Origin of the sequence: Actinocorallia populi (genome assembly GCF_002995495.1) — a bacterium.
GTDB classification, from domain to species: domain Bacteria; phylum Actinomycetota; class Actinomycetes; order Streptosporangiales; family Streptosporangiaceae; genus Actinocorallia; species Actinocorallia populi.
In genome coordinates this window covers 108,695-219,249 of the sequence record NZ_PVZV01000004.1, presented here as the reverse complement: position 1 = coordinate 219,249, position 110,555 = coordinate 108,695, and the positions used below count along the sequence as shown (strand labels likewise).

Below are 110,555 nucleotides of genomic sequence, written 5' to 3'. Positions count from 1 at the left end.
CCGCTGGTGGCCGGACGCACCGGCAGGATCGTCATCCTGACCTCCGGCACCACCGGCCCGCCCAAGGGGACCGCCCACGAGTTCGGCCCGGCGGCGCTGGTCAGCCAGGGCTACGGGCACCTGCTGCGGGTGCCGCTGCGCTCGGGCGAGCCGCTGCTGGTCGGGCCGCCGCTCTTCCACGGGCTCGGCCTGACCTACCTGCTGACCGGCCTGGCGCTGGGCGCGCCGCTGGTGCTGCTGCGCCGGTTCGACGCCAGGGCCGTGCTGGAGGCCGTCGCCCGGCACCGGGCGGGCGCGGTGATCGCGGTGCCCGTCATGCTGCAGCGGATGCTCGACGTCCCGGACGTCCCCCGGCTCCCCTCGTTGCGGGTGGTGCTCACCGGCGGCGCGGCGCTGCACCCCAACCTCGTCCGGCGGTTCCGCCGCCGCTTCGGCGAGGTGCTCTACAACGCCTACGGCGCCAGCGAGACGGGCTGGGCGGCCATCGCCACTCCCGACGACCTGCGCGCCGCCCCCGGCACCATAGGCAGACCCACGCTGGGGGTGAAGGCGCGCGTCCTCGACGCCGACGGCAGGCCGGTCCCCCGCGGGGAGGTCGGCACCCTGTACCTCGACAGCGGCCTGGAGTTCCGCGGCTACACCGGCGGCGGCACCAAGGAGTTCGTGGACGGCCTGATCAGCACCGGCGACCTCGGCCACTTCGACGAGGAGGGCCGCCTGTTCATCGACGGCCGCGCCGACGACATGATCGTCTCCGGCGGGGAGAACGTCTTCCCCGGCGAGGTCGAGGACCTGCTCGAGCAGCATCCGGACATCGCGGAGGCCGCGGTGCTGGGCGTGGCGGACGCCGAGTTCGGGCAGCGCCTCGCCGCCTGGGTGGTGCGCTCCCCCGGTTCGCAGATCACCGAGGACGAGATCAAGGCCCACGTACGGGCGCAGCTCGCCCGCTACAAGGTGCCCCGCGAGGTTTCTTTCGTGGCCGAACTACCGCGCACCACCACGGGAAAAGTCAAACGGACGGTGCTCGAAGAACCCTGATCAGGTCGCATTTTGTTCTTGAGTGCGGTACATCAAAGGGATGACGACGGAGGAGACCGCCCCCGAGGACACCGTGACGCAGGACACCCCCTCTGCCGAGGAGGGCGTGTTCGGCCAGGACGTGCTGGAGGCCGGGGCCGCTCTGGGCGAGCCGGTCCCCGACGAGCCCGACCCCCGGCAGCGCACCCTGAAGCTGCTGATCGGCATCTGCCTGCTCGGCGTGCTGGCGGCGGGCACCGCCGCCGCCTTCGCCCCGACCCTGCACCCGGGGCTGGCGATCGCCTGGGCGCTGCTGGTGCTGGCCCTGCTGGCGGTCGCGGGACTGCGCCTCGCCGAGCTGCGCAAGCTGGCCGAGCCTTCGGTGGCCCTGTTCTCGGGCGGCTTCGTGCACGCCACGGACGACGGCCTCGAGACGGTCTCCTGGCAGGAGATCGAGCTGGCCTACCTGACGCCGGGCAGGCGCCTGATCCTCCAGCTGGAGGGCGGCCGCTCCTTCGAGCTGCGCGCCCCGGTCCGCAACCTGGAGCGCCTGGAGCGCGCGGTCCGCGCCGGCGTCGCCCGCGACAAGATCCGCCGCGGCGTCCCGCCCAAGCCCCTGGCCGCCGTCTGACCCGTACGGAGCCGCAGCAGGCGGGCGCGCAGCACGGTCATCGCGCCCGCCAGATTGCGTCCCGTCGTGCCCTGCCCTTCGCAGAACGCGTCGGTCCCCGTCGGCAGATGGACGAGCCGTACCGCGCCGTTCCACTCCGGATACGGCGCCCCGCACCCCCACGTCTGCGTCAGTGTCTCGACCCGTACCTCCTCATCGGGGACCCGCAGGAAGTCATAGGACACCGCCGCAGGGAGCACCTCGACCCGGGCGCGCACGGGAGGCGACCCGAACCCCGGCTCGATCCGCCGCACGCCCCGCTCGCCGGCCAGCCACCCGAAGGCCCCGGCTCCACCGACCCACATCGTCACCGCCCGCAGGTCGCACCCGCTCGTACGCCTGCGGTACGTCCGTACCCGCCGTCCCTCCCGATCGGCCCGTCCGACGTACGTCCGCCACAGCTCGTGCACGCATCCCTCGCCCGGCTCCGCCTCGACGGTCACGACCGCCTCCCGCTCGGCGTGCTCGAGGGGGACTCGTTCCCGAAGGCACCCGAGATCGACGGCCAGTGCCTCCAACGCGGTGCGGCACTCCGTCCCGAGTCCGTCATCGTCCTCGGCCAGTTCCAGCAGCTCTTCCAGCGTCCCCAGCTCGGCGGTGTGCTCCTCGAGGCCGTCCAGGAAACGCCTGATGTACTCCAGGCGCAGCGCGGCGATCCCGGCCGCGCTTCAATGCGCCGGATCCGCCAGAAGCCCCGTCATCCGTACGGCTTCGACACGCAGCGCCTCGACGTCGACTCCTTCGACGGCCGCGGCCCGGGCACGCCGGCACTCCTCGAGCAGCGCCCGCCCCTCTTCACGCACGAGGAACCTCCTCCGTGAAGACCCTTGGATCAGACTCCCCGCGGGGCGCCCGGGTTCGGTCTCCTCCCGGCGGCGCGCCGGGCGGGGGTCAGGCCACGGCGTCGAGGGAGGACTCGCGGGCGGCCCGGCAGAGGCGGGCGAGGTCCAGGAGGGCCTGGGAGCGGCGTTCGGCCAGCGGCCGGTCGTCGCCGGGGCGCGGGGCCGCCAGGGTGTCCAGGACCAGGGAGAAGACCGGCCAGTCGGCGGGGGCGATGAAGCCGCGCAGGTCGTAGTCCTCCTCGGCGGCGGCCTCGAAGTCCACGTTGTGCAGCAGGGTGCTCAGCGCCGTCTCGGCGGCGACGACGCCGATGCGCATCGCCAGTGCGGCGGGGGAGTCAGCGGTAGAACCCACGTTCGAGAGGGTAGCCGCTGATCGCCCCGCCGCTCAACAACATGTTCGCACCATGCCGGTCATGGCGGGAGCTTCAAGGCGCGAACGCCTCCACGTAGGCGTGGTCCTCGGCGTTGTCGGTGCGCCTGACCTCGGCGCCGGCCCCGGCGAGCAGGCCCCTGAGCTCCGCCACGCCCAGGCGGGAGTCGGCCAGGATGATCGCCGCGCCGGGGCGGCTGACCCGCACCAGTTCCCGCACGACCGCCGCGGGATCGGGATCGGTGCCCAGGGCGTCGTGGCACAGCACCAGGGTGAACGTCCGGTCCAGGTGCGGCAAAGAGGAGGCCTCGCCGCACTGGAAGATGAGGTTGGTCTGCGGTTCCCGGTCGGCCAGCCGCTTACCCTCGGTGAGCGCGTCGAACGAGGAGTCGACGGCTGTCACCTGGCGGACGCGGTGCGCCAGGGCGCGTGACACCTCCGCCGTGCCGGCATGGACTTCCAGGCAGATGTCGTCCAGGTCCAGCTCAGGCTCGGCGAATCGGAAGAAGTGCCGGACCGCGGCCTGGTACATCTCCTCATTCGTCACTGTCACACAGCCTCCCGGTGAATGGTCGTTCACTGGAGCATGCCCTGTATGACGCCCCGTGACCATCCTTTGGTGAGCAGTATCACCCGTGTACCTACCCCGGGCGGGGCTCAATTACCGGCCAGCGGGACCGCCGCGAACAACTCGGCGAGCCCCTCGGCGTCCAGAAGATCCACAGGGCGGATCGTCCGGGCCGCCCGGACGTAGTGGAAGGCGGCGCTGACGCGCTCCAGCGGGACATCGGCGAGCGCGGCCCACGCGACCCGGTACGCGGCCAGCTGGACGGCCACCTGGCGCTCCTCGTCGGCCGAAGGCGGGTGCCCCGTCTTCCAGTCGACGACCTCGTAGCCGTCTCCGGCGCGGAAGACCGCGTCCATGCGGCCGCGCACCAGGCGGTCGCCGATGATGGTCTCGAACGGCACCTCCACCTCGATCGGCTCGCGGGACCCCCACTCGGACGCCTCGAAACGCTCCTGGAGCCGGGAGAGGTAGCCGTCGTCCTCCAGCTCGTCGTCGGCCGCGCCCAGCAGGTCCTCGGGGTCCAGGAGGCGCTGCTGGCCCCAGCGCGACTCCAGCCAGCGGTGGAAGGACGTGCCGCGCCGCGCGAACGGGGCGGGCGGGCGCGGCATGGGACGGCGGATCTGCGCGGCCAGCTCGGCCGGGTCCCGCGCCAGCGCCACCAGGGACGTGACGGTCAGCTTGTCCGGCAGCTCCACCGTCAGGCCGTCCCCGCCGCGCCCCTTGTCGCGTTCGGCCAGCAGCAGTTCGACGTCCCGCGCCCACGCGGCGAGCCGGCCGCGTTCGTCCCCGGTGAGGTCGCCGGTGGGCGTCCAGGGCACGAGCCGGCCGACGACGGCGTCGCGGACGAGCCGCGCGCCCTCGACGAGCGGCCCCTCCCCCAGCGGCGGCAGCGGCCACGTGCCGGTCTTCGGCTCGGCGAGCAGCGGGTTCTGCTCGTGCTCCTCCGGCGGGTCCGCCCAGCACAGGACGGCGCCTGCGCTCGCGCGGATCTCCTCCAGGAAGGGGGAGGCGACGAGCGGTTTGGAAGCCGCGCCCCACCGGTAGCCCGTCGCGACGAGCAGGTGGCTGGCGCGCGTGACGGCCACGTACGCCAGGCGCCTCTCCTCGCGCACGTCGCGGTCGGCGCACGCCTCCTCGAACCCGGCGAGCTCGTCCTTGGTCAGCCCGGTGAGCTCCGGGAGATCGCGGCGGTCCCCGCGCAGCGGAAAAGGGATCATGCGCGGGTTGCCCGTCCAGCGCGTACCCGAGCCCGCCGGGCGGGCCGGGAAGATCGATCCGGTGCCGGGCCTGCCGTTCTTCTGCGGGGTGAACGCCAGGCCGGGCACCACGACGACCTGCCATTCCAGGCCCTTGGAGGCGTGGACGGTCAGCAGCTTCACGCTGTCGCTCTCGCCGACCCGGCCCGCCGCGAGGCCGAACTCCTCGGACTCCGCGGCGCCGAGGTAGGCCAGGAACGCGCCCAGCGTCGGCTCCTCGTGGTCGCCCGCGAAGGCCATGGCGGCGTCGATGAACGCATCGAGGTCGGCGCGTGCCGTCACCGGGTCGAGGCCCGTGCGGGCGGCGACCTCGATGTCCAGGCCGAGCACCCGCTCGATCTCGGCGACCAGGTCGGGAAGCGGCAGCTGGGCCTGGCGGCGCAGCTGGCGCAGCTCGTCCCGCAGGCGGGTCAGGCGGCGCCGGCCCTCCTCGGAGTAGTTCTCGGGCGCGCCGAGGTCGTCCAGGGCGTCCACGAGGCTGCCCTGCTCCTCGTTCAGCTCCCGGACGAGGCGGCCCAGCGGGTCGTCGGCGTCACCGGCCGCCTCCGCTCCCGGCTCGGGGGCGGGCTCCGCGGGCTCCTCGCGGGTGATGTCGCGGCGGGCCTCGCGTGCCAGCTCCCGGGCGCGCCTGCCGAGGGCGACCAGGTCGCGGGGACCGAGCCGCCAGCGCGGCCCGGTGAGCAGGCGGGCCAGCGACGCGCCCGCCGTCGGGTCGTGCATGACGCGCAGGGTGGCCACGACGTCCTGGATCTCCGGCACGGTCAGCAACCCGCCCAGGCCGACGACCTCCACGGGGATGTCGTGCTCCTCGAGCCGCTGGCGGAGCAGGGGGATCTGCGAACGTTTCCGGACCAGGATCGCGATGTCGGAGTACTTGAGCGGCCCGTCCTCCCACTCGCCTCCGTCGGGGGCGTGCTCGCTCTTCATCACCGCCCTCACGCGTTCGGCGATGCGTTCGGCCTCGTCCTCGACCGTCGCGAACAAGCCGCATTCGACCCAGCCGCGTCCCGCCTTGGACTCGGCTGGACGCAGCGGAGACACCTTGCGCATCTCGGCGCGGAGTTCCGTTTGGACGCGTGCGGCGGAATCCAGAATGCGTTCGCCGTTGCGGAAGCTGCGGGTCAGCTCACGCATGGGCGAGGGACCGTTCGCGAGCGGGAAGTCGTCCGGGAAGCCCAGAAGGTTGCCCGACGACGCTCCGCGCCATCCGTAGATGGACTGGCACGGGTCGCCCACGGCCGTCACGGGGTGGCCGTCACCGAACAGCGACTTCAGCAGGACGAGCTGCGCGTGGCTGGTGTCCTGGTATTCGTCCAGCAGCACGACCGCGTAACGCGACCGTTCGATCGCGGCGACCTCGGGATGGCGGGAGGCGATGCGGGCCGCCAGAGACATCTGGTCACCGTGGTCGACGACCTCGCGGCGTGCCTTCGCCTGCGCATACGCCTCGATGATGGGCAGCAGCTGCTCGCGTACGGCCTGCTTGGCCAGGACTTCACGCTGCTTGGCTATCGGCTTGTCCAGCAGCGCGAACCGCCCGTCCAGCCACCTCCCCACATGCCTCACGTCATCCGGAGTGCGCAGATGCTCGGCCAGGTCGCCGGAAAGGTCGATGACGGCCCGCGTGACGGTGTCCGGAGACCAGTCGATCTCGTCCATCGGGCCGTCGTAGGAGTCCACGGCACGGGTGGCTATCTGCCAGGCGACCGCCGGGGAGATGAGCCGCATGGTCGGCTCCAGGCCCTCGCGCAAGGCGTGGTCGCCGAACAGGCGGGCGGCATAGGAGTGGTAGGTGGAGACGGTCGGCTCGCCGTCGAGCAGCTCCGGCTCGATGAGGTCGGGATGCTCGCGCAGCCCGTCCAGGCGCCTGCGCACGCGGGAGGCCAGCTCGGCGGCGGCCTTGCGGGTGAACGTCAGGCCGAGCACGCGTTCGGGGCGCACCAGGCGGTTGGCGACCAGCCACACCACGCGCGCGGCCATCGTCTCGGACTTGCCCGAGCCCGCGCCCGCCACCACCGCCATCGGCCCGGGAGGCGCCTGGATGACCACTGCCTGCTCCGGCGTCGGCTCGGGCAGGCCAAGGCGCCGGGCCAGCTCCGCCGGAGAGATCACCGGCCCACCTCACCGCCGTTCTCGTGCACCGGGCAGCTGGACTGTACCGGGCACGTACGACAGTCGTCCCCGGCCTTGGCCTCGAACACCGGGGAGGCCATGCCCTCGGCCACGATCTCCACGAGCTTCTTGGGCCACATCGGGTCGGTGTCCTCCGAGGGCGGTCCCTGCGCCTGCTCGCGGGCCTTGCGCGCGAAGGCGGCCTTGCCGACCTGCACGAGCTTGGCTCCGCCCGGTTCCAGCAGTCCGTGCCGGGCGAACGCGCCGAGCATCACCGCGTACTGGTAGACGCCGAGCTGGGGATTGCGCGCCAGCTGGTCGGACGGGACCGGCGCGCCGCCGGTCTTGATGTCGATGATGACGCCGCGCCCGTGCGCGTCGCGCTCCGCACGGTCGATCCGGCCGCGGATGACGACCCGGCCCAGGTCCACCTTGAACGACTCCTCCAACGCGACGATCTCGTTGGGGTTCTCCCGGTGCCAGCCGAGGAACTTGTCGACCATCTGGGCGGCCTGCGCGCGCTGCTTCTCGCTGTACCAGGCGCTGCGGAAGTCGAGCTCCGACCAGATCTCGTCCAGGCGGCCGGCCAGGTGCGTCTCGGTGACCTCCGGCACGGAGCCCGCGAGCTCCGCGACGGCGTGGATCACCTTGCCCATCACGCTGTACTCGCCGGGGCCCCCCTCCCGCGCGCCGACGGCGGAGGTGAGCAGCCAGCGCAGCCCGCAGGTGGTGAACGTCTCGACCTGGGACGGGGAGATGACGACCTGCTCGTCCTCGGAGAAGGGCGCCTTCTCGGTGGACAGCGCGGTGATGGCGTACCAGTTCTCCGGACGCGCGCCGCGCACCCCGGCACGCGCCAGACGCGCCAGGTGCCCGGCGGCCGCGCGGCGCAGCGCCTCGGGACGGCCGGGGTCGGCGATGGACGAGCGCAGGTCGGCCACCAGCGCGGGCATGGACAACCAGCGCTTCTTCTCGTCCAGTTGCGCTTCCTCGAGCGCGCCCGGCAGGAGTTCGTTGAGGAAGCGGGACGGGCGGTCCTCGGTGTCCTCTCCCCCGACGGCCGTGACGACCAGCCTCCTGCGGGCGCGCGTCACCGCGACGTAGAAGAGGCGGCGCTCCTCGGCCATCATCCTGGCCGCGATGGTCGCGCCCGAGACGGGATCGAGGATGTCGGAGCCCTCCAGGAGCTCGTCGACGCCCAGCAGGGTGCCGCGCATCCGCAGGTCGGGCCACAACCCCTCCTGGACGCCCGTCACGACCACCACGTCCCATTCCAGGCCCTTGGCGCGGTGGGCGGTCAGGAGCCGGACGGTCTCGCCCTCGGGGGCGCGCTCGGCCAGGGAGTCCCCGGCGATCTCCTGGGCGGCGAGGTCCTCGGCGAACAGGACGGCGCCCGCCTTGGGGAGCCGGTCCACGAAGCGGGCGGCGCGGTCGAACAACGAGACGACGGCGTCCAGGTCGCGGTCGGCGGCGGCACCGCGCGCACCGCCGCGCCGGCTGTCGGCCAGCCAGCGGTCGGCCAGGCCGGACTGCTCCCACACCGCCCACAGGACGTCCTCGGCCGTCCCCTCGGTCTCCCTGGCCGTCCGGATGAGCGCGGCGATCCGCTCGGCGGGGGCCTTCACCTTCTCGTGGACGAACAGCAGCTCGCGGGAGTCGTTGAGCGCCGCCACGAGCACCTCGTTGCCGGTGCGCGCGCCCTGCGCCATCTCCTCCAGGTCGCGCAGCGCACGGCGGAGGCGGCGCATGCCGAGCGCGTCCGCGCCGCCGAGCGGGCCCGTCAGAAGCTCTTCCGCGACGACCTCGTCGAGGTAATCGGGCTTGAGCGCGGCCAGGAGCACCATCATCAGCGGCCGTACGGCGGGTTCGGCGTACAACGGCACGTCCTCGCCGAAGACTGTGACGGGCACACCGGCCTGCGTGAGTGCGCGCCGCAGGGCCGGGACCTGGCCGATGGCGCGGATCAGCACCGCGCAGCGCGACCACGGCACGCCCTCCAGAAGATGCGCGCGGCGGAGTTCGTCGGCGACGAGCGCGGCCTCCTGGCTCGCGGTGTCCGCGACGACGACACGCACCTCGGGCGAGGACTTGTCGGTCTCCTCTTCCGGCGCTTCGCTCGGGCTCTCGTCGGGAGTGGCGAGCACGCGGTGCTCGGCCGGGCCGGGAAGGCGCCGCGCGACGCGCCGGGAGGCCTCCAGCAGCGCCGGGTTCATCCGGCGGCACACCTGGAGGGAGACGATCGGCGCCGGAGTTCCGTCCAGACGCGGGAAACGCGTGGGGAACTCCATGATCGCCCGTACGTCAGCGCCCCGGAAGCCGTAGATGGACTGGTCGGGGTCGCCCACCACGACGAGATCGCGCCCGCCTCCCGCAAGCTGCCGCAGCAGATTCTCCTGTGCGGGATCGGTGTCCTGGTACTCGTCGACGAAGACCACGTCGTAGGCGCTGCGTTCCCTGTTGCCCACCTCTTCGTCGTGGGCGAGGAGCCCCGCCGCCTCGCGGATGATTTCCGCGTAGTCATAGGAGGGCACCGGATCGAGGTCGAACCGCTGTTCGTAGCGGTGCATGAAGTGCGCGACGGCCACCCAGTCGTCACGTCCGTTGAGGCGTCCCAGCTCGTAAAGCCGTTGCGCGTCGATCCCGCGCTCGGCCGCGCGCTGGGTGAAGTCGCGGAGCTCCTCGGCGAACCCCTTGGTGTCCAGCGCCGGACGCAACCGCTCGGGCCAGTAGGCCGCGCCGTCGCGGGCCTCACCGGCGAGCAGCCGCCGTACTTCCAGCAGTTGCTCGGGCCCCGTCAGCAGCCGAGGCGGCTCCATCTCCTCCAGCACGGCATGGCGCCGCAACAGCGCCCACGCGTACGAGTGGAACGTCATCGCCAGCGGCGTCTTCGTCGTCACTCCCAGACGTCCGGTGATGCGGTGACGCAGCTCCTCGGACGCCTTGCGGCTGAACGTCAGCACCAGGATGCGCTCGGGGTCCGTCCCCCGCCGGGCGATTCTGTCGACGACCGCCTCGACGATCGTCGTCGTCTTGCCCGTCCCCGGCCCCGCGAGCACGAGCAGCGGCCCGCCCTCGTGCTCCACCGCGCGCCGCTGGCGCTCGTCCAGAGACGGAGGCTCCACGACGCCCACCGCGCCACTGCGGCGCACGAGACGATAGGGAGCACTGACCACCCTAGAGATTCTTCTGGAAGATCAGCGCTCCTCCGTCCATTGAGACGAGAAAGCACTGGTGCGTCTACGCGGTGGCATCACGTACTTCGCTGTGTCACCACCGCGGTGACGGTCGTGTTCCGTCAGGTCACCTGTAGTACGGGACGGGCGGAGGTGCGGGCTGGGCGGGCCAGGACGGGGCCGCCATCGGGTGGGGCATCGCCATGGGATGCGGCACGTGCGGTGCGGGTGCGGGCGCGTTGAGCGCCTGGCACAACGACTCCGCGCGCGTCGTCAGCGGATGGCCTGCGCCGAGCACCTTGGTGCAGTCGATTTTCAGCGCCGTGGCGATGGCGTGGGCGCGGGGGAACTGGCCGACGGCCTGGTTGGTCAGGCCGAGCAGGAGTCGCGTCTCCAGCGTGTCGGGGTGTTCGTTGCCGAGGAGGCGGCCGCGCGCCGTCGCCGTCTCGTACGCGACGTTGAGCGCCTCGGGGTGGCGTCCGAGCGCGTGCAGCGCCCACCCTTCGGTGTTGCGCGCCTCCTGCGTCTCGGTGTTCTCCGGGCCGAGGATGCGGCTGCGGTCCCGCGCGACGCCCTGCGCGACGGGCAGCGCCTCGGAGGCGCGGCCGAGCGTGTAGAGGATTTTGGCGAGCAGCAGCCAGCTGCGCAGGGTCTTGGGGTTCTCCTGGCCGAACGCGCGCGCCCGGCCCTGCGCGACGGTGCGGGCGACGCCTTCGGCCTCCTGCGCGCGCCCGGCTAGGTACAGCGCCGAGGCCAGGATGTTGCGGCTGCTGAGCGTGTCGGGGTGCTCGGGGCCCAGCAGCGCGGCGCGTCCCTGCGCGGCCTGCTCGGCGGCGGTCACCGCGTCGGCGTAGCGGCCCTCGTGGCAGAAGCGGGCGGCGCGCTTGTTGAGCTGCTCGTACTCCGCGGCGGGCGATCCCGCCGCGGGCGCGGGGGCGGGCGGGAGCGAACCGCCCAGGGCCGCCATCGCGGCCTGGGCGCCCTCCACCGGGACGGCGGGAGCGGGGCGTTCGGGCCGGGCGGGCATGGCGGAGACGTCGACGGCCTTCAGCCTGCGGATCACCTCGGCCGCGTCCGCGGGACGCTGCGCGGGGTCCTTGGCGAGCATGTCGAGGATGAGCCGGTCGACCTCCGGGGGGAGCGCGCCGTTGTGCGCCCTGGGCCCCTTCGGCGGGTACTTGAGGTGGCCCTGGACGAGCGCCTCCAGCCCCTCGTCGATCGGGAACGGCGGCTGGCCGCAGAACATCTCGTGGAACATGCCGCCGAGGAGGTAGATGTCGGTGCGCGCGTCGATGTTCTTGCCGAGGAACTGCTCGGGCGCCATGTAGACGGGGGTGCCCAGCACGCCGCTGCCGGTCAGGCCGGTCGCCGACGACAGGTGCTTGGCGATGCCGAAGTCGCACAGCTTGGCCCGGCCGCCTTCGACCACCATGACGTTGGCGGGCTTGAGGTCGCGGTGCACGATGCCCTGGTCGTGGGCGGCGCCCAGGGCGTCGGTGATCTGGACCGCCAGGTTCACCGCCTGCTCGAGCGGCAGCCCCCCGGGCCGCTCCTCCAGGAGCTTGTGCAGGTCCCGCCCGTTGAGCAGCTCCATCACCAGGTACAGGACGTTGTTGTCCACGTCGATGTCGTGGACGACCGTGATGCCGGGATGCTGGAGGGTGGCGGCCAGCCGCGCCTCGCGCAGGAACCGGGTGACCCCCTCGGGATCCTGGTCGGGCGCCTTGGGCAGCACCTTCACCGCGACCTTGCGTTCCAGCCGGGTGTCGACGGCCAGGTAGACCTGGCCCATGCCCCCCTTGCCGATCTGCCCCTCGAGCTGGTAACGCCCACCGAGCACGACAGCTTCGCTCACTCCTGCTCTCCTCCCGTGTTGCCCGCATAATCCCACTTTCGAGGACTTTCATGGTCTCGATTACCGTCCGTCTGACCGGACAAGGCATCATTCGCAGGACAGGCGCCTCATCACCTCATTCCTGCAAGGGGGAACCTCCATGGCCGGGTCCTGCGTGGTCGCGCTCGACGTGGGCGGTACCCGGATGAAGGCCGGGCTGGTCGGCGAGAGCGCCCAGGTCATCACCGAGCGGCTCTACGACACCGGCCGGGAGGACGGTCCCGCCGCGGTGACCGAACGGCTCGTCGGCGTGGTCCGGCAGCTCGTCGAGGGCGCCCGCGAACGCGGCCTGCGGCCCTCCGGGGCGGGCGTCGTCATCCCCGGGATCATCGACGAGGGCACCGGCGTGGTGCGCTCCTCGGCCAACATCGGCTGGCGCGACTTCCCGCTGCGCCGCCACCTCGCCCAGCACACCGAGCTGCCCGTGGCGATCGGCCACGACGTGCGGGCCGGCGGCCTCGCCGAGTCGGTGCTGGGCGCCGGGCGCGGCGAGCGCGACCTGCTCTTCCTCGCGCTGGGCACCGGTATCGCCGGCGCCATGATCATGGACGGGCGGCCGTTCAGCGGCGGCGGGTACGGCGGCGAGATCGGCCACATGCCGCTCGTGCCCGGCGGGCACCCGTGCGGCTGCGGCTCCCGCGGCTGCCTGGAGACCGTCGCCTCCGCCTCCGCCGTCGGGCGCCGCTACTCCGAGCGGACCGGCGAGCAGGCCAGCGCCCAGGAGGTCGCCAAGCGGGTGGAGGCCGGCGAGCCCGCCGCCCTGGAGATCTGGCAGGAGACGGTCGACGCCCTGACCACCGCGCTGCTGACGTACATGACGATCTGCGCGCCCACCCAGATCGTCATCGGCGGCGGCCTGGCCCAGAGCGGCGAGACCCTGCTGGGCCCGCTGCGCGCCGCCGTCGCCGAACGCGCCACCTACCACCGCCCGGTGCGCATCGTGCGGGCCGCGCTCGGCGACCGCGCCGGGCTGCTGGGCGCCGCCCTGCTCGGCCGCGAGGCCTGAGGGCTCCGCCCTCCGCGAGGGCGGCCCCCGGGCCACCGGTACATTGAGGGAATGTCCGGGCCGGTGCGATGGTTGTGCCTGGACGAAAAGCGCCCCATCACCAGGAGTGAACCGTGTCACTGCCACCGCTGGTAGAGCCTGCGGCCGAGCTGACCCGCGAAGAGGTCAACCGCTACTCGCGGCACCTCATCATCCCCGACGTCGGGATGGCCGGGCAGAAGCGACTGAAGAACGCCAAGGTGCTCTGCGTCGGCGCGGGCGGCCTCGGCTCCCCCGCCCTGCTGTACCTGGCCGCGGCCGGTGTCGGCACCCTGGGCATCATCGACTTCGACGTGGTCGACGAGTCCAACCTGCAGCGCCAGATCATCCACCGCCAGTCCTCGCTGGGCCTGCCCAAGGCCGAGTCCGCGGCGGCGACGGTCCGCGAGGTCAACCCGCTGGTCGACGTCAAGGTGCACAACGTCGCGCTGGACCGCGACAACGTGCTGGACATCTTCTCCCAGTACGACCTGATCGTCGACGGCACCGACAACTTCGCGACCCGCTACATGGTCAACGACGCGGCCGTGCTGCTGGGCAAGCCGTACGTGTGGGGCTCGATCTACCGCTTCGACGGCCAGGCCAGCGTGTTCTGGGCCGAGCACGGCCCCTGCTACCGCTGCCTCTACCCCGAGCCCCCGCCCCCCGGCATGGTCCCGTCCTGCGCCGAGGGCGGCGTCCTGGGCGTGCTGTGCGCGTCCATCGGCTCCATCCAGGTGAACGAGGCCATCAAGCTCCTCGCGGGCATCGGCGAGCCGCTGGTCGGCCGGCTGATGATCTACGACGCACTCGAGATGACCTACCGCCAGGTCAAGGTCCGCAAGGACCCCGAGTGCCCGCTGTGCGGCAAGAACCCGACGATCACCGAGCTGATGGAGGACTACGAGGCCTTCTGCGGCGCGGTCTCCGCGGAGGCCTCCGAGGCCGCCCAGGACTCCACCATCACGGTCACCGAGCTCAAGGACATGCAGGACAAGGGCGAGGACATCTTCCTCATCGACGTCCGCGAGCCCAACGAGTACGAGATCGTCTCCATCCCGGGCGCCACGCTGATCCCCAAGGGCGAGTTCCTCAACGGCAACGCCCTGGCCGGGCTCCCCCAGGACAAGAGGATCGTCCTGCACTGCAAGTCCGGCGTCCGCTCCGCCGAGGCCCTGGCCGTGGTGAAGAACGCCGGCTTCACCGACGCCGTCCACGTCGGCGGCGGCATCCTCGCCTGGATCCGCCAGATCGACCCCAGCCAGCCCACCTACTGACGGTCGGCGACACGGCTCCCAGGCCCCGGACCGCACCCGGTCCGGGGCCTGTCCTTTTCCCTCGCCCGTACGGCGCCCGCCGGGCCGGGGCTCAGGTGAGGGGTTGGCGGACGATCCGCTGGAGGGTCTCGACGTAGTCCTTGAAGGCCTTGCGGCCGGGGTCGGTGAGCTTCAGCCAGGTGCGGGGGCGCTTGCCGACGTGGCCCTTGCGGATCTCGACGTAGCCCGCCGCCTCCAGGGCCGAGGCGTGCTTGGACAGGGCCGAGTCGCTGATCTCCAGGCTGTCGCGGACGAAGGAGAACTCCGCCTCGACCGCGGTGGCCAGCAGGGACATGATCTGCAGACGGGCCGGTGCGTGGATCAGCGGATCGAGGTTCACTTCGCCACCCTGCCCTTGCTGTAGTGCAGGACGAGGCGCTCCATCGGGCGTGTCGTGACGCCCAGCAGGACCATGGCGACGCCGCCCGCGAGCACCTTCCGCCACGGCTCGTCCAGACCGCTCGCCATCGCGTGGACGCCGAACCCCGCGGCCACTCCGAGCAGCGCCCATCCCAGGAAGACGAGCATCGCGGGAGGGCTCCAGGCGTTCGGCGTCCACCGCACCCGGCTCTGCCGGGTCAGCAGCGCCACCAGAGCGCCGAAACCGGCGGCGGCCACCAGCGCGCTCAGCCCGTTCACCAGAGGGCTCTCGGCGTCCAGTCCGATCTGCCCGAAGGTCATCAGGCCCGCGAACCCGGGCGCGTACCAGAGCGGCAGCTTCTGCTCCGCGTAGGCCTTCTGCTGCGTCCGCTCGATCTCCGCCAGCGCCTCGGCCGGGTCGTACTCGGTCATCGTCTTCCCTCCACAATCACTTTCCATAGAGGAAAGTACTTTCTACTTTCCCCAGTGTCAAGTACTTTCCCGGAGCGCGGGAACGGGCGCGCAGGACCTGCTGACGGGCGGAGGCGGACGTCACCGATGGTCGAGGCGGCTGCGGGAAGAAACGGGAAGTCCTCCGCTACCCCGCCTCGGCCTGCGCGCCGGAGGGGCCGTCCGCCGGCGTGAAGGCGCGGCGCTGCCAGGGCCAGCGGCCCTCCAGTTCGACGCTGAGGGAGAAGCTGAGGAAGGTCCGGACGGCGACGATGGCGGCCAGGACGCCGACGCTGGTGAAGGTCGGGGAGACCGCGACGGTGCGGATGATGTCCCCGGCGACCAGGAACTCCAGCCCCAGCAGGATGGCGCGGCCCAGGGTCTGGCGGTAGGAGCGGTACGCGGCGGGGAAGTCCTCGCGGCGCAGGGAGCGGCGGGCGAACAGCACCGTGGCCAGCACGCCGCCGACCACGATGACCAGGACCCCTGCCAGGTCGACGGCCTTGCCGGCGGTCTCGACCAGTTCCTCGAAGCGCACGGCGGCCCCTTTCGGAGAGCGGATTCAGCGATCAACTGTGCGCTTTCCGGCCCGGGGGCGTTTCATGCCCGTTCAGGGCGAGGAGCGCCTCACACCCCGCGGCGGGAGAAGAGGTGGTTGACCAGCCAGAGGACGGCGCCGATGGCCAGGAGCACGGCGGCGCGGATGTAGACCTCGGCCTCGCGGCCGGTCAGGGGGGAGGCCAGGACCAGGCAGACGACCGCGCCCAGCGCCGGCATCCAGGTGGGGGCGCGGAAGTGGGCGTGCTCGACCGGGTCGCGGCGCAGGACGATCACGCAGACGTTCACCAGCGCGAACACCAGCAGGAGCAGCAGGACCGTGGTGTCGGCGAGGCCGCCGATGTCGCCCGTGCCGACGAGGACCACCGCGATGGCGACGGTGAACAGGATCGCCGGCCAGGGGGTGGCGCGGCGGGCGTGCACCATGCCGAAGAAGGCCGGGACGATGCGCTCCTGCGCCATGCCGTACACCAGCCGGGAAGCCATGATCATGTTGATGAGGGCGGTGTTCCCCACGGCCAGCAGCGCGATCAGCGCGAACAGCTTCGGCGGGAAGGACAGGCCCGCGACCTCCACCACCTCCAGCAGCGGTCCGGTGGAGGCCTCGAGGGTGCGGGTGTCGACCAGCATCGTGGCGGTGAAGGCCACCGCCATGTAGACGAGCACGGTGACGGCGAGGCCGCCGAAGAGCGCGCGCGGGAAGTCGCGCTGCGGGTCCTTGGTCTCCTCGGCGAGGTTCACCGAGTCCTCGAAGCCGAGCAGCGCGTAGAAGGCGAGCGCCGTGCCGCCCAGGACGCCGAGGAAGGCGCCGTCGGCGCTGCTGAACTCCAGCGCGCGCCCGGGGTCGCCGTCGCCCTGCAGCAGCGCCCATGCCCCGATCGCGACGATCACCAGCAGCCCGAAGGCCTCGATCGCGGTGAGCACCACGTTCACCCGGACCGACTCGGAGATGCCCGCGAAGTTCACCAGCGTCACGATCGCCAGGAAGATCAGCGCCCCCGCGACCGTCGGCAGCGTGACGAACTCCGCCAGGTAGCGCCCGCCGAACGCCCGCGCCGCCGCGCTCGCCGAGGTGATGCCGCTCATCATCACCGCGAACGCCACCATGAACGTCAGGAACGGGATGCCGAACGCCCGGTTGGTGTAGAGCGCGGCCCCCGCGGCCCTGGGGTACTTGCCGACCAGTTCGGCGTACGCCGTCGCGGTCAGCGAGGCGAGCACGAACGCCACGAGGAACGGCAGCCAGATCGCCCCGCCGACCTTCCCGGCGACCTGCCCGACCAGCGCGTAGATGCCCGCGCCGAGGATGTCCCCGATCACGAAGAGCAGCAGCACCCTGCGTCCGATGACCCGCTTGAGCCCTCCGACCGGGATCCGCCCTTCCGCGATCGCCTCTTCCATCCCGCCCCCGCTCCCCCGGCCATCCGCCGTCAAAGATCGTTCCGCGTGCCGGTCATCCCCGGGAAGGCCGTCGCCCAACCGGGAGGACAACCAGGAGTGACCCTACGGTGACAGCGGGCCGTGATCGTGCCCTCCGGGGAAACGGGGTGGTCCGGGCGGGTCCCGCGACGCGAGAATGACCGCGTGAAAGGCGACGAGGACTACGTTGAGCTGGTGTTGAGCCTGGTGGAGCGCATTCCCGCGGGACGGGTCATGACATACGGGGACGTGGCCGAGTACCTGGGAGCCGGCGGCCCCCGGCAGGTCGGGCGGGTCATGGCGGTCCAGGGCGGCGGGGTGCCGTGGTGGCGGGTGATCCGGGCGGACGGGCGGATGCTCCCCGGCCACGAGGCGCGGGCACGGGCCGCCTACGCGCGGGAGGGGACGCCGCTGCGCGGCGAGGACCGCGTCGACCTGCGGCGGGCCCGCTGGGAGGGCCTCCTGCCGGGAGACGAGCGGTGAAGGGCGGCCGCGCGGTCCCGGGGGCGGCACCGCGTCCGGGGCGCCGCTCCCGGGACCTGCGCGTGGCGGTGATGTCCGGCCGGGGCCCGGCAGCGGGCCACAGGACCACCACCGCCGAGCGCCCCGCGGACGAGGACGCCTTGCGCGGCCGCCGCCCCTAGACCCCGGCCGTCTCGCGGGCCGGGGCGGGCTCGTCCTCCTCGCGGATCCCGTAACGGGCGTACAGGCGCTTGAGCGGGCCGGGCGCCCACCAGTTGGCCTCGCCCAGCAGCCGCATCGTGGCGGGCACGAGCAGCACCCGGATGATCGTGGCGTCCACCACGACGGCGATGAACATGCCGACGCCCGTGAGCTTCATGAAGGTGATCCCGGAGGTGGCGAACGCGCCGACCACGACGACGAACAGCAGCGCGGCGCTGGTGATGATCGAGCCGGTGCGCTGCAGTCCGGCCGCGACCGCGGCGGTGTTGTCGCCGGTCAGGTCGTACTGCTCGCGGACGCGGGAGAGCAGGAAGACCTCGTAGTCCATGGAGATGCCGAACAGCATGGCGAACATGAGGATCGGCATGGCGGGGGCGATGTCACCGGTGACGGTGAAGTCCAGCAGGCCCGACAGGTGGCCGTCCTGGAAGATCCAGACGATCGCCCCGAACGTCGCGGCCAGTGACAGCACGTTCATCAGGATCGCCTTGAGCGGCAGCACGACCGAGCCGAACGCCAGGAAGAGCAGGACGAACGTGGCGATGCCGATGAACAGCAGGAGCGGCACCAGGTTGTCGCCGAGGCTGTCGAGCTGGTCCTCCAGGACGGCGGTGGTGCCGCCGACGTGGGTCTCGCCGGGCGCGGGCACGGCCCGCACCTCGCGCACCAGCTCCCGCACCTCGGCGGAGTAGGGGTCGCCGTCGTAGGTGAGCCGGATGCGGGTGAGGTCCCCGGACGTGCCGGCGATCGTCCCGCCCGTCACGCCCTCGACCTCGAGGAGCTCGGCGAGGTAGCGCTCGGCGGGGGCGCCCTCGACGGTGATCTCGATGGGGTCGACGGCGCCGCGCGGGAACTCCGCGGCGAGGGTCTCGGCGACGACGCGGCTCTCGGTGCCTTCCGGCAGCACCCGGGTGTCGACGCCGCCCCAGGTGATGCGCAGGAACGGCGCGCCGAGCACCAGCAGCAGCGCCACGACCGAGAGGCTCACCGCGACCGGTCGGCGCATGACGGCCTGGGCGACGCGCCGCCAGCGGTCGCCTCCGCCGTCCTTGCCCGTCCTCCTGGCCCGGCGCGAACGCACCTTCGGCCCCAGGACGGCCAGCAGCGCGGGCAGCACCACCACGGCCGCGAGCATCGCCACCAGCACGGTGGCGACACCGCCCATGCCCATGGACCGCAGGAAGTTCTGTTCGAACAGCAGCAGCCCGGCCAGGGAGACCGCGACGGTCACGCCGGACACCACGACGGTGCGGCCTGCGGTGCCCATCGTGCGGACGACCGCCGTCTCGACGTTCCCCTCGGCGCGCTCCAGCTCCTCCCGGAACCGCCACACCACGAAAAGCCCGTAGTCGATGGCCAGTCCCATGCCGAGGAAGGTGGTGATGCTGATGGAGAACGTGGAGATCTCGGTGAAGTACGACAGCGCGTGCAGGGCGGTGAAGGAGCCGAGGATCGCCACACCACCGATGACCAGCGGCAGCGACGCCGCGACCAGCCCGCCGAAGACGATCACCAGCAGGACCAGCAGGACCGGCAGGGAGATGGTCTCGGCGAAGGCGATGTCGGAGGAGACCCGGGAGTTGATGGCGTCCTCGGTGACGAGCGTGCCGCCGAGCCGCACCTGCAGGCCGCCCGCGTCGCGCAGCCGCGGCTCGATCTCGGCGAAGGCGTCGGTGCGGTCCTGCGGGGTCTCCCCCGCCAGGTTGAGGACCGCGTAGGTCGCGGTGCGGTCCTGGTTCACGAACTGCGGCGAGCCGGTGGACCAGTAGGTGGCGGAGCCGGCGACCACGTCCTTCGGCAGTGCCGCCAGGGACGTGGTGACCGCCTTCTCGACGGCCGGGTCGTCGGCGTTCCCGGAGTACAGGACGACGACGTCGGGTTCGGAGCGGCCGAAGCCGTCCTCGATCCGCTGGGCCGCCTGGTGGCTGCCGCTGCCGGGGGTGTCGAAGCCGCCCGCCGTGGTGAGCGCGCCGAACACCCCCGTCCCCCAGACCCCGAAGAACACGACGGCGACCAGGGAGAGCCAGAGGAGGGGTTTGCGCCGCCGGTGGACGAACCGCCCCCAGGTCTCGAACATCATCGACCCCTTAGTGATTGAGGGTTACTTTAGTTAATGCCGTTTACATGGCGTACGGTGTTAACCGTCTCGCGGCGGGGCGGTACCGTCAAGTGCGAGTTAGGTCACATCAGAAGGAGCACGAGTGAGCGGGGCAAGGCGGGAACGGCTGCGGGCCGCGACCATCGCGGAGATCAGCCAGACCGCCCGGAGGCTGCTGGTCCAGGAGGGCCCCGAGGCGGTCACCCTGCGGGCGATCGCCCGGGAGATGGGCATGACGGCGCCCGCGCTCTACCGCTACTTCCCCAGCCGCGGCGACCTGATCAGGCACCTGGCCGGAGACCTCTACAACGAGGTCACCGACTCCCTGGCCGCCCGGCTCGCGGAGGTCGCCGACCAGGACATCGAGACCAGGCTCCGCGCGGTGGGGCACCGGTTCCGGCACTGGTCCCTGGAGCATCCGCGCGAGTACGGCCTGATCTTCGGGACCCCCATCCCCCAGCCCGACCGGCCCGGCGGGCACGACCACGCCGACGAGTGCGGCAACCGGTTCGGCATGTTCTTCATGGAGCTGTTCTACGAGCTGTGGGCCCGGAAGCCCTTCCCCGTCACGCCCGACGAGGGGATCGACCCCGGCCTGCGCGCCCAGCTCACCGAGTACCGCGACCACATGGGCATCACCCTGCCCCTGGGCGGCATCCTGGTCTACCTGCAGTGCTGGGTCCTGCTGCAGGGCGCCGTCAGCCTGGAGGTCTTCGGCCACGTGCAGTTCGCCCTGACCGATCCCGAACCGCTCTTCGCCCTGACCCTCGACGACATCCTCGCCCGGCTCGGGTTCTAGGCGGACCGGCGGCGGGTGGGCTTCTCGCCCCCCGCCTTCTTCTCCGCGGGCCGGGCGGCCTCCTCGCGGCTCTTCTTGGCGGCCTCGACGCTGGCGCGCAGCGCGGCCAGCAGGTCGGTGGCGGCGGGCTGCTCGGCCGCGGCGGGCTGGACGACCTCGCGCCCCTCGGCCTTGGCCTCGATGACGTCCAGGAGCGCCTCGCGGTAGACGTCCTTGTACTCGTCGGGATCGAAGTCGGCCTGCATGCTCTCGATCAGCGAGGTCGCCATGGCCAGCTCCTGCGGCCGGACGTCGATCTTCTCGGTGAGGAAGGGGAAGTCGGGGGCGCGGATCTCGTCCGGCCAGAGCATGGTCTCCAGCACGAAGACGCCCTCCCGGACCCGCAGCGTGGCCAGCGCCTCCCGGGAGCGCAGCGCGACCTTCACCACCGCCACCTGGCCGGACCCGGCCAGCGCCTCCCGCAGCAGGACGTAGGGCTTGATCCCCATCCGGTCGGGTTCCAGGTAGTAGGTCTTGCTGAAGTGCACGGGGTCGACCTGCTCCATCGGGGTGAACTGCAGCACCTCGATCCGGTGGGACGTGGTGAGCGGCAGGTCGGCCAGGTCCTCGTCGGTCAGCACGACCATCTCGCCGGTGGGCAGCTCGTAGCCCTTGGCGACGTCGGCGAACGGCACCTCCTGGCCGCAGACCTGGCAGACGCGCCGGTACCTGATCCGCCCGCCGTCCTCGCGGTGGACCTGGTGGAAGGCCACGTCGCGCTGCTCGGTGGCCGAGTACAGCTTCACCGGGATGGTGACCAGGCCGAACGAGATCGCGCCTTTCCAGATGCTGCGCATACCGGCCCCGTACCCCGGACGGGTGGGTTCGATTCGGACGACGGGGTACGAACAACACCGTGGACATGATCGAACCCATGCTCGCCGTCACCGGCGGCCTGCCCGACGATCCGGAGAACTGGGCCCTGGAGCTCAAGTGGGACGGCGTGCGCGCGCTGGCCGAGGTGGGCCCCGAAGGCGTGCGCGTGCTCGCGCGCCGCGGCGTGCCGATCACCTCCACCTACCCGGAGCTGGGCGCGCTGGCCGACCTCCTGGCCGGGCACCGTGCCGTCCTCGACGGCGAGATCGTCGCGTTCGACCGGGGCAGGCCGTCCTTCGAGCGGCTGCAGCGCCGCATGCACGTCCCGGACCCGCCCCGGCGCCTGCTGCGGTCCGTGCCGGTCAGGTACGTGGTGTTCGACCTGCTGGAGCTGGACGGCATGCCGCTGCTCGACCTGCCCTACGTCCAGCGCCGCGCCCTGCTGGAGGACCTGGAGCTGGCCGCGGGCCCGGTCGAGGTGCCGCCCTACCTGCCGGCCTCCGACCGCGAGCAGGTGCGGGAGCTGCTGGAGTACACCGCGCGGGAACGGCTCGAGGGGCTGATCGCCAAGCGGCTGGACTCGCGCTACCAGCCCGGCAGGCGCACGGACGCCTGGCAGAAGATCAAGAACTTCCGCGCCCAGGAGGTCGTGGTCGTCGGCTGGCGGTCCGGGCAGGGCCGCCGGGAGGGCACCCTCGGGTCGCTGCTGCTCGGCGTGCACGTCCGGGGGAGCCTGCGCTACGCCGGGCACGTCGGCACCGGCTTCGACGACGCCGCCCTGGACGACCTCACGGCCCGCCTCCGGCCGCTGGAGCGCCCCTCCTGGCCGTGCGAGGGGGTCCCGCCCCGGGACGTCGCCAGGGACGCCCACTGGGTCGAGCCGGTGCTCGTCGGGGAGGTCGCCTTCACCGAATGGACCGCCGACGGCCGGGTGCGCCACCCCTCCTGGCGCGGGCTGCGCTCGGACAAGTCCCCCGAAGAAGTGTCCCTCCACGAAGGAGCCGCATGACCCGGAGCGATCGCGTCGACGTCCAGGTGGACGGCCGGACGCTGACGCTGTCCAACCTCGGCAAGCCGATGTTCCCGGAGTTCACCAAGGGCGAGGTGATCGACTACTACACCCGGATCGCGCCCGTCCTGCTGCCGCACCTGCGGGACCGCCCCCTCACCCGGATCCGCTTCCCCGAGGGGGTGGGGGCGCTGCGCTTCTACGAGAAGAACGCGCCCAAGGGCACGCCCGAGTGGGTGCGGACCGAGCGGATCGAGACGCCCGGCGGCCAGCAGGAGGCGCTGGACTTCGTCGTGGTCGACGATCTGCCCACGCTCGTGTGGTGCGCGAACCTCGCGGCGCTGGAGTTGCACGTCCCGCAGTGGCGGATCAGCAGCGGGAAACCCGATCTCATGGTCTTCGACCTCGATCCGGGAGCGCCCGCGACGTTCACCGAGGCGTGCGTGGTGGGCCTGCTGCTGCGGGAGCTGCTGGCCGCCGACGGGCTCACCGCCCACCCCAAGAGCAGCGGCAAGAAGGGGCTGCACCTGTACGTGCCCGTCACGGACCTCGACACCTCCGCGTACGCCAAGAGCGCCGCCAACCGGTTGGCGGACGAGTACGGCCGGCTGGTCACCGCCAAGATGGAGCGCAAGCTGCGCACCGGCAAGGTCTTCGTCGACTGGTCGCAGAACTCCCTCTCCAAGACGACCGTCGCCCCCTACTCCCTGCGCGCGCTGGAGGAGCCGTCCGTCTCCACCCCGCTGACCTGGGCGGAGGTCGAGGAGGGGCGGGCCGTGCGGTTCGGCCCCGCCCAGGTGCTGGAGCGGGTGCGCGAGCACGGCGACCTGCTGGCCCCCCTCCTGGGCTGAGCGAGGCTTCCGGGCCGGACAGGTGAGCGGAGGGGCCCGGCGGGGGTAGTAGAGCAACGGACCACGACATCGACATCACACGGGAGGCCGTCATGGGCGATCCGAAAAACTTCGAAGAGACCCCTTTCCAGGAGGCTCCGCGAGAAGATGTCCTGGAACAGCAGGAGGAGCAGACCCCCGAAGCCGAGGAGGCTCCGGATCGGGAGGCTCCCGTGCCGCTGGAGGCCGACGAGGCCGACACGGCCGACCAGCGTCTTGAGGTCCGGCTCGACGAGGACGAGTACCGCTGAATCTCAGTTAGGTGACCAGCGAGGTTACTGGCGCGTAGGATGATGGGATTGGGCAGCGGCACAGCAAAAGCCGCTCAAGTTTGTTCCAGTAGCCAAGAGGAGCATGGTCGTGACCGCTACTCCGGACGCCCGGCCCCGAGGCACCCGGTTGCCGCGGATGGCCCGCCGGCGCCAGTTGCTCGGCGCCGCGCAGGAGGTCTTCGTCGCACAGGGTTACCACGCCGCCGCGATGGACGAGATCGCCGAGCGCGCCGGAGTCAGCAAGCCCGTGCTCTACCAGCACTTCCCGGGCAAGCTGGAGCTCTACCTGGCCCTGCTGGACGAGCACGCCGAGGGCCTGGTCACCACGGTCCGCGACGCGCTGGCCTCCACCAACGACAACAAGCTCCGGGTGCAGGCCAGCATGCAGGCCTTCTACGACTTCGTGTCCGGCGACGGCGAGGCCTACCGGCTGGTCTTCGAGTCCGACCTGCGCAACGTCGCGCAGGTGCGGGCCCGGGTGGAGCGCGCCAACCACAAGTGCGCCGAGATGATCGCCAAGGTGATCCAGGAGGACACCAAGGCGACCGTCGACGAGGCCTACCTGCTGGGCATGGGCCTGGTCGGCATGGCCGAGGTCAGCGCCCGCTACTGGCTCTCCCAGCAGAAGGCCATCCCCAAGGAGACGGCGGAGAACGTCATCGCCCGGCTCGCCTGGCGGGGCATCTCCGGGTTCCCGCGCACCGGCGCCTGAGCACGGCCGGGGCCGCTCAGCGGCCCAGCTTGGCGCGGAAGTCCGGGGCCATCAGGTCCAGCAGCATGCGGTAGGGCACGAGTTCCTCGGTGCGGCGGCAGCCCGGGGAGTACCGGTCCGCGGGGCCGCTCTCCGCCAGCAGGAGGGCGGCCTGCATGCCCTTGCGCACGAACGCCGGCTCCAGGACGTGCTCCAGGTTGGCCGCGGTCAGCGCCAGCGGCTCCTCGTCGAAGCAGCCACGGGGGTCCTCGGCCACCTTCATGATCCGCCGGTTCAGCTCGGGCAGCGCGGACTCGGGGAAGATCCGGGACGGGGTGATCTCCGCGCCGGTCGCCAGGTCGACGGTGACGGCGAACCGGGTGGTGAACTCCCGCGTCGGGCCGTCCGTCCGCCCGGGCCGCACCGAGAAGGCGTAGAGCACCGACGCCAGGCCCGCCGACCGGAAGCCGAGCGAGGACCTCACCCTGATCCGGCCGCCGGACAGGCCCGGCCGGCTCTCCCGCAGCAGGGCGTCCACCCGGGCGCGCAGCGCGGTGTTGACCTTCCGGTTCAGTTCCGGGGGCAGCCCCGCCACGGTGGCGACCCTGATCCGCTCGCCGGGGAGCTCCTCCTCCACGAACACCACCTCGGCCACCGCCGAGGCCGGCCGCTGCGCCAGCGGGGCCGCGACCGGGGAGCGCTCTCCCTCGGGTTCTCCCGAGGCCGAGTAGACGGCGGCGCCCGCGGCCACGACCGCCGCCAGCCCGATGGCGCCGAACACCAGCGCGGCCCTGCCGGTGCGGGGCTGCCGCGCGGCGCCCGCGACGACCGGGTGCGCCCCCGTTCCCGCCATGGCCGCGGCCAGCCCCAGGAGGGAGGCCAGGCCGCGGCTCTCCCACTTGCGCCCGTAGGCGCGGCGGGCGGTCTTCTCCAGGTCGGACACGAACGCCAGGGCGTCCAGGGGGCGCTGGGCGGGGAATTTGGCCAGGCCGCGCAGGGCCGGCGGGCGCAGCGCCTTGGGCAGCCTCTCGATCGGCGGCGAGGCGTTCTGGTGCAGCTGCTGGAGTTCGGCCTCGGCGGACGCCTGGTAGGGCGGGGCGCCCGTCAGGCACTCGAAGAAGACGCAGGTCGCCGCGTACAGGTCCGTGGCGGGGTTGGCGGGTGCGCCCGTCCACTGCTCGGGGGCGCGGTAGGCCGGGGTCCCGGCCCGGCCGGCGCCGTCCTCGTCCTCCAGATGCGCCGTTCCGCCGAAGCCGACCAGCACGGCGGTCCCGTCCGGCCGGACGATCACGTTCGCGGGTTTGCAGTCGCGGTGCGGCACCCCGGCGGCGTGCGCGGCGGCCAGTCCCAGCAGCACGTGCTTGAACAGCACCAGGGCCGCCCTCGGCTCCAGCGCCACCCGGGCGGCGAGCACCGCGTCGAGGGCGTACCCCTCGACCATCTCCATGATCAGCGCGCCGCCGTCCCCGCCGGGTTCCGCCTCGTACCCGTGGATCCGCGCCACATGCGGGTCGTGCACCCGGGCCAGCGCCGCCGCTTCGCGCTCCAGCGTGGTCGCCGCCCGTGCCAGGTACTTGACGGCCCGCAGCCCGCCCCCGCCCCGCTCCGACGCCAGCACCACCCTCCCCTGGGCGCCGCCGCCCAGGTCGCGGAGCTCGTCGTAGCCGGGAACCTGCCAGTCCATGCACGCCCTCAAGATGTCGGAAAGATCGGATGGGACGACCATTGTCCTGAAAAACCATGCAACCCGTGCCCCAGATCGCGCGTGTATCCCCTGACCCGACGAAAGGGGACCGCGTTGGCACTGGAATCGCCGGACTTCGCGGATTTCTACCGATCCGCCCACCCCGGGCTGGTGGCGGAGTTCTACGCCTACACCGGCGACCTCGGCGAGGCCCAGGAGATCGTCCAGGAGGCGTTCGTCCGGGCCTGGACCCACTGGCGGAAGGTCTCCGGATACGACCGGCCCCGCGCCTGGGTGGCGCGGGTCGGCTACCGACTGGCGGTGAGCCGCTGGCGCCGGGCGCGCACCGCGCTGGCGTCCCTGCTCCGGCAGGGCCCGCCCCCGCCGGCCGCCGGGCCCTCGGCCACCTCGGTCGCCCTGGCCACCGCGCTGCGGGCGCTGCCCGACGCCCAGCGCCGCGCCGTGGTGATGCACCACCTCTCGGGCTACTCCGTCGCCGAGATCGCCGCCGCGGAGGGCGTCGCCGCCGGGACCGTCAAGGCACGGCTGTCCCGGGGGCGGCGGCACCTGCACGACCTGCTGGCCGACAGCACCGATGGAAAGGACGCCCATGCCTGACCTCGACCGCCTCTTCGCCGACCTGCGCTCCGACGTGGCCTCGAACGCCTCCGGATCCGCTCCCGGGCACATCGCCCGCCTGGGCCGCGCCCGCCGGGCCCGGCGCCGCGCCCTGGGCGCCGGTGCCGTCGCCGCGGCCGTGCTGGCCGGGGGGCTCCTCGCCGCGCCCGCCCCCCGGCCCCCCGACCGGACACTGGTCCGGCCGACGCACTCCGCCGCCGCCCCGCCGGAACTCGGGCTCGGCGACCTGGTCCACTGGCCGGAGGCCGTCGACGGGCGCGGATCGCCCCGGGAGGGCTGGTCGAGCACCGAGGACCGGCCCGGCACCGGAACTCCGCTGCCCGGCTGTTCGGACCGCGAACCCGAGCCGCAGGGCTGGATCCGGCACCTGAGCCTGGACTTCGCGCCCGCGCCGGAGGACGGGGGCCGACCGGCGGCCGCCGACGAGCGGGGGGAGGCCGTGGTCCTCTTCGCCGGCCCGGCGCAGGCCTCGGCCTGGCTCCGCGCGCTCCGCGAGCAGGTCGAGGAGTGCGGCGCGGCCCCCTCCTCCGCTCCCGTCGGCGACGAGGGGTACCGGATCGAGGCCGATCAGGTGCCCGAGCGGTCCGGGCGGCTGTTCCACCTCGTCAGCGCGGTCTTCTACCGCCAGGGTCCCGTCGTCGCCGTCCACTCGCGCCAGCGGTTCCGGGAGGAGCGGGACACGGGTGAGACGGCCGGGATCCTCCAGGACCTGGAGGAGGACGCGCGGGCGTTCTCCCAGCGCCTCTGCGCACGGGGGTTCGGCTGCTAGCCTCGACCAGGAAACCCCCCAAATCCGAGCTTCCCTTACGAAGGCGGATCTCCTGCGAGGGCTCAGGATTTTCTGCTATGGCGGGGAACTACTGACAGCCGGTAGACTGTGTTGCAGAGTGTGACCGCGCACTTGTGACGCGCACCGACGCCCTCCCAGGCGCCCACCCCGCGCGCCGCCGCGGTCCGCCCCAGAACAAGAACGACGGCTGGTCCCTCCCGCGCGAGCGCGCGGCCGCAACGAAACGGGCCTTGCTGCGCCGCGCTCCTTAACGGCGCCTCTCGGGCAGACCTCGCCGCCCAGAACTACGGAGGCTGAACGTCCTGACTACCTTCACCGAACTCGGGGTCATCCCCGAAATAGCCGATGCCCTCGCCACCGAGGGCATCACCTCGCCCTTCCCCATCCAGGCCCTCGCGCTGCCCATCGCGCTCGGCGGCCAGGACATCATCGGCCAGGCCCGCACGGGCACCGGCAAGACCCTCGCCTTCGGCATCCCGCTGCTGCAGCGGATCACCCACGGCGGCAAGGCCCCCCAGGGCCTGGTGGTCGTCCCGACCCGCGAGCTGGCGATCCAGGTGCACGACGACCTGGTGCTGGCCGGCGGCAAGCTCGGCACCCGCGTCCTGTCGGTGTACGGCGGGCGCGCCTACGAGCCCCAGATCGAGGCGCTGCGCGACGGCGTCGACGTCGTCGTGGGCACCCCCGGCCGCATGCTCGACCTGATCAAGCAGCGCCACCTCGACCTGTCGCAGGTCGCGGTCCTGGTGCTGGACGAGGCCGACCGCATGCTCGACCTGGGCTTCCTGCCCGACATCGAGCGCATCGTGGCCAAGGTGCCCGAGCGGCGGCAGACCATGCTCTTCTCGGCCACCATGCCGGGCGAGATCATGGGCCTGTCCCGGCGCTACCTCACCCGGCCCACCAACGTCCGGGCCGAGGCGCACGCCGAGTCCGAGGCGCAGCCCAAGGTGGTCCAGCACGTGTGGCAGGCCCACCAGATGGACAAGCCGGAGATGGTCGCGCGCATCCTGCAGGCCGAGGGCCGCGGGCTGACCATGGTCTTCTGCCAGACCAAGCGCACCTGCGACCGGCTGGCCGCCGACCTGGCCGAGCGCGGCTTCGCCGTCGCGGCCGTCCACGGCGACCTCGGCCAGGGCCAGCGCGAGCGGGCGCTGCGCGCGTTCCGGCACGGCAAGATCGACGTGCTGATCGCCACCGACGTGGCCGCCCGCGGCCTGGACATCGACGACGTCACGCACGTGATCAACTACGAGTGCCCCGAGGACGACAAGGCCCACGTGCACCGGATCGGCCGCACCGGCCGCGCCGGCCAGGAGGGCATCGCGGTCACCCTGGTCGACTGGTCGGACCTCCAGCGCTGGAAGCTGATCAACAAGGCGCTCGGCCTGGACTTCGCCGACCCGCAGGAGACCTACTCCACCTCCGAGCACCTCTACGAGGCGCTGAACATCCCCAAGGGCGTCAAGGGCACCCTGCCCAAGGAGCAGCGCGAGCGCGAGGGCCTGGCCGCCGAGGAGCTCGAGGACATCGGCGAGACCGGCCGCATCCGCACCCCCAAGGGCCGCTCGCGGGACTCCGAGCGGCCGTCCAGGGACGACTCCGAGCGTCCGGCGCGCCGCCGCCGCGAACGCACCCGCACCCGTACCCGCCGCGGCGTCCCCGTCGCCGAGACCGGCGCCTTTGAGAACGGCGCCGGTGAGACCGGCACCTCCGAGACCTCCGCGACCCGGGCCCCCGCGGCCGGGGACGCCCCGACCGCGGACTCCGCGCAGAGCGCTCCCGCCAAGAGCGCCCCGCGCAAGCGCACCCGCACCCGCCGCCGCCCGGCCGAGGGCGCCGCCGCTGCCGCCCAGGAGGGCACGGCCTCCGAGAACACCTGACCGGCTGAGACGACGATCCGCTTGATCCGCGCGATCAGGCGGATCCGCCGTCGTGGCGGAGCCCCAGCGCGGTGTGCGGGTGGTCGGTGACCACCATCGCGACCCGGGGGTCGGCCAGGACGCGCCGCAGGGCGCGGGGCGCGTTGACCGTCCAGAGCATCGCGGGGATGCCCGCGCGGGCGCAGCGCTCCAGGACGCCCAGGCCCGCCAGGCGGTGGTTGAGGGCCACCCAGTCGGCCCCGCAGTCCCGGATGCGGGACACCGGACGCAGGTCGGCGGCGAACCCCGGATGCCACGGCGGACGGCCCACCGACAGCGCGCAGCGCACGTCCGGGGCCAGCTCCTTGGCCCGGACGATGGAGCGGGCGAACCGGGTGGTGAGCAGGTACTCGCCCGACCCGTCCGCGCCCAAGACGTCCGAGGCCAGGGCGAGGACCTCCGCCTCGTGACCGGGCTCCTTCAGGTCCAGATGGGCCTTGGCCCTGCCCCGCACCGCCCGCAGCGCGTCGGCGAGCCGGTGGTGGCCCTCCCCCGCCAGGGGGCCGTGCCGCACGACCAGCTCGCCCGCGGCCGTCCGCCGCACGTCCAGTTCGACGTAGTGCGCCCCGCTCGCCAGAGCACGATCCAGCGCGGCCGCCTCGTCATCACCGTCGCGGCGATGAGCCGAGACCAGGGTTTCGGCAGGTTTCATAGAAATTTCAAGGTACCTGTCCGGTGCCTCGCCGTTGGTAGGTTGAGTCATCGTGAGCACGCCCCGGTTTCTGGAACTGCCCCCCGCTGTGCGCCGCGCGACCGTGCGGACGCCCCGCGGCTCCTTCGCCGTCCTGGAGGCCCTGCCCGTAGGTGAGCCCGAGCGGCAACCGGCCCTGCTCGTGCCGGGCTTCACCGGCAGCAAGGAGGACTTCCTGGGGGTGCTGCAGACCCTCACCGGGGCCGGCCGCCGGGTGCTGGCACTGGACATGCGCGGCCAGCACGACTCCCCGGGCTGCACCGAGCCGTCCCGCTACCTGCTGCCCGAGCTCGGCGCCGACGTGGCGGAGATCGTCGCGTCGCTGGGTTCCGAGCCGGTGCACCTGGTCGGGCACTCCTTCGGCGGGCTGGTGACCCGCGAGACGGTGCTGGCCGAGCCCTCCCTGATCGCCTCCTACACCCTGATGTCGTCGGGCCCCTGCGCCATCACCGGCCCGAGCGCCGCCAAGGCCGCCGCGCTGCGCGACGCGCTCACCGGCGCGCTGAGCATGGAGCAGATCTGGCAGATCAAGCTCGGCCCCGACGCCCGCGCCGCGGGCTGGGCCGAGGAGATCATCGACTTCCTCCGCCTGCGCTGCCTCAACAACTGCACCACCGGCCTGGTCGCCATGGCGGGCGAGCTGCTGACCGCCCCCGACCGGACCGCCGAGCTGGCCAAGGTCGCCGACGACACCGACCTGCCGCTGATGGTCCTGTACGGCGAGGACGACGACGCCTGGCTCCCCGGCACCCAGGCCGCCATGTCCGCCCACCTCGACGCCGCCCGCGTCGTCATCCCCGGCGCGGCGCACTCCCCCGCCTGGGAGGCGCCCGAGACCACCGCCCACGCCCTCACCGGCTTCTGGAACTCCGCCGAACGCCGCTGACCCGGCCTTCGCCCCCGTCCCGTTCCGCGCCCCCGGCCCCTCCGGCCGGGGGCGCCGCCGTCTCCGCGGGAGGAGCCCCCTCCGGCCGGACCCCATCAGTAATGATACATTTACTAAACTTTGTCTCACAGGAGGTGAGTGGTGGCGGCGACGGTGATGGCTCCGGAGAGCGTGACCTGGCGGGTGCACATCGATCGGACCATGTGGGTGGGCGGGGTGCGCAGCCTGATGCTGCAGGCGCTGCACCCGATGGCGATGTGGGGGGTGTGGCAGAACAGCAACTTCCAGGAGGACCCGTTCGGGCGGCTGCAGCGGACCGCGGACTTCGTGGGGGTGGCGACGTTCGGCTCGCGCGAGGACATCGAGCCGCTGGCCGCCAAGGTCCGGCAGATCCACCGCAGCCTGCGGATCCTCAACCACGACACCGGCAAGAAGGAGCGGCTCGACCAGCCCGAGTTCCTGTTGTGGGTGCACTGCGCCGAGGTCTTCTCCTACCTGGAGACCGCGCGCAGGGGCGGGCTCCCGCTCACCGACAAGATGGCCGACCGGTACCTGGACGAGCAGCGCGAGGTCGCCGCCCACGTCGGGCTGCACGCCGAGGACGTCCCGGCCACCGTGGCCGAGACCGAGGCCTACTTCCTGGAGATGCGGCCGAGGCTCCGGGTCACCGACGAGGCCCGCGAGACCGTCAGGTTCCTGCTGTGGCCGCGGATGCCCGAGAATCTCAAGTTCCTCGCCCCCGGCAAGCCCGCCTGGTTCCCGTTCGGGGCCCTGTGCTACTACACGCTGCCCAAGTGGGCGCGCGACATGTACGGGCTGCTGCCGGAGGTGCCGCAGCCCGCGGTGACGGCCGCGCTGCGCTCGTTCCGGATGGCGATGAACTCCATCCCCGAGAGCGTGCACGACCTCGCGTTCATGAAGCCGACCCGCGAGATGCTCGAGCGCAGCCGCCAGGCGCTGGCCGCGGAGGGCTACGACCTGGGCGGCGGGCTGATCGGGTTGCGCGACCCCCGGCGCTGGCCGTCCGGCAGGGTGCTCACTCCGGCCTGACGGGAGCCGCCGCGTCCTCGCCGGCCAGGCCGGACCAGGGGTCCTTGAGCGCGGCGGCGGCCCTGCCCTCGGGGCAGTGCCGGGCGAAGTCGCACCAGCCGCACAGCGGCCCGGTGCGGGGCGGGAAGGCCGCGTCGTACGGGGCGTGCTCGACCGCGCCGCCCGTCCGGCGCGGCGCGGGGCCGCCGCGGTAGGACTCGTCGGCGTCGGCGCACTCCATGGCGGTCTGCTCGGCCCGGCGCAGGTGCCGGGCCAGCGACTCCTCGGTGTGCTCCCACACCGCGACCGTCCGGGTCGGCAGGTGGTGCAGCTCGACCGTCCGGCAGGGGCGGCGCAGCACCCGCGCGGCCGCGACGGCGTACAGGGCCAGCGCCAGCGAGCCGCGCGCGTCGTCGGGCCCGAGCGGGCGGCGGCCCGTCTTGTAGTCGACGACGGCCAGCTCCCCGCCCCGGTGGTCCAGCCGGTCGATCCGGCCGGAGACCGCGATCACCTCGGTGCGGGCGGCCACGGTGCGCTCCACGCCCGCCGGCTCGCGCTCCGGGTCCAGGCCCTCCGCGTACTCCTCGACCATGATCCGGGCCCGTTCGCGCCACGCCCGTGACTGCTCGGCGTCGCGGAACCCGTCGGTCAGCCACCCCCGGACCAGCAGCGCGCCCGCCGCCTGCGGCGTTCGCTCGGCCCGGGGCAGCCGCCAGTAGCCCGCGAGGGCGTTGTGGACGGCCGCGCCCACGCTGTTGTGCGCCCACGGCAGGCCCTTGGACGGCTGCGGCCGGTCCAGATACGTCATCCGGTACCGGCGGGGGCAGTCCAGCCAGGTGTTCAGCCGTGACGGGGTGCACGCATAGAGCCGGCGCGGCATCCCCTCGAGCCCGAGTTGCTCCACGGGGCCCGCGTCACTCCTCTTCTTCGGCGCCGGCCTGCTGCAGCGAGTACCAGGACTCCCAGCGGTCGGCCTCCTCGCCGACCGTGGTCTCCTCGCCGCTGCCCGGCAGGACGCGCGTGTCGGCCGGAAGCTGGCCGAACTGGGCGGTGATGGAGTTCAGCTGGGTGTGCAGGTCGAGGTAGACGCCGCCGTAGGAGCCCGGACGGCCGCGCCACAGCGTGCCGCCGGTGACCAGGATGCCGTCGCTCTCGCCGTACAGCGAGATGCTGCCCGGGGTGAAGCCCGGCGTGTGCAGCACCTCCAGCTGGATCCCGGCGATCTCGAAGGTGCCGCCCTCCTCCAGGTACTGGTCGGGCTCCAGGGAGCGCAGCTCCTCGTCGTCGGTGTCCTTGGCGAGCTTGCGGAAGTAGTCGCGCCACAGGCTCCGGTCGCCGCGGTGCAGCAGGATCGGGGCGTCCCCCCGCTCCTCGTCCGCGGAGACCTCCAGGACGGTGCTGACGATGTTGTCTCTGCCGTTCGTGCAGACCACGGCCATGACCTCGCGCCCGTCGACCGCCTTGAGGACGGCCTCGACGTCGTTGGCCGGGTCGATCACGATGACGGCCTCGTCATCGCCGACGACCCAGGTGTTCGCCTCCGTCGTGAAGACCTCGTCGTCCACGGTCACGGGGCCACTGGTCACAATCTGTTCAATGCGCGCAGTCACCCGCGAAGCCTATCCTTCCTTGCCGAATGAACGCACGACCCGAGCGGAGAGCGTGCGCGACAGAAAAACAATGACTGATTTGTCCGGAATCATCAGACCGCCGGTAGATCGCCCAACCGGGGACACGGCGCTCCGAAGGGCAGGTCGAGGACCATGCCGGGCTCCCGGAGGTCGATGAACTGGAACTGGTCGGCCATCAGGGCCCCCGCCTCGGCCGGCCACAACAGCGCCCACAGCCAGCGGCCCCTGGCCTCTCCCGCGTAGACGGCGACCCCGGGCCCGGCGTCGACCGACCACAGCGGCACCGGCCTGCCCTCCGCGTGGACCTTGGCGTGGGCGGGCCCCTCGTCGAACCCCGGCCCCGGGTCGGGACCGCGCAGCCCCGCGAGGCGCGCACCGAGCCCCACCCCGACCTCCTCGGCGACCAGCAGCAGGTCGGCGGGCCCGGCGGTCAGGCCGGGGCCCGAAAGCGCCACCGCCGCGGCGCGCGCGCCGGTGTGCTCGTCGCCCGCGTGCAGGAAACCGGTGACCAGCCAGCCCATCGGCAGCGGCCACGGCAGCCAGATCGGCACCCGGGCACGGGAGCGGACCACCGCCAGACCCTCCTCGGACGGGCTGGCGGGCGGCTGGAGGGGCAGAACGGCACCGTGCACCGGGCAGGTCCAGTCGGCGGACCTTGCGTTCGGCGGCACGACGGTCCTACCGCAGCGGGGGCAGGTGGGTTCCGGTCTCACGTTTACCCACAGTCGTAGTCAGAGGCCGTCAAGTCAAGGCGGAAGAGCCCATCAACTCCCCCAGGAGTCTTTACTGGAGGCATGTCCGAGGAGCCGTACGGGAGGCCGCGCTGCGTGGGCGGGGTGGTGGTGCGAGGGGGCGAACTGCTGATGGTCCTGCGGGGGCGCCCGCCGGGCGCCGGGCTGTGGTCGCTCCCCGGCGGGCGGGTCGAGCCGGGCGAGACCGACGCCGAGGCGGTGGTGCGGGAACTGCGCGAGGAGACCGGGCTGGCGGTCGCCGCCGGGGCCCTCCTGGGATCGGTGGAGGTCTCCGGATACGAGGTCCACGACTACCTCTGCACCGTGACGGGCGGGGACCTGGCCGCCGGGGACGACGCCGCGGACGTCCGCTGGGTGCCCCTGGCCGAGGTGGCGGGCCTCGCGGTGACGGCCGGTCTGGTCGAAACGCTCCGTTCCTGGCGGGTCATACCCGAGTAAAATCAAGTTTCGCGCCCGCACCGGCCCACGGCAGGCCACGTCGCTCCGAGGAGACGCCCCCGATGCAGCAGGTCGAGTTCCGGCTGGAAGAACGCCAGCGGAAGGTCTATCTGGCCCTGGCGGCCGTCTGGGGCGTGATCGGGCTCCTGCGCCTCTTCACCAGCGTCCCCAGCGCCCTGGTGGCCTTCGCGGTCGGCGGGGCCATGGTCCTGTACTACTTCCAGTTCGCGAAGTTCGGCCTGACCCTGAGCCCGCAGGGCCTGACCATGAACGGCTGGCAGACCCGCACCTACCCCTGGGCGCAGGTCCAGTCGGTGGAGAAGCAGAAATGGTGGTTCCAGGACCGCGTGCTCGTCCGCTTCACCGACGGCACCAGCCGCCGCGCCTGGGCGCCCCTGCACTACTTCTCGATGCCCGACCCCGAGTTCGCCCTCAAGCTCCAGGGCCTCCAGCAGTGGCACGTCCAGTACGCCGGCCTCCCGCCCGTCCAGCAGCCCCAGCAGCCCTTCGGCGCCCCCCAACAGGCCTTCGGCGCCCCGCCGCAGCCCTTCGGCGGCCCCCAGCACGCGTTCGGCGCCCCCGCCCAGCAGCCGCCCGCGCCCCCGTACGGCCAGCCCCAGCCCTACGGCCAGCAGCCCCCGTACGCGCAGCAGCCGCCTTACGGCCAGCCCCCGGCGCCCGCCCCCCAGCCGCAGTACGGCCAGCCGCAGCCCCAGCAACAGCAGCAGACCCCCGGCGAGTGGACTCAGGTCTTCGGCGCGGGGAACCCCAACCCCCCGGCCTGATACGTCCCGTACGGCGGCGCCGCCCGCGGCGGCGTCACCGTCGCGACGTTCATCAAGCGGCTCAGGCACAGGACGGCGACGGTGAACAACACCAGTCCCGTCAGGTTGGGCAGCATGCGGTACCAGGCGTCCTCGTCCTCCCCCGCGATGCCGAACCGGCCCGTGACGGCCACGACGACCATGATTCCCGTGAAGCTCACCGTCTGGAGAGCGATCATGGCCTCCACTCCGCCGGTCTTCACCATCAGCCAGCCGTACACGACCGCCATGAAGACGACACCGGCCATCTCCGCCGGATCACCGGAGCCGAGCATGGCCAGGCTCATCAGGCAGGTCGCGGCGATCCCGGGCCACGGGGACCCGAGCACGCGGGCCGCCACCCCGGCGAACCCGTCGCGGCGGCCGCCGTCGGCCCTCTGCAGGGTGTACGCGCCGACGGCCTGGATCACCCAGCCGCGCAGGAGCTCCATCAAGATCACGTAGGCCGAGGCCGTCAGCATCATCATGGCCAGGGAAGCCCAGTCCTCCTTCCCCCCGTCCCATCTCACCGTGAAGGGTTCGTCCTTCACGAGGGCGTTGACCATCAGGATGACTCCGTAAGTGAAGGCGAAGTATCCGCCTGCGGGGATCATGCAGACCCCGAGCCAGCCCCAGCGCACCCGGCCGAGCACCGAGAACGCCGTACCCATGGGGCGGCGGGAGACCGCCCAGACCGCGAACGGCACGACCGGCAGCAGCGACCCGCTGATCAGGAAGAACTTCGCCGCCGACCCCACCATGCCGAATTCCGCCTTCAGCGGCTCCGGTGGCTTCCCTGTCAGCGCGAAGACCACCACCGACCAGAACACCAGTGCCAGGAGGAGGGCGGGCACCGCGGCGAGGAGCAGCACGCACAGTCCTACCGGAGAGTGCCACCACCTGTACCGCGCCGTCCGGCCCTGCTGGTGGAAAGGGGTGCCCGGCGCGGGCGCCGCGGTCCAGGGTCTCCTGCCCTCCGGGAGCCGGTGCCCTTGGAGAGGCGGGCCCGGCACCGGGTACCGGTATCCCCCTGCCGGAGGGGCGGGGGAGGCGGCAGGGGGCGGGAGCGGTGGCAGGAACCGCGGGCGGAGGGCGCCAGGAGGATCCCTGCGCGTGATGGTGGGATCGTCGCCTGGAAGGTCCCTGCGGGTGATGGTGGGATCGTCGGGGGACGGGGGCATGCACGGAAGGCTAGGCCGCGGTGATCACCCTGGCGTCACGGTGGCGATGTTCATGCGGCGGCGGAGCCACAGGACGAGAACGACGAAGACGATCAGGGGCGGCATGTCGGACAGGAGGTAGTACCAGGGGGCGGCGCCCTGCTGGAGGGAGTCCTCGAGGTCGCCGGCGGCGGCGGTGACGCCGAAGGCCAGCAGGTTGTTCAGGACGTGCAGGGCGATCGGGGCCTCCAGGCCGCCGGTCTTGACGGCCAGCCAGCCGCAGGCCACCGCCCAGAGGAAGATGTCGACCATCGCCCAGGTGCGGTAGCCGTGGCCGGCGACGAAGAGGGCGCTGCTGATGAGGATGGCGGGCCACGGCGTGCCGAACGCCCGGCCCAGGACGCGGGTGAGGGCGTTGCGGTGGGAGCCGTCGGGGCGGCGCAGGGTGCAGCCGCCGATCGCCTGCAGCAGCCAGCCGCGGAAGACGAACTCCTCGGCGCTGGACTGGAACGGCACCAGCAGCAGGATCACCAGGGCCGGGGCCCAGAAGGCGCTCCAGCCCACCCACTCCCCCACCAGGGGCTCGTCGTCGGTGAAGACGGCCGTCACGATCATGCCGGTCACCAGGGAGACCGCCACGTAGACCAGGGCCGCCAGCGCGCACGCGCCCAGCCAGCGCCAGCGCATCCGGCCCAGCACCGAGATGACCGTGCCCATGGGGCGGCGGGAGAAGATCCAGACGGCCAGCGGGACCAGCGGGATCAGCACGCCGAGCATGACGAGCTGGAGGGCGAGGTCCTCCAGCGGACCGCCGACGAGCTGGTCGCCCTCGGCCGCCGGTTCGGGCAGCTCCCCGGTGACCAGGGCGTGCCCCACCATCCAGCCGACGAACACCACGATGACCAGGAAGAAGACACCCGCCAGCAGGGCGGCCGTCCCCAGCAGCGGCCGCCACCAGCGGTGCCGTTCGGTGCGGTCCTGCTGGTGGAAGGGGGTGCCGGGCGGCGCGGGCACCACGCTCGACCGCCGCGGGACGGCGTACCCGTAGGGCGGCGATCCGGGGACGGGATGACCGGGCGGGAACCCGGGGTAGGGCTGTCCGGGCGCGTAGCCGGACGGCACGGCCCCGTAGCCGGGCGGCACGGGCTGCCCCTGGACGTGGCCGGGCGGAAACCCGGGGTAGGGCTGCCCCGGCGCGTAGCCGGACGGCAGGGTCTCGTAGCCGGGCGGTGCGGGCTGCCCCGGCGTGCCGGGGCCCTGCGGGGCGTACCCCGGGTAGGCCTGGAACGGCCCGGTGGCGGGTCCGGCTCCGGGCGCGACCTGGCCGGGCAGCAGGTAGCCGGGGGCGGTCGGGGTCGGCGCGGGCCCGGCGGGAGGCGGGGGCTGCTCCGCGGAGCGCACCGGGTAGGTGTGCTCGGCGGGCCAGGCCGCCTGGGGCTGCGGCGGAGCGAAGTCGGGCCGCCCGGAGTCCGGGGGCTGCCAGGGCGCCGGGGGCTCCTCCCGGGGGGCCTCGGCCGGCTCGTCTCTGCCCGGCTCGTCCGGTCCGGAGGGCGGGGTGGCGGATGGCGGCTCCATGGGAGGAGCCTACGCACCCGGAGCGCCTTCCAAACCGGGGAAGCCCGCCCCAGGACCTCAGGGCGCCTCGAAGCGCCGGGTGCGGGAGAGGCCCGCCGCCCGGCCCTTGGCGGCGACGACCAGCGCCATCTTCCGCGACGCCTCGTCGATCATCTCGTCGCCCAGCATCGCGGCGCCGCGCCTCTCGACCGTCGTGTAGTACTCGTAGGCCTCGAGGATCAGCTCGGCGTGGTCGTAGTCCTCCTGCGCCGGGGAGAACACCTCGTTGCCCGCCTCGATCTGCGACGGGTGCAGCACCCACTTGCCGTCGTAGCCGAGCGCCGCCGTCCGCCGTGCCGCGCGGGTGAACGCCTCGGTGTCGCGGACGTTGAAGTACGGCCCGTCGATGGCCTGCAGGCCGTAGGCGCGGCAGGCCATCAGGATGCGCATGTAGATGTAGTGGTAGGCGTCGCCCTCGGTGTAGCCGGGGGGCTGCTCGCCCACCACGAGCGTCTTCATGTTGATGGACGCCATGAAGTCGCCCGGACCGAAGACGAGGGTCTCCAGCCGCGGCGAGGAGGCGGCGATCGCGTCCACCTCGATGAGGCCGCGGGCGTCCTCGATCTGCGCCTCGATGCCGATCCCGCCGGCCGGGAGCCCGTTGGCCCGCTCGATCTGGGTGAGCAGCGTGTCCAGCCACGACACGTCCGAGGGCCGGCTCACCTTGGGCAGCATCACGCAGTCCAGCCGCTCGCCCGCGCCCTCGACCACCTCGATGACGTCGCGGTAGGTCCACTCGGTGTCGAGCGCGTTGACGCGCACGACCCGCACCTTGTTCCCCCAGTCGCCCTGGTTCAGCGCCTCCACGACGAGCTTGCGCGCGCCGGCCTTGGCGTCGACCGCGACGGCGTCCTCGAGGTCCAGGAATATCTCGTCGGCGGCGAGCCCCTGCGCCTTCTCGATGAAGCGCGGGTTGCTGCCGGGCACGGCCAGGGTGGTGCGTCGAGAGCGCTGCATGGCCGGGAGACTACCGAGCGGGTGATCAGGACCGGCAGCCGGGTTCTCCTCCGGCGCGCCGGACCGTCATGATGGGCGCATGACCGAAGCACTGGTGGACGAGGCGATGAAGAAGTCGGGTCTGGTGTGGATCGCCCTGCCCGACGGCTCCCGTCCCCGCCCGGCGTGGCACGTGTGGCACGGCGGCGCGGCCTACGTCCTGACCGGCGGCGCCGGTGAGCAGCCGCTGCCGGGGCTGCCGGAGGCCGACCGGGTCACCGTCATCGTGCGCAGCAAGGACAAGGGCGGCCGGCTGGTGTCGTGGCGGGCCGCGGTCGGCGAGGTCGCCTCGGGCACCGAGGAGTGGGACGAGGTCGCGCCGCTGCTGTTCAAGGAGCGGTTGAACGCCCGGCCGCAGCCGGACGAGACGGTGGAGGAGGGCGTTCCCTACTCCCCGGTCCCCCGCTGGGCCAGGGAGGCGTACCTGATGCGGCTCACCCCCACCGGCCTGTACCCGGAGGGGCCCGGCGAGTACGAGCCGTACTCCGCGGTGCGCCCGGTGCCGAACCCGGCGGTGAACGCCACGCGGAAACCGTTCATGCTGGGTGGCAAACGTCGCAAAGCCGACCTTTAACGTTGACCTGCTCCGATCTTGGGTAACGTCAGGGACATGAGTTCGGGGCCGTCGCGGGTGTTCATCGCGCGTCTCGCCGGGGTCGCCGTCTTCGACCCCGCGGGCGACCAGGTCGGCCGGGTGCGGGACGTGGTCGTCGCGCTGTGGTCGGGCACCGGCCGCCCCCGGGTCCTGGGCCTGGTGGTGGACGTCCCGCCGCGCCGGCCCGTCTTCCTGCCGATCACCCGGGTCACCACGTTCGACGCCAAGGCCGTCATCTTCAACGGGCGGCTCAACATGCGCCGCTTCTCCCAGCGCCCCGCCGAGACCCTGGCGATCGCCGAGATGCTCGACCGCCACGTCAGGGGCGAGGACGGGGAGGAGTACGTCGTCATCGACGTCGGCATGGAGCCGGTCAGGGGCCGGGACTGGCGCGTCACCAAGGTGGCGGTCCAGCGGCCCGCCCGCCCCCGGCGGGCCGGGGGCGTCCGCCGCCGCAGGTCCGAGACGCAGGTCCTGGACTGGGAGGAGATCAGCGGCCTGCACGTGGCGGCCGAGCAGCAGGGCGCGGTCGGGCTGATCAACGCCTTCGAGCGGCTCAAGCCCGCCGACCTGGCCAGCGTCATCCACGAGCTGTCGCCCAAGCGCCGCGGCGAGGTGGCCGCCGCCCTGGACGACGAGCGGCTGGCCGACATCCTGGAGGAGCTGCCCGAGGACGACCAGGTGGAGATCCTCGGCAAGCTCGACGTCGACCGCGCCGCGGACGTGCTGGAGGTGATGGGCCCCGACGACGCCGCCGACCTGCTGGGCGAGCTGCCGCCCGAGCAGCGCGAGCGGCTGCTGGCCCTGATGGAGCCCGACGAGGCCGAGCCGGTGCGGCGGCTGCTGAGCTACGCCGACGACACCGCGGGCGGGCTGATGACCACCGAGCCGGTGATCCTCCAGCCCGACGCCACGGTCGCCGAGGCGCTCGCCCAGATCCGCAACCCCGACCTCAACCCGGCGCTGGCCGCGCAGGTCTACGTCTGCCGCCCGCCCACCGAGACGCCGACCGGCCACTACCTGGGCACCGTGCACTTCCAGCGGCTGCTGCGCGACCCGCCGTCCACGATGATCGGCGCGATCGTCGACCCGGCGCTCTCGCCGCTGCGCCCGTCGATGTCGCTGCACACCGTGGCCGGTTACCTGGCCACCTACAACCTCGTCTCGGCTGCCGTCGTGGACGAGGACGGGCACATGCTCGGCGCGGTCACCATCGACGACGTGCTCGACCACCTGCTGCCCGAGGACTGGCGCGGCACCGTCATGGACACCGAGGACGGGCCCGTCGAGCCCTTCGACGCCGAGGCCGAGTCGCTGCGGGACGGCCGATGACCACTCCCCGCGCACGCCTGGACCAGCCCCGCGAGGTCCGCCGCCGCTTCCCCCGGCCGCACTACGACCCCGAGTCCTTCGGCGAGATCTCCGAGCGGATCGCCCGTTTCCTGGGCACCGCGCGGTTCCTGGTCTACATGTCGGTCTTCGTCGTGGCATGGGTGTCGTGGAACTTCCTGGCCCCGGCGGCGTGGCGGTTCGACCCCTACCCGTTCATCTTCCTGACCCTGATGTTGTCGCTGCAGGCCTCCTACGCCGCCCCGCTGATCCTGCTGGCGCAGAACCGGCAGGACGACCGGGACCGGGTGCAGTACGAGCAGGACCGCAGGCAGACCGAGCGCACCATCGCCGACACCGAGTACCTGACCCGGGAGATCGCCGGGCTGCGCATGGCCCTCGGCGAGGTGGCCACCCGCGACTTCCTGCGCTCGGAGCTGCAGCAGCTGCTGCGGGAGCTGGAGACCGGCCGGGACGGCGAGCCCGGCAGGCCGGACGGCCCGGGGCGGCCTCAGGCCGACAGCGCCACCGGCTGATCGTCCTGGGAGAGCTTGTGCAGCAGCGCCGTGAACTGGCTCTTCTCCGCGGCGTCGAGCCGGCCCAGCAGGTGCTCGCGGATGCCGCGGTGGTAGGTGGCGGTGGCCTTCTGCAGCCGTTCCCTGCCCTGCAGGGTCAGCACGGCGAACAGCCCCCGCGCGTCGCTGGTGCAGGTCTCGCGGCGGACCAGCCCGTCGCGCTGCAGCCGGTCGACCAGCCGGGTGAGGCCGCTGCGCGACAGCAGGACGCGGTCGGCCAGGTCGTTCATGCGCAGCCTTCCGTCCGGCTGCTCGGCCAGGTGCTGGAGCACGTCGTAGGAGCCGAGTGCGAGGTCGTGCTCGGCCAGCAGGTCCTGGTGGAGGTGGCGGGAGATCCGGACCTGCGCCCGCAGGAGGACACGCCAGACCGCAAGCTCTTCGGGCGAGATCGTCACTCCGGGGAGAGCACTCACGTCAGTCACGCAAACGATCGTAAAACGCCAGGTCTTCCGGGGTGATTCACTTCGCCGATGTTTCCGAAACGTTGCCCGCCCCCCGAGCGCGAAGGATCTACCAACCCCGCGTTCGCCGTGGGCCTGAACGTTCCATACCATGGGGACCATGGCCTCCCCTTTGACGACCGAGCAGGTGACCGCGGCGCTCGCCACGGTCAACGACCCGGAGATCCGCCGTCCGATCACCGATCTCGGCATGGTCAAGAACATCGACATCGCCCCGGACGGCGCGGTCACCGTGGGCGTCTACCTGACCGTGGCCGGCTGCCCGATGCGCGACCGGATCACCAAGGAGGTGACCGAGGCGGTCACCCGCGCCGGCGCGCCGGCGGTCCGGGTGGAGCTGGACGTCATGAGCGACGAGCAGCGCAAGGAGCTGCAGAACACCCTGCGCGGCGGCCAGCCCGCCAAGGAGATCCCGTTCGCCAAGCCCAGCTCGCTGACCAAGGTCTACGCGGTGGCCAGCGGCAAGGGCGGCGTCGGCAAGTCCTCCGTCACGGTCAACCTCGCCGCGGCCTTCGCCGCCCTCGGCCGCAAGGTCGGCGTGGTGGACGCCGACATCTACGGCCACTCCGTCCCCCGCATGCTGGGCGTGGAAGGCCGGCCCACCAAGGTCGAGGACATGATCATGCCTCCGTCGGCGCACGACGTGAAGGTGATCTCGGTCGGCATGTTCACCGCGGGCAACCAGCCGGTGGTGTGGCGCGGCCCGATGCTGCACCGCGCGCTGCAGCAGTTCCTCGCCGACGTCTACTGGGGCGACCTGGACATCCTGCTGATGGACCTGCCGCCCGGCACCGGCGACATCGCCATCTCCGTGGCCCAGCTGCTGCCGTCCGCGGACATCCTGGTGGTCACCACCCCGCAGCAGGCCGCCGCCGAGGTCGCCGAGCGGGCCGGCGCGATCGCCGCGCAGACCCACCAGCAGGTGGCGGGCGTCATCGAGAACATGTCGTACCACCTGTGCGACCACTGCGGCGAGAAGCAGTACATCTTCGGTGAGGGCGGCGGCCAGACCGTGGCCGACGAGCTCACCAGGACCCTCGGCGCCCGGGTGCCGCTGCTGGGCCAGGTCCCGCTGGACACCCGCCTGCGCGAGGGCGGCGACGCCGGCAAGCCCCTGGTCCTGTCCGACCCGGACGCCCCCGCCGCCGCCGAGCTGCGCAAGATCGCCGAGAACCTGGCGGGTCGCAGCCGCGGCCTCCTCGGCCGCCAGCTGAGCGTCACCCCGGCCGGCCGCTGACCCGTCCGCCGCACGAGCGGCGGCCGAACGCGAAGATCCCGCGTCCCCCTGGGGGGCGCGGGATCTTCTTTGCGCGGAAGTCCTCCCCGGCCTTACGGAGCCTCCCCCGGCTCGCGGGCTTCCCCGGCCTGAGAAATCTCTACGGAGTCCCGCCTCACGGGCCTCCCCGGCTCACCTTGCGGGCTTCCCGGCACGGGAGCCCTTCACAAGCCCCCGCCTCGCGGGATTCCTCGACGCGGGGACTCTTATACGGAGTTCCGGTTCGCGGGTCTTCCCGGGGTCGGGGCCGCGGGCGGGGTCAGGTGGTCAGGTGGCCTCGTCGTCGAAGGGCGGGCGCTCGTCCTGGCCCAGCATCTCCGAGCGGCCGCGTCCGGGAGGGCCCAGCGGTTCGGCGAAGTCGTCGTCGAGCTCCTCGCGGAGCCTGCGCACGCCCAGGGGGTCGTCGTCGTCCTCGAACAGGTGCTTGCGCACGAAGGACTTGGGGTTGAGGTCGCGCGGGTCGAAGTCCTTGAACTCCGGGCCCAGCCCCTCGCGCAGGTCGGTCTGCGCGGACTGCGCCATCTGGCGGAGCTGGCGCAGGGTGCGCCCGGCCTGCTGCGCCACCGACGGGAGCTTCTCCCCGAAGATGACCAGGGCCAGGATGGCCAGGACCAGCGCCTCAGGGAGTCCGATGTCGAACAACTGCGCCTCCATGGACAGGGAGGCCGGGATCGGTCCCGGCCCCCCTTAGGGTATCCGCCACCCCAGAGCTGACAAAGCAGCTGGTCAACCCTGACCCAAGGTCACGTCGACCGTCTTCTCCTGTCCGCCGCGGCGGTAGGTGAGCTTCACCCGGTCGCCCGGCGCGTGCGAGGTGATCACCACGACCAGCGACTCGGTGGAGGTGATCACCTTGTCGTTGACCTTGAGGATGACGTCGCCGGGCTTGAGTCCCGCCTGGTCGGCGGGGCCGCCCTTGATGACGCCCTGCTCGCCCTTGAGGATCTGCACGCCGTCGCCGACGTAGGTGCGGTCCATGCTGATGCCGATCACGGTCTTCTTGACCGTGCCGCCCTGGATCAGGGTCTCGGCGACCTGGCGGACCTTGTTGCTGGGGATGGCGAAGCCCAGGCCGATGCTGCCGCTCTCCCCGCCGCCGCTGCTGAGGCTGGCGATCGCGGTGTTCACGCCGATCACCCGGCCGCTGGCGATGTCCAGCAGCGGGCCGCCGGAGTTGCCGGGGTTGATCGCCGCGTCGGTCTGCAGCGCGGTGATCATGCCGGCCTCGGCGTTGCCCTCGCTCTGGGTGGGCACCACCCGGTCCTTGGCCGAGATGATGCCGGTGGTCACCGAGCCGGACAGGCCCAGCGGCGAGCCGATCGCCATCACCTGGTCGCCGACGGCCAGCGCGTCGGAGTCGCCCAGCTCCAGCGGGGGCAGCCCGTGGTCGCCCTGGGTCTTCAGCACCGCCACGTCGTTCTCCGGGGAGTTGCCGACCACGGTGGCCGGCAGCTGCTTCTCGTCGTTGGTGACGAGCGTGACGCTGGAGGGCTGGCCGAGGCCGCCCGCGGAGATGACGTGGTGGTTGGTGATGACGTAGCCGCCCTCGACGACGAAGCCCGTGCCCGAGCTGCCCTCGCCGTTGCCCATGCTGACCTTGATCGTCACCACGCTGGGCAGCACCCGCTGGGCGATGCCCGCCACGGAGTCGGGATCGCGCACCTGGCTCGGGTCGCCGCCGTCGGTGCCCAGGGAGACGTTGCCGGGCCGCTCCTCACCGGTCAGCGCCACCGAGAGGCCGGCGCCGACCGAGCCGGCGACCAGCGCGATCACCAGCGCGGCGATCGCGAAGACGCCGAGACCGGGGGCGCGCTTGGGCGCCGGCGGCGGGCCGGGCACCGGTGCCCAGTTGGGGCTGCCGGGGCCGGAGGGGCCGCCCTGGCCCGGGACGGGCGGCTGGCCGCCCATGCCGGGGACGAGCAGCGGCGGCGGCTGCTGGGGCGGCACCGGGGGCTGCGTGCCCGGCCAGAAGGCGCCCTGCTGGGGCGGGGCGAATCCCGGCCGCTGCTCCGCGTAGGGCGCCGGCTCCCCGTAGGGGGGCGGGGCGTCCTGGTAGGGCGGTGGCGGGGCGTTCTCGGACTCCCGGAAGGAGTCCGGTTGTGCAAAGTTCGGCTGGGGTTCGGACTTCTGCTGCTTGGGCAGTGGCTGTCCCCCCGAATGCCACTGCGACTGGCCGCCGTCCTGCTGATGGACGTTCACGCCGTCCATCATGGTGGCTGCGGGGGCCGCGGCCTGGGCGGCCTCCCGGGAGACCACCAGCCTGTCCGCCGGCGGCTCGGCCGGTGCGTCCGGGGGAGTGAACCCCGGTTCCCCCGGCGACTCCACCGAGCCTCGGCTTTCCTCCGTCATTACCCCACTCCTTGACGAGCCTGAGATGTACGGGCTTATCGTGGCCCGCCCGCCATGTGCTTGCCGTAAGCACCCTAAACGCTAGGCGGAGATAATGCCGAAAGCGGAGAATTCAGCGCTTCTGCTCGTCCTGGCGGCGGGGCAGGCGCACCTGGGAGACCCCGCCATTGTGCACCGAGACCTGGCTCCAGCTGGGTGACACCTTGGGCACCCGCGCGTTGCCGGTGTTCACGTAGGGGGCCGTGCCCGCGCCCAGCGCCGCCAGCGTGGCCGCGCCCGCCACCAGGTAACGCGCCCGCGGCAGCCTCCGCCGCGGGGCCTCCCGCCGCCGATCGCGCGCCGGACGGCCGTCCCTGGGACGGCGGTACCGGGAGGCCTCGGTCTTGCCGTCGCCCGGTTCGTCCAGGCGGTACAGCCGGCGCATCAGCTCGTCACCCGGGACCGGTCCGTCCATTTTGACCTGAGGTGGCCAGAGAAGGTCGGTTTTCGGCGGGTCGGCCGGAGTGTCCCCCAGCCCGTACAGGCGGCCCAGCAGCTCGTTCCCGACGGGGTGGTCCTTCAGCGAGTGCAGTCTGCGCTTGAGGCGGCGCAGCGACTCGGCCTCGCTCCGGCAACCGTCGCAGACCGCCAGATGGGCCAGCGCCCGGTCCCTGCCGTCATGGTCGAGCTCTCCGTCGACCAGGGCGGTCAGACGGTCGCCAAGGCAGCTCACTGGGTGATCCCTTTCCTCTTCTCCGCGGGAGCACGGTGGGCGAGGGCCGCGCGCAGCTGGCCGCGCCCCCGGTGGATGCGGCTGCGGACGGTGCCGAGCTTCACGCCGAGCGTGGCGGCGATCTCCTCGTACGACAGGCCCTCGATGTCGCACAGCACGACGGCGGCACGGTAGTCGGGCGCCAGGGCGTCGAGCGCGGCCTGGACGTCGTCGTCGAAGTTGGTGTCCTCGTACACCTGGGCGGGGGTCTTCTCCCGGCCGGGCAGCCGGTCCGCGGCGTCATCGGCCAGGTTCTCGAAGCGGATGCGCTGCTTGCGGCGCGCCGAGTCGAGGAAGAGATTGGTGGTGATCCGGTGCAGCCAGCCCTCGAACGTGCCGGGCGTGTAGTTGGCCAGCGAGCGGAACACCCGCACGAAGACCTCCTGGGTGAGGTCCTCGGCGTCGTGCTGGTTGCCGGTCAGCCGGTAGGCCAGCCGGTAGACCCGGGCGGAGTGGTCGCGGACGACCTGGTCCCACGAAGGCGGGGACCACTGTGCCGCCGGGGCGTTCTCCCTGCCGACGACTCCTCCGGCCGCGCCCTGAAATGGAACCGCTGAGACAGACATGGTGTCTCAGACCACCCTCTCCTCTTCCGTGCCGAGGGAGCATCGTTTCCTTCGGCTGGTGTTTTTTAGAACGTCGCGGAACGCCACGACGTTCCCGGTCGGCGCTATCGTTTTGCCCCCGGAGGGTTCTTGTGACACGGGAGGCGGCCATCAACGAGGTGCACACCGACGGGGAGTGGTTCTCCCCGGAGGATGAGCCGCTGCGCGAGGCCCGGCGGCTGGGGGAGGAGTTCGGCGCCGATCCGGTCGGGGCGGACGGCGGCGCGGCGCTGCGGTTCGTCGCCTCCCTGATCAGGGCCAGGACCGTGGTCGAGATCGGCTCCGGGTGCGGCGTGTCGGGCATCTGGCTGCTGCGCGGCATGCATCCCCAGGGCGTCCTGACCAGCGTGGACGTCGAGCCGGAGAACCAGCGGCTGGCCAAGCTCGCCTACGCCGACGCCGGATTCGCCGCCGCCCGCACCCGGATGATCAGCGGCCGTGCCCTGGACGTCCTGCCGCGGCTCACCGACTCCGCCTACGACCTGGTGTTCTGCGACGCGATGCCGCGCGAGTACCCCGAGTACCTGGCCGCCGCGCTGCGGCTGCTGCGGCCGGGCGGCGTGGTCGCCTTCGACGACGCCCGCACCCCCCTGGCCGACCCGGCGGACGCGCGGGGCGTGCGCACGACGGCCCGGCTCGTCGCCGAGGACGAGACGCTCATCCCGTTGTTCCTGCCGCTCGGGGACGGCCTGCTCGTCGCACAGAAACGAGGTTGACCATGGCGCCCTCCCCCCTCACCGTCCGGCTGAAGCCCTCCTTCCGCGGTTCGGGCCAGGCCGTCGGGGTGCTGATCCTGCTGTTCTGCTCGGTGATGTTCGTCATCGGCGGGCTGGCCGACCCCGCCAGCGCGGGCGGCGTCGTCTTCCTGCTGCTCGGGGTCACCGGGGTGGTCGCCTTCGGCGCGGTGCTGGCGGTGGTCGCCGGCCACCTGCTGGGGCGCAGGCCGCTGCTCGTCCTGGACGGCGAGGGCGTGCGCGTCCCCGCCAAGTGGCCGCTGCCGCGCTCGCGCGACAGGTTCCTGCCGTGGGGCGAGGTCGCCGCGGTCTGCGCCTGGACCGAGGGGATACCCGGCGGCAAGGGCCTGGCCCACCGGCTGGCGTTCCTGCCCGCCGAGGACAGCCCGCACGCCCGCGCCACCTCCGGCGCGGAGATGCTGCGGGTCAAGACTCAGGGGCTGCCCGGCGTGCCGGTGCTGCGCTGGAGCGTCCCGGTGCTGGACGGCTGGACGGTGCCGCAGGACCGGGTCATCGAGCAGGTCCGCGCCCTGTCCGAGGCGCCGTTCGAGGACCGCAGGATCGGGCTGCCCAAGCGGCGCCGGGTCATCAGGCCGAAGAAGAGGTGAGCCACTCCAGGAACAGCCGCACCCCGTAGCCGGTGGCTCCCTCGCCGCCGCGGGCCGGTCCCGCGACGTCCAGGTGCGCCCACGGGCGGCCGCCGGTGAACTTCTCCAGGAACAGCGCCGCCATGATCGCGCCGCCGCCGAAGCCGCGCTTCTCGATGTTGGCCACGTCCGCGACCTGCGACTCGATGGCCACGCGGTAGTCCTCGGTCAGCGGCATCCGCCACAGCGGCTCCTCGGCGCGCGAGCCCGCCTCCAGCAGCGCGCCGGCCAGCTCCTCGTCCGTGGCGAAGAGCGCGCCGTGCCGCAGCCCGAGGGCGAGCTTGGCGGCGCCGGTGAGGGTGGCGATGTCCACGACGAGGTCGGGCCGCAGCACCTGGTCGGCGTAGGCGAGCGCGTCGGCCAGCACCAGGCGGCCCTCGGCGTCGGTGTTGAGCACCTCGGAGGTGGTGCCGCCGTAGTGGGTGATCACGTCGGAGGGGCGCATCGCCGAGCCGGAGAAGGAGTTCTCGGCGGACGGGACCAGCCCGGTGACCCGGACCGGGACGTCCAGCGCCCGCAGCGCCGACATGACGCCCAGCACGACGGCGCCGCCCGCCATGTCGGTCTTCATGGTCTGCATCGCGGCGCTCGGCTTGATCGAGATGCCGCCGGTGTCGAAGGTGATGCCCTTGCCGACCAGCACGATGTGCCGGCTCGCGCCCTCGGGCTCGTAGGAGAGCTCGATCAGGCGGGGCGGGCGGGGCGAACCCGCGCCGACGGCCAGCAGCCCGCCGAAGCCCTCGGCCGCCAGTTCGCGCTCGTCGCGGACGCGGATCCGAAGGCCCGCGTCGCGGGCCAGGTCTGCGGCCCGGTCGGCCAGCCAGGCGGGGCACTTCTCCAGCGAGGGGGTGTTGGTCAGGTCGCGGGCCAGCGCGGCCGCGGCGGCCAGCACCTCGCCCCGGGCCGACGGCTCGCCGCCGACCAGCACGATCTCCCCGACGGGCTTCTTGCCCTCGCCGGTCTTCATGCTGAAGTCGTAGCCCGCCAGCAGCGCGCCCTCGGTGAAGGCCGTCAGGTCGCCGTCGGGGGCGCGCACCGCCAGCACGTCCTCGCCCTTGGCGCGGCGGGCCAGCGCGGCGCCGGTCTTGCGCAGCGCGGAGGCCGAGCCGTCGCCGGTGCCGTACAGCAGCAGTTCCCGCAGGGCTCCCCCGACCTGGACCGGCAGGGAGACGATCTCGCCGGCCTCGCCCTTGGCCTTGTGGAAGGCCAGCAGCTCGTCCACCGGCAGTCCCGTGTCGAAACCGGGGTCACCGCCCTGGGGCACCGCCAGCAGGCGGGCGCCGGGCACCTGGGCGAGCGGCTCCTCGGCCGCGCGAAGGTGGGTCAGGACGGGCATGACGGCCCCCTAGGGGAGAAAAGCCGGAGACGGCGACGGTGGGAAGAGGAAAAAGAAAAAGGACGAAGACGGCCTCGGTCCCGGCGGCGAGATCTGCCGGGACCGCACGGCCGTGCGGCTCTTCAGCCGACCACTCCGCCGATGGCCTCGCCCAGCTCTCTGGCCTCGTCGGGAGTCAGCTCGACCACGAGCCGGCCGCCGCCTTCCAACGGCACGCGCATGACGATGCCGCGTCCCTCCTTGGTCACTTCGAGCGGACCGTCACCTGTCCGCGGCTTCATCGCCGCCATGCGTGCATCCCCTTCCTTCCCGGCCCAGGGCCGTTCGGGCCCGTGCGAGCCGCTGGCCGCCGAAGCGTCCGCGTCTAGCAGTAGTGGTCCATTATCCCGTGTTCCGGGCGCGAAGTGGTAACGATCAGGTCCGCGAGATCTCCGATGGCCCCTTGTCCTGGCCTTTTTCGCCGCTCCGTCAGGCCCGGTCCCGCCCGAACGGCCCGTCCAGGAAGTCCGGCTCGTCCGGTTTCTTGAGCCAGGACGCGCCCAGGCTCTCCCCCGGCCCGTACGCGGTCAGCTCGGCGATCCGCCGCTCCAGCGCGGCCACCTCGCTCTCCCGGCGCATCAGGGCGTGCACGAGCCGCCCCAGCACCTCGTCGGTGAGCAGCGGGTGGTAGCCCCAGACCCCCTTGGGCAGCTTCACCATCGCCGCGTCCGTCCCGGTCGGCAGCCGGTCCTCCGGCAGCCCCGTCGGCGGCAGCTCCTCGACGGGCTCGCGCAGCTCACCGCCCCGCCCCGAGGCCAGCACGACGGCGGCCGCGACCACCACGACGGCGGCGAGCAAGAGCACTACGGGCACGGGGTCCTCCTTCACCGGTACGACGATCGTGCCATGCTCGAGGATATGAACGCGCGAAACCGCCGTGATCTGGTGTGGACCGGACCTCCCGGGGATCCGGAAGACCTGCTCGACGCGGGCGCCGACCCCGCCGCCGGAGAGCTGGAGGCCCTGGTCGCCGGGGGGCGTCCGGTGAAGGTGACCGTCACCGGAACCGGCTCGGGGGCCCTGGCCGCGGCGGCCGTCTACGCCTGGCTGGGAGCGGCGGCCTTCGAGTACGAGGGCGATCCGGACGAGCTGCGCCAGGTGCTCGACATGGTCTCCGCGATGGCGGGAGCCCGCCCCCCGGCGGTCGGGAGACGGGCTCTGGCCTGAGAGGTCAGCGGCGGCCGCCGATCCGCTGCCAGGGGCCGCGGATGGCGAAGGTGGTGCCGGGGCCCTCCTGGCGGTTGGCGAAGAGGGTGCGGCCGTCCGGGGAGAACGTCACTCCGGCGAACTCGGAGTCGTTCAGGGCGTTGCGGGCCAGCGCGAAGGGCTCGCCCCTGCGGTCGGTGCCGACGAGGAACTGCTCGCCGTCGCCGTCCTCGGCCAGGATCACGCCGCCGCCGTACGGCGAGACGGTGATGTTGTCGGGCGACTCGAACCTCCCGCCCGGCTTGAAGACCAGTTCCAGCTCCAGGGTGTTGCGGCGCGGGTCGTAGGCCCAGACCTGGCCCGCGTGGTCGCCGGCCGCGCCCTCCTCCCTGAGCGCGTAGGAGGCGACGAAGTACGCCTTGTGCCGGCTCCACCAGGCGCCTTCCAGCTTCGACGAGCGGGTGACGTCGTCGAACTGGGCGCGGGTGGAGGTCTTCGCCGCCGACGGGTCGGGCACGTCGAGCCACTGCACGCCCCGCAGGACGGTGCCGGCCTCCATCACCTGGGCCAGGTCGGAGACGCCCGGAACGCGCATCGCCTGCAGGGCGCCGCCCGCCTGGTAGCAGTGGTAGCCGCCGCGGTGCGACCGGGGCAGGAAGCGGTAGAAGAGCCCGAACGGCTCCTCGGCGTCCTCGGTCAGGTAGACGACGTTGTCGCGCGGGTCGATGCAGACGGCCTCGTGCTCGAACCGGCCCAGCGGCTCGATCGGCTCGGCCACGGTCCTGCGGCCGGTCGGGTCGACCTCGAACACCCAGCCGTGCGACTTGGTCTGGGCGTCGAAGCCCTCGGTCTCCTCGCAGGTCAGCCAGGTGCCCCACGGGGTGACGCCGCCCGCGCAGTTGTCGGCGGTGCCGGCGAGGCTGACGTACTGGTCCAGCACCCTGGCCTCGCGGTCCACGTGGATCGTGGTGGTGCCGCCGAAGGCCTCGGGGTCGTAGGTCAGCTCGGGGCGGGCGACGGCCTTGGTCCCGTCCTCCTCCTGCTCGTGGTTGCGCACCAGGCGCAGGTCGTCGTGGCGGCGGCCGGGGAAGGCCGCCATGCCGTCGTGCGCGCCGGGCACGACGCCGCCGCCGGGCAGCGCCTCGCCCTCGGTGGACAGCACCTCGTAGCTGAAGCCGCGGGGCAGGTCCAGGACTCCCGCCGGGTCGGGGACCAGCGGCCCGTAGCCGTACGCCTCGCCCTCGGCCGCGCCGGCCGCGGTCACGAAGACGGAGTCCAGGCTTCCGGCGAGCGCGATGGAGACGGCTCCACCGGCCACGAAACCACGACGGGAAACACTCATGGGTCAGGAACTCCTTGCCGCAGGCATGATCGGCCTTTGCCGACCTCGCGGATCCTGACCCGGCAGGTTGAACGCTCTGTGAGAGCCGTGCGAAATCCGCCGGAACTTCCGAAGTTTCCTGGCGCGCGGCTCAGAACTCCAGGAGTTCCTCGTTCACCCTGCGGTACTCCGACTCCAGCAGGTCGAGGGCCTGGCCCACCTCGGTGGTGTAGGAGACGGCCTCGGCCGCGGCCGGCCGGTTGAAGCCCTCCTCGAGCAGGTGGTCCATCAGGGTGCGCAGCGGCTCGTACACCCCGTACGGGTCCAGGACCACGATCGGCTTGGTGTGGAAGTTCAGGCTGCGGGCCGTCCAGACCTCCAGCAGCTCCTCCAGCGTGCCGATGCCGCCGGGCAGGATGAGGAAGCCGTCGGCCCTGCGGTCCATCTCGGCCTTGCGCGAGCGCATGTCGGGCGTGCGCACCAGCTCGTCGTTCTCGGTGTCGGCGCCCTCCTGCGAGCCGGGCATGCCCGCCGGGACCACGCCGACCGTCCGCCCTCCCCCGGCCCGCGCCGCCCTGGCGACCGCGCCCATGCACGACCTGGTCCCCCCGCCGGTGACCAGGGTGTGCCCCCGCCGCGCCAGTTCGGCGCCCAGCTCCGCCGCCACCTCGACGTGCTTGGCGGCGATGCGGTCGCTGGACGCGCAGAAGACGGTGATCGTCATGGGCAAGGCGGGCCCCTCCGTAATCCCTCGGCTTTTCCGGCGATCATAGGGCCGGAGGGGCTCCGGCGGAGGTCAGCCCCCTACCGGGGTGAAGTCGCGGGACGCCAGGAAGGACGGCCTGCGGCCCGGCGCGGCGTACGGCTCCGCGCAGGCGTTCTCCACGCTGTTGAACACCAGGAAGACGTTCGAGCGCGGGTAGGGGGAGATGTTGCCGTTCGAGCCGTGCATGCAGTTGCAGTCGAACATGACCGCCGAGCCCGCGTCGCCGGTGAACAGCTCGATCCCGTGGGTGTCGGCCAGTTTCGTCAGGCTCTCCGGGTCGGGGGTGCCGACCTCCTGGTCCTTCAGGGACTCCCGGTAGTGCTCGGCGGGCGTCTCCCCCACGCAGGAGACGAACGTCCGGTGCGAGCCCGGCATGATCATCAGCGCGCCGTTGTACGGGTTGTTGGGGGTGAGCGAGATCGAGACGCTCACCGCGCGCATCCGCGGCATGCCGTCCTCGGCGTGCCAGGTCTCGAAGTCGGAGTGCCAGTAGAAGTCCTTGCCGCGGAAGCCGGGCTTGTAGTTGACCCGGCTCTGGTGCACGTAGACGTCCGAGCCGAGGATCTGCCGGGCCCGTCCGACGATGCGCGGGTCGGCGGCGAGCGCGGCGAAGACCGGGCTGATCCGGTGCACCTCGAAGACCGAGCGGACCTCTCCGGACCCCTTCTCGGTGATGAGCCGCTCGTCGCCGCGCAGCGCGGGGTCGCCGGCGAGCCGGTCCAGCTCGGCCCGGTAGCGCACGACCTCCTCCGGGGTGATCAGCCGGTCCGTCGCCAGGAAGCCGTCGCGGTCGAAGCCGCCGAGCTCCCCGGCGGACAGCGGCCCCTCGCCGCCGCCGTGGACCACCGGGTCCACCCGCGCGATCAGCTCGGGGCGGTCGGCGCGGCGCGTGGGGTAGGGGTCGTGGCCGCTCACGCGTCCCCCTCCTCGATCAGCGGGTAGACGCCGTGCTCGTCGTGGACCTCGCGGCCGGTGCACGGCGGGTTGAACACGCAGATCGTGCGGAGCTCGGTGTGGGCGTGCAGGGTGTGCCGCTCGTGCCCGTCCAGCAGGTACATGGTGCCGGGGGCGATGTCGTGGCGTTCGCCCGTCTCCTCGTTCACCAGCTCGCCGGTGCCGCCGATGCAGTAGACCGCCTCGATGTGGTTGGCGTACCACATCGAGGTGCTGGTGCCCGCGTACAGGATGGTGTCGTGCAGGGAGAAGCCGACCTTCTCCCCGGCGAGCACCAGCCTCCTGCTGCACCACGTGGCCGCCTGCACGTCGCGGTCGGTGCCGATGACGTCCTGCAGGGTCTTGACGATCAAGGTCGTGCTCCGTTCTCTCAGGCGTCCAGGGCGGCGGCGACGGACTCGCGCACGATGGCCAGCCCCTCGGTGAGGTCCGATCCGGTGATGGTGAGCGGGGGCAGCAGCTTGGCCACCTCGCCGTCCGGTCCCGAGGTCTCCATCAGCAGGCCGCGCTGGAAGGCCTCGGCGCAGACCCGCCCGGCCACCGGCGGATCGGTGAAGACCAGGCCCTGGGCCAGGCCGCGCCCGCGCCGGGCCGCGATGTCCTTGTCGTGCTCGTCGGCGAGCTCGTCCAGGGTTCCGGCCACCTGCTCGCCCTTGGCGAGCGTCTGCTCGCGCAGGCCCTCGCCCCGCCAGAAGTCCAGGGAGGCGGTCGCCGTCACGAACGCGGGGTTGAACCCGCGGAACGTTCCGTTGTGCTCGCCGGGCTCCCAGACGTCGAGTTCCGGGCGCAGCAGCGTCACCGCCATCGGCAGGCCGTAGCCGCTCAGCGACTTGGACAGGCAGACGATGTCCGGGACGATCCCGGCCTCCTCGAAGCTGAAGAACGGCCCCGTCCGCCCGCAGCCCATCTGGATGTCGTCGACGATCAGCAGCATCTCGTGGCGCTTGCACAGGTCGGCCAGGCCGCGCAGCCATCCGACGCCGGCCTCGTTGAGCCCGCCCTCTCCCTGGAGCGTCTCCACGATCACCGCGGCGGGCTTGTCCAGGCCGCTCCCGTTGTCGGTGAGCATGCGCTCGAACAGCAGGAAGTCGGGAGTGCACCCGTCGAGGTAGTTGTCGTAGGGCATGGTGAAGACGTGGTTGAGGGGCACGCCCGCTCCGCCGCGCTTCATCGAGTTGCCGGTGACCGACAGCGAGCCCAGCGACATGCCGTGGAAGGCGTTGGTGAAGCTCACGACCGTCTCCCGGCCGGTGTACTTGCGCGCGAGCTTCAGCGCGGCCTCGACGGCGTTGGTGCCGGTGGGGCCGGTGAACTGCACCTTGTAGTCGAGGCCCCGGGGGATGAGGACGGTCTTCTGGAACGTCTCCAGGAAGTCGCGCTTGGCCACGGTGTGCGCGTCCAGGGCGTGCACGATCTCGTCGTTGACGAGGTACCCGAGCAGTTTCAGTTTGAGCTGGGGGTGGTTGTGGCCGTAGTTGAGGGTCCCGGCTCCGGCGAAGAAGTCCAGGTAGTCGCGGCCGGACTCGTCGTAGACCCGGCTGCCCTGGGCCTTGTTGAAGACGGTGGGCCAGCCGCGGCAGTAGCTGCGGACCTCGGACTCGACCTCTTCGAAGACGTTCATGTGGTGCCGCCTTTCCTGGCGCTGTCAGGGGTGGGGGTGGAAAGGCCGCTGCTCACGAGGGGAACGGGCCGATACGGAAGAGCACTTCGGGATCGTGGCCGGGCACCGGGAAGTCCTCGGCCGCGAAGAGCTCGCTTCTGCGCAGACCGGCTCCCCGTTCCCGGGCGAACGCCTCGAACAGGCGGGTCGAGGCGGTGTTGTCGGGGGTCACCGTCGCCTCCAGGAAGCGAGCCTGCGGCTTGCCCTCGGCGAGCCAGCCGAGCATCCGCCCGGCCAGGCCGCGGCCGCGGTGGGAGTCGGCCACGGCGACCTGCCAGACGAACAGGGTGTCGGGGGCGGCGGGACGCAGGTAGCCGGTGACGAAGCCGCAGGCCCCGCCGTCGCCGTCCCGGGCCACCACGGAGGTCCTGCCGTGGTCCCGGCACCACAGGAGGTAGCTGTAAGGGGAGTTGACGTCCAGGGCCCGGGACTCGACGGCCAGCCGCCACAGGGCGCTGCCGTCCCCGGGATGCGGGTGGTCGAGGACGATGGTTTCGGACAAGCCGCTGACTCGGGATGGAAGCTCCTTGGTCATGCGAAAAGACCATAGCCACGCCGGTGGGACCCCCCTGGTGGCCGGGAAGGGCGGTCTTGGTTTGGGCCCCGGGATACCGGGTAGGGCTGGCAGGCTCGGCAGCCGCCACGTTCGGCATGAAAGAGCGAATGCCCGAAACGTGCTTGTTCTCCCGCTTCAACAGGCGGTTCGAGAGGAGCCCGCGCGGAGTCGCCCGCTTCTACCCGCGGGGACGACTCTTGAAGAGAGGGAAAGGTTGCCTGATCGGCTTCGTCTAATTTTGTGACGCTCATCACCCATGAGTGATGTGAACCCGTGACCTAACTCAAGCGTCTGGGACGGACCGGAACGGCTCGGTGACGCCTCGTGAGTGATGTTGCGCGGCGAAGGGGGACCGGAATTCCGCCCGAGCCCCCCTTTATTCACTCCGCGGGGATGACCTGGCAGTCGTCGTTGGTGGAGTCGGTGCGCCGGGGCTCCCCCTCCCACCGGATGCCCGTGGCGGGGACGTCGACGAAGGCATAGGTCTCCCCCGCCTCCAGGCAGTCGTCGTGGTCCTTGCCCGCCAGGGTGCCGCCCAGGTCGGTGACGACGAAGCCGCGCCGGGAGTCGAGCGTCACCTTGACGGTGAAGTCCCCGCCGGACCTGACGCGGAAGGGGGCGTCCACCGGGAGCACCCACATCCCCGACGGCTTCTGCTCGACCAGCGCCTGGTCACCGCTGTCCGCGCTGTCGTCCCACCCGTCGATGTAGACGGTGGCGCCCGGCGAGATCTGCCGGAGCGCGGTGTTCTCGGCGGAGCATCCCGCCACCAGCCCGAGGACGGCCAGCGCCCCGGCGAACCGTGTTCTCCATGTCCTCATGGACCGAGGACGGTGCCAGAACAGCCACCACTTTAGATAGTGGACATAAGTGAACTTTCAGCGACAATTCACCCCACCGTTCCCTCAGGTACCCGCCTCCTCCTCGGCGGCCTCGACGGCGGCCCGCTCCTCGCGGCGGCGGTTCCCCTCGCGGTGCGCCTCGACGATCATGTGCACCACCTCGTCGGGGTCGTCGGTGAGGTACAGCAGGTCGGGGTCGTCCGGGGAGATCACGCCCTCGGCGGTCAGCGTGCCGCGGAACCACTCCAGCAGCGGGGACCAGAACTCCCGGCCGACCAGGACGATCGGGAACCGTGTGATCTTGCCGGTCTGCACCAGGGTGAGCGCCTCGAACAGCTCGTCCATGGTGCCGAAGCCGCCGGGCAGCACCACGAACGCCTGGCTGTACTTGATGAACATCGTCTTGCGCACGAAGAAGTAGCGGAACGAGATGCCGATGTCCAGGTGCTGGTTCAGCTCCTGCTCGAAGGGCAGCTCGATGCCCAGGCCGACCGACAGGCCTTCCTCGTTCGCGCCCTTGTTGCCCGCCTCCATGATCCCGGGGCCGCCGCCCGTGATCACCGCGTAGCCGGCCTCCACCAGGCCGCGCCCCACCCGCTCGGCGAGCTCGTAGTACCGCGAGCCGGGCCTGAGCCGCGCCGAGCCGAACACGCTCACCGCCGGGCCCAGCTCGGCCAGCAGGCCGAAGCCCTCCACGAACTCCGACTGGATGCGCAGCACCCGCCACGGGTCCTGGTGCAGCCAGTCCACCGAACCCCGGGTGTCCAGCAGCCGCTGGTCGTGGGTGCTCTCCGGCAGCGCCCTGCCGCGCAGCACCGCCGGGCCCTGCCGGCGCTTCTTCCTGTGTGCCCTGTCCGTGCGATCGTCATCCATCCGGTCACGTTAACCGCCCGAAAGCCCCAACGGACCCGACGCGGAAAGTAAGCTCGCTGAACATGGATCTCTCGATGGACGTGGCCGAGCTGACGCGCACCCTGGTGGACATCGAATCGGTGAGCGGCAACGAGCGGGCGGTCGTCGCGGAGATCGAGGCCGGGCTGCGGGCGCTGCCCTGGCTGGAGGTCGTGCGGGACGGCGACACCCTGGTCGCGCGCACGCACCTGGGCCGCGCCGAGCGCGTCGTGCTGGCCGGCCACACCGACACCGTTCCGGTGAACGGCAACCTGCCGTCCCGGCTGGAGGGCGACACCCTGTGGGGGCTGGGCTCCTGCGACATGAAGGGCGGGCTCGCCGTCCTGCTGCACCTGGCCGCGGTCCTGACCGAGCCCACCCGCGACGTGACGTACGTGGCGTACGAGTGCGAGGAGGTCTCCGCCGACCGCAACGGGCTCAAGCGGCTGGCCGAGACCCGTCCGGAGCTGCTGGCCGCCGACTTCGCGGTGCTCATGGAGCCCACCGACGGCGAGGTCGAGGGCGGCTGCCAGGGCACCATCACGGTGGACGTCACGGCGCGGGGGGCGCGGGCGCACACCGCGCGCTCCTGGATGGGCGCCAACGCCATCCACGCCGTCAAGCCGCTGATCGACCTGCTGGACGCCTACGAGGCGCGCCGCCCCGTGGTCGACGGCATCACCTACCACGAGGGGCTGAACGCCGTCTTCGCGCGCGGCGGCATCGCCCGCAACGTCGTGCCCGACGAGTGCGTGATCTCGGTGAACCACCGCTTCGCGCCCGACCGCGACCTGGCGGCCGCCGAGGCCCTGCTGCGGGAGCTGTTCGAGCCCCTCGGCTACGAGGTCGAGGTCGTCGACCGCAGCGAGTCGGCCCGCCCCGGCCTGCTGCACCCGGCCGCGCAGGACTTCGTCCGCGCCGTCACCGCCCTGGAGCCCGCCGAGGCGATCGAGGCGGGGCGGGTGCGGGCCAAGCTCGGCTGGACGGACGTGTCGCTGTTCTCGGCGCTGGACGTCCCCGCGGTCAACTACGGCCCCGGGGACCCGACGCTGGCCCACCACAGGGACGAGCGGGTCTCCCTGGCCACGGTGCGCGACTGCGAACGGCGCCTGCGCGCCTGGCTGACCTGAGACCCTGGTTGTCCTGAACGGTTATGGGAAAAAGGTACGGTCTGGTCATGGGTGGGCGGGGCTTGGCCATCGTCGTCACGGTGGTGGTGCTGGCGGGTGCCCTCGGGTTCGGCGGGTACCGCCTGTTCTCCGAGGTCGACAAGGCGCTGATGGGTGAGGGCTGCACGGCGACGGCCGCGGCCGGGGACATCCAGCTGGAGGTGGAGCAGGCGGCGAACGCCGCGACGATCGCGGGCGTGGCGCACCGCGAGAAGCTCCCCCGGCGCGCGCTGGTGATCGCCTACGCGACCGCCGAGCAGGAGTCGCACATCGAGAACCTCGCCTACGGCGACCGCGACTCCGTCGGCATCTTCCAGCAGCGCCCGTCCCAGGGCTGGGGCACTCCCGAGCAGCTGCAGGACCCGGTGTACTCCACCACGAAGTTCTTCGACGCCCTGGTGAAGGTGGACGACTACGCCGAGCGCGAGGTGCACGACGCGGCCCAGCTCGTCCAGCGCAGCTTCGACGGCAGCCTCTACGCCCAGCACGAGGGGATGGCCGAGATCCTCACCACCGGATTCGCCGGGGAGTCCCCCGCCGCGATCACCTGCTGGTACCGGCAGAAGGAGGAGGTCTCGCCGCGGCCCGAGGACTCCGCCGCGGAGCTGCGCCGCACCTTCGGCAGGCGTTTCGCGCAGGACGGGCAGGCCATCAGGCTGCCCGCGAAGGCCTCCGCGGCCACCGGCTGGTCGGTGGCGACCTGGGCGATGACCCACGCCCGCACGTACGGGTTCAGCGAGGTGCGCTTCGACGGCCGGCGCTGGAGCCCTGAGGAGGGCCAGGAAGGCTGGCTGAAGGACGCGGCCGCCCCCGCCGACCGCGTCCTCCTGGGCTGAAACACCGACCTGGGGGACGACCCCCGGACCCCCGCAGGCGGACCGGCCGGTCCTCGCTTCGCTGCGGTCGTCCGGCCGCGGGTCAGAAGACCAGCACCGGCTTGACCACCGCGCCCTGGCGGGCGGCGGCGATCGCCTCGTTGATGTCGGCGAAGGCGTAGGTGCGCACCAGGCGTTCGACGGGCAGCCGCCCCTGGCGGTGGTACTTGATCAGCTCGGGGATGAAGCGCTGCGGGATGCCGTCGCCCTCGATGGAGCCGCGGATGCTCCGGCCGTTCATCAGCGCCCTCTGGTCGAGCTCCACCGGGTTGCGCCGTCCGGTGAAGCCGAGTGTCACGCACTCGCCGGGGCCGGCCAGCGCGCTCACGGCGGCCTTCACCACGTCGGGACTGCCGACGCACTCCACCGAGTGGTCCATGGTGCCCCGCGGCGCGTCGGCGGGCTCGACGGCCTCGGTCGCGCCCAGCTCCAGCGCCAGGGCACGGCGTTCGGGGTTGGGGTCGATCGCCACGATCCGGTCGCAGCCGGCGATGTGCGCGGCCATGACGGCGCTGAGCCCGACCGCGCCGAGGGCGAAGACCGCCAGGGACGAGCCCTTCCGCGGCTTGAGCACGTTGAGGACGGCTCCGGCGCCGGTCTGCACGCCGCAGCCGAGCGGGGCGAGGAACTCGAAGGGCAGGTCCTTGGCGACCCGGATGACGTTGCGCTCGCTGGTGAGGGTGAAGGTGGCGAAGGAGGACTGGCCGAAGAAGCGCTCCCCCACGTAGTTCAGCTCCAGGAAGCGCGCGCAGTAGGCCATGCGCCCCCGCGCGCAGTTGGCGCACTCGCCGCACCAGGCGTAGCTGAGCACGACGTGGTCGCCGGGCTCGACCGCCCCGACCTCGGCGCCCACGGCCTCCACGACGCCCGCGCCCTCGTGGCCGAGGATCTGGCCGGGCACGACGGGCCGGTCGGCGGCCACCAGGTCGGTGTGGCAGACGCCGGTGGCGACCAGCCGGACCAGGACCTCGTCGGGGCCCGGCTCGGCGAGGTCCCGGGTGCGCAGCTCGAAGGGGCCTCCGGGCTCGCGGAGGTCGGCGACGGTAGCGACGTAAGTCATGGCTTACTTATAGCCGATGCGCCCTCGGGCGCCGCCGGGTAGGCCGGGTTCGCCACGGCCAGCTTCGCCGCCACCGCCTCCAGCAGCGCCGCGCGGACCTCGCCGTACCGGCCGTCCAGCTCCCCGGCCCGGATCGCCCGCGCCAGCTCGGCGTCGGAGCCGAAGCCCAGCGCGGCGAGCCGCTCCCGGTGCTCCTCGGCCTGCGCCGGACCCAGCTCCAGCTCCCGCTCCACCATGGTCAGCAGGTTGGCGGCGACCAGCGCGTGGAAGCGCCGCCGCCCCGAGGCCTCGGGCAGGACGTCCCGCTCCAGGAACTCCCTGACGGCCTCCACCAGCCCGCGCGCGGCGGGCACGTCGTGCGGTCCGGGCATGGCGCGCTCTCCCTTCACAAGACAGAATGCGATTCTAGTCACAGGAAGGGCAGAGACATGAGCTTTGAGGTGCCGGCGTCGGTGCGGCCGCTGCGGGACGCCGTCCACGCGTTCCTGACCGAACGGGTGGAACCCAACGAGAAGGCCCTCCAGGAGGGGGACACGGACCTGCTGCACGCGCTGCAGCGGGAGGCCAAGGCCGAGGGCCTGTGGGCGCTCGGGCACCCGAAGGAGCTCGGCGGGGGCGGCCTGCCGTTCATGGACTACGTCTACGTCAACGAGGTGCAGGGCCGCAGCGAGTTCGGGCAGATCGCCCTGGGCACCTACACGCTCCAGGACTCGCTGATGCTGCACAAGTACGCCGCCCCGGCGCAGCGCGAACGGTTCCTCATGCCGCTGGTCCAGGGGGACATCTCGCCCAGCTTCGCCATGACCGAGCCGGGCATCTCCAGCTCCGACCCGACGCAGTTGCGCACGACGGCGACCCTGGAGGACGGCGAGTGGGTCATCCGCGGCCGCAAGTGGTTCACCACCGGCGCCGCTCGGGCCGCCTACACCACGGTCATGTGCCGCACCGAGGAGAACGCGAGCCCGTACCTGTCGTTCAGCATGATCCTCGTGCCGACCGACACGCCCGGCTACACGATCGTCCGCGACACGCCGGTCCTCGGCCTCCACGACGGCCACTACGAGGTGCTCTACGACGAGGTGCGGGTGCCGGAGGAGAACCTGCTCGGCCCGCGCGGCCACGGCTTCGTCATCGCCCAGGAGCGGCTCGGGCCCGGCCGGATCTTCCACTGCATGCGCTGGCTCGGCCAGGCCCAGCGCGCCTTCGACCTCATGTGCGAGAGGCTGCACCGGCGGGAGGCCTTCGGCGGCCCGCTCGCCGACAAGCAGCTGCTCCAGCAGCACGTCTTCGACTCCTACACCGAGATCCAGGCGGCGCGGCTGCTCACCCTGCACGCCGCCCACAAGATCGACTCCGGGGACCAGGCCCGGGTGGAGATCGCCGCGATCAAGGTGGCGGGCGCCCGGATGCTGCACAACGTCATCGACCGCGCCATCCAGGTGCACGGCGCCGAGGGCCTGACCGAGGACACCCCCCTTGACCGCATGTACCGCCACGCCCGCGCCGGACGCGTCTACGACGGCCCCGACGAGGTCCACATCGGCCGCACCGGCCAGCGCATCCTCAAGGAGTACGCCAAGGGCGGCCGCTGGACCTTCTGACCCGCGATCCGCGCGACCGCGGAACACGGTCCGTCCGGCCCCGGGGCCCCTGGGCCGGACGGACCCGTCCAACCCAGGACCGGCATCCCGGCCCGAGACCCGGCATCCCGGCCCGGCACCCGGCGTCCCGACCCGAGACCCGGCCCGGGTCTCGGGCCGGGTGGTCCTCAGGCCAGGGCCTGGAGCAGGTCCCACTCGTTCTCGGCGACCCGGCGGCCCAGGGCGGCCAGTTCCACCGAGCGCTCGCCGCCGATCAGGTGCCGCCGCGTCTGCAGGGCGCAGATGACGCCCCAGCGGAACACGCCGAACAGCTCCCACCAGCGCACCGCGTCCCGGTCGACCTCGGTGCCCGAGGCGCGCTCGTAGGCCTCGACGAGCTGCTCGTACTCGCCGAACCCGCCGACGGGCAGCGGCGAGCCGAACCGCCAGGCCTTGGCGCACAACCAGCCGAGGTCCTCCAGCGGGTCGCCCAGGTGGGACAGCTCCCAGTCCAGGACGGCCCGCACCCCGTCGTGGCCGATCATGAGGTTGCCGTTGCGGAAGTCGCCGTGCACCACGACCTGCCGGGTGCTCGGCGGGCGGGTCAGCGTCAGCCGCCGCAGCGCCAGCTCCAGCGCGGGGTAGGGGGTGCCGAGGCCGTCCAGGACGGCCGTCCACGCCGCCAGCTGGTCGCCGCCGGGCAGGTCCGGCACGGATGCGGGCGGGATGCGGTGGATCGCCGCGAGGATCTCCCCGCACTCGGCGGCCAGGCCCGCCCTGGCCCCGGCCAGTTCGGGCGAGCGCAGGACGCGGCGCGGGATCGTCTCGCCCTCGATGTAGGTCATCACGATGTGCTCGGGCCCTCCCGAGGAGCCGTCGCCCGCGGTGATGATCTCCGGCACCGGCGCGCCGGCCTCGCGGGCCGCCCGCATGAGCGCCGCCTCGCGGGCCAGCGGGCTGCTGACGTCGTTCGCCCCCGGCGTGGCCAGCCGCAACACCAGCCGGTGCCGCTCCCCCGCCGCGGTGACCGCCTCGAACACGCTGGTCAGCCGGGACGCCCCGCCGCTGTCCCGGCGCAGCCCCTCGACGCGCACCCCGGGCCCGTAGTGCTCCGCCAGGCCCGCCAAAACGGGCCGAATCTCATTCGGTAGCTCCTCCACGGCCGCCATGCTAGGCGCGGGCACGGCCCGGAGAGAAGGGGTCTCAGGCGTCCACCGGATACCGCAGGGCGCGCAGCACGGCGCGGGTCATCGCCGCCACCCCGTTGGTGTTGGGGTGGAACGGCGCGGCGCGCATGCCGGGGAGGAGCGGCTCCACCCAGCGCCTGTCGTCGTCGCGCTGGCACATGTCGTGGCCGGGCGCCGACAGGTCCAGGAACACCGCGCCGTTGGCCCTGGCCTGGCGGGCGAGCATCGTGTTCAGCCGCCGCTGCACGTTGCGCACCATCGCCACGTCGCCGCGGGCGAACGGGACGCGCGGGTAGCAGCCGTGGCCGGAGGACGGGACGAGCATCGGATAGCCCAGCACGTAGACCTCGGCCAGCGGGGAGCGCTCGCGGATCCGGCGCAGCGCCGCGCCGAACCGCGGCCCCGTCCGGGCGAAGGCCTCGGCGAACGGGTCTCCGCCGCCGTCGCGCCGCAGCCGCTTGCGGCACGGCGCGCCGTTGGGGTCGGTGAGGCTGAGGAGCGCGCACGTCTTCCACTTGTCGAAGCCGATGTCGTTGCCGCCCATGGTGAGGGTGACCAGCGTGGTGTCCGCCTTCAGCGCGTCCAGCTGGGGCGGGTTCTCGCCCTGCCGGCTCGTCAGGTGGCGCAGGGCCGCGCCGGAGCAGCTCACGTCGGTGAAGTCGCGGGGGTGCAGCTTCAACGCGATCCGCCCCGGGTAGTTCAGCTCGGAGCGGCGGCACTTGGCCGGTGAGCCGGGGCGGACCCGGGAGACGTAGGGGGCCGAGGTGTAGGAGTCGCCGAGCGCCACGTAGCGCAGGGGCACGTCCGCCCGCGCCGGGACCGGACTCTGCGGGCCGAGCAGCAGGCCGGCCGTGGCGGCGGCGCACGTCGTGTACTTGAGCAGGAGACTGTCGCGCACAGTCACCAGTTGAACACCCGGGCCGGGCGGTTCGCAGAACCGGTGCGGCGTGCGGATCGCGGGGTGCGGCGAGCGGCCGATCGGGCAGAATCCCCACAGGAAGATCACTGAAGCGACCGGAACGAGGAGACTGGCATGCGGATCGGAATCTCGATGGACGAGCGCGGTGGACCCGACGCCCTGGAGCGCTTCACCGACGGAGTGCGGCGGGCCGCGGACGACGGGTTCGCCTCGGTCTGGATGAGCCACATCTTCGGCATGGACGCGCTGACCTGCCTGGCCGTCGCCGGCAGCCGGGTGCCCGGCATCGAACTGGGCACGTCCGTGGTGCCGACCTACCCGCGCCATCCCGCGGCGCTGGCGCAGCAGGCCAGGACCACGGCACTGGCACTGGGCGGGCAGCGCCTCACCCTGGGCGTCGGCCTCTCCCACAAGATGGTCATCGAAGACATGTTCGGGTACGACTTCGACCGCCCCGTCCGGCACATGAAGGAGTACCTGTCGGTGCTCGCCCCGCTGCTGGAGGGCGAGCACGTCTCCTTCTCCGGCGAGACCGTCAAGGCGCAGATCGGCCTGTCGGTGCCCAACGAGGGCCGCGTGCCCGTCGTCGTGGCCGCCCTCGGCCCGAAGATGCTGAAGGTCGCCGCCGAGCAGGCCGACGGCACCATCCTGTGGATGACGGGGCCCAAGACCGTCCGCGACCACATCGTGCCGACCATCAGGTCCGCCGCCGAGGCCGCCGGGCGTCCCGACCCGCGCGTCGTGTGCATCCTCCCCGTCGGCGTGACCGACGAGGTGGAGGCCGCGCGCGCCCGTGCCGGAGAGGTCTTCGCGGTCTACGGGCAGCTCCCGTCCTACCGCGCGATGATGGACCGCGAGGGGGCCGCCGGGCCCGCCGACCTGGCCGTCCTCGGCGACGAGGACACCGTCGCCGCCGCCATCGCCGACCTGAAGGACGCGGGCGTCACCGACTTCGTGGCCGGCGGTTTCCTGTCCGGCAAGGACGGGGAGCGCACCCGCGCCCTCCTCAAGAGCCTGCTCTGACCCTGCAGAACCGAATGCCGCCCTCCCGCGTCTACTGGTAGGAAGTCTGCTGGAGGGTGGCATGGCGCAGTCGATAGTCGTGGTGGATCCGCAGATTCCGCAGGAGGAGCAGCGGATTCTGAAGAGCGCGCCCGAGGCGTTGTACGGCCCGATGGAGACGGTCCCCGAGCCGCGCCTCGGCGGCCGGACGGGACGCGACGCGTTCTTCGCGCTCTGGCAGGCGCCGGTCTGGACGTTCCTGCCCGGCCTCATGGGCACCTTCCACGGGTCCCGGGTCAGAGCCGCCGGGCTGGCCGCCCAGGCGGTGCTGATCGGGGCGCTGGCCTGGCAGCCCCGGTCCGTCTTCACCGCGCTCGTGCTCGCCGTCCTGCCGGCGGCCTTCCTGGTGCTCCTCGCGCTCTGCGGGGAGGACGCCGCCGGCAGACTCGCCCGCCTCCGCCACGGGCATTACGTGCAGTACGGCGACCTCGCCCAGAAGTACCGCTCCCTGCTCTACCGGGCGGCGAAGGCCGTCGAGACCGTCCTGGAGTCGGAGGTCAACGCCCACGGGCTGCTCGACGACGTGCGCAACACCGTCACGCTGCCCGCGCAGCGGTGGGAGATCGCCCAGACGCTGATGGAGCTCGACCGGCTCACCGACGAGCATGAGGGCACCAGGGCCGACGACCCCCGCGTGGCGGAGCTGCTGGCCCCGCAGAAGGAGATCCTGCGCCTGGCCACGGCCTCGGTGACCGAGCGGATCGCGGCGCTGGAGGAGTACGCGGCGCAGACGCGGGCCGCGGACGAGGCGCTGGAGCAGTGGCGGACGATCCAGCGGCTCGCCGCCAACGGCGACGCCTACCAGGAGCTGCTGGCCCGCACCGTCCGCGACGAGCTGGCCCTGGTCGAGATCGGCGGCCTGACCGAGCAGGCCAGGATCGTCGAGGAGGCGCTGCGCGCCAGCGTCGCCAAGGCCCGCCGCACCGGGCTGTCCCTCGTCCCCGAGCTGAAGGCGGGCTGACCGATGGCCGAGCGCACCCCCGTGCCGCACGATCCCCGGGCGGGCTTCTCGCGCAGCGGCCACCGGCTGTTCTCCCCGGTGCCCGGCTGGGTCAACGCGATCGGAGCCCTCCTGCTGGTGATGACCGCCTTCGTCCTGGTCATGGCGGCCGCGGGAACGTCCTGAGCCAGGATCACCCGAATCCGAGGGAGATCCGCGGCAGCACCAGCCACATGCCCGTCGTGTACCACCAGAGCGCGGCGAGCGCCGCCAGCCCGGCCGTGCCGAGGAAGACCCGCCACGGCGGCAGCGCCCGCCACGGCGGGACCCAGCGGGTGCGCGGGCTGAACGCCTCCAGCGGGGAGAGCCGGCCGAGGAAGCCCAGCGCGAGCATGCCGGGACCGGCGAACGGCGCCACCGCCAGCATCCCCGACGCCCAGAGCACGCCGACCCCCAGCATGCCCACCGAGACGACCCCCGCCGCCACCATGCCGATCGCGAGGAAACCGCGGGCGAACTGCCCGAACGCGACGACTCCGGTGGCGATCTGCCCGATCGCGATCACTCCGTTCGCCACCTGCCCGATGGCGATGATCCCCGTGGCCTCCTGGCCCACCGCGACGAAGGCGACGTCAGACCCGTCCGCCGTGAAGATCCGCATGAGCGGAGCATAAACCGCGCACAACCCTGCGCACCGCCTTTTCCGCCGCGGATCAGGTGCTCGGTTCCAGCTCTTCGAGGGTGCTCAGGAGGGTGCCCAGCGTGGCGCCGAGGGGCGCGTCGAGGCTGATCAGCGCCTCGGCGTCGGCGCGGGTGGCGCCCTGGTTGACGATGGCGACCGGGACGCCCAGTTCGCCGGCCCTGACGACGAAGCGGTAGCCGGAGCGGACGGTCAGGGAGGAGCCCAGGACCAGCAGGAGGCCGGCGGCTGCGGTCAGCGCGAAGCAGGTGTCGACGCGGGGCCTCGGCACGTTCTCGCCGAAGAAGATCACGTCGGGTTTGAGCACGCCGCCGCAGGAGGCGCAGTCCACGATCTCGAAGGAGCGCACGTGCTCGTCGCCGACGCGGGCGTCGCCGTCGGGGTTGACCCGGCCGCCGACCGCCGCGCCGACGAGGTCGGCCCAGCCGGGGTTGGCGGCCTGCAGCCGGGCGTCGAGCAGCTCGCGCGGGGTGCGCTCGCCGCAGCCCAGGCAGACCACGCGGTCCAGGCCGCCGTGCAGCTCGATCACCTCGCGGGCGCCGGCCGCCTGGTGCAGCCCGTCCACGTTCTGGGTGATGATCCCCGAGACCAGGCCGCGCCGCTGCAGCTCGGCCACCGCCCGGTGGCCGTGGTTGGGCGCCGCGCCGGTCAGGGCCCGCCAGCCCAGGTGGCTGCGCGCCCAGTACCGGCGGCGCGCCTCGACGCCGCCGGTGAACGCCTGGTAGGTCATCGGCTCGGACCGCCGGGCCCGCCCCGTCACCCCGCGGTAGTCGGGGATGCCCGACTCGGTGGACAGCCCCGCCCCGCTCAGCACCACCACCGAGCCGTCGGCGACCAGCTCGGCCAGCAGCTCCAACCCCGTGTCGCTCATCATCTCCATAGTGCCTCAGCCCGCCGGGTGGCCGGACCGCCGACCGGCCTCGTCCGGTCAGGCCGTGGCGCCGTCGGCGGTACACCCGTATCATCCGGCGAAAATCGAGAGGCTCGGTCTTCTGCCTATGAAACGTGCTTTCACGGTACTTCTGGCGACAGCTGCCATGCTCCTGCTTCCCGTGCCCGCCGCGGCGAAGGGCGGGGGCGGGTTCCCCGCGGACTTCATGTGGGGAGTGGGGGTGTCCGGGTTCCAGCACGAGGGGCACTACCCGGACAGCAACTGGAAGCGGTTCCTGGCCCAGCGCAAGGACAAGGACCCGTACCGCAACAGCGTGGACTTCCGGCACCGCTACCCGAAGGACCTCCGGCGCGCGGCCTCGCTGGGCGTGGACGTCTTCCGGACGTCGGTGGAGTGGGCCCGGATCGAGCCCGAGCGCGGGAAGACCGACTGGCGCGAGGTCCGGTACTACGACGACCTCGTCGCGCGGATGGTCGCGCACGGGATGCGGCCGATGCTGACGCTCAGCCACTTCGTGCACCCGGCCTGGGTGCACGAGCAGGGCGCGTGGAAGAACGAGCGGACCGTCGAGGACTGGCTGGACTTCGCGGAGTTCGTCGTCAGGCGCTACGCCGAGCACGACGTCCTGTGGGTGACGTTCAACGAGGCGAGCTACTACATCCTGGACGAGGTGCGGAACAGGGCGCTCAAGCCCTCCGAGGCGCCCCTGATGAGCTCCCGCCTCGTCGAGGCGCACCGCAGGGCCTATGACATGATCCACCGGATCGACGACGACGCCATGGTCACCACGAACGTCGCCTACAGCACGGTGCTCAACCCGCTGTTCGACCGCGCGCTCCTCACCGAGGTGCCCGACAAGCTCGACTACCTCGGCCTCGACTACTACCTCAGCATGAGCGCCACGAACCTGACGGTGCTGCGGATCTTCAGCGGCGAGTACTGGGCGGTCGAGGCCGAGCCCGACGGCCTCTACCACGTGCTGCACGACTACCACCGGCGGTTCCCCGACCTGCCGATCTACATCATCGAGAACGGCGCGGGCACCGACAACGGCAAGCCTCAGGCGGACGGCTACCAGCGTTCCCACTCCATCCGCGACCACGCCTACTGGATCCACCGTGCCATCCAGGACGGCATCGACGTGATCGGCTACAACCACTGGTCCCTCCTGGACGGCTACGAGTGGGGCTCCTACCGTCCCCGTTTCGGCCTCTACACGGTGGACGTGGAGACCGACCCCTCCCTCACCCGCCGCCCGACGGAGGCCGTGGCGACCTATCGCGAGCTCATCCGCCGCAACGGCCTCCCGGCGGGCTACGTCCCCGTCAAGCCGCCCGCACGCTGCTCCCTGCCCGCCCTCCTGGCCACCTGCAAGGCCCTCCCGGCCACCCCGCCCTATCCGGGATGAGGCGGATCACCTCCTCCTCCCTCTAGCAAGCAAGCACTTACTGGCCTAGGCTGCTGCGCCATGAGCACACCGTCGATCTCCGTACCCGGGCGGGTGGGCCGCCCCGAGGACGCGCTGGCCCGGTACGGGGAGCGCGCGCAGATCTTCTTCGAGGCCCTCACCTGGGGGGATCCCACGGCCGACGCGGTCGTCGCGGACCTGGTGGAGATCGGGCGCGGCAAGGGCATGCGGATGCTCCGCCAGGGGCTGGCCGAGGGCGTGGAGAGCCTGGAGGACCCGCCCGCGTCGCTCGTGCGGCTCTTCGAGGAGATCGACCGGCGGCCGGAGTGGCTGCGGCCCGAGCTGCTGGAGGAGGGCGCCCGCGCCTACTGCCGGCACCCCCTCACGATCGGGCTCGCGCTCGGCCCGGCCTCCCTCGTCGGGAGCTACGTCAACGGCGCGGCGGTCGAACCGCTCGCGCTGACCCGCCGGTTCACCGACCAGGGGCAGGTCCGCACGTACGAGACCGCCTCCTGGCTGTGGTCCGCCGCCCGCCCCGGCGGGCTGGAGCGCTTCGCGCCCGGCCTGGCCGCCACCGTGCGGGTGCGGCTCATCCACGCCTTCGTCCGGCACCACATCCTCACCGGACTGCCCTGGGACGCCGATCGGCTCGGCCACCCCATCAACCAGGCCGACTCGGCGTACACGCTGATCGAGTTCAGCCTGATCCCGCTGCGGGTGATGAGGGGTTTCGGCATCCGCCACACCGCGCGGGAGAGGGCGGCCGTCTACCACCTGTTCCGGTACGTCGGGTACCTCATGGGCGTCGACGAGCGCGTCCTGCCCCGGACGGAGGAGGAGTTCGCCGAACTGGAGCGGATCTACCACCTGACCGGCGCGCAGCCCAGCGACTACAGCCGCGAGCTGGTCGCCGAGCTCCTCGACACGATCATGCCCGACACGCTGGCCGACCAGAGCGGGGCCCTGGCCCCCCTCGTCCGCCGCCTCGCCCGCCCCATGGCCCACGGGCTCTCCCGCGCCTTCACCGGCGACCGCACCGCCGACCTCCTGAACGTCGAGCGCAACCTCTGGCGCCACCTCCCGGCCGTGCTGGCCCCGCCCGTCTTCCTCTTCAACGAGCTCCAGCGCCTCATCCCGGGCGAACCGGACCGCAAGCTCCGCCGCAGCCTCGACTTCGTCGACGCGGCCTCCGCCGCGACCGCCGCCCGCCTGGGCGTCTCCCACGACCTGGTCGACGCCGCCACCGCCCATCCGGCCGCGGCCGGCTCCTGACGGGGCGGGGGTCAGGCGAGGGCGAGGAAGAGGCGTTCCAGCTCCTCCTCGGTCATGGGGGGCGTGTCGCCGTCGGCGGCGGCCATGCACTGGCGCATGCCGCTGGCGACGATCTTGAAGCCGGCGCGGTCGAGGGCGCGGGACACGGCGGCCAGCTGGGTGACGACGTCCTTGCAGTCGCGGCCGGCCTCGATCATCGCGATGACCCCGGCCAGCTGCCCCTGGGCGCGGCGGAGCCGGTTGAGGACCGCGCCGACGGCCTCCTCGTCGACCTGCATGAGGACCTCCTGTGCGCGCTGGAATCCGCTTCATGGTACCCGCGGGGGTATACGGCGGGCCGCCCCGCCGGACGGCGTACCGTCCGGCGGGCCGGGTCCCTCGGGGCCGTCCCGGCCCCGCCGGGCCGTCAGGCCTGGCCGGACTCGGCGATCTGGCGGCGCACCTCGTCCATGTCGAGCTGCCTGGCCTGGTCGACCAGGTCCTCCAGGGCGGGCTCGGGCAGCGCGCCCGGCTGGGAGAAGATCACGACCTTGTCCTTGATCACGGCCAGGGTGGGGATCGAGGTGATCTGGAAGGCCCCCGCCAGCTCCGGCTGCGCCTCGGTGTCGACCTTGGCGAACACCACGTCGTCGTGCTTGTCGGAGACCCGCTCGAAGACCGGCGCGAACTGGCGGCACGGGCCGCACCAGGACGCCCAGAAGTCCACCAGCAGCACTCCTCCCTGGTCCACGGCCTCCTGGAAGGTGTCCTTGGTCAGTTCGACGGTCGCCATGATCTCTCCTCTCGGGATACCCCAACGGGTATCCGAACACCGCTCTCAGAGGATTTGTTCCCCGGGGGCCGGGAGGACGCCCCTCGGAAGGGGCGGATCAGCGGACCGTCCAGCCGCCGTCGATCGTGACGGTCTGGCCCGTCATGAACGTGGAGGCGTCGCTGGCCAGCAGGAGCAGCGCGCCGTCGAGCTCGCCCGTCCGGCCGCCGCGGCCCATCGGGGTGTTGCGCGTCACCCAGCGGTGGCTGCGCTCGTCGGTGAACATCTCGTCGGTGGCCTCGCTGGGGAACCAGCCGGGCGCCAGCGCGTTGACGCGCACCCCGTGGGCCGCCCACTGCACGCCCAGGTCGCGGGTGAGGCCGACGACGCCGGACTTGGCGGCGACGTAGGAGGCCTGCGAGGACGGGTAGGCGGCGACCAGGCCGAGGATGGACGCGAGGTTGATGATGCTGCCGCCGCCCGCGGCGATCATCTCGCGGGCGAAGAGGGTGGCCAGCGCGAAGGTCGCGGTGAGGTTGAGGGTGAGGATGCCCTCGAACTCCTCGACCGTCTCGTCCAGCGCGGCCTTCTGGTAGCCGTGGCCGGCGTTGTTGACCAGCACGTCCACCCGACCCGTCAGGGCCAGGGCGGTGCGCAGCAGCTCCCGCCGGGAGGCGTCGTCCGTCACGTCGCAGACCGCCGGGACGATGCCGGGCACCCGCTCGGCCAGCTCCTCCAGCCGCTCCTTGCGGCGCGCGGCGGCCACGACGGTGGCGCCGGAGCGGGCGAGCAGCTCGGCGAACCGCGCGCCGAGGCCGCTGGAGGCCCCGGTGACCACGGCGACCCGGCCCGTCAGGTCGGCGGTGAGCGTTCCCGGACCGGTCGGGAAGGCGTTCTCGGCGGATGCGTTCACGGTTCGCTCCAGCGCAGTCGTTGACCAGAATACGATTCTAGTTGTACCGTACCGATCGGTCGGTACACAATGCGTCCCCCGAGGAGCGGCCCGAGGTGTCCCCGCAACGAGAACGCATCCTCAAGGCGGCCGCGAGCCTCTTCGCCCGGGACGGCTACCACGGCGCGGGCATGGCGCAGCTGGAGCAGGAGGTCGGGCTCAAACGCGGCGCCCTGTACCACCACATCGGCAACAAGGAGTCCCTGCTCTACGAGATCAGCCGCACCCAGCTGGAGCACATGGTCGGCCTCGCCACGCAGATCGCCGACGAGGCGCCCGACGAGGCGGAGTGCCTCCGCCGCATGGCCCGCGCCCTCCTGCGCAACATCGCCGACCACCGGCTGGAGTGGACCGTCCACTACCGCGACTTCAACGCGCTCACCGGCGAACGCCTGCGGCACGTCCTGGAGCTGCGCGACCGGTACGCCGAGATCTGGCAGCGCGTCTACGCCTCGGGCGCGGCGCGCGGGATCTTCCAGCCGGCCGAGCCGCGGGTCGCGGTCCTGGGCATCCTCGGGATGTTCAACTACTCCTACCTGTGGATCGAGGGCGACGGGCGGCTCGACACCGACCGGATCGCCGACCTGTACTGCGACATCTTCCTGCGCGGCGTCCTGCTCGCGCCCCGTCCCGCACCGCCCTCGTCCGAGGAGTAAGCACATGGAATCGTTCGTGCAGTTCCGCAGAGGAACGACGCCCCCTCACGTCCACCGCGACCTCGACGGGCTGAAGGACGACGAACTGGGCAGGATGGGCTTCACCGGACGCCAGGCCCAGCTGTACCGGCGCAACGACCCGACCGCCTACCGGGCCGAGGGCCCGATCCAGATGACCGCGGCGATGGCCGGGGACCTGCGGCCCACCGACCTGGAGGACCCGCGCGGCAACCCGCTTCCGCTCTTCCACAACGACGACGTGCGGTTCCTGCTGAGCCGCCGGGCCGAGGCGATGCCGTTCTTCGCCCGCAACATCGGCGGCGACGAGCTCTTCTTCGTCCACGCGGGGACCGGCGTCTTCCAGACGGAGTTCGGGCCGATCCCTTACGAGCCGGGCGACTGGGTGCTGCTGCCCAAGGCCGTCACCTACCGGCAGCTCCCGGACGAAGGATCCGAGGGCGTCTTTTTCATCATCGAGACCGTGGACGAACTGCGCACTCCGCCCGCGGGCATCCTCGGGCGGCACTTCCCGTTCGACTCCTCGACCGTCTTCGTGCCCGAGCCGGAGGTGCTCACCGACGGCGGGCCCGAGTGGGAGATCCGCCTGACCCGGCGCGAGGAGCAGGGGTCGCTCTTCTACCCCCACAACCCCTGCGACGTGGAGGGCTGGAAGGGCGACTACTTCCCGTTCAAGTACAACATCCGTGACTACAACGCGGTCCTGTCGCCCGGGGTTCACCTGCCTCCGACGGTCCACATGTTCCTGCAGAACGAGAACGTCGTCGTGCTGAACTTCCTGCCGCGGCCCGCCGAGATGCGTCCCGGCGCCGAACGGCTGCCCTGGTACCACCGCAACGCCGACTACGACGAGGTCGCGCTCTTCCACGGCGGCGACCTGCTCGGCATCCCGATGCCCGCCGGGCTGATCACGCACTCGCCGCAGGGCGTCCACCACGGCCCGCCGGAGCCGGCGCGCGAACGCTCCCGCCGGAAGTTCGACCAGTACGACGAGCTCAACTGGTCGGTGATGTCCATCGACGTGCGCAAGCCCCTCAAGGTCGCCCCCGCCCTCCGTCCCGAAGGAGCCTGACCGCCATGAGCACCCCCCTCAGCGGTTCCTACGAGCGCGTGCCCCTCCTCGTCGTCTTCAGCGACGACTCCCCCGTACGCGACACCTACGGCGGGACGGGCGAGATCGTCGCCCTGGAGGCGCACCTGCTGCGCCCGGAGAAGGCGTCGGACACCGTCATCGTCTTCATGCACCCGATCGGCGGCGGCGCGTACCTGCCGATGACGGTGGCGCTGGCCAAGGCCGGGCACCACGTCATCTACTGCAACAGCCGCTACCGGGGCGTGGACAGCGCACTGATCATGGAGAAGGTCACCCAGGACCTCGGCGCGTGCGTGCGCCACGCCAAGGAGAAGCTCGGCTACTCCAAGGTCGTGCTGGCCGGGTGGAGCGGCGGCGGCGCGCTGTCGGCCTTCTACCAGGCGCAGGCCGAGAACCCCACGGTCACCCGCACCCCCGCCGGCGACCCCTTCGACCTCACCGCGCTCGGCCTGATCCCGGCGGACGGGCTGATGCTGCTGGCCGCGCACGTCAGCCGCCACCAGACGCTCACCGAGTGGATGGACCCGTCCCTCCTCGACGAGCACGACCCGTCCGTCCGGGACCCGGAGCTGGACCTCTACAACCCCGAGAACCCGAACCAGCCCCCGTACGGCGCGGAGTTCCTGGAGCGCTACCGGCAGGCGCAGATCGCCCGGAACCGGCGGATCACCGCGTGGGTCAAGGCCAAGCTCGCCGCCCTGAAGGCCGCCGGGCGCCCGCACGACGAGTTCGGCTTCGTCGTGCACGGGACCATGGCCGACCCGCGCTGGCTGGACCCCGCCGTGGACCCCAACGACCGCCGGCCCCACTGGTGCTACCAGGGCGACCCGCGCGTGGTGAACATGAGCCCGGTCGGCCTCGCCCGCTTCACGACCCTGCGCAGCTGGCTGTCGCAGTGGAGCTACGACGAGGCCAACGCCGACGCCGAGCGCTGCGCGCCGGACATCTCGGTGCCCGTCCTGGTCGTCGGCAACTCCGCCGACGACGCCTGCACGCCCAGCCACACCCACCGGATCTTCGAGGCCTTCACCCACGAGGACAAGGAGCTCCACGAGATCAAGGGCGCGACCCACTACTACATGGGGCCCGACCAGCTGCCCCGCCTCCGGGAGGCGGTGGACCTGATCGGCGGCTGGCTGGGCCGCCACGGCTGGTCCGCCTGACGCACCCCCGCGGCCGCCCGGTCAGGTGGAGCTGCGCTGCTCCATCTTGGCCAGGCGGACGTGGATGCCCCGGAAGTGCGCCGTCATCGCGACGGCCGCGGCCGGCCTGTCGTGCGCGCGCAGCGCGTCGTAGATCTCCCGGTGGCGCAGGGCGATCTCCATCGGGCTCTCCTCGGCGGGGGCCAGATCGTGGCGCAGCGTGTTGTAGACGTCCCAGAAGGCGCTCAGGAGCTGGCTGACGATCGGGTTGGCCAGCGGCTGGTAGAGCAGCTCGTGGAAGCGCCGGTCGGTCTCGGGGGTGACGCCGCCCGCGGCCGCTTCGGCCTCCATCTGGGCCATGACCACGTCCAGCTCGGGCGTCTCGTCGGCCAGGCCCCGCTCGATGACCTGGTCGATCAGGCCGCGCTCCAGGATCTCGCGGACCTCCACCAGGTGGGCCAGGTCGTTGTGGCCGTTCTGCTGGGAGATCCTGGCGTGGAAGGTCAGCTCGTCGACCAGCGCGCCCAGGGACATCGAGCCCACGTACATGCCGAAGCCGTGCTTGATGTCCACGATCCCCACGGCCTGCAGCGCCTTCAGCGCCTCGCGCAGCGAGTTGCGGCTGACGTCGAGCTCGTCGACCAGCTCGAACTCGGTGGGCATGGGATCGCCCACCGCGAGGTTGCGCTCCAGGATCAGCTGCTTGATCCGCTGCTGGACCTCCTCGGTTCGGCTGCTGCGCGCCCGGCTCACACGGCGTCCGGGCCGTGCTCCGGTCATCCGTTCACGCTCCACATACCGACCCCGTTTCTCCACAGGCCACGTCTTGACCCTGTCTAGAGCGAGGCTTAGCCTACACCGGACGCTCGACGTTGGATGTCCTACATCCGTCATTGGTTCTTTGCGGATATATTGCTCATCCCCCGCAAAACCCCTCATTGCCTGGGAGAAGATGTGACAGAGGTACAAAACGGAAGCGGCGCCAGCCGTCGTGACTTCCTGCGGTACTCCGGCCTGATCGCCGGCGGCGCCGCCATCGCGGCCTCGCTCTCGGCCTGCGGCGGACCCTCCTCCACCGGCAGCGACTCGTCGTCCGGGTCCAAGGACTCCATCGACGTCGCGCTCGCCTACGCGCTGTCCACGGGCTTCGACCCGATGACGGCCTCCAGCGCGGTCGCCACCGCGGCCAACCTCCACACGCTGGAGTCCCTGGTCGACCTCGACCCGGCCACCCGCGAGCCCTACACCGCGCTCGCCAAGGCGATGCCCGAGGAGGTCGACACCACCACCTACCGGGTGGCCCTGCGCGACGGCGCCAAGTTCCACGACGGCTCCGCCGTCACCCCCGAGGACGTCGTCTACAGCTTCGAGCGGGTCCTCGAGCCGAAGAACGCCTCGTTGTTCTCCCAGTTCCTGCCGTTCCTCGACTCGGTGAAGAAGGTCGACGGCACCACCGTCGAGTTCAAGCTCAAGTACGCCTTCCCGATGTTCGCCGAGCGCCTGGCGGTCGTGAAGGTCGTGCCGAAGGCCGTCGTCGAGGCCGACCAGAAGAAGTACGACGCGCTGCCCATCGGCTCCGGCCCGTTCAAGTACGTCAGCGCCTCGGCCACCGACGGCATCGCCTTCGAGAAGTTCGACGGCTACAACGGGCCCCGCCCGGCGCTGGTCGAGAAGATGAACTGGCAGCTGCTGACCGACCCGTCGGCCCGCGTGACCGCGCTGCAGTCCGGCCGCGTCCAGGCCATCGAGGCCGTGCCGTACCTGAACGTCGAGGAGCTCAAGCGCGACGCCTCCGTCGAGGCGGTGCAGAGCTTCGGCCTGATGTTCCTGATGTTCAACCTCAAGGCCGAGCCGTTCGACGACGTCCGCGTCCGCCAGGCCCTGCACTACGGCCTGGACACCGGCAAGCTCATCGAGACCGCCCTGCTGGGCAACGCCGAGGCGGCCACCGGCTACCTGCCCAAGAGCCACCCCGACTACGTCCAGGCCAAGACGGTGTACGGCTACGACCCGGAGAAGGCCAAGTCCCTGCTCGCCGAGGCCGGCGTCAAGGACCTCGCGATCGACCTGGTCCTCACCGACACCGACTTCGTCAAGGACTGCGCCCCGCTGATCAAGCAGAGCTGGGACGCGATCGGCGTGAAGACCACGCTGAACATCGGCCAGTCCGGCGGCCAGTACACCAACCTCGTCGACACCGGCAAGTACCAGGTCATGGCCGCCCCCGGCGACCCGTCGGTCTTCGGCAACGACACCGACCTGCTCATGCGCTGGTTCTACGTCGGCACCTGGCCGAACACCCGGCACTACAGCGCCGGCACCACCGAGGGCAAGAAGGTCGTCGAGCTGCTGGACGACGCCGCCCGCGAGACCGACGCCGCCGCCCGCAAGGAGCTGTGGCGCCAGGCGTTCGACCTGGTCGCCGAGCACGCCGCCCTCTACCCGATCTTCCACCGGAAGCTCAACACCGGGTGGGACGACAAGGCCCTCAAGGGGTTCAAGCCGCTGCCGACGACCGGCATGTCGCTGCTGAACGTCGGCCGGGCCTAGAACGACAGGACGACGTAGACCATGAGCGCGATCCTCCGCATGACGGCGCGACGTCTGCTGACCCTGGTGCCGCTGGTGCTGGGGATCACGCTGTTCGTCTTCGTCGTCCTGCGCTTCTCACCGAACGACCCGGCGTACAACGCGCTGGGCGACGGGGCCAGCCCCGAGGCCCGCGAGGCGTACGCCGAGGCCAACGGCCTGAACGACCCGCTGCTGGTGCGCTACGTGAGGTTCCTGGGCGACCTCGTCCAGGGCGACCTCGGGGTCACCTCGCCGCCGAGCAGGCCGGTCACCGAAGTCATCGCCACCGCGTTCCCGCTGACCCTGCAGCTCACCCTGCTGGGCGTGACGCTCGCCGTGGTCCTGTCCACCGTCCTGGGCGTCACCGGCGCCCTCTTCCGGGACCGGTGGCCGGACCAGGTGATCCGCGTGGTGTCGATGGCGGGCGTGGCCATGCCCTCCTTCTGGCTGGGCATCCTGCTCATCCAGCAGTTCTCCCTCAACTGGGAGCTGCTGCCGACCGGCGGTTACGTCAACCCGTCGGAGTCCTTCTCCGGCTGGCTGAAGAGCATGGCGCTCCCGGCGATCTCGCTGGGGCTGCCCGTCGCCTCCCTGCTGACCCGCATCATCCGCACCTCGATGGTCGAGGAACTCGACCGCGACTACGTGCGCACCGCGATCGGCAGCGGGCTGCCCCGCGTGGTCGTCGTCGGCCGCAACGTGCTGCGCAACGCGCTGATCACCCCGATGACCGTGCTGGGGCTGCAGATCGGCTACATGCTCAGCGGCGCCGTCGTCATCGAGGCGATCTTCGGCCTGCCGGGCCTGGGCACCCTCATCATGCAGGGCGTGACGGCCGGAGACCCCGGCCTCGTCCAGGGCGTGGTGCTCTACATCGCCCTCGCCTTCGTCATCGTCAACCTGGTCGTCGACATCCTCTATCTCTTCGCCAACCCGCGTTTGAGGGGTGCCTCCTGATGCGTACCGTCCTCTCCGGGCTCGCAGGGACCCTGCGCAAGCTCTCCACGGCATCCCGGATCGCTCTGGGCTTCGTCCTGCTCGTGGCGATGATGGGCCTCCTCGCCCCGCTGATCGCCGCCCACGACCCGCTGCTCACCGGCACCCCGCAGCAGCCGCCGTCGGCGGAGCACTGGTTCGGCACCGACCGGGTCGGCCGCGACGTCTTCGCCCGGATCGCCCACGGCACCCGCTGGTCGCTGGCGATCGGCCTGGGCGCGACGGCGCTCGCGCTCGTCGCCGGCGCGGTCCTCGGCTCGCTGGCCGCGACCTCCCGCAAGGCCGTCGACGAAGTGATCATGCGCGGCCTCGACGTCATCATGGCGTTCCCGATGGTGGCGCTGGCCGCCGTCATGGTCACCGTCTTCGGCAACAGCCTGCCCGTCCTGATCTGCACGATCGCGTTCCTGTTCGTGCCGCAGATCACCCGCGTCATCCGCGCCAACGTGCTCTCGCAGTACGGCGAGGACTACGTCAACGCCGAGCGGGTCATCGGCGCCGGGCGCTTCCACATCCTGAGCAGGCACGTCGTCATCAACTGCGCGGCGCCGATCCTGGTGTACTGCACCGTCCTGGTCGCCAACGCGATCGTGTTCGAGGCGAGCCTGTCGTTCATCGGCGCGGGCGTGCAGGACCCCGACCCGTCGTGGGGCAGCGTGATCGCCTACGGCAAGGCGCTGGTGCTGTCCGGCGGCTGGTGGGCGACGTTCTTCCCCGGTGTGTTCATCCTGTTCACGGTGCTGGCGCTGAACGTCCTGTCCGAGGGCGTCTCCGACGCCTGGGCCGCCCCGGCCGCGCGGGCCAACCCGGCCGCGCTGCGCAAGGCCACCGACCCGCTGGAGTCCCCGGACGCCGCCGCGGCGCCCGCCCCGGCCGTGCTGAGCGAGGGGCTGCGCCGGGCCGGTGAGCGGCTGGCCGAACGGGCACGTCCGCTGCCCGAAGGCGAGCCGCTGCTGCAGGTGCGCGACCTGGCCATCGGCTTCGCCGAGCGGCACGACGGCGTCGACATCGTCGACCGGATCAGCTTCGAGGTGCGGCCCGGCGAGGTGCTCGGGCTGGTCGGCGAGTCCGGCTGCGGCAAGAGCCTCACCAGCCTCGCGATCATGGGCCTGGAGCCGAAGGGCGCCCGCGTCGGCGGGCGGATCCTCTTCGACGGGCGCGACCTGCTGACCCTGCCCGCGGGCGAACGGCGCAAGCTGCTCGGCCACGACATGGCCATGATCTACCAGGACGCGCTGTCCTCGCTGAACCCGGCGATGACCATCAGGTCCCAGCTCAAGCAGGTGCACCGGCGCGGCGGCACCCGCACCCCCGAGGAACTGCTGGAGCTCGTCGGCCTCGACCCGGCGCGCACCCTCAGGAGCTACCCGCACGAGCTGTCCGGCGGCCAGCGCCAGCGCGTCCTCATCGCCCTGGCCCTGTCCCGCGACCCGCGCCTGATCGTCGCCGACGAGCCGACCACCGCGCTCGACGTCACCGTCCAGGCCCAGGTCATGCGGCTGCTGCTGCGCCTGCGCGAGGAGCTGGGCTTCGCCCTCATCCTGGTCTCCCACGACCTGGCGCTGGTCTCCGACGTCACCGACCGCGTCGTGGTGATGTACGGCGGCCAGATCGCCGAGTGCGGCGCCACCCCGCAGGTCGTCGGCGCCCCCCGCCACCACTACGCGCGGGGCCTGCTCGACTCGGTCCTCTCCCTGGAGGCCGCCGACACCCGGCTCGCCCAGATCCGCGGCGTCGTGCCGTCCCCGGCCGCCTTCCCCAAGGGCTGCCGCTTCGCCGACCGCTGCGCCGCCGCCACCGACCTGTGCGCCACCACCCATCCGGAGCTGGCCGGCGACCGCTCCGCCCACGCCTTCGCCTGCCACCACCCCATCGGCGGCACCCCCGCCGCCACGGCCGGACCGGCCAAGACCCTCGCGGGAGACCCGTCGTGAGACCCACACCGGACACCTCCGTGACACGGCCCTCCGCCGGACGGGACGCGACCGCGCCCGCCCGGCGGCCGGGCCGGCCCGCCGCGGCGGGCGTGCGCAACACCCCGGCCGAGACCCTTGCGGGAGGTCCTTCATGAAAGAGGCGGCGAGCGTGAAAGCGGCTCCGGACGCGCAGGACGCAGCCGTGATGGAGCTGCGTGACGTGCACGTCCAGCATCCGACGCGGGGCGGCGGTCTGTTCAGCAAGGCGCGGGTCCACGCGATGACCGGGGTCGACCTCGCCATCGCGCGCGGGGAGACCGTCGGGATCGTCGGAGAGTCCGGCTGCGGCAAGTCCACGCTGGCCAAGGTGCTGGTCGGGCTGCAGAAGCCGACCCTGGGGACGGTGCTGTACCGCGGGACGCCCGTGACCGAGCTGCCGGAGCGGGAGCGGCGGCGGGTGCTCGGCGCGTCCGTCGGGATGGTCTTCCAGGACCCGTCGACCGCGCTGAACCGGCGGCTGCCGATCCGGACGATCCTGCGCGACCCGCTGGACGTGCACCGCAAGGGCACGCCGGCGCAGCGCGACGAACGCGTGCGGGAGCTGATGTCGCTGGTCGGGCTGCCGCCCGTGCTGGCCGACGCATTGCCGGGCCAGCTGTCCGGCGGCCAGCGCCAGCGCGTGGCGATCGGGCGGGCGCTGGCCATGGAGCCGCAGCTGCTCGTCGCCGACGAGCCGACCTCGGCGCTGGACGTCTCCGTCCGGGCCCAGATCCTCAACCTGCTGCTCGACCTGAAGGAGCGGCTGGAGCTGTCGATGGTGTTCGTGTCCCACGACATCCAGACGGTCCGCCGCATGTCCGACCGCGTCGTGACGATGTACCTCGGGCGGATCGTCGAGGAGGCGCCCGCCGTCGCGGTCCCCGACGCCACCCGCCACCCCTACACCCGGGCGCTGTTCTCGGCCACGCCGAGCCTGCTCGACCCGATCGACCCCATCCCGCTGACCGGCCCCGTGCCGTCCGCGGTGACCCCGCCGAGCGGCTGCCCCTTCCGCACCCGCTGCTGGCGGGCCGACGAGACGTGCGCGGACGCCATGCCCGCCTACGCCTCCGGCGACCTTCCCGCGCACCGCTACCGGTGCCACCACCCCGTGACCGGCGAGGCCGACCTCGCCGCCGCCCTCACCCAGGAGACCCCGTGACCACCGTCGCCGCCACCGCCCTCAGCGGTGTCATCCCGCCCGTCTGCACCCCGCTGACCGCCGACTTCGAAGTGGACGTGCCGTCGCTGGAGCGGCTCGTGGACTTCCTCGTCGACAACGGTGTGGACGGCCTGTTCGCCCTCGGCTCCACCAGCGAGGTCGCGTTCCTGCCCGACGCGCAGCGGCGCACGGCCCTGGAGACCGTCGTGCGGCGCGCCGCCGGCCGGGTACCGGTGATCGCCGGGATCATCGACATGACGACCCTGCGGGTGATCGAGCACGCCAAGACCGCCGCCGAGGCCGGCGTGGACGCGCTCGTCGCCACCGCGCCGTTCTACACGCGCACCCACCCGGTGGAGATCGAGGACCACTTCCGGCGGATCGCCGCGGCGACCTCGCTGCCCCTCTACGCCTACGACGTGCCGGTCTCGGTGCACTCCCGGCTGGACGCCTCGATGCTGCTGCGCCTGGGCGCCGAGGGCGTGCTGGCCGGCCTGAAGGACTCCACCGGTGACGACAACGGGCTGCGCTGCCTGCTGGTCGCCCGCAACGACGCGGGCCTGTCGCGGTTCCGCGTCTTCACCGGCTCCGAGCTGACCGTCGACTCCGCCTACCGCATGGGCGTCGACGGCGTCGTCCCCGGCCTCGGCAACGTCGACCCCGCCGGGTACGCCCGCCTCGCCCAGCTCGCCGCGGCCGGCAAGTGGGACGACGCCCGCGAGGAGCAGGAGCGCCTGCTGCGCCTCTTCGACCTGGTCAACGCCGCCCCCGCCGACCGCATGGGCCGCGGGTCCTCGGCCCTGGGCGCCTTCAAGACCGCCCTGCACCTGCGCGGCGTCATCGCCTCCCCCCTCGCCGCCCCGCCGCAGATCCCCCTGAACGAGGCCGAGACCGACCACGTCCGCACCTGCCTGAGCGGCGCCGGCCTGCTGTGATGTCTGGAACGTTCTACGCCGGGGTCGACATCGGCGGGACGAAGATCGCCGCCGCGCTGGTCTCGGCGGAGGGACGGATCGTGCGGCAGGGCCGCACGCCGACCCCCGCCGAGGGCGGCGCGGCGGTGCCCGTCGCGGCCGCGCGCCTCGTCGCCGAACTGCGCTCCGGGCTCGGCGGCGGGACGGTCGCGGCCGCCGGGGTGGGTTCGCCCGGGGTCGTCGACCGCGCCGAGGGGCGCGTGGTCTCGGCCACCGACGTGCTCCCCGGCTGGGCCGGGATGGAGGTCCGCGCCACGATGGAGGCGCTGACCGGCGTCCCGGTCACCGTCGACAACGACGTCCGCGCCATGGCCTACGGCGAGGCGCGGGCGGGCGCCGGAGCGGGCTTCTCCCGGGTCATGTACGTCTCGGTCGGCACGGGCGTCGGCGGCGCGCTCACCAGGGACGGGCACCTCGAGTACGGCGCCCACGGCACCGCGGGCGAGACCGCCCACCTGCTGGTCCCCGCCACCGGGGCGATCCCCTGCGGGTGCGGCCGTCACGACCACCTGGAGGCCGTGGCCTCCGGCCCCGCCATGGCCGCCGCCTACGCGGCCCGCACCGGCGAGCGCCTGCCCCTCCCCGAGATCGCCGCCCGCCTCTCCGCCGGCGACCCCACCGCCCGCGAGGTCGTCCACGGGGCCGCCGCCCTCCTGGGCCGTGCCCTCGCCGGCCTCCTCGCCGTCCTGGACCCCGACGCCCTCGTCATCGGCGGCGGCGCCGCCCAGATCGGCGCGCAGTTCCGCGCCCCGCTCACCGAGGCCCTCCACGCCGAGGCCCTCCCCCCGCTGCGCGCCCTGCCCGTCCTGCCCGCGGCCCTGGGCACCGACGCCCCCCTCATCGGCGCCGCCCTCCAGGCCAAGGCCGCCCTCCAGGCCCCTCCGAAACAGGAACGCGAGAGAGAAGAGCACCATGACGCCGAGTGAATTCGCCGCGCTGGCCGGCGGCCGACTGATCGTCTCCTGCCAGGCGTGGGACGGGCACCCGCTGCGGGACACCGCCGCGCTCACCCGGATGGCGCAGGCCGCCGTCAGGGGCGGGGCCGCGGCCATCCGCTGCGGCGGCGTGGGCGGCACCCCCGACATCGTCTCGATCCGGGCCGCGGTGGACGTGCCCGTCATCGGCCTCACCAAGGACGGCACGGAGGGCGTCTACATCACCCCGACCGTCGCGGCCGCCCGTGCCGTCGTCGAGGCGGGCGCCGACGTCGTCGCGATCGACGCGACCGACCGCCCCCGCCCCGACGGGCTGCCCTTCGCCGACTCCGTCCGGGCCGTCCACGACCTGGGCCGCCTGGTCATGGCCGACGTCGCCACCCTCGACGAGGGCCTCGCCGCCGCCGAGGCCGGAGCCGACATCGTGGCCACCACCCTCGCGGGCTACACCCCGGCCCGCCCCAAGACCGACGGCCCCGACCTCGCCCTGGTCCGCGCCCTGCGCGAGGCCCTCCCGGACGTCCTCCTCATCGCCGAGGGCCGCTACCACTCCCCCGCCCACGCCGCCGCCGCCCTGGAGGCGGGCGCCACCTCCGTCGTCGTCGGCACCGCCATCACCGACCCCGCCTGGATCACCGCCTCCTTCGCCGCCGCCCTGAGCTGACGCCGCCCTGCCCGGTTCGCCCGCCTCGGCCCGCCTGAGCCGGGGCCGGGCGTGCGGTGGGGGACCCGGGGGACGTGTCAGGCCCCCGACCCGGACGGGTCGGAGGCCTGACACGTGGTACGGGCGGTCAGGACAGGAGGGTCTGGCCTATCCAGCCCGTCTCGGTGCAGCCGGGAGGCAGGGCGAAGACCGCCGAGCCGGTGGTGGTGATCCACTCGTTGAGGAGGTCGGACCCGGCCAGGCGCTGCTGGACCGGGGTGAACTGGCGGGCCAGGTCGGCCTGGTAGGAGATGAACAGGAGGCCGGAGTCGACGACGCCGTCCTCGGTGATGTCCTCCTCGTAGTTGTAGGCGCGGCGGAGCATGCGGAGGGCGGGGTCCTCCACCCTGGCCAGGCGGATGTGGGCGTTGTCGTCGATGACGGGGAAGCCCGCGACGTCCTTCGCGGCGAAGTCGGGGTCGTCGGTCTCCCTCCCGCCGGTCAGGGGGGCTCCGTCGGCGAGCTTGCGGCCGATGGAGAACTCCTTGGCGGCCTCGTCGGCGGCGTCCCACTTCTCGAGGTCCATGCGGATGCGGCGGAGGACCATGAGGGTGCCGCCCTTCAGCCAGGCGGGACGGCCGGGGATCCAGACGGCCTTGTCGGGGTCGTCGGGCTGGACGGTGCCGTCGAGCTGGCCCATGAGGTTGCGCTGGGTCTCGCCGGGCGGCTGGGACTGCGGGCTGCGCCGGAAGCCGCGCTGCACCCAGCGGACCGTGGCGAAGTCCCGCGCGTCCTTGACGATCAGCCGGAGCGCGTGGGCGAGGGTGACGGCGTCCTCCCCGCACAGCTGGACCAGGAGGTCTCCGCCGCTCCAGCGCTCCTCCAGCCTGTCGTTCTCGAACTCCGGCAGGTCGGCGAGCGGGCGCTGGTGCGCCAGGCCGACCTTCTCGAACATGCCGGGCCCGAACCCGAAGGTGACGGTCAGCCGGGCCGGGAGGTCGGCGAGTTCCGGCTGGGCGTCGGCGAGCCCCGCCCGTCCCTCCGCGAGCCGCCGGGCGTCGTCGGTGAGCAGCCGCATCAGCCGCCCCAGCGACTCCCGGGTGGTCCCCTGGCGCAGGTCGAAGGCGACGAAGACGCCGTACGTCTGCGGGGGTGTGACGACGCCCGCCTGGTGGGCGCCGTGGAACGGGACGGTCCGCGGCTGCTCGGCCGCGTTCGCCTCGGGCACGCCGGCGGCCGTGCCCCTGCCGGTGAGGTAGCCGCCGGTGGCGGCGAGCCCGCCCGCCGCCACCGCGCCGCCGGCGAGGAGGCCCCGCCGGCTCATGTTCCGCCCGGCCATCAGTGCCCCGGGGCGTAGGTCTCGTTGCCGCCCTGGAAGGACTTGACCACGGCGGTGACGTCGGTCTTCGTGCCGTCCTTCAGGGTCAGCGTGAGGGTGACCTCGCCGCCCGGCTCGAGCTTCTGCTTCAGGCCCATGAGCATGATGTGGTAGCCGCCGGGCTTGAGCTCCAGCTCGCCTCCGGCGGGGACGACGAACCCGCCGTCCTTCTCCTTCATGCGGGCCTGGCCGCCGGTTCCGGCGACCTCGTGCAGTTCGACCATCGGCGAGGCGGGGGTGGCGGCCGAGACCACGGTGACGTCGGCGCCCGTGGTGTTGACGAGGGTGCCGAACGCGGCGGTCATGCCCTTCTCCGCGGCCTTCACCCAGGCGTTCTCGAAGGTCAGCGGGGCGGCGGCGCTGGTCGCGGAGGCGGAGGGTGCGGCGGCCGCCTTCTCGGTGGAGGTTCCGTCCGACCCGCAGCCGGTGAGGGCGGCGGATCCGAAAGCGAGCGCGGCGAACAGCGGGATGAGACGAGAAGACATGCGGATGCTCCGTGAGTGCTCTGTCGAAAGGGTTTCCTGGCACCCGCGCGAAGGCGGGCGTGAAGGACGGCCCGCGGGCCGTCGGCATCGGTGGCGTTCAGCCGGAGCCGAGCGCCTGGAAACCCTTCGGCGGCCCCCGGAGGACGAGCACGTGCCGCAGCACCGCGACGGAGCGCGGGACGGCGACGTCCGGCGGCACCGCGGCGGCCGGCACCGCTTCGACGGGCGGGGAGAGGACAAGGAGGAGCGGCCGCAGCAGTGTCCTGGCCGCCTGCCGGGCCAGCCGCCAGGCGCCCCGCTCGCCCCGGCGCAGCCACCAGCCCGACCCGCACGCGGCGAGCAGGTGCGCGGCCGCCATGCCCGTGCCGCCCCCGGCGGGTTCGGCGACGAGGTGCTGGAGGTTTCCGTGGTGGCCGAATCCGGTGGCCGCGGCCGTGAACAGGGTGTGCAGCATGAACTGCCCGCCCAGCAGCCCGCCGGTGATCACGGGAAGGGAGCGTTCGTGCCCGGCGAGGACGAACGCGAAGGCCAGCACTCCGGCGAACCCCGCCAGAACGCTCCCGGGCCCCAGCGGTTCCCCGGAGGCCGTCGCGTGCCCCGCAGAGGTCAGCAGCACGCACACGGCCGCGAAGACCGAGGCGCGCGCCAGACGGAGCGGGGGCCGGGTGTTCATCTCGACGCCATCCTGCCACGCTTCCGCGATCTTCACCCGCCGGGTCGTGGACGACCGTTTGCCCTCTTCCAGAACAGGGCATACCGTACAGATCAGATACCCCGGGGGGTATAAGTGGCGGCACTCCGCCTAATCTCGAACACAGGGGGCGATACACGATGATCAAGATCATTCCCATGGAGACCCCGACACTGGGGGACCGCAGCTACCTGGTCACCGACGGCGAGACCGCCTTCGTCGTCGATCCGCAGCGCGACATCGACCGCATGAGGGAACCCGCCCGGGGCGTGACCATCACGCACGTCTTCGAGACGCACATCCACAACGACTACGTGACGGGCGGCCCGGCCCTGGCCCGCGCCACCGGCGCCGCCTACCACGTCAACGCCGACGACCCGGTGCGCTTCGAACGCTCCCCCATCCGCGACGGGGACGTCGTCGAGGTCGGCCCGCGGATGCGCGTCCGCGCCATGGCCACCCCCGGGCACACCCACACGCACCTGTCCTACGTGCTGGAGTCCGAGGGCGAGACGGTCGCGGTGTTCACCGGGGGCTCCCTGCTCTACGGCTCGACGGGCCGCCCCGACCTGCTCGGCCCCGACCACACCGACGCCCTGGCGCGCGCCCAGCACCGGACGGCGCGGCGCCTGGCCGCCGAACTGCCCGACGGCACCGAGGTCTACCCGACGCACGGGTTCGGCAGCTTCTGCTCCGCCACCCAGTCCGACGCCCCCCTGTCCACGATCGGGCGGGAGCGGCGGATCAACCCGGTGCTCACCCAGGACGAGCGGGAGTACGTGGAGACCCTGCTGGCCGGCCTCGACGCCTACCCCGCCTACTACGCCCACATGACCCCCCGCAACCTCGAGGGCCCCGGCGCCCCCGACCTGTCGGAGGCGCGCCGCGCGGACGCCGCCGAGCTGCGGCGCCGCGTCGAGGCCGGGGAGTGGGTCGTCGACCTGCGCTCCCGCAAGGCGTTCGCGGCCGGCCACCTGGGCGGGGCGTTCAACTTCGGCCTGGACGGCTCCTTCGCCACCTACCTGGGGTGGCTGATCCCGTGGGGCACCCCGGTGAGCCTGCTCGCCGAGACCCCCGACGAGATCGCCGAGGCCCAGCGCGAACTCGTCCGGATCGGCATCGAGCGCCCCGCCGCGGCCGCCACCGGCGACCCGTCCGGCTGGACGGGCGGCGCGCCCCTGAGCGGGTTCGGGCTCGCGACCTTCGACGAGCTCGCGGCGGTGCGCCACCACCGCCCGGTCGTCGTCCTGGACGTCCGCCGGAACGACGAGTGGGAGCGGTCGCACCTGCCGGGGGCGGTCCACATCCCGCTGCACGAGCTGCTCTCCCGGGTGGAGGAGGTGCCCGAGGGCGAGGTCTGGGTGCACTGCGCCTCGGGCTACCGCTCGGCCATCGCCGGATCCTTCCTGACCGCCGCGGGCCGGCGGGTCGTGGTGATCGACGACGACTACGCCGGCGCCGTCCGGAACGGCGAGGAGGCGGCGGGCTGAGGCTTCCCGTATTTCGTCCGGTTCGCCACCTCTTGCCACCACCGGCCCACCGAGTGTTACATTGCGCTAAGAGAACGGTACACAGCGTGACGACCCTCGCTCCGGCCCGGGCCCGGCACGCGGCGAGAGAGAGGGGCGCCCGATGGGCGAACGGAGATCCCGGTGGCCGTCATGATCGACGAGGTCACCTCGGCGCTGGCCGAGCTCCTGCGGGTCCGCGGCGGCGACCCCGACTGGGTGGCGATCAGCTCCCTGGACGCCGGCGCCGCGCTGACCCCGCACCAGATCCACCTGTGCCTGTGCGGCATCACCGAGCACCCCTACCTGCGCAACGCCCCGCTCTCCGGGCCGCCCGGCCGGCTCCAGCGCCCGCCGCTCGGGCTGCGCCTGACCTACGTGGTCACCGGCCCCGGCTTCCAGCCGCTGGAGCTGCAGGCCCGGCTGGGCAGGGTCGCGCAGATCTTCCACTCGGTGCCCTCCCTCAGCCCCGACGACCTGGGCGCCTGCCTGGCCGCGCGCCTGCGCAGGCTCACCGTCCGGCTGCTGGACCTGCCGCTGTCCGACCGCACCGCCCTGTGGTCGGCGCACGGCCGCCCCATGCAGCTGGCCCTGTACTACGAGGCGGACATGGCGCTGGCCCACCCGCCCGGCCAGGAGGAGATGGAGGTCCTGCTCAAACCGCGCGCCACGCTCCTGGAGGCGGCCCGGTGACGTCCCGGGCGGGCGGCCGGGAGGCCGGACGCCCGCTCAGTTCCGGCGGACGATCGCGCTGTTGAGGACGGTCGCGAAGGCCGTCCAGGCCGCGTACGGCAGCAGGAGCATCCCCGCGGTGCGGTCGGCCCGCCAGGCCTTGCTCACCAGCAGGGCGTTGGAGACGTTGAGCGCCACGATCTCGCCCAGCGCGACACGCGGCTTCTTGGCCGCGAAGAACAGTGCCGACCAGCCCGTGTTGAGCGCCAGGTTGACGCCGAGCATCTGCGCCACGCCCCGCCGTTCGCCGGCGGGGGCGCGGTCCATGGCCCGCCCGGCCGAGTAGGCGATCAGGCCGTAGAGCGCGGGCCACACGATGCCGAACGCCTGGGGCGGCGGCTGCCAGGACGGCTTGTCGAGTTCGCGGTACCAGTCGGACTTCGCGTCGGTGACCAGGCCGCCCGCCCCGGCCGCGACCCCGACCGCCATCGACGTCTTGAGCAGGGTGTTCGCTTTCGTCGTCGTCATATCTCCTCTCCTACCCGGCGGACATTCCGGAAACCTGTGACCTGGTCGGGGAGGGCGGCGGCCTCCGCTCCCTCCAGCCCCCCCGGCCTCTCCGGACGGTCCGGGAATCCGGGGGATGTCCCGTTCGTTGAGGGCGGTATGGACCCAGGAGGGGTCCGTCCGGACGAGACGCGCCGTACCCGGCCTGCAAAGACGACGCTTTTCCGCAAGGAGGAGCCGTCATGGCTTGGTTGATGGTCATCACCGCAGGTCTGTTCGAGGTCGCCATGGCCTACTCGCTGAAGCTCAGCAAGGGCTTCTCGGTCCTCGCCCCGAGCGTCTCCTTCGCCGTCTTCGCGGTGCTCAGCTTCGGGTTGTTGTCCCTGGGCCTCAAGCACCTCGAGGTGGGGACCGCCTACGCCGTCTGGACGGGCATCGGCGCCGTCGGCACCGCCGCCCTGGGCGTCCTGGTCCTGGGCGAGAACGCCTCGCCCCTCAAGATCGCCTCGATCCTCCTGATCCTCGCCGGGGTGGTGGGCCTCAACCTGGCCGGCGGAGGCCACTGACCTCAGTCCCGCCCGGAGCGGGTGCGGGCGTAGTGGCGGGAGGCCTTGGCCCGGTTGCCGCAGCCCGTCATGGAGCACCAGCGGCGCGTGCCGTTCTTCGAGATGTCGAAGAAGTGCAGGACGCATGCCTCGTTCGCGCACTTGCGGAACCTGTCGGGGCGGTCGCCGATCAGGCGGAGGTGGCTCCGCACCGCCGTCCAGGCCGGGTAGTAGGCGAGATCGTCCAGTTCGAGGCGTTCGACGACGCCCTGCGGTGAGGCGGCGAGGCGGAGCACCCCGCGGGCGAGCACGGCGTCGGCCGCCGCCGTGTCCGCGGGGTCGGCCAGGAGCGCCGCCAGGCCGTCCCGCGCCCGCAGCAGCGCGGCGAGCGTCGGCTCGTCGGCGTGGACGGGGTGTTCCCCCAGCTCCGAGACGACCGTGGGCGAGGCGAGCCAGATCGCCAGGCCGTCGGGCGAGGTGAGCAGGTCCTGCCACCGCCCGTCCTGGATCCACCGGGTGTTCAGCAGTTCGACGGAGATCGGCTCACCGGTCAGCGGTCGGGGGTCCATGGCACCCATGCTAACCACTCATGCCCGCTGGACCGGTTGACGATCGATGACCTAACCCTTAAAGTCACTTTCACCGGTTAGAGATCGTCTCCGCCGGAGGAAGGGCACCCCCATGAGCACCCTGCAGACCGGTCACGTCGGGCTGAACGTCACCGACCTCGACCGTTCGATCGCCTTCTACACGCGCGCCTTCGGCTTCGAGGTCGCCGGACGCGACGAGGGCCACGCCCTCCTGGGCAAGGACGGGAGGCTGGCCGTCGCCCTGTGGCGCCAGACCGAGACCGCCGCCCGCACGGACGTCGCGGGCCTGCACCACCTGTCGTTCCAGGTCGACACGATCGACGAGGTCCGCGCGGCCGAGGACGTCCTGCGCGCCATGGGCACCCGGTTCACCTACGACGGCATCGTTCCCCACGGCGAGGGGGCCGCCTCCGGCGGCATCTTCTTCACCGACCCCGACGGCATCCGCCTGGAGATCTACGCCCCGTCCGGCGCCGAGTCCGCCACCGCCCCCGTCGCAGGCGCTCCCACCTGCGGCTTCTTCTAGGCGGCCCCGCCATGGCGACCTACCACGACGGAGAGCTCTCCGTTCAGCACCGAGCCGGCCTGCAGAGGCCCGCCGAGTCCGCGCTCCGCGCCATCAGGACCGCCTTCCCGGAGGTCGCCATGGCCTTCCTCACCCGGCAACCCATGATCGTCGTCGGTGCCGCCGACCCGGCCGGACGCCTGTGGACGACCCTCCTCACCGGCGATCCCGGCTTCCTCCAGCCCACCGAGACGACCCTCGCCATCCGGTCGCTCCCCCACCCCGACGACCCCCTCGCCGAGGCCCTGGCGTCCCCCGCCAAGGTCGGCATGATCGCCATCGAGCCCGCCACCCGCCGCCGCATGCGCATCAACGGCACCTCCGAGCCCGTTCCCGGCGGTCTGCTCGTCACCACCGACCAGGTCATCTCCAACTGCCCCAAGTACATCCAGCAGCGCACCCCCGCCCCCTTCCCCTCCGCTCCCCGCACCCTCCACCGGGGCACCTCCCTCACCCCCGCCCAGCAGCGCACCCTGGCGGAGGCCGACACGTTCTTCGTCGCCACCGCCTCCCCCGAAGGCGACGCCGACGCCTCCCACCGGGGCGGCTCCCCCGGCTTCGTCCGCGTCCTGTCCCCCACCCGCCTCCGCTGGCCCGACTACCAGGGCAACACGATGTTCCTCACCCTGGGCAACCTCGAACTCAACCCCGCCGCCGCCCTCCTCGTCCCCTCCTGGACCACCGGCTCCCTCCTCCACCTCACCGGCACCGCCGAGACCGTCTGGGACGAGGCCGAGGCCGCCGCCTTCCCCGGCGCCCAACGCCTCGTCGACTTCACCGTCGAAGAGGTCCGCGAGGCCACCGCCGCCATGCCCCTGCGCTGGAGCCCCCCCGCCTACTCCAAGTTCAACCCGCCCGCCCCGTGACCGCGGCACCGCCGGTCCCGGTCGAGCGATGTCCCTCCGCAGGTGGCTTCTGGAATCGTGCGCTGCGTCTGGCCCCGGGTCGGCTCAGCGCACGGTTCCGTCCCACTGCCATGCGCTGCGCCGGGGCCGTCCGGGCAGGGGGGTGCGGCCTGTGCACCACAGCAGGGTGTCGGACGGGGCGTGGCCGGGGGGCGCGTCGGGGAAGAGGCGGGCGAGGACCGCGGCGCTGAGGTCGTCGGGCGGGGTCCAGGGGAGGCCGAGGGCGTGGGTGATGTCGTAGGTGTGCAGGAGCAGTTCGGTCACCCCCATGGCGGCGAATCCGGCGGCGTCGGAATGGCCCCACGGGTGCCAGGCGCGCACGTCGCGGGGCGTGTCGCGGACGGTGGAGGCCAGGAGAGAGGCGGCGATGCGGAGGCCGTCCAGGCAGTCGGGGACGGGCGCCTGCGGGTCGAGCGAGGCGAAGAGGGTGATGTAGCGGTCGCGGGGGCGGGCGATGAGCAGGCCCGCGTAACCGGTCAGCCCGAGGGCGAGGTGGTCGAGGGTCTGGCGGCAGGTCCAGTCGAGGCCCCGGGCGTGGCGCGACCAGTCCTGGTCGGCTCCCTTCAGGAGGGCTGTCAGGCAGGCCTCGGCGGCGGACGGCAGCAGGTCCGTCCATGGTGTGGCGGGGGACGTCGGGTTCGTCATGAGATCGGTGGTCATCGTGCCTCCACCGGCTTCCTCAGGACCTCGATCACGCTCGCGTAGCTGTCCGGGCCGTGGCCCGCGGCTTTGGCACTCTCCATGACGGACTTCAGGAGCTCCGGCAGGGCGTTGTCGACGCCTCGTGCCTTCGCGGCGTGGAGGAGGTGGTCGATGGCGGCGATCTGCACGTCGACGGTGGCGTCGTCGCCGGGGTAGCGGCCGGCGTCGACCTGGGGCGCGTAGGTGGTGAGGAAACCGGTCACGGTGGTCAGCCAGCGGATCGCGAGGGGAGTGAAGTCCGCGGCCGGCACCTTCTCCGCGCCGACCAGCGCGGCGCCGTGCAGCCAGCCGGTCATGGCCGCCCACATCAGGCCGAGGAGGGCGGAGTCGTAGAGCGAGGCGAGACCGGGGTCGGCGCCCAGGTGCAGGGGGTCGCCCAGGGCCGCCAGGGTCGGGCGGTGCGCCTCGAAGACGGCGTGCGGGCCGCTGTAGAGGAACATCATCCCGTGGTCGCCGACACCGGGCGGGGTGGTCATGATCGCGCCGTCGAGGTAGTCGGCGCCGTGGGACCGCGCCCACGCGGCCGCCTCGTGCGCCTGCTCCGGGGAACCGGAGGTGAGGTTGACCAGGACCTTGCCCGCGAGGGATCCGGCGACGGGGTCGAGGACGGTGTGCAGCGCCGCGTAGTCCAGCACGCAGGCGATGACGACCGGGCTCGCCTCGATCGCCTCCCGGGGCGCCGCGGCCGCGCGGGCGCCCCGGTCGACCAGCGGCCGTGCCTTGCCGGCCGAGCGGTTCCACACCGTGGTCGGGTGGCCGCGGTCCAGCAGCGCCCCGGCCAGGGCCGAGCCCATCGAGCCCAGCCCGACGACGGTGACGGCCTGACGGTCAGCGTTCATTGCCGTGACTCCTTCGTGTCCGTGTGAGGGGGATTGATCACTTGTGGACACGTTCGCAGCACGTGACGGCCGGAAACAGTGACACGAATGACGCACAACACCAAATTCCTGCCATACGCTTCGAGGCATGAGCGCTGGTTCCGTCGCCGTGGTCGTGTCCGAGGAGATCGGGCTCCCCTCGTGGGACCTGTACGAGCTGAGCATCCCCTGCACCGTCTTCGGCAAGCCGCAGCCCGACCTGGCCGATCCCTGGTACGACCTGCGGCTCTGCTCGACGGGGGAAGGGCCGGAGAACGCCGGCTCCGGGCTGTCGCTGCGGACCCGGTACGGGCTCGACGACCTCGTCGGCGCCGACACGGTCATCGTGCCCTCGGTCCCCGACCCCTGCGTCGAGGAGGGGGCGCCGCTGCCGCAGGAGCTGATCACCGCACTGCGCCGCGCCTACGACGCGGGCTCCCGCATGGTCTCCCTGTGCACCGGCGCCTTCGCACTCGCCGAGGCGGGCCTGCTCGACGGCCGCCGCGCCACGGCCCACTGGATGCACACCGCCCTGCTGGCCGAGCGCTACCCGAAGGTTCAGGTCGACGACTCGGTGCTCTACGTGGACGACGGCGACGTGCTCACCAGCGCCGGCCTGACCGCGGGCCTCGACCTCTGCCTCCACCTGGTGCGCCGCGACCTCGGCGCCCGCGTCGCCAACCAGCTGGCCCGCCGCATGGTCGTGCCCGCCCACCGCCCCGGAGGCCAGGCGCAGTTCATCGAAGCCCCCGTGCCCGCCGACGACGAGGGCCTGGTCCCCGTACTGGACTGGGCACGAGCCCGCCTGGACCGGCCGCTGACCGTCCAGGACCTGGCGCAGCGAGCCGCGATGAGCCCCCGCACCTTCTACCGGCGGCTCCAGGCCGCCACCGGAACGACGCCCCTGCAGTGGCTCCTCGCCCAACGCCTGGGACGTGCCCGAATCCTGCTGGAATCCACCGACCTCCCCATCGAGAAGATCGGCGAGATGAGCGGCCTGGGCACGGCCAACAACCTCCGCCACCACTTCCTCAGGCACATCGGGGTGTCCCCGAGCGACTACCGCCGCGCCTTTCCCCGCACGACGCCCGTCCCGTCCCCTTCCCCCTGATCCCTCGCACGCCGGACATGGTCGGCGGGTGACGAACCGACCGGCGCGAGCCAGGAAGAAACGGGCGCACCGGGACCGGGCCCGGAGGAAGATGGCGTGGTGGACTTCACCGTCAGATATCAACCCACTCCCGACGATGTGGTGCGGGCGGCTCAGCATGGCCTCAAGCGGCAGCTCAGAACCGTTCGCCTGGTGCTTCCGGCGGTACTGGTCGCGTCGGGGACCGTCTGCGTCCTGGTCGGCGCGGTCTCCACAGGGGTCGGCATGTTCGCCGGGGCGGTCGTGGCCCCCTTCGCGATGAGCTGGGGGGTTCGCCGGACCGCCAGACGGCAGCTCACGTACATCTGCGTGCCCACGACGATCCGGGTGACCGATGACGGGTACGAGTGCCGGACCGACCAGTCCGCCACCACGGTGCGGTGGTCCATGTTCGGGCAGATCGTGAGCACCCCGGAGTCCTGGTTGTTCTTCGTGGACGGGCACTGGAACGGGTTCCTTCCCCGGTGCGCCTTCGACGGCGGGCAGCAGGCCGAACTCGACGACTTCTTCGCTGCGCGGCGGAACGCGGGAGTCGCCTGACGGAACGGCCTCGTCCCTCTCGCGGCCGGTGGGAGACGGGTGCTCACGCGGGATGTGCGCACGGATGGCGAACGCACTTTCTCCGGTGGGATCGGCGAAGCGGTTGCGGGGCTGCGGAGCGTTGCGGTTCGATGCGGCGTGTAGTCGAAAGAGTGCACGAAGACCCCCTTGACCTGCACGGATGGCGGTTCGCGAGGAGGAATGCCCTTGTCCAGTCCGTTCGTCCGCCGGTTGCGGCTCGGCTCGGAGCTCCGTGCGCTGCGGCTGCAGCGGGGGCTCACCACCGAGCGGCTCGGGGCGCTGTTCCTGCAGTCGCGGATGAAGATCTCGCGGCTGGAGAACGCGCAGGTGCGGCCCGACCTCGCCGAGATCATGGATCTGCTCGACCTGCTGGAGGCGCCGGACGACAAACGCGCCGAAATCTTCCAGATCGCCCGCGAGGGTGCCGCCAAAGGCTGGTGGGACGCCTACGGCGACACCATGGGCGACCGCCAGCGGCTCTACGCCGACATCGAATCCGGCGCCGCCACGATCCGCGAATACTTTCCCACCGCGCTGCCGGGAAATCTCCAGCTTCCCGCCTATACGCAAAGCCTCATCGAGGATGACATCGCTGCGGGCCCCATCAGCTACCTGCCCGAACGGCTCGTCGAAGCCCGCCGACGGCGCCAGGAAACGGTGTTCCGGGTCGGCGGGCCCGAGTACGAAGTCATCCTCGACGAGGTCGGTCTCCGACGCTTCAGCGTCCCTCCTGCGATCATGCACGACCAGCTGATGCATTTGGTCGAGCAGTCGGCTCTCCAGCCGAGGCTCGTTCTCAGGGTCTTCCCGATCAGGACCGGACGGACCGCGACGCCGCTCCCGAAATCGGCCTTCTTCCTCTACTCGTTCCCCGACCCCGCGGACCCGGCCGTGGCCATCGAGGAGGCGACCGCAGCCGACCACGTACGCACGCGCCCCGACGAGGTGGCGAAGTACACCCGAAGGTACGAATCCGTCAGAAGCGCTGCGCTTTCCGAAGAGGAAAGCCGTAACCTTCTCAACGAGATCGCCCACCAGATCCTCGACGAGATGGGATTCCAGCCGTGACCCGGTCGTACAGCAACTGGCGTAAAGCAGCACGCAGTGAACCCAACATGAACTGCGTCGAAGTCGCCTGCACCGCCGAGACCATCGGGGTCAGGGACACCAAGGCCGACGGCACCGGCCCCGTCCTGGAATTCACCCGCGCCGAGTGGGCGGCCTTCACCCGCGGAATCCGTTCCCGAGTGCGAAGCCGTTGACATTGGTGGCAGCGGTTGTGGCCCCGCGAGGGGGCCTGAGCAGATATCGCCATTTCTTTCGTTAACTCTGTACACATATGATCTACTGAATGTCTGATCGGTGGAGATCGGCTCGTTCAGAAGTGTGGAGACAATGATGTCCTGGGTTCCGCATGCCAGTCTGAAAGGGCCTGCCGGGCTGGTTCGGTTGTCGGCCGGGCAGCTTGACGCGGGTGAGGGGAAGTGTGCGGAGTTCGCGGCGTTGAAGGCGCGGCCGCGGGTGTGGCCTAAGCGGTTCGAGGAGCGGCGGGATGCGCCTTGGGAGGATTTTCCGCTCGGGCTGGTGATGGCGGCGCTGGACGGGGTGGAGTTCGGGGGGCTCGATGCCGAGGTCGCCGTTCAGAAAGTGCTCGAAGAAACGCGGAAGACCGTTCATCCGGGGGTCGAGGGGTGGGTTCGGCAGGCCGTCGGCACCTATCTGGAGGACGCCCGGTGGCTCGCCGATGAGCTCGGGGACGTCGTTCTGCTGCCGCATCGGGAATCCCGGGTGTTGCAGCATGTGTCGTCTCCGCTCGAAGCGCGCGTGCTGACGGGGTGGGGGCGGTGGTACGCGTCCGCCGACGGGGCCGTGCGGGAGGTCCGGCGGCTGCGGGTGAGCCGGGTGGGGGCGGGGGACGACCCGTCCAATCTGGCGTTGGCGCAGCTGGCGGCGTTCGGTGCGCGGGCCGTCGGGTCCGTTTACCGGGACATGCCGGTGGACGTGCAGGGGGACGCGGGGCCCGCGCGGCGGGTGCGGGTCGTCGAGATCGTGGTGAGCGACGAGCGGGTGCCCAAGGTCGTGGTGGACGCCGCGCCCGAGGAGGTCGCCCGGAGGTACCGGGAGCGGGCGCAGCCGGTCGCCTCGGACGTGGTGTTCGGCGGGAGCAGGCAGCCGGGATCGGACTGCGCGCAGTGCAAGCTGCGGGCCGAGTGCGACGCGCTGCCGCACGTGCCGGGACTGCTGGGGCTGGACGGAAACGGGACGCACCGGCGGGTCTGGTCGGCGGCCACGGCGGGGCAGTACCGGATCTGCCCGGCTCAGGCGCACCTGCGGGACCAGCGGCTTCCCGGGGACTGGAGCGACCATCCCGCGATCCGCCGGGGCACGCTCGTGCACACCTGGCTGGAGGTCGCGCACTCACGGCTCCCGTACCGGGCGTGCTCCGAGGAGGACCTGCCCGAGACGCACGCGGGGTTCGCCGCCGAGCTCATGACGCCGGACGAGTACCGCCAGGTCCGGCCGTTCCTGCTGAGCCACCTCGAGGTGTGCCCGCTGCACGCGAACGTCACCTCCGTGACGGCCGAGCCCTCGACGGCCGCCTACGACCCGGTGGCCGACGTGCTGGTCGTGGCGCATCCCGACCTCGTCTACGTCGCCGATGGCCGCATCTCCTACCGGGAGCAGAAGACCACGGGCTCCTCCGCCGCGTGGGACGCCGGCACGCTCTTCGAACGGGTGCCGCAGCTCGCGCTGGCCGTCTGCCTGGTCGCCGACGGAGCGTTCGGCGGCGAGGCGCCCGTGGCGGGGACGGTCGAACTGGAGGTCATGTCACCGGCCGGCGCGTCCCTCTTCTCCTTCGACACCGGGGACGCAGGCGTCGTCGAGCGGGCGCGGGCGGAGCTCGTCCGGCTCACCGGGGACTGGCACACCGACGTGGAGTTCCGCGCCCGGCCCGGACGGCACTGCGCGACCTGCCCGGTGGCCCGCTGGTGCCCCGACCGGCACGCGGCGGACGCCGGGCCGATCGAGGTCGACGGCGTGCTCATCGACCCGCGGACCGGGGAGATCCTCAACGAGGCGCCGGTGACGGGCCGGGCCCAGGCGGTGGCCTCGGCGGCCGGCGAGCCGGACCCGGACGACGAGCCTCCGTTCTGACCCGGCGACCGGTGCGAGAATTATGTTCTCTATAGTGAGAACACAGATTCCGAAGAGGCCTCGCGCCCCGGCCGTCCGGGCCCGGCGAACGGCTCCGGAACCGAGCGGAAGGACGCCGAGCATGGACCTGACCGAGGCGTTGAAGGAGCTCTTCACACTGGAGCGGCGGGCCGAGAACCGGTTCACCGCCGACCCCGTCGCGGGGGTGATGCCGCGCTCCTTCGGCGGCCAGATCGCGGCGCAGAGCCTGTGGGCGGCGAGCCTCACCGTCCGCCGCGAACGCCCGGTGCACTCCCTGCACGGCCATTTCCTCCAGGTCGGGAAGTCCGCCGAGCCGCTCGATCTGGACGTGCGGTGGACCCGGGAGGGCCGGAGCTTCTCCGGCCGCCACGTCACCGCGAGCCAGGGCGGGAGGACCGTCTTCGAGATGACGGCGTCCTTCCAGGTCCCGGAGGACGGCGAGGACTGGCAGCCGTCCGGCGGGCCCGACGTCCCCGCCCCCGAGGAGATCACCCCCTTCCAGCCCCCGCCGTTCTTCTTCAAACTCGCTCCCTACATCGACGTCCGGCCGATGGCCCCGCTCGTCGAGGAGGAGGACTTCCCGCTGCGCCACCCGTACTGGATCCGCTTCTCCTCCCCCGTGCAGGATCCGGCGCTGCACGCCTGCCTCGTCACCTACCTCACCGACATCGGCCTGGTCCACGCCTCCCGCCCGCCCGGCTCGGCCTTCGCCTACTCCGGCTTCGCCAGCCTCGACCTCTCGGTGTGGTTCCACCGCCCGGCCCGTGCCGACGAGTGGCTCCTGCACACGATGGCGCCCGTCAGCAACCACGGCGCCCGCGGCATGACCCAGGGCTCCCTGCGCACCCGCGACGGCGCCCTCGTCGCCTCGATCGCCCAGGAGACCCTGCTGCGTCCCGACCGCACCGGCGGCGGCCTGGCGTTCTGAGGTCCGGGGTCACCGCGAACCGGCCGAACCGGATTCCGTACGATTCCGGCGAAGGCTGAGGAAAGGTTCGGGGCAGATGGGCATGAGCGGGGCACTGGCGGAGATCTTCGCGCTGGAGCGGCAGGACGAGGACCGGTTCCTGATCCGGCCCGTGGAGTCGGAGATGCAGCGCACGTTCGGCGGGCAGGTCGCCGCGCAGAGCCTGCGCGCGGCCCAGCTGACCGTGGCCCCCGGCCGCCCCGTGCACTCCCTGCACGCCTCCTTCCTGCGCGGCGGGCAGCCCGCCAAGCCCCTCCACCTGGACGTGCGGCGCGCCCGCGACGGCCGGACGTTCTCCACCCGGCACGTCACCGCGAGCCAGGACGGCAAGACGATCTTCGAGCTGACGGCGTCCTTCCACGTGCCGGAGGACGGCGAGGACTGGCAGCCGTCCGGCGGGCTCGACGTGCCCCGCCCCGAGGAGCTCCCCGCCTACCGGCTGCCCTCGTGGTTCGGCGACATCCCGAACTTCGACGTCCGCCCCGTGAACCCCCCGGGCGACGAGGAGTTCCCGCTGCGCCACCCGTTCTGGTTCCGCTCCCTCGACCCGGTCGGCGACCCGTCGCTGCACCCGTGCGTGCTGACCTACGTCTCCGACATCGCCGTGGTCGACTCCTCGCGCGCCCCCGGCTCGACCGCCTCCTACGTCACGGCCGTCAGCCTCGACCACGCCGTCTGGTTCCACCGCCCCGCCCGCTCCGACGAGTGGCTGCTCTACTCCATGGACTCCCTCCTCAACCACGGCGCCCGCGGTCTGGCCCGCGGCACCATGCACACCCTCGACGGCACCCTCGTGGCCTCCGTCGCCCAGGAGACCCTCCTGCGTCCGGCCCGCTGACGGCGCTCAACGCCCCCGCAGCGCGTCGGTGAGCCGCTTCTCCAGATCGGGGAGGAACTCCGGGGCCGATCCCGGCTTCTGCGGACACGACGTGACCCGCGCCTCCGGTTGGAGATCGCAGTACAGGACTTCCTGGAACACCCGGCTGAACTCGGTGTAGTAGGGGGTGTTCGGCCGGGGGCGGGCCTGTTCGACGGCCGCGCGCAGGGTGTCCAGCTCCTCCGGCGGCAGTTGCGCGACGTACCCGCCCTCGTCGTCGGAGGCCCCGGCGTCGCACGCCTCCGGGCTCCGCCTGTCGTAGACCCCGGCGTGCACCGGCGCGAACCCCCCGCACCAGAACAGCCTGTTCTGGGCGCCGTAGCCGGTCAGCGCCTCGATGAGCCGCCGCGCCTCCGCCTTGTACGGGGAGTTCGCGGCGACGGCCAGGCTCTGCCCGCCCAGGACGCCGTTCCTGGGCAGCACCGTGACGCCGTACTTCTCGGTGAGCCGCCCGGCGTTCTCGGCGGACGGGTCCTCGGCCAGTTTCCGGTACGCGGTCGGCCAGTTGCGCAGGAACAGCGTCTCGCCCTCGACGAAGGCCCGGGTCGCCTCGTCCTCGTGCCAGGTGAAGGACTCCCGCGCGATGAGCCGGGGGTCGTCGAACTTCTCCCGGATCTCCTGGAGCGCGATCGTGTTGATCTCGACCTCGCCGTCGTCGTCGAGGAGTTCGCTGCGGTCGTGCATCCACATCAGTTCGAGGACGTTGATGGTGAAGCCCTCGTAGTGGGCCAGCTGGGCGGCGTACCCGGCGCGGAGCCCGCTGGAGGGGTCCGCGAGCAGCGTCCGGGAGTGCTCCCACACCTCGTCCCAGCTCTCGGGCGGCTCGAGATCCGCCTTCTCCAGCAGGTCCTTGCGGTAGTACAGCAGCGGGGCTTCGGCGCTGAAGGGCACCGCCCACAGTTCTCCGTCGTGGTACCCGCTCTCGCGCAGCTCCCCCGTCAGCAGCCCGTCGAGCCGCTCCCCGCCGCCTTCGAGGGGCGCCAGGTGCCCAGCCTCGGCGAACTCAGCGACCCAGGGGCCGTCGAGGATGTAGACGTCGACGCCGCAGCCCCCGTCCTGCGCCGTCGCGGCCAGCTGGGCGTGCTGGAGGTCGGCCACCCCCGACAGCTCGCGCAGCTCGGCCCGCGTCCCGCCGGGGCCGCGCCACCGCTCGATCTCCGCCTTGCGCTGCCTGCCGGAGCTGACGTCCTTGTCGCCCAGCACGACGAGCGTGCCGCCCCTGCGCTCCGGGCAGCCGCTCCCCTGCCAGGGCCGGTGGACGGCCAGGGCGGCGACGCCCACGAGGAGCATCCCGGCGAGCATCCCCGCGGCGAACTTCCACTGGCGCATGCTCATCTCCAGATCTCGACGAACAGCCTGGCCCGGAGGTCCTCGTAGGACGACCTCCCGGCCGCGACGCACACGAAGTCCTCGAACCTCTCGTCCATGGCCTTGACGCCGTCGGCGCACCTGCGGCCGCCCAGCACCACCACGACGACCCGCGGGGCGCCCTGGCGGCCGAGTTCCGCGCCCATGTCGGCGGCGGCCTCCCGCGCCGCGGCCTCGGAGACGTCCTCGTCGACCCCGTCGGTGAAGACGACGAGCACGCCTTCGGGATCGGCGGAGTTCAACGCCGACCCCCTGACCGCGATGGCCCGGTGCAGCGGCGTGACCACCTCCTCCGCCTCGAGCCCCTCCATCCGTGCGCGCACCGCCAGGACCTCCTCGACGCCCGCAGGTCCGTGCGCCAGGAGCTCGACCGGGTCCCTGCCCCCCTCTTCGGGGAAGGCCGCCAGCCCGATCCTGTCGTGCTCCCGCAGCTCGCCCAGCAGGTCGCCGGTCAGTGCCCGGACGGCGACCAGCGGGACGCCGCCCGGGGCGTCCCGCTCCATGGAACCGGACCGGTCGACCAGGACCTCGAAGGTCCGCCCGCCGCGGGTCCGCTTGAGGAGGTCCTGGGTGCCGGCGAGCGCGCCGGGCTCCAGGGGGACGGAGCCGCGGGGCCAGTCGCCCCCGGACGCCCGCCCGGCGAGCCGGTCGCGGAACCGCTCGGCGTACTCCGCGCGCTCCGCCGCCCGCTCGCCGGGCCAGACGACGTGGACGAGCGGGTAGTCCAGCCGGTGGAGCCCGTCGACCTGCAGCAGGGGGAACGTCGTGGGCCTGCGCCCGGTCCCGCACCCGGTGCTCCTCCCGGACGAGGACGCCGCGTTGTGGGCGTCCACGACCCGCTCGGGAACGATCGCCACCGCCTGGGACCGCTCCTCCAGCGCGCACAGCGCCGTCCCGGCGTCGGCGATCGGGACCCGCGCCACCTGGCGTTCGAAGGCGTTCAGCCGCTCCTCGTCCCCGTTCACCGCGGGGTCGGCGTAGAAGCCCAGGCTGCCGAGCGTTCCCGAGGCCGCGCTGTCCGGGTTGGGGCGCAGCACCCCGATCCCGTGCGCCTCGGCCCGCTCCAGCAGTCCCGGGAGGTCGTTCCAGCGCCCGTCCCGCCGCTCCGCGTCGAGGACGTCCCAGGCCGCCGCCGTCGCGGCCACGGACATCGCCGACCTCTCACCGGTGCTCCCGAGGTCCACCAGCTTCGGAGGCCGCGCCCCGGGAGGGGCCTCGCCCTCCGCCGACGCCGAATCGACGTACGCCTTCTCGGCCGAGCTGCTCATCAGCAGGACGTCCGGTTGCGGGTCCGTGCCCAGCCGGTCCGCCCAGCCGGCCGCCAGCCCCGAACGCAGCGCCTCCAGCGACGGCTGGGCCGACACCGTCACCTGGACGGGCCGACACCCGTCGCCCGCCTCCGCCGCCGCGAAGTCCTGCCCCGCCCGGTGCAACTCCTCCCGCAGCTCGGCCGGGACCATGGCCCGCAACACGAGCGGCTGCGGGCAGCCGGTGTCCTCGTCTCCCGCCAGCACCGCGCCCGCCCAGGCCGTCCCGGCCAGCACGGCCCCCAGCGCCAGTCCCGCCACCGGCCTCTCGGACCACCGCGCGGGCCGGACGTCCGGCCGGGTCCGCGGATCGGGGACCGTCTCCCGCGGCGCCCGCCGGGCGGCGGGGACCGCGAGCACCGGCCCGTCCAGGGACGCGACGGCCTCGCGGACCCTCCCGGCCGCAGGGCGCCTGTTCGGCCTCTTGTGCAGGCACTTCTTCAGCAGGGAGCGCCACGGCCTCGGGAAGGCGGCCAGGTCGGGGGTCTGCGTCCTGATCCGCTCGATCACCCGGTCGGCGTCGTCGTCCTCGTCGCGGAAGGGGTGCCTGCCCGTCGCGGCGTGCACCATGACGACGGCCCAGCTGAACACGTCCGAGGAGAACCCCGCCCTGCCCGGGGCGAACTGCTCGGGCGACATGTAGGCGACGGTGCCGACCGGCCCGTTCCAGACGGTCGTGGCGTCACCGACCCGGTGGGCGATCCCGAAGTCGATCACGTGGACGCGGTCCGCCGTGCAGATCACGTTCGCCGGTTTGAAGTCCCGGTGCACGACGCCGTGCTCGTGGAAGGCGGCGAGCGCGGTGATCGACCCGAGCGCCACCTGGCGCAGCCCGGCCGGATCCAGCCGCCTCAGGCCGTCCGCGCCGGCCGGGAGCTCCTCGAGCCGGTCCCGCAGGGTGTCGCCCTCGATGTACTCGGTGACGAGATACGGGCGGCCGTTCGCCTCACCGGATTCCAGCAGCCGGGCGGCGTACTCGGCCGGCACTCGGCGCAGCACCTGGATCTCCTTGGCGCACCGGGCGTGGGCGTCCCGCATCGGCCTGTACAGCTTCACCGCGGCCTGCGACCCCGCCGCGTTCTCCCCCAGGTAGACGTCCGCCTGGCCGCCCTCGCCCAGCTTCCTTCCGAGCCGGTACCCGGCCACTTCCTGAGGGACGTCGAGCCGAGCCACTCCGACCTCCGTACGCCGACCCCCGGGAACAGCAGACAACGAGCCGTCCCATGTGACCAGAGTCCCTCCGCGACTTCAACGGAATGGCCGAACTCGACCTGTCCGGAGGGTCGGGGACCGATCACTCACCGTTGCGGAGGAAGAAGTCCAGGAGGTCGTCGGGGTCGGCGGCGGGGACGCCGTCCGGGGCGGGGACGAGGTAGCCGCCGACCCAGGCGCGGAGCATGAGGAGGGCGCGGAGGGGGGCGTCGGGGACGGCGAGGCCGGTGAGGCAGGCGGTGATGTGGGCGAGCATGGCGCGGTCGGCGTGGCGGACGGCCTCGGCGGCGGCCGGGTCGTGCTGGGCCCACAGGCGCATCGCGCGGTCCAGGGGCGCCACCTCGGCGCCGAGCGCCTGGATGCGGCGGAGGCGTTCGCGCGGGTCGGGGGTGGTGCCGAAGGCGAGGCCGAGGACCTCGTCGGTGCGTTCGTGGGCCCAGCGGTCGAGGAGGGCGCGCAGCAGTTCGGAGCGGTCGCGGAAGTGCCAGTAGAAGCTGCCCTTGGTGACGCCCAGGCGGGCGGCGAGCGCGTTGATGCCGATGCCGGGCTCGCCGCTCCTGATGAGCTCCTGGTAGGCGGCCTCGACCCAGTCGCGCCTGCTCACCCTGGGGCGGGCCCGCTTGCCCGTTTCCACGCGTCCTCCTCGAACCGGCCCGGTCCTGCTCTCAGACCAACGTCATCGCGTCGGGGGTGATGCCGAGGGAGACCTTGCCGTACAGCGCGTACGTCGCGTCCATGTCGAACACCACGTGACCCGAGATGGTGTTCACGTCGCGCTGGGCGCGCTGGAACGGCGAGTGCATGAACTGCACACTGGCTCCGGACACCGCGCACAGCTCGTTCACCACAGTACGGGCGACGGCGGTCACGTGTCCGGCGACCAGCCGGGAACCGGCCCGCTGCGCCAGGTCGTAGGAGCCTCCGTCGGTGTACGTGCGGATCAGCCGGCGCACCTCGTCCTCGAGGAGCAGGCGGGCGGCGGCGAGTTCCGCGGTGGCCTTGGCGAGGCGGATCTGGCCGCTCATCAGGTCGCGCTGGCGGACGCCCGTGTAGGCCATCACGCGGCCCTTCATCCGCCCGGTGAAGGCGGCGAGCAGCCCTTCGGCGATGCCCAGGACGGGCGCGGCGGCCGTCAGGACGAACACCGGCACCAGCGGGACGCGGTACATCACGCCCGGGTTGACCTGCGCGCCCGGCGCCCGGCCCTCGGTGAGGTCCTGCAGCGGCACCGAGCGGTACGCGGGGACGAACCGGCCGGGGACCTCGATGTCGTTGCTCCCCGTCCCCCGCATCCCGCTGGTGTGCCACACGTCGTGGACCGTCACGTCCTCGCGCGGCAGCAGGAAGACGCGGGGTTCGAGGGTGTCCTCGACGGTCACGAGCGCCATCACCATCACGTGGTCGGCGTGCATGACGCCGCTCCCCCACGACCAGCGCCCGGTGACCCGGTAGCCGCCGTCCACCGCCTCGGCCGTGCCCCCCGGGGACAGGGCGCACGGCATCAGCGCGTACGGGCGGCCCTCCCAGACCTCGCGCTGCGCCTCCTCGGGGAAGAGGCCGAGCATCCAGTTGTGCATGGCGTAGATGGTCGTCAGCCAGCCGGTCGAGCCGCAGCCCGAGCCGATCTCCCGGCAGGCGTCCACCAGGGTGTCGAGCGCGAGTTCCGCGCCGCCGAACCGCTTGGGGACCAGGAGGTCGAACACCCCGGTCCCGGCCAGGTCGGCGATGGTCTCGTCGGGGAGCCTGCGTGCTTCTTCGGTGGCCTGCGCGCGTTCGGCCAGCACCGGGGTCAGGGTGCGCACGCGGTCGAGGACCTCATCTCCATACCTCATGGTACGGAACCGTACCCACAAGTATGTTCGCTGCCAAGTAAGCGCTTGGTGAAACCTCCGGCCGGAAAAGGACGACGGCCGCCCCGCACGGGACGGCCGTCGCCGGACTCGGGAACGGATCAGACGGGGCAGCTGGAGCGGTACTCCTCCACGTCCGTGCTCCGGCTCGGACCGGGGCACAGGAACTGGGTGTAACGCGTGTCGTCGTCGACGAAGCGCTTCAACCAGGAGATCGAGTACTTCGCGATCGGCGTGTTGGACGTGTTGGGCGCGAAGTGCGAGGCGTTGTTCAGCTCCAGATACGCCTTCTCCGACGACGCCGACAGGCTGTTGTAGAACGGCTCGGCGTGCGAGGACACCGAGGCGACCGAGTCGTTCTCCGCGCCGATGATGAAGGTCGGCACCCGGTTCCCCGACCAGTTCTTGGTGAGGTTCCACGGCGTCATCCCGATCGCGGCCTTCAGGGAGGGCCGGTCCTTGGCCGCCTCGAGCGTGCCGCCGCCGCCCATGGAGTGGCCCATCACGGCCAGGCGGGACTCGTCGACGCGCGAGCGCACGGAGCTGCGCTCGGTCAGGTGGTCCAGCGCGGCCAGCAGCTGGTCGCCGCGGCTGGCGGGCTGGTCCATCGTGGTGTTGGTGTCGATCGTGAAGACCACGAAGCCCTGGGAGGCCAGGCGCGGGCCGAGCCAGGCGATGCTGGACTCGTAGGCGGTGAAGCCGGGCGAGATCGCGACCGCGCCGAACGTGCCCTGGGTGGTGGTCGTCGGGTAGTAGATCGTGCCGCCGCCGAAACCGATGGCCGACAGCGAGGACACCGAGGTCTGCGACACCGCGAACGGACCGCGCAGCGCCTCGATGCTGTTCTCGGTCGGGGCCGGACCGCGCTCGTAGGGGTTCGCGGCGTGGGCGGGCGGGGCGGCGACGAGGCCGGCCGCGGCCACCGCCGCGGCGAGCGGCGCCAGGCGCAGTGCCCTGAGCTTCTTGCCGAACATGGGGGTCTCCTCTGCGGATCATGGCCCGGGCGGGGGCGGAGGGTGCCGCGGGCCGTGGTCAGGAGTCTGCGATCCGGACCGGATCCGCGCATCGGGGAAATCACCAGTCGCCTTCCACCCCGAATTGGCACGTGCGAAACCAGGACACGGCGGGCAGGTATCCGGGAGACTCGCGGGGAGGGGGAGGCGCCTGTGCCTGACGCGGTGGTGATCGGCGCCGGTCCGAACGGGCTGGTGGCGGCCAACGTCCTGGCCGACGCGGGCTGGGACGTCCTGGTGCTGGAGGCGCAGGACGAACCCGGAGGCGGCGTGCGCAGCGACCGCGGCGTGCACCCGGAGTACGTCAGCGACTTCTGCAGCTCCTTCTATCCGCTCGCGGTGGCCTCCCCGGTGATCCGGGCACTGGAACTGGAGCGGTACGGGCTGCGGTGGCGGCACGCTCCCGCCGTCCTGGCCCACCCGCTGCCGGGCGGGCGCTGCGCCGTGCTGGAGCACGACCCCGACCGCACGGCCGCCGGGCTCGACGCGCTCGCCCCCGGAGACGGGGAGGCGTGGCTCCGGCTCTACGGGCGGTGGCTGGAGCTGTCCGACGACCTGCTCCAGGCGGTCCTCACCCCTTTCCCGCCGGTCCGCCCGGGGCTGGCGCTGGCCGCCCGGCTCGGGGCGGCGGACGGGCTGCGGATGCTGCGCCTCCTGGCCCTGCCCGTCCGACGGCTGGGCGAGGAGGAGTTCACCGGCGAGGGCGCGCGGCTGCTGCTGGCCGGCTCGGCCCTGCACGCCGACCTGTCACCCGAGTCCGTCGGCAGCACGGTCTTCGGCTGGATCCTGACGATGATCGGCCAGCAGTACGGCTGGCCCGTCCCCGAAGGCGGTGCGAGCGCGCTGACCGCGGCGCTCGTCCGGCGGCTGGAGGAGCGGGGCGGAGAGGTGCGGTGTTCGGCGGCCGTCACTTCGGTGATCGTCCGCGAGGGGCGCGCCCTGGGCGTCCGGACGGCCGACGGCGAGGCCGTACGGGCGCGCAGGGGCGTGCTCGCCGACGTCCCCGCGACCCACCTGTACGGCGGTCTCGTCGGCTGGGAGCACCTGCCTTCCCGGTTGCGCGACGACATGCGCCGCTTCCAGTGGGACACCCCCGCCTTCAAGGTCGACTGGGCGCTGTCCGGGCCCATCCCCTGGTCCGCGCCGGAGGCGGCGCGGGCCGGGACGGTCCACGTGGCCGACGGCGTGAACGCCCTGACCGAGCAGAGCGCCATGCTCGCCACCGGCCGGGTCCCCGCGGACCCGTTCCTGCTCCTGGGCCAGATGACGACGGCCGACGCCTCCCGCTCCCCCGCCGGCACCGAGTCCGCCTGGGCCTACACCCACGTCCCGCACGAGGTGCGGGCCGACGGCGGCCCCGACGGCGTCAACGGCGTCTGGGACGAGCGCGAACGGCAGGCCATGGCCGACCGCGTCGAGGCCGTCGTCGAGCGGCACGCGCCCGGCTTCCGGCGGCGCGTGCTGGACCGCCGCGTCCTGTCCCCCCTCACCATGCAGGAGCACGACGCCAACCTCGTCGGCGGCGCCATCAACGGCGGGACGGCCGCCGTCCACCAGCAGCTGTTCTTCCGGCCCGTGCCCGGGACGGGCCGCGCCGGAACGCCGGTGCGCGGCCTCTACCTGGCCTCCGCCTCGGCGCATCCGGGCGGGGGCGTCCACGGCGCGTGCGGCGCCAACGCCGCCCGCGCCGCCCTCAGTGCCGAAGCCCCCGTGCGCCGGTTCCTGCTGGCTCCGGCTCTCTCCTCCGCCCGGCGGCTGCTCTCCCGGCCGTGACCCTGGCCAGCCGCCGCAGCAGCACCCGGTTGCGCAGCCGCATCACCAGTTCCGCCGGCCACATGTAGAGGGTGGCGCCCAGCCCCCTCAGCGGGTGCTCCGTCAGCGTGACCAGCGTGCCCTCCCCCCACTCGGTCAGCTCGAACGCCACCCGGACCGCGCCCGCCCGGCCCGCCCGCGCCTCCAGCTCCAGCCGCCGCGGCTCCTCGCAGACCCGCACCACCGTGCGGTCGCTCCACCTCAGCAGCGTCCATCCCAGGACGTACCGGAGCTCGGCCCCCACCGCGGGCCACCCCTCGTCCACGCCGACGATCCGCCGGGTCCCCACCACCCACCGGTCGTACGTCCAGCCGTCGGCGAGCGTCCTCCAGACGGCCGCCCGAGGGACACCGATATAACTCCGAAGAATCGCCATACCGACCCCTTACCCGCTCGATGCCCCTCTGATCTCGTCAGCGGAGCCAGGTGAGCAGGAGAAGGCCGGTGGAGACGAGGGTGATGACGATCAGGAGCCCCACGCCCAGGTAGCCGAGAGGGGAGGACGCCTGCGGGAGGGGGTCGCGGGCCGTCGTCCGGGCGGGGACGGGCCGGTCCTGGAGGGCGCGGCGGAACTCGGCGGCCGAACGGTAGGGGCGGTCGGAGGACAGGGCCCTTCGGACGAGCTCGTCGCACCACGACGGCACGTAGGGGTTGAGGGCCGAGGGTTCCGCGCCGGGCCGGTGCGGCGTGCCGGTGAGGAGCTCGTGCAGGAGGCGGGCGACGGCGCGCAGGTCGTCGCCGGGCTCCGC

At 72.5% G+C, this 110,555-nt stretch carries 116 protein-coding genes and 1 riboswitch (2 of these 117 running past the window's edge); of the genes, 56 read left to right on the top strand and 60 right to left on the bottom strand.

The genetic code is table 11. From position 1 onward, the window contains the following. From C2865_RS17720 to C2865_RS40795, 3 genes are all read left to right on the top strand, one after another. Positions 1-1,038 carry the 3' portion of an AMP-binding protein gene (locus C2865_RS17720; RefSeq protein WP_106399598.1) on the top strand. The gene continues 561 nt to the left of window position 1, outside the view, so 1,038 of the gene's 1,599 nt are visible here — the last part of the coding sequence; its start codon lies beyond the left edge, outside the window; the stop codon is at positions 1,036-1,038. Between the two features lie 40 nt (positions 1,039-1,078). Continuing rightward, positions 1,079-1,648: a hypothetical protein gene (locus C2865_RS40800; RefSeq protein WP_232835678.1), complete on the top strand. Its 570-nt coding sequence runs from the start codon at positions 1,079-1,081 to the stop codon at positions 1,646-1,648. 443 nt (positions 1,649-2,091) lie between these two features. Continuing rightward, the gene (locus tag C2865_RS40795) at positions 2,092-2,508 is read left to right on the top strand and encodes a hypothetical protein (protein ID WP_106399596.1); all 417 of its coding nucleotides are present in this window, start codon (positions 2,092-2,094) and stop codon (positions 2,506-2,508) included. Positions 2,509-2,578: 70 nt separating this feature from the next. Here the strand turns inward: C2865_RS40795 and C2865_RS17705 are convergent, their stop codons facing one another. The 5 genes from C2865_RS17705 to C2865_RS17685 form a co-directional block, all read right to left on the bottom strand. Then, entirely contained in the window at positions 2,579-2,881 is a 303-nt protein-coding gene (locus C2865_RS17705; protein ID WP_232835677.1) for a hypothetical protein, read from the bottom strand. 73 nt (positions 2,882-2,954) lie between these two features. Then, positions 2,955-3,452 (bottom strand): class I SAM-dependent methyltransferase, encoded by a 498-nt coding sequence (locus C2865_RS17700; RefSeq protein ID WP_157963778.1) that lies wholly within the window; start codon positions 3,450-3,452, stop codon positions 2,955-2,957. 104 nt (positions 3,453-3,556) lie between these two features. Continuing rightward, positions 3,557-6,835, bottom strand: coding sequence for an ATP-dependent helicase (locus C2865_RS17695; protein ID WP_106399593.1), 3,279 nt, complete (start codon positions 6,833-6,835; stop codon positions 3,557-3,559). After that, positions 6,832-9,957: an ATP-dependent helicase gene (locus tag C2865_RS17690; RefSeq protein ID WP_232835676.1), complete on the bottom strand. Its 3,126-nt coding sequence runs from the start codon at positions 9,955-9,957 to the stop codon at positions 6,832-6,834. The genes C2865_RS17695 and C2865_RS17690 overlap by 4 nt, the downstream gene beginning before the upstream one ends. Positions 9,958-10,135: 178 nt before the next feature. Further along, entirely contained in the window at positions 10,136-11,863 is a 1,728-nt protein-coding gene (locus C2865_RS17685; protein WP_157963777.1) for a serine/threonine-protein kinase, read from the bottom strand. A 139-nt stretch (positions 11,864-12,002) separates the two neighbouring features. Between C2865_RS17685 and C2865_RS17680 the strand changes: the two genes are divergently transcribed. Then, positions 12,003-12,908: an ROK family protein gene (locus C2865_RS17680; RefSeq protein WP_106399590.1), complete on the top strand. Its 906-nt coding sequence runs from the start codon at positions 12,003-12,005 to the stop codon at positions 12,906-12,908. A 113-nt stretch (positions 12,909-13,021) separates the two neighbouring features. Next, positions 13,022-14,203 (top strand): adenylyltransferase/sulfurtransferase MoeZ, encoded by a 1,182-nt coding sequence (moeZ, locus tag C2865_RS17675; RefSeq protein WP_106399589.1) that lies wholly within the window; start codon positions 13,022-13,024, stop codon positions 14,201-14,203. Between the two features lie 91 nt (positions 14,204-14,294). Here the strand turns inward: moeZ and C2865_RS40790 are convergent, their stop codons facing one another. The 4 genes from C2865_RS40790 to C2865_RS17655 form a co-directional block, all read right to left on the bottom strand. Continuing rightward, entirely contained in the window at positions 14,295-14,582 is a 288-nt protein-coding gene (locus C2865_RS40790; RefSeq protein WP_106399588.1) for a winged helix-turn-helix domain-containing protein, read from the bottom strand. Continuing rightward, the gene (locus tag C2865_RS40785) at positions 14,579-15,034 is read right to left on the bottom strand and encodes a hypothetical protein (RefSeq protein WP_106399587.1); all 456 of its coding nucleotides are present in this window, start codon (positions 15,032-15,034) and stop codon (positions 14,579-14,581) included. Before C2865_RS40785 ends, C2865_RS40790 begins: the two co-directional genes overlap by 4 nt. Positions 15,035-15,200: 166 nt before the next feature. Continuing rightward, positions 15,201-15,590, bottom strand: coding sequence for a DUF1622 domain-containing protein (locus C2865_RS17660; protein ID WP_106399586.1), 390 nt, complete (start codon positions 15,588-15,590; stop codon positions 15,201-15,203). Positions 15,591-15,679: 89 nt separating this feature from the next. Continuing rightward, entirely contained in the window at positions 15,680-17,011 is a 1,332-nt protein-coding gene (locus tag C2865_RS17655) for an APC family permease (protein ID WP_106399585.1), read from the bottom strand. A gap of 183 nt (positions 17,012-17,194) precedes the next feature. On the opposite strand from C2865_RS17655, the gene C2865_RS17650 reads away from it, so the two are divergent. Beyond that, positions 17,195-17,512 (top strand): MGMT family protein, encoded by a 318-nt coding sequence (locus C2865_RS17650; RefSeq protein WP_269802723.1) that lies wholly within the window; start codon positions 17,195-17,197, stop codon positions 17,510-17,512. Positions 17,513-17,669: 157 nt separating this feature from the next. Here the strand turns inward: C2865_RS17650 and C2865_RS17645 are convergent, their stop codons facing one another. Then, a complete protein-coding gene (locus tag C2865_RS17645; RefSeq protein WP_106400035.1) occupies positions 17,670-19,790 on the bottom strand; it encodes an MMPL family transporter in 2,121 nt (706 codons plus the stop codon). Between the two features lie 124 nt (positions 19,791-19,914). Here C2865_RS17645 and C2865_RS17640 point away from each other — a divergent pair, with 124 nt between their 5' ends. After that, positions 19,915-20,610, top strand: a complete 696-nt coding sequence (locus C2865_RS17640; protein ID WP_106399584.1) for a TetR/AcrR family transcriptional regulator — start codon at positions 19,915-19,917, stop codon at positions 20,608-20,610. On the opposite strand, the gene ku is transcribed toward C2865_RS17640, so the two are convergent. Beyond that, positions 20,607-21,446, bottom strand: a complete 840-nt coding sequence (gene ku / locus C2865_RS17635) for a non-homologous end joining protein Ku (RefSeq protein ID WP_106399583.1) — start codon at positions 21,444-21,446, stop codon at positions 20,607-20,609. The genes C2865_RS17640 and ku overlap by 4 nt on opposite strands. Before the next feature lie 65 nt (positions 21,447-21,511). Between ku and ligD (C2865_RS17630) the strand changes: the two genes are divergently transcribed. From ligD (C2865_RS17630) to C2865_RS17615, 4 genes are all read left to right on the top strand, one after another. Next, on the top strand, positions 21,512-22,474 hold the full coding sequence (gene ligD / locus C2865_RS17630) for a non-homologous end-joining DNA ligase (protein WP_232835718.1): 963 nt from the start codon (positions 21,512-21,514) through the stop codon (positions 22,472-22,474). Further along, on the top strand, positions 22,471-23,325 hold the full coding sequence (gene ligD, locus C2865_RS17625; RefSeq protein WP_106399582.1) for a non-homologous end-joining DNA ligase: 855 nt from the start codon (positions 22,471-22,473) through the stop codon (positions 23,323-23,325). The genes ligD (C2865_RS17630) and ligD (C2865_RS17625) overlap by 4 nt, the downstream gene beginning before the upstream one ends. 92 nt (positions 23,326-23,417) lie before the next feature. Next, complete coding sequence (locus tag C2865_RS17620) at positions 23,418-23,615, top strand: hypothetical protein (protein ID WP_106399581.1); 198 nt, start codon at positions 23,418-23,420, stop codon at positions 23,613-23,615. A 109-nt stretch (positions 23,616-23,724) separates the two neighbouring features. Beyond that, the gene (locus C2865_RS17615; protein ID WP_106400032.1) at positions 23,725-24,348 is read left to right on the top strand and encodes a TetR/AcrR family transcriptional regulator; all 624 of its coding nucleotides are present in this window, start codon (positions 23,725-23,727) and stop codon (positions 24,346-24,348) included. 16 nt (positions 24,349-24,364) lie between these two features. Here the strand turns inward: C2865_RS17615 and C2865_RS17610 are convergent, their stop codons facing one another. Continuing rightward, positions 24,365-26,011, bottom strand: a complete 1,647-nt coding sequence (locus tag C2865_RS17610; protein ID WP_198653405.1) for a serine/threonine-protein kinase — start codon at positions 26,009-26,011, stop codon at positions 24,365-24,367. A 114-nt stretch (positions 26,012-26,125) separates the two neighbouring features. On the opposite strand from C2865_RS17610, the gene C2865_RS17605 reads away from it, so the two are divergent. Further along, positions 26,126-26,629 carry an RNA polymerase sigma factor gene (locus tag C2865_RS17605; protein ID WP_198653404.1) on the top strand — a complete coding sequence of 168 codons (504 nt, stop codon included), beginning with the start codon at positions 26,126-26,128 and terminating at the stop codon, positions 26,627-26,629. After that, positions 26,622-27,419: a hypothetical protein gene (locus tag C2865_RS17600; RefSeq protein ID WP_106399579.1), complete on the top strand. Its 798-nt coding sequence runs from the start codon at positions 26,622-26,624 to the stop codon at positions 27,417-27,419. Before C2865_RS17605 ends, C2865_RS17600 begins: the two co-directional genes overlap by 8 nt. A gap of 305 nt (positions 27,420-27,724) precedes the next feature. Here C2865_RS17600 and C2865_RS40780 read toward each other — a convergent pair whose 3' ends face one another. Next, a complete protein-coding gene (locus tag C2865_RS40780) occupies positions 27,725-27,940 on the bottom strand; it encodes a hypothetical protein (RefSeq protein ID WP_232835675.1) in 216 nt (71 codons plus the stop codon). Here C2865_RS40780 and C2865_RS17595 point away from each other — a divergent pair. After that, a complete protein-coding gene (locus C2865_RS17595; protein ID WP_232835717.1) occupies positions 27,839-29,323 on the top strand; it encodes a DEAD/DEAH box helicase in 1,485 nt (494 codons plus the stop codon). The genes C2865_RS40780 and C2865_RS17595 overlap by 102 nt on opposite strands. 34 nt (positions 29,324-29,357) lie before the next feature. On the opposite strand, the gene C2865_RS17590 is transcribed toward C2865_RS17595, so the two are convergent. Beyond that, positions 29,358-30,014, bottom strand: a complete 657-nt coding sequence (locus tag C2865_RS17590; protein ID WP_232835674.1) for a glycerophosphodiester phosphodiesterase — start codon at positions 30,012-30,014, stop codon at positions 29,358-29,360. 52 nt (positions 30,015-30,066) lie between these two features. Here C2865_RS17590 and C2865_RS17585 point away from each other — a divergent pair, with 52 nt between their 5' ends. Both C2865_RS17585 and C2865_RS17580 read left to right on the top strand, forming a co-directional pair. Beyond that, positions 30,067-30,939 carry an alpha/beta fold hydrolase gene (locus tag C2865_RS17585; RefSeq protein ID WP_106399577.1) on the top strand — a complete coding sequence of 291 codons (873 nt, stop codon included), beginning with the start codon at positions 30,067-30,069 and terminating at the stop codon, positions 30,937-30,939. A gap of 141 nt (positions 30,940-31,080) precedes the next feature. Beyond that, positions 31,081-31,989: an oxygenase MpaB family protein gene (locus tag C2865_RS17580; RefSeq protein ID WP_106400029.1), complete on the top strand. Its 909-nt coding sequence runs from the start codon at positions 31,081-31,083 to the stop codon at positions 31,987-31,989. Here the strand turns inward: C2865_RS17580 and C2865_RS17575 are convergent. The 3 genes from C2865_RS17575 to C2865_RS17565 all read right to left on the bottom strand — a co-directional run bounded on the left by C2865_RS17575 (position 31,976) and on the right by C2865_RS17565 (position 34,312). Further along, positions 31,976-32,872 (bottom strand): RecB family exonuclease, encoded by an 897-nt coding sequence (locus C2865_RS17575; protein WP_106399576.1) that lies wholly within the window; start codon positions 32,870-32,872, stop codon positions 31,976-31,978. The two genes, C2865_RS17580 and C2865_RS17575, sit on opposite strands and share 14 nt — an antisense overlap. A gap of 10 nt (positions 32,873-32,882) precedes the next feature. Beyond that, positions 32,883-33,554 carry an MBL fold metallo-hydrolase gene (locus tag C2865_RS17570; protein ID WP_232835673.1) on the bottom strand — a complete coding sequence of 224 codons (672 nt, stop codon included), beginning with the start codon at positions 33,552-33,554 and terminating at the stop codon, positions 32,883-32,885. 116 nt (positions 33,555-33,670) lie between these two features. Beyond that, positions 33,671-34,312 carry a DUF6758 family protein gene (locus C2865_RS17565; RefSeq protein ID WP_106399574.1) on the bottom strand — a complete coding sequence of 214 codons (642 nt, stop codon included), beginning with the start codon at positions 34,310-34,312 and terminating at the stop codon, positions 33,671-33,673. Positions 34,313-34,393: 81 nt separating this feature from the next. Between C2865_RS17565 and C2865_RS17560 the strand changes: the two genes are divergently transcribed. Beyond that, positions 34,394-34,789 carry an NUDIX domain-containing protein gene (locus C2865_RS17560; protein ID WP_106399573.1) on the top strand — a complete coding sequence of 132 codons (396 nt, stop codon included), beginning with the start codon at positions 34,394-34,396 and terminating at the stop codon, positions 34,787-34,789. A gap of 62 nt (positions 34,790-34,851) precedes the next feature. Next, positions 34,852-35,574 (top strand): hypothetical protein, encoded by a 723-nt coding sequence (locus tag C2865_RS17555; protein ID WP_106399572.1) that lies wholly within the window; start codon positions 34,852-34,854, stop codon positions 35,572-35,574. On the opposite strand, the gene C2865_RS17550 is transcribed toward C2865_RS17555, so the two are convergent. The 3 genes from C2865_RS17550 to C2865_RS17540 form a co-directional block, all read right to left on the bottom strand. Continuing rightward, positions 35,535-36,464: a hypothetical protein gene (locus C2865_RS17550; RefSeq protein ID WP_106399571.1), complete on the bottom strand. Its 930-nt coding sequence runs from the start codon at positions 36,462-36,464 to the stop codon at positions 35,535-35,537. The genes C2865_RS17555 and C2865_RS17550 overlap by 40 nt on opposite strands. 333 nt (positions 36,465-36,797) lie before the next feature. Then, on the bottom strand, positions 36,798-38,327 hold the full coding sequence (locus C2865_RS17545) for a CPBP family intramembrane glutamic endopeptidase (protein ID WP_106399570.1): 1,530 nt from the start codon (positions 38,325-38,327) through the stop codon (positions 36,798-36,800). A 57-nt stretch (positions 38,328-38,384) separates the two neighbouring features. Next, positions 38,385-39,323: an HpcH/HpaI aldolase/citrate lyase family protein gene (locus C2865_RS17540; protein ID WP_106399569.1), complete on the bottom strand. Its 939-nt coding sequence runs from the start codon at positions 39,321-39,323 to the stop codon at positions 38,385-38,387. 79 nt (positions 39,324-39,402) lie between these two features. Between C2865_RS17540 and C2865_RS17535 the strand changes: the two genes are divergently transcribed. Genes C2865_RS17535 through C2865_RS17525 form a run of 3 tightly spaced genes read left to right on the top strand, consistent with a single transcriptional unit; the run spans position 39,403 to position 41,822 of the window. Continuing rightward, positions 39,403-39,936, top strand: a complete 534-nt coding sequence (locus C2865_RS17535) for a hypothetical protein (protein ID WP_106399568.1) — start codon at positions 39,403-39,405, stop codon at positions 39,934-39,936. A gap of 36 nt (positions 39,937-39,972) precedes the next feature. After that, complete coding sequence (locus C2865_RS17530) at positions 39,973-41,289, top strand: magnesium transporter MgtE N-terminal domain-containing protein (protein WP_106399567.1); 1,317 nt, start codon at positions 39,973-39,975, stop codon at positions 41,287-41,289. Then, entirely contained in the window at positions 41,286-41,822 is a 537-nt protein-coding gene (locus C2865_RS17525; RefSeq protein ID WP_106399566.1) for a DUF1003 domain-containing protein, read from the top strand. Before C2865_RS17530 ends, C2865_RS17525 begins: the two co-directional genes overlap by 4 nt. On the opposite strand, the gene C2865_RS17520 is transcribed toward C2865_RS17525, so the two are convergent. Then, positions 41,798-42,283 (bottom strand): MarR family winged helix-turn-helix transcriptional regulator, encoded by a 486-nt coding sequence (locus C2865_RS17520; RefSeq protein ID WP_232835671.1) that lies wholly within the window; start codon positions 42,281-42,283, stop codon positions 41,798-41,800. The two genes, C2865_RS17525 and C2865_RS17520, sit on opposite strands and share 25 nt — an antisense overlap. Positions 42,284-42,422: 139 nt before the next feature. On the opposite strand from C2865_RS17520, the gene C2865_RS17515 reads away from it, so the two are divergent. Further along, a complete protein-coding gene (locus C2865_RS17515) occupies positions 42,423-43,559 on the top strand; it encodes an Mrp/NBP35 family ATP-binding protein (RefSeq protein WP_106399565.1) in 1,137 nt (378 codons plus the stop codon). Between the two features lie 306 nt (positions 43,560-43,865). Here the strand turns inward: C2865_RS17515 and C2865_RS17510 are convergent, their stop codons facing one another. From C2865_RS17510 to sigE, 4 genes are all read right to left on the bottom strand, one after another. Continuing rightward, positions 43,866-44,240 (bottom strand): sec-independent translocase, encoded by a 375-nt coding sequence (locus tag C2865_RS17510; RefSeq protein WP_106399564.1) that lies wholly within the window; start codon positions 44,238-44,240, stop codon positions 43,866-43,868. Positions 44,241-44,324: 84 nt separating this feature from the next. After that, positions 44,325-45,947 carry a S1C family serine protease gene (locus tag C2865_RS17505; protein WP_106399563.1) on the bottom strand — a complete coding sequence of 541 codons (1,623 nt, stop codon included), beginning with the start codon at positions 45,945-45,947 and terminating at the stop codon, positions 44,325-44,327. 112 nt (positions 45,948-46,059) lie between these two features. Then, positions 46,060-46,659, bottom strand: a complete 600-nt coding sequence (locus C2865_RS39445; protein WP_157963776.1) for an anti-sigma factor family protein — start codon at positions 46,657-46,659, stop codon at positions 46,060-46,062. Then, positions 46,656-47,264 (bottom strand): RNA polymerase sigma factor SigE, encoded by a 609-nt coding sequence (sigE, locus tag C2865_RS17495; RefSeq protein WP_106399562.1) that lies wholly within the window; start codon positions 47,262-47,264, stop codon positions 46,656-46,658. Before sigE ends, C2865_RS39445 begins: the two co-directional genes overlap by 4 nt. Positions 47,265-47,395: 131 nt before the next feature. Between sigE and C2865_RS17490 the strand changes: the two genes are divergently transcribed. Together C2865_RS17490 and C2865_RS17485 are read left to right on the top strand one after the other, a co-directional pair. Next, a complete protein-coding gene (locus C2865_RS17490; protein ID WP_232835670.1) occupies positions 47,396-48,019 on the top strand; it encodes an O-methyltransferase in 624 nt (207 codons plus the stop codon). Positions 48,020-48,021: 2 nt separating this feature from the next. After that, positions 48,022-48,645: a hypothetical protein gene (locus C2865_RS17485; RefSeq protein ID WP_106399560.1), complete on the top strand. Its 624-nt coding sequence runs from the start codon at positions 48,022-48,024 to the stop codon at positions 48,643-48,645. On the opposite strand, the gene C2865_RS17480 is transcribed toward C2865_RS17485, so the two are convergent. The 3 genes from C2865_RS17480 to C2865_RS17470 form a co-directional block, all read right to left on the bottom strand. Next, a complete protein-coding gene (locus C2865_RS17480) occupies positions 48,626-50,020 on the bottom strand; it encodes a leucyl aminopeptidase family protein (protein ID WP_106399559.1) in 1,395 nt (464 codons plus the stop codon). The genes C2865_RS17485 and C2865_RS17480 overlap by 20 nt on opposite strands. Before the next feature lie 122 nt (positions 50,021-50,142). After that, positions 50,143-50,310: a DUF3117 domain-containing protein gene (locus C2865_RS17475; RefSeq protein WP_106399558.1), complete on the bottom strand. Its 168-nt coding sequence runs from the start codon at positions 50,308-50,310 to the stop codon at positions 50,143-50,145. 178 nt (positions 50,311-50,488) lie between these two features. Beyond that, positions 50,489-50,872: a hypothetical protein gene (locus C2865_RS17470; RefSeq protein WP_157963775.1), complete on the bottom strand. Its 384-nt coding sequence runs from the start codon at positions 50,870-50,872 to the stop codon at positions 50,489-50,491. Between the two features lie 45 nt (positions 50,873-50,917). On the opposite strand from C2865_RS17470, the gene C2865_RS17465 reads away from it, so the two are divergent. After that, positions 50,918-51,226, top strand: coding sequence for a hypothetical protein (locus C2865_RS17465; RefSeq protein ID WP_106400027.1), 309 nt, complete (start codon positions 50,918-50,920; stop codon positions 51,224-51,226). A 4-nt stretch (positions 51,227-51,230) separates the two neighbouring features. On the opposite strand, the gene C2865_RS17460 is transcribed toward C2865_RS17465, so the two are convergent. From C2865_RS17460 to C2865_RS17425, 8 genes are all read right to left on the bottom strand, one after another. After that, positions 51,231-52,547 carry an alkaline phosphatase PhoX gene (locus C2865_RS17460; protein ID WP_106399556.1) on the bottom strand — a complete coding sequence of 439 codons (1,317 nt, stop codon included), beginning with the start codon at positions 52,545-52,547 and terminating at the stop codon, positions 51,231-51,233. A 130-nt stretch (positions 52,548-52,677) separates the two neighbouring features. Further along, complete coding sequence (locus C2865_RS17455) at positions 52,678-53,250, bottom strand: LOG family protein (protein WP_106399555.1); 573 nt, start codon at positions 53,248-53,250, stop codon at positions 52,678-52,680. Positions 53,251-53,322: 72 nt separating this feature from the next. Next, positions 53,323-54,207: an ectoine hydroxylase gene (thpD, locus tag C2865_RS17450; protein WP_106399554.1), complete on the bottom strand. Its 885-nt coding sequence runs from the start codon at positions 54,205-54,207 to the stop codon at positions 53,323-53,325. Next, positions 54,204-54,599: an ectoine synthase gene (locus C2865_RS17445; protein ID WP_106399553.1), complete on the bottom strand. Its 396-nt coding sequence runs from the start codon at positions 54,597-54,599 to the stop codon at positions 54,204-54,206. Before C2865_RS17445 ends, thpD begins: the two co-directional genes overlap by 4 nt. 17 nt (positions 54,600-54,616) lie before the next feature. Further along, entirely contained in the window at positions 54,617-55,867 is a 1,251-nt protein-coding gene (gene ectB / locus C2865_RS17440; RefSeq protein WP_106399552.1) for a diaminobutyrate--2-oxoglutarate transaminase, read from the bottom strand. A gap of 52 nt (positions 55,868-55,919) precedes the next feature. Next, on the bottom strand, positions 55,920-56,441 hold the full coding sequence (gene ectA, locus C2865_RS17435) for a diaminobutyrate acetyltransferase (RefSeq protein ID WP_106399551.1): 522 nt from the start codon (positions 56,439-56,441) through the stop codon (positions 55,920-55,922). 401 nt (positions 56,442-56,842) lie between these two features. Beyond that, positions 56,843-57,283 carry a hypothetical protein gene (locus C2865_RS17430; protein WP_157963774.1) on the bottom strand — a complete coding sequence of 147 codons (441 nt, stop codon included), beginning with the start codon at positions 57,281-57,283 and terminating at the stop codon, positions 56,843-56,845. Positions 57,284-57,367: 84 nt separating this feature from the next. After that, positions 57,368-58,177: an LOG family protein gene (locus tag C2865_RS17425; RefSeq protein ID WP_106399549.1), complete on the bottom strand. Its 810-nt coding sequence runs from the start codon at positions 58,175-58,177 to the stop codon at positions 57,368-57,370. 62 nt (positions 58,178-58,239) lie between these two features. Here C2865_RS17425 and dapE point away from each other — a divergent pair, with 62 nt between their 5' ends. Next, positions 58,240-59,325 (top strand): succinyl-diaminopimelate desuccinylase, encoded by a 1,086-nt coding sequence (dapE, locus tag C2865_RS17420; protein ID WP_106399548.1) that lies wholly within the window; start codon positions 58,240-58,242, stop codon positions 59,323-59,325. Positions 59,326-59,372: 47 nt separating this feature from the next. Beyond that, positions 59,373-60,200 (top strand): hypothetical protein, encoded by an 828-nt coding sequence (locus tag C2865_RS17415; protein ID WP_106399547.1) that lies wholly within the window; start codon positions 59,373-59,375, stop codon positions 60,198-60,200. Positions 60,201-60,282: 82 nt separating this feature from the next. On the opposite strand, the gene C2865_RS17410 is transcribed toward C2865_RS17415, so the two are convergent. Together C2865_RS17410 and C2865_RS17405 are read right to left on the bottom strand one after the other, a co-directional pair. Then, positions 60,283-61,299 (bottom strand): NAD(P)-dependent alcohol dehydrogenase, encoded by a 1,017-nt coding sequence (locus C2865_RS17410; RefSeq protein ID WP_106399546.1) that lies wholly within the window; start codon positions 61,297-61,299, stop codon positions 60,283-60,285. Beyond that, positions 61,296-61,670: a DUF6285 domain-containing protein gene (locus tag C2865_RS17405; RefSeq protein WP_106399545.1), complete on the bottom strand. Its 375-nt coding sequence runs from the start codon at positions 61,668-61,670 to the stop codon at positions 61,296-61,298. Before C2865_RS17405 ends, C2865_RS17410 begins: the two co-directional genes overlap by 4 nt. A 57-nt stretch (positions 61,671-61,727) precedes the next feature. Here C2865_RS17405 and C2865_RS17400 point away from each other — a divergent pair, with 57 nt between their 5' ends. Next, a complete protein-coding gene (locus C2865_RS17400; RefSeq protein WP_106399544.1) occupies positions 61,728-62,900 on the top strand; it encodes an acyl-CoA dehydrogenase family protein in 1,173 nt (390 codons plus the stop codon). A 167-nt stretch (positions 62,901-63,067) separates the two neighbouring features. Here the strand turns inward: C2865_RS17400 and C2865_RS17395 are convergent, their stop codons facing one another. Both C2865_RS17395 and C2865_RS17390 read right to left on the bottom strand, forming a co-directional pair. Next, entirely contained in the window at positions 63,068-64,006 is a 939-nt protein-coding gene (locus tag C2865_RS17395; RefSeq protein ID WP_232835668.1) for a phosphotransferase family protein, read from the bottom strand. 76 nt (positions 64,007-64,082) lie between these two features. Beyond that, a complete protein-coding gene (locus C2865_RS17390; RefSeq protein WP_157963773.1) occupies positions 64,083-64,964 on the bottom strand; it encodes an SGNH/GDSL hydrolase family protein in 882 nt (293 codons plus the stop codon). A 135-nt stretch (positions 64,965-65,099) separates the two neighbouring features. Here C2865_RS17390 and C2865_RS17385 point away from each other — a divergent pair, with 135 nt between their 5' ends. From C2865_RS17385 to C2865_RS39440, 3 genes are all read left to right on the top strand, one after another. Then, the gene (locus C2865_RS17385) at positions 65,100-66,008 is read left to right on the top strand and encodes an LLM class F420-dependent oxidoreductase (protein ID WP_106399542.1); all 909 of its coding nucleotides are present in this window, start codon (positions 65,100-65,102) and stop codon (positions 66,006-66,008) included. A 61-nt stretch (positions 66,009-66,069) separates the two neighbouring features. Next, positions 66,070-67,008, top strand: coding sequence for a hypothetical protein (locus C2865_RS17380; RefSeq protein ID WP_106399541.1), 939 nt, complete (start codon positions 66,070-66,072; stop codon positions 67,006-67,008). A 3-nt stretch (positions 67,009-67,011) separates the two neighbouring features. Next, the gene (locus C2865_RS39440) at positions 67,012-67,173 is read left to right on the top strand and encodes a hypothetical protein (protein ID WP_157963772.1); all 162 of its coding nucleotides are present in this window, start codon (positions 67,012-67,014) and stop codon (positions 67,171-67,173) included. Between the two features lie 7 nt (positions 67,174-67,180). Here C2865_RS39440 and C2865_RS17375 read toward each other — a convergent pair whose 3' ends face one another. Then, complete coding sequence (locus C2865_RS17375; RefSeq protein ID WP_106399540.1) at positions 67,181-67,648, bottom strand: hypothetical protein; 468 nt, start codon at positions 67,646-67,648, stop codon at positions 67,181-67,183. A gap of 52 nt (positions 67,649-67,700) precedes the next feature. Then, the gene (locus tag C2865_RS17370) at positions 67,701-68,558 is read right to left on the bottom strand and encodes an NAD-dependent protein deacetylase (protein WP_198653403.1); all 858 of its coding nucleotides are present in this window, start codon (positions 68,556-68,558) and stop codon (positions 67,701-67,703) included. A gap of 166 nt (positions 68,559-68,724) precedes the next feature. Between C2865_RS17370 and C2865_RS17365 the strand changes: the two genes are divergently transcribed. Then, a complete protein-coding gene (locus C2865_RS17365) occupies positions 68,725-69,987 on the top strand; it encodes a glycoside hydrolase family 1 protein (protein ID WP_232835667.1) in 1,263 nt (420 codons plus the stop codon). 60 nt (positions 69,988-70,047) lie between these two features. Further along, the gene (locus C2865_RS17360) at positions 70,048-71,259 is read left to right on the top strand and encodes an oxygenase MpaB family protein (RefSeq protein WP_157963771.1); all 1,212 of its coding nucleotides are present in this window, start codon (positions 70,048-70,050) and stop codon (positions 71,257-71,259) included. A gap of 11 nt (positions 71,260-71,270) precedes the next feature. On the opposite strand, the gene C2865_RS17355 is transcribed toward C2865_RS17360, so the two are convergent. From C2865_RS17355 to C2865_RS17345, 3 genes are all read right to left on the bottom strand, one after another. Further along, a complete protein-coding gene (locus tag C2865_RS17355) occupies positions 71,271-71,537 on the bottom strand; it encodes a metal-sensitive transcriptional regulator (RefSeq protein WP_106399536.1) in 267 nt (88 codons plus the stop codon). 128 nt (positions 71,538-71,665) lie between these two features. Further along, the gene (gene trxA, locus C2865_RS17350) at positions 71,666-72,031 is read right to left on the bottom strand and encodes a thioredoxin (protein ID WP_106399535.1); all 366 of its coding nucleotides are present in this window, start codon (positions 72,029-72,031) and stop codon (positions 71,666-71,668) included. A 97-nt stretch (positions 72,032-72,128) separates the two neighbouring features. After that, positions 72,129-72,923 carry an SDR family NAD(P)-dependent oxidoreductase gene (locus C2865_RS17345; protein WP_198653402.1) on the bottom strand — a complete coding sequence of 265 codons (795 nt, stop codon included), beginning with the start codon at positions 72,921-72,923 and terminating at the stop codon, positions 72,129-72,131. A 95-nt stretch (positions 72,924-73,018) separates the two neighbouring features. Between C2865_RS17345 and C2865_RS17340 the strand changes: the two genes are divergently transcribed. Genes C2865_RS17340 through C2865_RS17330 form a run of 3 tightly spaced genes read left to right on the top strand, consistent with a single transcriptional unit; the run spans position 73,019 to position 75,892 of the window. Further along, complete coding sequence (locus tag C2865_RS17340) at positions 73,019-73,618, top strand: TetR/AcrR family transcriptional regulator (protein WP_106399534.1); 600 nt, start codon at positions 73,019-73,021, stop codon at positions 73,616-73,618. A 4-nt stretch (positions 73,619-73,622) separates the two neighbouring features. Further along, a complete protein-coding gene (locus tag C2865_RS17335; RefSeq protein ID WP_106399533.1) occupies positions 73,623-74,708 on the top strand; it encodes a homogentisate 1,2-dioxygenase in 1,086 nt (361 codons plus the stop codon). A gap of 5 nt (positions 74,709-74,713) precedes the next feature. Then, a complete protein-coding gene (locus tag C2865_RS17330) occupies positions 74,714-75,892 on the top strand; it encodes an alpha/beta hydrolase (protein WP_106399532.1) in 1,179 nt (392 codons plus the stop codon). A 21-nt stretch (positions 75,893-75,913) separates the two neighbouring features. Here C2865_RS17330 and C2865_RS17325 read toward each other — a convergent pair whose 3' ends face one another. Then, positions 75,914-76,651, bottom strand: coding sequence for a FadR/GntR family transcriptional regulator (locus tag C2865_RS17325; protein ID WP_106399531.1), 738 nt, complete (start codon positions 76,649-76,651; stop codon positions 75,914-75,916). Positions 76,652-76,825: 174 nt separating this feature from the next. Here C2865_RS17325 and C2865_RS17320 point away from each other — a divergent pair, with 174 nt between their 5' ends. The 7 genes from C2865_RS17320 to C2865_RS17290 all read left to right on the top strand — a co-directional run bounded on the left by C2865_RS17320 (position 76,826) and on the right by C2865_RS17290 (position 85,128). Next, a complete protein-coding gene (locus C2865_RS17320) occupies positions 76,826-78,421 on the top strand; it encodes an ABC transporter substrate-binding protein (protein ID WP_106399530.1) in 1,596 nt (531 codons plus the stop codon). A gap of 21 nt (positions 78,422-78,442) precedes the next feature. Further along, entirely contained in the window at positions 78,443-79,399 is a 957-nt protein-coding gene (locus C2865_RS17315) for an ABC transporter permease (RefSeq protein WP_106399529.1), read from the top strand. Next, a complete protein-coding gene (locus C2865_RS17310; protein WP_106399528.1) occupies positions 79,399-81,372 on the top strand; it encodes a dipeptide/oligopeptide/nickel ABC transporter permease/ATP-binding protein in 1,974 nt (657 codons plus the stop codon). Before C2865_RS17315 ends, C2865_RS17310 begins: the two co-directional genes overlap by 1 nt. A 151-nt stretch (positions 81,373-81,523) precedes the next feature. Then, on the top strand, positions 81,524-82,555 hold the full coding sequence (locus tag C2865_RS17305; protein WP_232835666.1) for an oligopeptide/dipeptide ABC transporter ATP-binding protein: 1,032 nt from the start codon (positions 81,524-81,526) through the stop codon (positions 82,553-82,555). Continuing rightward, positions 82,552-83,490 carry a dihydrodipicolinate synthase family protein gene (locus tag C2865_RS17300; RefSeq protein WP_106399527.1) on the top strand — a complete coding sequence of 313 codons (939 nt, stop codon included), beginning with the start codon at positions 82,552-82,554 and terminating at the stop codon, positions 83,488-83,490. The genes C2865_RS17305 and C2865_RS17300 overlap by 4 nt, the downstream gene beginning before the upstream one ends. Next, entirely contained in the window at positions 83,490-84,455 is a 966-nt protein-coding gene (locus tag C2865_RS17295) for an ROK family protein (protein ID WP_106399526.1), read from the top strand. The genes C2865_RS17300 and C2865_RS17295 overlap by 1 nt, the downstream gene beginning before the upstream one ends. Then, on the top strand, positions 84,442-85,128 hold the full coding sequence (locus C2865_RS17290) for an N-acetylmannosamine-6-phosphate 2-epimerase (RefSeq protein ID WP_106399525.1): 687 nt from the start codon (positions 84,442-84,444) through the stop codon (positions 85,126-85,128). The genes C2865_RS17295 and C2865_RS17290 overlap by 14 nt, the downstream gene beginning before the upstream one ends. 127 nt (positions 85,129-85,255) lie before the next feature. On the opposite strand, the gene C2865_RS17285 is transcribed toward C2865_RS17290, so the two are convergent. The 3 genes from C2865_RS17285 to C2865_RS17275 all read right to left on the bottom strand — a co-directional run bounded on the left by C2865_RS17285 (position 85,256) and on the right by C2865_RS17275 (position 87,643). After that, on the bottom strand, positions 85,256-86,431 hold the full coding sequence (locus tag C2865_RS17285) for a Dyp-type peroxidase (RefSeq protein WP_232835665.1): 1,176 nt from the start codon (positions 86,429-86,431) through the stop codon (positions 85,256-85,258). 14 nt (positions 86,432-86,445) lie between these two features. Continuing rightward, positions 86,446-86,970: a copper chaperone PCu(A)C gene (locus C2865_RS17280; RefSeq protein ID WP_106399523.1), complete on the bottom strand. Its 525-nt coding sequence runs from the start codon at positions 86,968-86,970 to the stop codon at positions 86,446-86,448. A gap of 97 nt (positions 86,971-87,067) precedes the next feature. Next, entirely contained in the window at positions 87,068-87,643 is a 576-nt protein-coding gene (locus tag C2865_RS17275) for a hypothetical protein (protein WP_157963770.1), read from the bottom strand. Positions 87,644-87,819: 176 nt separating this feature from the next. On the opposite strand from C2865_RS17275, the gene C2865_RS17270 reads away from it, so the two are divergent. Further along, entirely contained in the window at positions 87,820-89,151 is a 1,332-nt protein-coding gene (locus C2865_RS17270) for an MBL fold metallo-hydrolase (protein ID WP_232835664.1), read from the top strand. Positions 89,152-89,322: 171 nt separating this feature from the next. Further along, positions 89,323-89,862, top strand: coding sequence for a Pvc16 family protein (locus tag C2865_RS17265; protein ID WP_232835716.1), 540 nt, complete (start codon positions 89,323-89,325; stop codon positions 89,860-89,862). 36 nt (positions 89,863-89,898) lie between these two features. Here C2865_RS17265 and C2865_RS17260 read toward each other — a convergent pair whose 3' ends face one another. Next, a complete protein-coding gene (locus C2865_RS17260) occupies positions 89,899-90,369 on the bottom strand; it encodes a TspO/MBR family protein (protein ID WP_106399519.1) in 471 nt (156 codons plus the stop codon). Between the two features lie 136 nt (positions 90,370-90,505). Beyond that, positions 90,506-90,571, top strand: a riboswitch (guanidine-III (ykkC-III) riboswitch). A gap of 19 nt (positions 90,572-90,590) precedes the next feature. Between C2865_RS17260 and C2865_RS17255 the strand changes: the two genes are divergently transcribed. After that, positions 90,591-90,914 (top strand): DMT family transporter, encoded by a 324-nt coding sequence (locus C2865_RS17255; protein WP_106399518.1) that lies wholly within the window; start codon positions 90,591-90,593, stop codon positions 90,912-90,914. Between the two features lie 2 nt (positions 90,915-90,916). On the opposite strand, the gene C2865_RS17250 is transcribed toward C2865_RS17255, so the two are convergent. Next, complete coding sequence (locus C2865_RS17250) at positions 90,917-91,462, bottom strand: CGNR zinc finger domain-containing protein (protein WP_198653399.1); 546 nt, start codon at positions 91,460-91,462, stop codon at positions 90,917-90,919. Between the two features lie 112 nt (positions 91,463-91,574). On the opposite strand from C2865_RS17250, the gene C2865_RS17245 reads away from it, so the two are divergent. Both C2865_RS17245 and C2865_RS17240 read left to right on the top strand, forming a co-directional pair. Further along, positions 91,575-92,009, top strand: coding sequence for a VOC family protein (locus C2865_RS17245; RefSeq protein ID WP_106399516.1), 435 nt, complete (start codon positions 91,575-91,577; stop codon positions 92,007-92,009). An 11-nt stretch (positions 92,010-92,020) separates the two neighbouring features. Further along, on the top strand, positions 92,021-92,914 hold the full coding sequence (locus tag C2865_RS17240) for a pyridoxamine 5'-phosphate oxidase family protein (RefSeq protein ID WP_106399515.1): 894 nt from the start codon (positions 92,021-92,023) through the stop codon (positions 92,912-92,914). An 84-nt stretch (positions 92,915-92,998) separates the two neighbouring features. On the opposite strand, the gene C2865_RS17235 is transcribed toward C2865_RS17240, so the two are convergent. Beyond that, positions 92,999-93,613 carry a maleylpyruvate isomerase N-terminal domain-containing protein gene (locus tag C2865_RS17235; protein WP_106399514.1) on the bottom strand — a complete coding sequence of 205 codons (615 nt, stop codon included), beginning with the start codon at positions 93,611-93,613 and terminating at the stop codon, positions 92,999-93,001. Continuing rightward, positions 93,610-94,494 (bottom strand): NAD(P)-dependent oxidoreductase, encoded by an 885-nt coding sequence (locus tag C2865_RS17230; RefSeq protein WP_106399513.1) that lies wholly within the window; start codon positions 94,492-94,494, stop codon positions 93,610-93,612. The genes C2865_RS17235 and C2865_RS17230 overlap by 4 nt, the downstream gene beginning before the upstream one ends. Before the next feature lie 127 nt (positions 94,495-94,621). Here C2865_RS17230 and C2865_RS17225 point away from each other — a divergent pair, with 127 nt between their 5' ends. The 7 genes from C2865_RS17225 to C2865_RS17195 all read left to right on the top strand — a co-directional run bounded on the left by C2865_RS17225 (position 94,622) and on the right by C2865_RS17195 (position 101,205). Beyond that, entirely contained in the window at positions 94,622-95,623 is a 1,002-nt protein-coding gene (locus C2865_RS17225; RefSeq protein WP_106399512.1) for a GlxA family transcriptional regulator, read from the top strand. A gap of 96 nt (positions 95,624-95,719) precedes the next feature. After that, positions 95,720-96,202 (top strand): YcxB family protein, encoded by a 483-nt coding sequence (locus tag C2865_RS17220; RefSeq protein WP_106399511.1) that lies wholly within the window; start codon positions 95,720-95,722, stop codon positions 96,200-96,202. Between the two features lie 207 nt (positions 96,203-96,409). Then, positions 96,410-97,291 carry a helix-turn-helix domain-containing protein gene (locus C2865_RS17215; protein ID WP_157963768.1) on the top strand — a complete coding sequence of 294 codons (882 nt, stop codon included), beginning with the start codon at positions 96,410-96,412 and terminating at the stop codon, positions 97,289-97,291. Beyond that, the gene (locus C2865_RS17210; protein ID WP_106399509.1) at positions 97,288-97,485 is read left to right on the top strand and encodes a DUF397 domain-containing protein; all 198 of its coding nucleotides are present in this window, start codon (positions 97,288-97,290) and stop codon (positions 97,483-97,485) included. Before C2865_RS17215 ends, C2865_RS17210 begins: the two co-directional genes overlap by 4 nt. Positions 97,486-97,810: 325 nt before the next feature. Continuing rightward, positions 97,811-99,379 carry a PD-(D/E)XK nuclease family protein gene (locus C2865_RS17205; RefSeq protein WP_232835715.1) on the top strand — a complete coding sequence of 523 codons (1,569 nt, stop codon included), beginning with the start codon at positions 97,811-97,813 and terminating at the stop codon, positions 99,377-99,379. Positions 99,380-99,500: 121 nt separating this feature from the next. Then, positions 99,501-100,328 carry an acyl-CoA thioesterase gene (locus tag C2865_RS17200; protein WP_157963767.1) on the top strand — a complete coding sequence of 276 codons (828 nt, stop codon included), beginning with the start codon at positions 99,501-99,503 and terminating at the stop codon, positions 100,326-100,328. Positions 100,329-100,410: 82 nt separating this feature from the next. Beyond that, entirely contained in the window at positions 100,411-101,205 is a 795-nt protein-coding gene (locus C2865_RS17195) for an acyl-CoA thioesterase (RefSeq protein ID WP_157963766.1), read from the top strand. A 6-nt stretch (positions 101,206-101,211) separates the two neighbouring features. On the opposite strand, the gene C2865_RS17190 is transcribed toward C2865_RS17195, so the two are convergent. From C2865_RS17190 to bdeA, 5 genes are all read right to left on the bottom strand, one after another. After that, positions 101,212-102,573 carry an extracellular solute-binding protein gene (locus C2865_RS17190; RefSeq protein WP_157963765.1) on the bottom strand — a complete coding sequence of 454 codons (1,362 nt, stop codon included), beginning with the start codon at positions 102,571-102,573 and terminating at the stop codon, positions 101,212-101,214. A 2-nt stretch (positions 102,574-102,575) separates the two neighbouring features. Continuing rightward, positions 102,576-105,092 (bottom strand): protein kinase domain-containing protein, encoded by a 2,517-nt coding sequence (locus C2865_RS40035; RefSeq protein ID WP_198653398.1) that lies wholly within the window; start codon positions 105,090-105,092, stop codon positions 102,576-102,578. Positions 105,093-105,213: 121 nt separating this feature from the next. Then, entirely contained in the window at positions 105,214-105,765 is a 552-nt protein-coding gene (locus tag C2865_RS17170; protein ID WP_106399504.1) for a TetR/AcrR family transcriptional regulator, read from the bottom strand. 31 nt (positions 105,766-105,796) lie between these two features. After that, positions 105,797-106,963 (bottom strand): acyl-CoA dehydrogenase family protein, encoded by a 1,167-nt coding sequence (locus tag C2865_RS17165; RefSeq protein ID WP_106399503.1) that lies wholly within the window; start codon positions 106,961-106,963, stop codon positions 105,797-105,799. A gap of 119 nt (positions 106,964-107,082) precedes the next feature. Further along, positions 107,083-107,955, bottom strand: a complete 873-nt coding sequence (gene bdeA / locus C2865_RS17160) for a bis(hydroxyethyl) terephthalate hydrolase (protein WP_106399502.1) — start codon at positions 107,953-107,955, stop codon at positions 107,083-107,085. 192 nt (positions 107,956-108,147) lie between these two features. Here bdeA and C2865_RS17155 point away from each other — a divergent pair, with 192 nt between their 5' ends. Then, positions 108,148-109,767 carry a phytoene desaturase family protein gene (locus C2865_RS17155; RefSeq protein ID WP_106399501.1) on the top strand — a complete coding sequence of 540 codons (1,620 nt, stop codon included), beginning with the start codon at positions 108,148-108,150 and terminating at the stop codon, positions 109,765-109,767. Here the strand turns inward: C2865_RS17155 and C2865_RS17150 are convergent. Then, positions 109,688-110,182 carry an SRPBCC family protein gene (locus C2865_RS17150; protein WP_106399500.1) on the bottom strand — a complete coding sequence of 165 codons (495 nt, stop codon included), beginning with the start codon at positions 110,180-110,182 and terminating at the stop codon, positions 109,688-109,690. The two genes, C2865_RS17155 and C2865_RS17150, sit on opposite strands and share 80 nt — an antisense overlap. A gap of 37 nt (positions 110,183-110,219) precedes the next feature. Further along, positions 110,220-110,555: the end of a protein kinase domain-containing protein gene (locus C2865_RS17145; protein WP_157963764.1), read on the bottom strand. The gene runs 1,332 nt beyond the window's last position; the window shows 336 of its 1,668 coding nt (coding positions 1,333-1,668); its start codon lies off the right edge, out of view; it ends in the stop codon at positions 110,220-110,222.

Excerpts from the sequence above, each read along its gene's own strand:
- C2865_RS17295 (WP_106399526.1), top strand. The coding sequence starts at position 83,490 with ATGTCTGGAACGTTCTACGCCGGGGTCGACATCGGCGGGACGAAGATC.
- C2865_RS17250 (WP_198653399.1), bottom strand. The coding sequence starts at position 91,462 with ATGGACCCCCGACCGCTGACCGGTGAGCCGATCTCCGTCGAACTGCTG.
- C2865_RS17415 (WP_106399547.1), top strand. The coding sequence starts at position 59,373 with ATGGGTGGGCGGGGCTTGGCCATCGTCGTCACGGTGGTGGTGCTGGCG.
- C2865_RS17260 (WP_106399519.1), bottom strand. The coding sequence starts at position 90,369 with ATGACGACGACGAAAGCGAACACCCTGCTCAAGACGTCGATGGCGGTC.
- trxA (WP_106399535.1), bottom strand. The coding sequence starts at position 72,031 with ATGGCGACCGTCGAACTGACCAAGGACACCTTCCAGGAGGCCGTGGAC.
- C2865_RS17290 (WP_106399525.1), top strand. The coding sequence starts at position 84,442 with ATGACGCCGAGTGAATTCGCCGCGCTGGCCGGCGGCCGACTGATCGTC.
- C2865_RS17410 (WP_106399546.1), bottom strand. The coding sequence starts at position 61,299 with ATGACTTACGTCGCTACCGTCGCCGACCTCCGCGAGCCCGGAGGCCCC.
- C2865_RS17455 (WP_106399555.1), bottom strand. The coding sequence starts at position 53,250 with ATGACGATCACCGTCTTCTGCGCGTCCAGCGACCGCATCGCCGCCAAG.
- C2865_RS17655 (WP_106399585.1), bottom strand. The coding sequence starts at position 17,011 with ATGGAAGAGGCGATCGCGGAAGGGCGGATCCCGGTCGGAGGGCTCAAG.
- C2865_RS17265 (WP_232835716.1), top strand. The coding sequence starts at position 89,323 with ATGATCGACGAGGTCACCTCGGCGCTGGCCGAGCTCCTGCGGGTCCGC.
- C2865_RS17240 (WP_106399515.1), top strand. The coding sequence starts at position 92,021 with ATGGCGACCTACCACGACGGAGAGCTCTCCGTTCAGCACCGAGCCGGC.
- C2865_RS17360 (WP_157963771.1), top strand. The coding sequence starts at position 70,048 with ATGAGCACACCGTCGATCTCCGTACCCGGGCGGGTGGGCCGCCCCGAG.
- C2865_RS17380 (WP_106399541.1), top strand. The coding sequence starts at position 66,070 with ATGGCGCAGTCGATAGTCGTGGTGGATCCGCAGATTCCGCAGGAGGAG.
- ectA (WP_106399551.1), bottom strand. The coding sequence starts at position 56,441 with ATGACCAAGGAGCTTCCATCCCGAGTCAGCGGCTTGTCCGAAACCATC.
- C2865_RS17645 (WP_106400035.1), bottom strand. The coding sequence starts at position 19,790 with ATGTTCGAGACCTGGGGGCGGTTCGTCCACCGGCGGCGCAAACCCCTC.
- C2865_RS39440 (WP_157963772.1), top strand. The coding sequence starts at position 67,012 with ATGGCCGAGCGCACCCCCGTGCCGCACGATCCCCGGGCGGGCTTCTCG.
- C2865_RS17610 (WP_198653405.1), bottom strand. The coding sequence starts at position 26,011 with ATGGACTGGCAGGTTCCCGGCTACGACGAGCTCCGCGACCTGGGCGGC.
- C2865_RS17325 (WP_106399531.1), bottom strand. The coding sequence starts at position 76,651 with ATGACCGGAGCACGGCCCGGACGCCGTGTGAGCCGGGCGCGCAGCAGC.
- C2865_RS17485 (WP_106399560.1), top strand. The coding sequence starts at position 48,022 with ATGGCGCCCTCCCCCCTCACCGTCCGGCTGAAGCCCTCCTTCCGCGGT.
- C2865_RS17555 (WP_106399572.1), top strand. The coding sequence starts at position 34,852 with ATGCAGCAGGTCGAGTTCCGGCTGGAAGAACGCCAGCGGAAGGTCTAT.
- C2865_RS17285 (WP_232835665.1), bottom strand. The coding sequence starts at position 86,431 with ATGAGCCGGCGGGGCCTCCTCGCCGGCGGCGCGGTGGCGGCGGGCGGG.
- C2865_RS17230 (WP_106399513.1), bottom strand. The coding sequence starts at position 94,494 with ATGAACGCTGACCGTCAGGCCGTCACCGTCGTCGGGCTGGGCTCGATG.
- C2865_RS17525 (WP_106399566.1), top strand. The coding sequence starts at position 41,286 with ATGACCACTCCCCGCGCACGCCTGGACCAGCCCCGCGAGGTCCGCCGC.
- C2865_RS17540 (WP_106399569.1), bottom strand. The coding sequence starts at position 39,323 with ATGCAGCGCTCTCGACGCACCACCCTGGCCGTGCCCGGCAGCAACCCG.
- C2865_RS17330 (WP_106399532.1), top strand. The coding sequence starts at position 74,714 with ATGAGCACCCCCCTCAGCGGTTCCTACGAGCGCGTGCCCCTCCTCGTC.
- C2865_RS17245 (WP_106399516.1), top strand. The coding sequence starts at position 91,575 with ATGAGCACCCTGCAGACCGGTCACGTCGGGCTGAACGTCACCGACCTC.
- C2865_RS17335 (WP_106399533.1), top strand. The coding sequence starts at position 73,623 with ATGGAATCGTTCGTGCAGTTCCGCAGAGGAACGACGCCCCCTCACGTC.
- C2865_RS17400 (WP_106399544.1), top strand. The coding sequence starts at position 61,728 with ATGAGCTTTGAGGTGCCGGCGTCGGTGCGGCCGCTGCGGGACGCCGTC.
- bdeA (WP_106399502.1), bottom strand. The coding sequence starts at position 107,955 with ATGTTCGGCAAGAAGCTCAGGGCACTGCGCCTGGCGCCGCTCGCCGCG.
- C2865_RS17405 (WP_106399545.1), bottom strand. The coding sequence starts at position 61,670 with ATGCCCGGACCGCACGACGTGCCCGCCGCGCGCGGGCTGGTGGAGGCC.
- C2865_RS17150 (WP_106399500.1), bottom strand. The coding sequence starts at position 110,182 with ATGGCGATTCTTCGGAGTTATATCGGTGTCCCTCGGGCGGCCGTCTGG.
- C2865_RS17460 (WP_106399556.1), bottom strand. The coding sequence starts at position 52,547 with ATGAGTGTTTCCCGTCGTGGTTTCGTGGCCGGTGGAGCCGTCTCCATC.
- C2865_RS17235 (WP_106399514.1), bottom strand. The coding sequence starts at position 93,613 with ATGACCACCGATCTCATGACGAACCCGACGTCCCCCGCCACACCATGG.
- C2865_RS40785 (WP_106399587.1), bottom strand. The coding sequence starts at position 15,034 with ATGACCGAGTACGACCCGGCCGAGGCGCTGGCGGAGATCGAGCGGACG.
- C2865_RS17200 (WP_157963767.1), top strand. The coding sequence starts at position 99,501 with ATGGACCTGACCGAGGCGTTGAAGGAGCTCTTCACACTGGAGCGGCGG.
- C2865_RS17315 (WP_106399529.1), top strand. The coding sequence starts at position 78,443 with ATGAGCGCGATCCTCCGCATGACGGCGCGACGTCTGCTGACCCTGGTG.
- C2865_RS17680 (WP_106399590.1), top strand. The coding sequence starts at position 12,003 with ATGGCCGGGTCCTGCGTGGTCGCGCTCGACGTGGGCGGTACCCGGATG.
- C2865_RS17465 (WP_106400027.1), top strand. The coding sequence starts at position 50,918 with ATGAACGCGCGAAACCGCCGTGATCTGGTGTGGACCGGACCTCCCGGG.
- ku (WP_106399583.1), bottom strand. The coding sequence starts at position 21,446 with ATGCGCAGCATCTGGAAAGGCGCGATCTCGTTCGGCCTGGTCACCATC.
- dapE (WP_106399548.1), top strand. The coding sequence starts at position 58,240 with ATGGATCTCTCGATGGACGTGGCCGAGCTGACGCGCACCCTGGTGGAC.
- C2865_RS17515 (WP_106399565.1), top strand. The coding sequence starts at position 42,423 with ATGGCCTCCCCTTTGACGACCGAGCAGGTGACCGCGGCGCTCGCCACG.
- C2865_RS17370 (WP_198653403.1), bottom strand. The coding sequence starts at position 68,558 with ATGAGCGACACGGGGTTGGAGCTGCTGGCCGAGCTGGTCGCCGACGGC.
- C2865_RS17600 (WP_106399579.1), top strand. The coding sequence starts at position 26,622 with ATGCCTGACCTCGACCGCCTCTTCGCCGACCTGCGCTCCGACGTGGCC.
- C2865_RS17530 (WP_106399567.1), top strand. The coding sequence starts at position 39,973 with ATGAGTTCGGGGCCGTCGCGGGTGTTCATCGCGCGTCTCGCCGGGGTC.
- C2865_RS17385 (WP_106399542.1), top strand. The coding sequence starts at position 65,100 with ATGCGGATCGGAATCTCGATGGACGAGCGCGGTGGACCCGACGCCCTG.
- ligD (WP_232835718.1), top strand. The coding sequence starts at position 21,512 with ATGATCGAACCCATGCTCGCCGTCACCGGCGGCCTGCCCGACGATCCG.
- C2865_RS17560 (WP_106399573.1), top strand. The coding sequence starts at position 34,394 with ATGTCCGAGGAGCCGTACGGGAGGCCGCGCTGCGTGGGCGGGGTGGTG.
- C2865_RS17225 (WP_106399512.1), top strand. The coding sequence starts at position 94,622 with ATGAGCGCTGGTTCCGTCGCCGTGGTCGTGTCCGAGGAGATCGGGCTC.
- ectB (WP_106399552.1), bottom strand. The coding sequence starts at position 55,867 with ATGAACGTCTTCGAAGAGGTCGAGTCCGAGGTCCGCAGCTACTGCCGC.
- C2865_RS17255 (WP_106399518.1), top strand. The coding sequence starts at position 90,591 with ATGGCTTGGTTGATGGTCATCACCGCAGGTCTGTTCGAGGTCGCCATG.
- C2865_RS17165 (WP_106399503.1), bottom strand. The coding sequence starts at position 106,963 with ATGAGGTATGGAGATGAGGTCCTCGACCGCGTGCGCACCCTGACCCCG.
- C2865_RS17545 (WP_106399570.1), bottom strand. The coding sequence starts at position 38,327 with ATGGAGCCGCCATCCGCCACCCCGCCCTCCGGACCGGACGAGCCGGGC.
- sigE (WP_106399562.1), bottom strand. The coding sequence starts at position 47,264 with ATGTCTGTCTCAGCGGTTCCATTTCAGGGCGCGGCCGGAGGAGTCGTC.
- C2865_RS17195 (WP_157963766.1), top strand. The coding sequence starts at position 100,411 with ATGAGCGGGGCACTGGCGGAGATCTTCGCGCTGGAGCGGCAGGACGAG.
- C2865_RS40800 (WP_232835678.1), top strand. The coding sequence starts at position 1,079 with ATGACGACGGAGGAGACCGCCCCCGAGGACACCGTGACGCAGGACACC.
- C2865_RS17190 (WP_157963765.1), bottom strand. The coding sequence starts at position 102,573 with ATGCGCCAGTGGAAGTTCGCCGCGGGGATGCTCGCCGGGATGCTCCTC.
- C2865_RS17475 (WP_106399558.1), bottom strand. The coding sequence starts at position 50,310 with ATGGCGGCGATGAAGCCGCGGACAGGTGACGGTCCGCTCGAAGTGACC.
- C2865_RS17280 (WP_106399523.1), bottom strand. The coding sequence starts at position 86,970 with ATGTCTTCTCGTCTCATCCCGCTGTTCGCCGCGCTCGCTTTCGGATCC.
- C2865_RS17355 (WP_106399536.1), bottom strand. The coding sequence starts at position 71,537 with ATGCAGGTCGACGAGGAGGCCGTCGGCGCGGTCCTCAACCGGCTCCGC.
- C2865_RS17365 (WP_232835667.1), top strand. The coding sequence starts at position 68,725 with ATGCTCCTGCTTCCCGTGCCCGCCGCGGCGAAGGGCGGGGGCGGGTTC.
- ligD (WP_106399582.1), top strand. The coding sequence starts at position 22,471 with ATGACCCGGAGCGATCGCGTCGACGTCCAGGTGGACGGCCGGACGCTG.
- C2865_RS17535 (WP_106399568.1), top strand. The coding sequence starts at position 39,403 with ATGACCGAAGCACTGGTGGACGAGGCGATGAAGAAGTCGGGTCTGGTG.
- C2865_RS17270 (WP_232835664.1), top strand. The coding sequence starts at position 87,820 with ATGGAGACCCCGACACTGGGGGACCGCAGCTACCTGGTCACCGACGGC.
- C2865_RS17430 (WP_157963774.1), bottom strand. The coding sequence starts at position 57,283 with ATGAGGACATGGAGAACACGGTTCGCCGGGGCGCTGGCCGTCCTCGGG.
- C2865_RS17205 (WP_232835715.1), top strand. The coding sequence starts at position 97,811 with ATGGCGGCGCTGGACGGGGTGGAGTTCGGGGGGCTCGATGCCGAGGTC.
- C2865_RS17425 (WP_106399549.1), bottom strand. The coding sequence starts at position 58,177 with ATGGATGACGATCGCACGGACAGGGCACACAGGAAGAAGCGCCGGCAG.
- C2865_RS17620 (WP_106399581.1), top strand. The coding sequence starts at position 23,418 with ATGGGCGATCCGAAAAACTTCGAAGAGACCCCTTTCCAGGAGGCTCCG.
- C2865_RS17375 (WP_106399540.1), bottom strand. The coding sequence starts at position 67,648 with ATGCGGATCTTCACGGCGGACGGGTCTGACGTCGCCTTCGTCGCGGTG.
- C2865_RS17590 (WP_232835674.1), bottom strand. The coding sequence starts at position 30,014 with ATGAAACCTGCCGAAACCCTGGTCTCGGCTCATCGCCGCGACGGTGAT.
- C2865_RS17505 (WP_106399563.1), bottom strand. The coding sequence starts at position 45,947 with ATGACGGAGGAAAGCCGAGGCTCGGTGGAGTCGCCGGGGGAACCGGGG.
- C2865_RS17480 (WP_106399559.1), bottom strand. The coding sequence starts at position 50,020 with ATGCCCGTCCTGACCCACCTTCGCGCGGCCGAGGAGCCGCTCGCCCAG.
- C2865_RS17310 (WP_106399528.1), top strand. The coding sequence starts at position 79,399 with ATGCGTACCGTCCTCTCCGGGCTCGCAGGGACCCTGCGCAAGCTCTCC.
- C2865_RS17275 (WP_157963770.1), bottom strand. The coding sequence starts at position 87,643 with ATGAACACCCGGCCCCCGCTCCGTCTGGCGCGCGCCTCGGTCTTCGCG.